General features: G+C 54.5%; 122 protein-coding genes (1 of these 122 running past the window's edge). 50 read left to right on the top strand and 72 right to left on the bottom strand.

What is annotated here, in order from left to right:
• Positions 1-463 carry the 5' portion of an anthranilate synthase component II gene (locus RO22_RS19785; protein WP_052475725.1) on the bottom strand. It extends 170 nt beyond the left edge of the window, so only the first 463 of its 633 coding nucleotides appear in the window; its start codon is at positions 461-463; its stop codon lies off the left edge, out of view.
• A gap of 257 nt (positions 464-720) precedes the next feature.
• On the opposite strand from RO22_RS19785, the gene RO22_RS19780 reads away from it, so the two are divergent.
• Positions 721-1,137, top strand: coding sequence for a hypothetical protein (locus tag RO22_RS19780; RefSeq protein WP_041159195.1), 417 nt, complete (start codon positions 721-723; stop codon positions 1,135-1,137).
• Positions 1,138-1,290: 153 nt separating this feature from the next.
• Here the strand turns inward: RO22_RS19780 and RO22_RS19775 are convergent, their stop codons facing one another.
• The gene (locus RO22_RS19775; protein ID WP_041159227.1) at positions 1,291-1,947 is read right to left on the bottom strand and encodes an SOS response-associated peptidase; all 657 of its coding nucleotides are present in this window, start codon (positions 1,945-1,947) and stop codon (positions 1,291-1,293) included.
• 128 nt (positions 1,948-2,075) lie between these two features.
• On the opposite strand from RO22_RS19775, the gene RO22_RS19770 reads away from it, so the two are divergent.
• The 4 genes from RO22_RS19770 (at position 2,076) to RO22_RS19755 (ending at position 4,664) form a co-directional block, all read left to right on the top strand.
• Positions 2,076-2,306, top strand: a complete 231-nt coding sequence (locus tag RO22_RS19770; protein WP_041159194.1) for a DUF1654 domain-containing protein — start codon at positions 2,076-2,078, stop codon at positions 2,304-2,306.
• Positions 2,303-2,752 (top strand): LexA family protein, encoded by a 450-nt coding sequence (locus RO22_RS19765; RefSeq protein ID WP_041159193.1) that lies wholly within the window; start codon positions 2,303-2,305, stop codon positions 2,750-2,752. Before RO22_RS19770 ends, RO22_RS19765 begins: the two co-directional genes overlap by 4 nt.
• On the top strand, positions 2,749-4,023 hold the full coding sequence (locus RO22_RS19760; protein ID WP_041159192.1) for a Y-family DNA polymerase: 1,275 nt from the start codon (positions 2,749-2,751) through the stop codon (positions 4,021-4,023). The genes RO22_RS19765 and RO22_RS19760 overlap by 4 nt, the downstream gene beginning before the upstream one ends.
• Positions 4,024-4,193: 170 nt before the next feature.
• The gene (locus RO22_RS19755; RefSeq protein WP_084625492.1) at positions 4,194-4,664 is read left to right on the top strand and encodes a DUF1090 domain-containing protein; all 471 of its coding nucleotides are present in this window, start codon (positions 4,194-4,196) and stop codon (positions 4,662-4,664) included.
• A gap of 81 nt (positions 4,665-4,745) precedes the next feature.
• Here the strand turns inward: RO22_RS19755 and RO22_RS25225 are convergent, their stop codons facing one another.
• From RO22_RS25225 to RO22_RS19565, 40 genes are all read right to left on the bottom strand, one after another.
• Complete coding sequence (locus tag RO22_RS25225) at positions 4,746-4,880, bottom strand: hypothetical protein (RefSeq protein ID WP_268747823.1); 135 nt, start codon at positions 4,878-4,880, stop codon at positions 4,746-4,748.
• A 584-nt stretch (positions 4,881-5,464) separates the two neighbouring features.
• Positions 5,465-6,022 (bottom strand): hypothetical protein, encoded by a 558-nt coding sequence (locus tag RO22_RS23940; protein WP_052475724.1) that lies wholly within the window; start codon positions 6,020-6,022, stop codon positions 5,465-5,467.
• Entirely contained in the window at positions 6,022-7,734 is a 1,713-nt protein-coding gene (locus RO22_RS19745; RefSeq protein WP_041159191.1) for a hypothetical protein, read from the bottom strand. Before RO22_RS19745 ends, RO22_RS23940 begins: the two co-directional genes overlap by 1 nt.
• A gap of 3 nt (positions 7,735-7,737) precedes the next feature.
• Positions 7,738-8,559, bottom strand: coding sequence for a hypothetical protein (locus tag RO22_RS19740; RefSeq protein ID WP_041159190.1), 822 nt, complete (start codon positions 8,557-8,559; stop codon positions 7,738-7,740).
• Positions 8,556-9,914, bottom strand: a complete 1,359-nt coding sequence (locus RO22_RS19735) for a hypothetical protein (RefSeq protein WP_041159189.1) — start codon at positions 9,912-9,914, stop codon at positions 8,556-8,558. Before RO22_RS19735 ends, RO22_RS19740 begins: the two co-directional genes overlap by 4 nt.
• Positions 9,911-15,952: a hypothetical protein gene (locus RO22_RS19730; RefSeq protein ID WP_041159188.1), complete on the bottom strand. Its 6,042-nt coding sequence runs from the start codon at positions 15,950-15,952 to the stop codon at positions 9,911-9,913. The genes RO22_RS19735 and RO22_RS19730 overlap by 4 nt, the downstream gene beginning before the upstream one ends.
• A gap of 107 nt (positions 15,953-16,059) precedes the next feature.
• Positions 16,060-16,659: a hypothetical protein gene (locus RO22_RS19725; RefSeq protein WP_041159187.1), complete on the bottom strand. Its 600-nt coding sequence runs from the start codon at positions 16,657-16,659 to the stop codon at positions 16,060-16,062.
• A gap of 620 nt (positions 16,660-17,279) precedes the next feature.
• Positions 17,280-17,714 carry a DUF1799 domain-containing protein gene (locus RO22_RS19715; RefSeq protein WP_268747827.1) on the bottom strand — a complete coding sequence of 145 codons (435 nt, stop codon included), beginning with the start codon at positions 17,712-17,714 and terminating at the stop codon, positions 17,280-17,282.
• A gap of 74 nt (positions 17,715-17,788) precedes the next feature.
• Complete coding sequence (locus tag RO22_RS19710) at positions 17,789-18,130, bottom strand: hypothetical protein (RefSeq protein WP_041159184.1); 342 nt, start codon at positions 18,128-18,130, stop codon at positions 17,789-17,791.
• Positions 18,131-18,209: 79 nt separating this feature from the next.
• On the bottom strand, positions 18,210-19,175 hold the full coding sequence (locus tag RO22_RS19705) for a hypothetical protein (protein ID WP_041159183.1): 966 nt from the start codon (positions 19,173-19,175) through the stop codon (positions 18,210-18,212).
• The gene (locus RO22_RS19700; protein WP_041159182.1) at positions 19,168-19,359 is read right to left on the bottom strand and encodes a hypothetical protein; all 192 of its coding nucleotides are present in this window, start codon (positions 19,357-19,359) and stop codon (positions 19,168-19,170) included. Before RO22_RS19700 ends, RO22_RS19705 begins: the two co-directional genes overlap by 8 nt.
• A 66-nt stretch (positions 19,360-19,425) precedes the next feature.
• Positions 19,426-19,662, bottom strand: coding sequence for a hypothetical protein (locus RO22_RS19695; RefSeq protein WP_041159181.1), 237 nt, complete (start codon positions 19,660-19,662; stop codon positions 19,426-19,428).
• A gap of 22 nt (positions 19,663-19,684) precedes the next feature.
• Positions 19,685-20,413 (bottom strand): hypothetical protein, encoded by a 729-nt coding sequence (locus RO22_RS19690; protein ID WP_041159180.1) that lies wholly within the window; start codon positions 20,411-20,413, stop codon positions 19,685-19,687.
• The gene (locus tag RO22_RS19685; RefSeq protein WP_041159179.1) at positions 20,410-20,862 is read right to left on the bottom strand and encodes an HK97-gp10 family putative phage morphogenesis protein; all 453 of its coding nucleotides are present in this window, start codon (positions 20,860-20,862) and stop codon (positions 20,410-20,412) included. Before RO22_RS19685 ends, RO22_RS19690 begins: the two co-directional genes overlap by 4 nt.
• A complete protein-coding gene (locus RO22_RS19680; protein WP_041159178.1) occupies positions 20,849-21,184 on the bottom strand; it encodes a phage head closure protein in 336 nt (111 codons plus the stop codon). Before RO22_RS19680 ends, RO22_RS19685 begins: the two co-directional genes overlap by 14 nt.
• A 3-nt stretch (positions 21,185-21,187) precedes the next feature.
• Positions 21,188-21,748 (bottom strand): head-tail connector protein, encoded by a 561-nt coding sequence (locus RO22_RS23935; protein ID WP_052475723.1) that lies wholly within the window; start codon positions 21,746-21,748, stop codon positions 21,188-21,190.
• Positions 21,749-21,823: 75 nt separating this feature from the next.
• The gene (locus tag RO22_RS19670) at positions 21,824-22,057 is read right to left on the bottom strand and encodes a hypothetical protein (RefSeq protein WP_041159177.1); all 234 of its coding nucleotides are present in this window, start codon (positions 22,055-22,057) and stop codon (positions 21,824-21,826) included.
• Positions 22,058-22,148: 91 nt separating this feature from the next.
• A complete protein-coding gene (locus RO22_RS19665; RefSeq protein ID WP_041159176.1) occupies positions 22,149-23,447 on the bottom strand; it encodes a phage major capsid protein in 1,299 nt (432 codons plus the stop codon).
• A gap of 69 nt (positions 23,448-23,516) precedes the next feature.
• Positions 23,517-24,455: a S49 family peptidase gene (locus RO22_RS19660; protein WP_041159175.1), complete on the bottom strand. Its 939-nt coding sequence runs from the start codon at positions 24,453-24,455 to the stop codon at positions 23,517-23,519.
• On the bottom strand, positions 24,443-25,720 hold the full coding sequence (locus tag RO22_RS19655) for a phage portal protein (RefSeq protein WP_041159174.1): 1,278 nt from the start codon (positions 25,718-25,720) through the stop codon (positions 24,443-24,445). The genes RO22_RS19660 and RO22_RS19655 overlap by 13 nt, the downstream gene beginning before the upstream one ends.
• On the bottom strand, positions 25,720-25,917 hold the full coding sequence (locus RO22_RS19650; protein WP_041159173.1) for a hypothetical protein: 198 nt from the start codon (positions 25,915-25,917) through the stop codon (positions 25,720-25,722). Before RO22_RS19650 ends, RO22_RS19655 begins: the two co-directional genes overlap by 1 nt.
• Positions 25,911-27,626 carry a terminase large subunit gene (locus RO22_RS19645; RefSeq protein WP_041159172.1) on the bottom strand — a complete coding sequence of 572 codons (1,716 nt, stop codon included), beginning with the start codon at positions 27,624-27,626 and terminating at the stop codon, positions 25,911-25,913. Before RO22_RS19645 ends, RO22_RS19650 begins: the two co-directional genes overlap by 7 nt.
• Before the next feature lie 6 nt (positions 27,627-27,632).
• Complete coding sequence (locus RO22_RS19640; protein WP_041159171.1) at positions 27,633-28,103, bottom strand: phage terminase small subunit P27 family; 471 nt, start codon at positions 28,101-28,103, stop codon at positions 27,633-27,635.
• A 112-nt stretch (positions 28,104-28,215) separates the two neighbouring features.
• Positions 28,216-28,545, bottom strand: coding sequence for an HNH endonuclease (locus tag RO22_RS19635; RefSeq protein WP_235270534.1), 330 nt, complete (start codon positions 28,543-28,545; stop codon positions 28,216-28,218).
• 274 nt (positions 28,546-28,819) lie between these two features.
• The gene (locus tag RO22_RS19630; RefSeq protein ID WP_041159169.1) at positions 28,820-29,236 is read right to left on the bottom strand and encodes a hypothetical protein; all 417 of its coding nucleotides are present in this window, start codon (positions 29,234-29,236) and stop codon (positions 28,820-28,822) included.
• Positions 29,233-29,595, bottom strand: coding sequence for a phage holin family protein (locus RO22_RS19625; protein ID WP_084625484.1), 363 nt, complete (start codon positions 29,593-29,595; stop codon positions 29,233-29,235). The genes RO22_RS19630 and RO22_RS19625 overlap by 4 nt, the downstream gene beginning before the upstream one ends.
• A 28-nt stretch (positions 29,596-29,623) precedes the next feature.
• Entirely contained in the window at positions 29,624-30,154 is a 531-nt protein-coding gene (locus tag RO22_RS19620) for a glycoside hydrolase family 104 protein (RefSeq protein ID WP_041159167.1), read from the bottom strand.
• Between the two features lie 361 nt (positions 30,155-30,515).
• On the bottom strand, positions 30,516-31,163 hold the full coding sequence (locus RO22_RS19615) for a hypothetical protein (RefSeq protein ID WP_041159166.1): 648 nt from the start codon (positions 31,161-31,163) through the stop codon (positions 30,516-30,518).
• Complete coding sequence (locus RO22_RS19610) at positions 31,163-31,669, bottom strand: VRR-NUC domain-containing protein (protein ID WP_041159165.1); 507 nt, start codon at positions 31,667-31,669, stop codon at positions 31,163-31,165. Before RO22_RS19610 ends, RO22_RS19615 begins: the two co-directional genes overlap by 1 nt.
• Positions 31,666-32,001 carry a hypothetical protein gene (locus RO22_RS19605; RefSeq protein WP_041159164.1) on the bottom strand — a complete coding sequence of 112 codons (336 nt, stop codon included), beginning with the start codon at positions 31,999-32,001 and terminating at the stop codon, positions 31,666-31,668. The genes RO22_RS19610 and RO22_RS19605 overlap by 4 nt, the downstream gene beginning before the upstream one ends.
• An 8-nt stretch (positions 32,002-32,009) precedes the next feature.
• Positions 32,010-32,324, bottom strand: coding sequence for a hypothetical protein (locus RO22_RS19600; RefSeq protein ID WP_041159163.1), 315 nt, complete (start codon positions 32,322-32,324; stop codon positions 32,010-32,012).
• Positions 32,311-32,445 (bottom strand): hypothetical protein, encoded by a 135-nt coding sequence (locus tag RO22_RS25220; RefSeq protein ID WP_268747822.1) that lies wholly within the window; start codon positions 32,443-32,445, stop codon positions 32,311-32,313. The genes RO22_RS19600 and RO22_RS25220 overlap by 14 nt, the downstream gene beginning before the upstream one ends.
• A complete protein-coding gene (locus RO22_RS24705) occupies positions 32,433-32,591 on the bottom strand; it encodes a hypothetical protein (RefSeq protein ID WP_161793660.1) in 159 nt (52 codons plus the stop codon). Before RO22_RS24705 ends, RO22_RS25220 begins: the two co-directional genes overlap by 13 nt.
• Complete coding sequence (locus RO22_RS19595) at positions 32,588-33,253, bottom strand: hypothetical protein (RefSeq protein WP_041159162.1); 666 nt, start codon at positions 33,251-33,253, stop codon at positions 32,588-32,590. Before RO22_RS19595 ends, RO22_RS24705 begins: the two co-directional genes overlap by 4 nt.
• Positions 33,240-33,521 carry a hypothetical protein gene (locus RO22_RS19590; protein WP_041159161.1) on the bottom strand — a complete coding sequence of 94 codons (282 nt, stop codon included), beginning with the start codon at positions 33,519-33,521 and terminating at the stop codon, positions 33,240-33,242. The genes RO22_RS19595 and RO22_RS19590 overlap by 14 nt, the downstream gene beginning before the upstream one ends.
• The gene (locus tag RO22_RS19585; protein WP_041159160.1) at positions 33,521-33,931 is read right to left on the bottom strand and encodes an HNH endonuclease; all 411 of its coding nucleotides are present in this window, start codon (positions 33,929-33,931) and stop codon (positions 33,521-33,523) included. Before RO22_RS19585 ends, RO22_RS19590 begins: the two co-directional genes overlap by 1 nt.
• Positions 33,928-34,248, bottom strand: coding sequence for a MarR family winged helix-turn-helix transcriptional regulator (locus RO22_RS19580; RefSeq protein ID WP_041159159.1), 321 nt, complete (start codon positions 34,246-34,248; stop codon positions 33,928-33,930). Before RO22_RS19580 ends, RO22_RS19585 begins: the two co-directional genes overlap by 4 nt.
• A 2-nt stretch (positions 34,249-34,250) precedes the next feature.
• Positions 34,251-34,862 (bottom strand): replication protein P, encoded by a 612-nt coding sequence (locus tag RO22_RS23930; protein WP_152618928.1) that lies wholly within the window; start codon positions 34,860-34,862, stop codon positions 34,251-34,253.
• 22 nt (positions 34,863-34,884) lie between these two features.
• Positions 34,885-35,814: a helix-turn-helix domain-containing protein gene (locus RO22_RS23925; protein WP_052475721.1), complete on the bottom strand. Its 930-nt coding sequence runs from the start codon at positions 35,812-35,814 to the stop codon at positions 34,885-34,887.
• On the bottom strand, positions 35,804-36,109 hold the full coding sequence (locus RO22_RS19565) for a hypothetical protein (RefSeq protein ID WP_041159158.1): 306 nt from the start codon (positions 36,107-36,109) through the stop codon (positions 35,804-35,806). Before RO22_RS19565 ends, RO22_RS23925 begins: the two co-directional genes overlap by 11 nt.
• Positions 36,110-36,196: 87 nt before the next feature.
• Between RO22_RS19565 and RO22_RS19560 the strand changes: the two genes are divergently transcribed.
• Positions 36,197-36,466 (top strand): hypothetical protein, encoded by a 270-nt coding sequence (locus RO22_RS19560; RefSeq protein ID WP_041159157.1) that lies wholly within the window; start codon positions 36,197-36,199, stop codon positions 36,464-36,466.
• Here the strand turns inward: RO22_RS19560 and RO22_RS19555 are convergent.
• The gene (locus RO22_RS19555; protein WP_041159156.1) at positions 36,463-36,756 is read right to left on the bottom strand and encodes a hypothetical protein; all 294 of its coding nucleotides are present in this window, start codon (positions 36,754-36,756) and stop codon (positions 36,463-36,465) included. The genes RO22_RS19560 and RO22_RS19555 overlap by 4 nt on opposite strands.
• Before the next feature lie 558 nt (positions 36,757-37,314).
• Here RO22_RS19555 and RO22_RS19545 point away from each other — a divergent pair.
• From RO22_RS19545 to RO22_RS24310, 19 genes are all read left to right on the top strand, one after another.
• A complete protein-coding gene (locus RO22_RS19545) occupies positions 37,315-37,749 on the top strand; it encodes a helix-turn-helix domain-containing protein (RefSeq protein WP_152618927.1) in 435 nt (144 codons plus the stop codon).
• Between the two features lie 93 nt (positions 37,750-37,842).
• On the top strand, positions 37,843-38,097 hold the full coding sequence (locus RO22_RS19540) for a hypothetical protein (RefSeq protein WP_152618926.1): 255 nt from the start codon (positions 37,843-37,845) through the stop codon (positions 38,095-38,097).
• Positions 38,098-38,983: 886 nt separating this feature from the next.
• The gene (locus RO22_RS19535; protein ID WP_041159152.1) at positions 38,984-39,295 is read left to right on the top strand and encodes a LuxR C-terminal-related transcriptional regulator; all 312 of its coding nucleotides are present in this window, start codon (positions 38,984-38,986) and stop codon (positions 39,293-39,295) included.
• 3 nt (positions 39,296-39,298) lie between these two features.
• Positions 39,299-39,511: a hypothetical protein gene (locus RO22_RS19530; RefSeq protein ID WP_041159151.1), complete on the top strand. Its 213-nt coding sequence runs from the start codon at positions 39,299-39,301 to the stop codon at positions 39,509-39,511.
• Between the two features lie 23 nt (positions 39,512-39,534).
• Positions 39,535-39,906 (top strand): hypothetical protein, encoded by a 372-nt coding sequence (locus RO22_RS19525; RefSeq protein WP_041159150.1) that lies wholly within the window; start codon positions 39,535-39,537, stop codon positions 39,904-39,906.
• Positions 39,903-40,208, top strand: coding sequence for a hypothetical protein (locus RO22_RS19520; protein ID WP_041159149.1), 306 nt, complete (start codon positions 39,903-39,905; stop codon positions 40,206-40,208). The genes RO22_RS19525 and RO22_RS19520 overlap by 4 nt, the downstream gene beginning before the upstream one ends.
• Positions 40,205-40,525: a hypothetical protein gene (locus RO22_RS19515; RefSeq protein ID WP_041159148.1), complete on the top strand. Its 321-nt coding sequence runs from the start codon at positions 40,205-40,207 to the stop codon at positions 40,523-40,525. Before RO22_RS19520 ends, RO22_RS19515 begins: the two co-directional genes overlap by 4 nt.
• Positions 40,526-40,535: 10 nt before the next feature.
• On the top strand, positions 40,536-41,591 hold the full coding sequence (locus tag RO22_RS19510) for a hypothetical protein (protein WP_041159147.1): 1,056 nt from the start codon (positions 40,536-40,538) through the stop codon (positions 41,589-41,591).
• 51 nt (positions 41,592-41,642) lie between these two features.
• Entirely contained in the window at positions 41,643-41,909 is a 267-nt protein-coding gene (locus RO22_RS19505) for a hypothetical protein (RefSeq protein WP_152618925.1), read from the top strand.
• The gene (locus RO22_RS19500; protein WP_041159145.1) at positions 41,906-42,118 is read left to right on the top strand and encodes a hypothetical protein; all 213 of its coding nucleotides are present in this window, start codon (positions 41,906-41,908) and stop codon (positions 42,116-42,118) included. The genes RO22_RS19505 and RO22_RS19500 overlap by 4 nt, the downstream gene beginning before the upstream one ends.
• A gap of 81 nt (positions 42,119-42,199) precedes the next feature.
• Positions 42,200-43,132 carry a recombination-associated protein RdgC gene (locus tag RO22_RS19495; RefSeq protein ID WP_041159144.1) on the top strand — a complete coding sequence of 311 codons (933 nt, stop codon included), beginning with the start codon at positions 42,200-42,202 and terminating at the stop codon, positions 43,130-43,132.
• Complete coding sequence (locus RO22_RS19490; protein ID WP_041159143.1) at positions 43,125-43,424, top strand: hypothetical protein; 300 nt, start codon at positions 43,125-43,127, stop codon at positions 43,422-43,424. The genes RO22_RS19495 and RO22_RS19490 overlap by 8 nt, the downstream gene beginning before the upstream one ends.
• Positions 43,417-43,653: a hypothetical protein gene (locus RO22_RS19485; protein WP_041159142.1), complete on the top strand. Its 237-nt coding sequence runs from the start codon at positions 43,417-43,419 to the stop codon at positions 43,651-43,653. Before RO22_RS19490 ends, RO22_RS19485 begins: the two co-directional genes overlap by 8 nt.
• A complete protein-coding gene (locus tag RO22_RS19480; protein WP_052475720.1) occupies positions 43,650-43,946 on the top strand; it encodes a hypothetical protein in 297 nt (98 codons plus the stop codon). The genes RO22_RS19485 and RO22_RS19480 overlap by 4 nt, the downstream gene beginning before the upstream one ends.
• A complete protein-coding gene (locus RO22_RS19475) occupies positions 43,943-45,517 on the top strand; it encodes a DNA cytosine methyltransferase (RefSeq protein ID WP_041159141.1) in 1,575 nt (524 codons plus the stop codon). Before RO22_RS19480 ends, RO22_RS19475 begins: the two co-directional genes overlap by 4 nt.
• A complete protein-coding gene (locus RO22_RS19470; protein WP_041159140.1) occupies positions 45,514-45,882 on the top strand; it encodes a hypothetical protein in 369 nt (122 codons plus the stop codon). Before RO22_RS19475 ends, RO22_RS19470 begins: the two co-directional genes overlap by 4 nt.
• Positions 45,879-46,385 carry a hypothetical protein gene (locus RO22_RS19465; protein WP_041159139.1) on the top strand — a complete coding sequence of 169 codons (507 nt, stop codon included), beginning with the start codon at positions 45,879-45,881 and terminating at the stop codon, positions 46,383-46,385. The genes RO22_RS19470 and RO22_RS19465 overlap by 4 nt, the downstream gene beginning before the upstream one ends.
• Positions 46,382-46,897 carry a hypothetical protein gene (locus RO22_RS19460; RefSeq protein ID WP_041159138.1) on the top strand — a complete coding sequence of 172 codons (516 nt, stop codon included), beginning with the start codon at positions 46,382-46,384 and terminating at the stop codon, positions 46,895-46,897. Before RO22_RS19465 ends, RO22_RS19460 begins: the two co-directional genes overlap by 4 nt.
• 10 nt (positions 46,898-46,907) lie before the next feature.
• Positions 46,908-47,111, top strand: coding sequence for a helix-turn-helix transcriptional regulator (locus tag RO22_RS24310; protein WP_022522810.1), 204 nt, complete (start codon positions 46,908-46,910; stop codon positions 47,109-47,111).
• Here RO22_RS24310 and RO22_RS19455 read toward each other — a convergent pair.
• Positions 47,062-48,276: a tyrosine-type recombinase/integrase gene (locus RO22_RS19455; protein ID WP_041159137.1), complete on the bottom strand. Its 1,215-nt coding sequence runs from the start codon at positions 48,274-48,276 to the stop codon at positions 47,062-47,064. The genes RO22_RS24310 and RO22_RS19455 overlap by 50 nt on opposite strands.
• 633 nt (positions 48,277-48,909) lie before the next feature.
• Here RO22_RS19455 and RO22_RS19450 point away from each other — a divergent pair.
• Positions 48,910-49,824: a metal ABC transporter substrate-binding protein gene (locus RO22_RS19450; RefSeq protein ID WP_009287987.1), complete on the top strand. Its 915-nt coding sequence runs from the start codon at positions 48,910-48,912 to the stop codon at positions 49,822-49,824.
• Positions 49,825-49,842: 18 nt separating this feature from the next.
• Here RO22_RS19450 and RO22_RS19445 read toward each other — a convergent pair whose 3' ends face one another.
• Positions 49,843-50,586: a phosphoglycolate phosphatase gene (locus RO22_RS19445; RefSeq protein WP_052475719.1), complete on the bottom strand. Its 744-nt coding sequence runs from the start codon at positions 50,584-50,586 to the stop codon at positions 49,843-49,845.
• Positions 50,587-50,689: 103 nt separating this feature from the next.
• On the opposite strand from RO22_RS19445, the gene RO22_RS19440 reads away from it, so the two are divergent.
• Complete coding sequence (locus RO22_RS19440) at positions 50,690-51,988, top strand: NAD(P)/FAD-dependent oxidoreductase (RefSeq protein WP_041159136.1); 1,299 nt, start codon at positions 50,690-50,692, stop codon at positions 51,986-51,988.
• A gap of 14 nt (positions 51,989-52,002) precedes the next feature.
• Here RO22_RS19440 and rpe read toward each other — a convergent pair whose 3' ends face one another.
• Positions 52,003-52,695 (bottom strand): ribulose-phosphate 3-epimerase, encoded by a 693-nt coding sequence (gene rpe / locus RO22_RS19435; protein WP_039860090.1) that lies wholly within the window; start codon positions 52,693-52,695, stop codon positions 52,003-52,005.
• 252 nt (positions 52,696-52,947) lie between these two features.
• Between rpe and cysP the strand changes: the two genes are divergently transcribed.
• The 4 genes from cysP to RO22_RS19415 are packed head-to-tail and all read left to right on the top strand — an operon-like array spanning position 52,948 to position 56,757.
• Positions 52,948-53,958, top strand: coding sequence for a thiosulfate ABC transporter substrate-binding protein CysP (cysP, locus tag RO22_RS19430; protein WP_009287983.1), 1,011 nt, complete (start codon positions 52,948-52,950; stop codon positions 53,956-53,958).
• Between the two features lie 26 nt (positions 53,959-53,984).
• Complete coding sequence (gene cysT, locus RO22_RS19425) at positions 53,985-54,839, top strand: sulfate ABC transporter permease subunit CysT (protein WP_009287982.1); 855 nt, start codon at positions 53,985-53,987, stop codon at positions 54,837-54,839.
• Positions 54,839-55,666 (top strand): sulfate ABC transporter permease subunit CysW, encoded by an 828-nt coding sequence (gene cysW / locus RO22_RS19420; RefSeq protein WP_009287981.1) that lies wholly within the window; start codon positions 54,839-54,841, stop codon positions 55,664-55,666. The genes cysT and cysW overlap by 1 nt, the downstream gene beginning before the upstream one ends.
• The gene (locus RO22_RS19415; protein ID WP_027958423.1) at positions 55,663-56,757 is read left to right on the top strand and encodes a sulfate/molybdate ABC transporter ATP-binding protein; all 1,095 of its coding nucleotides are present in this window, start codon (positions 55,663-55,665) and stop codon (positions 56,755-56,757) included. Before cysW ends, RO22_RS19415 begins: the two co-directional genes overlap by 4 nt.
• Positions 56,758-56,806: 49 nt before the next feature.
• Here the strand turns inward: RO22_RS19415 and RO22_RS19410 are convergent, their stop codons facing one another.
• Positions 56,807-57,427, bottom strand: coding sequence for an alpha-ketoglutarate-dependent dioxygenase AlkB family protein (locus tag RO22_RS19410; protein WP_035537972.1), 621 nt, complete (start codon positions 57,425-57,427; stop codon positions 56,807-56,809).
• A gap of 280 nt (positions 57,428-57,707) precedes the next feature.
• Here RO22_RS19410 and RO22_RS19400 point away from each other — a divergent pair, with 280 nt between their 5' ends.
• A complete protein-coding gene (locus RO22_RS19400) occupies positions 57,708-58,610 on the top strand; it encodes a DMT family transporter (RefSeq protein WP_027958421.1) in 903 nt (300 codons plus the stop codon).
• A 150-nt stretch (positions 58,611-58,760) separates the two neighbouring features.
• Positions 58,761-59,354, top strand: coding sequence for a YajG family lipoprotein (locus RO22_RS19395; protein ID WP_027958420.1), 594 nt, complete (start codon positions 58,761-58,763; stop codon positions 59,352-59,354).
• Positions 59,355-59,403: 49 nt separating this feature from the next.
• Here RO22_RS19395 and RO22_RS19390 read toward each other — a convergent pair whose 3' ends face one another.
• From RO22_RS19390 to RO22_RS19380, 3 genes are all read right to left on the bottom strand, one after another.
• The gene (locus RO22_RS19390; RefSeq protein ID WP_009287977.1) at positions 59,404-60,036 is read right to left on the bottom strand and encodes a Thiopurine S-methyltransferase subgroup; all 633 of its coding nucleotides are present in this window, start codon (positions 60,034-60,036) and stop codon (positions 59,404-59,406) included.
• A gap of 54 nt (positions 60,037-60,090) precedes the next feature.
• A complete protein-coding gene (locus RO22_RS19385; protein ID WP_009287976.1) occupies positions 60,091-60,726 on the bottom strand; it encodes a TIGR04211 family SH3 domain-containing protein in 636 nt (211 codons plus the stop codon).
• Between the two features lie 88 nt (positions 60,727-60,814).
• Positions 60,815-61,144 (bottom strand): DUF1820 family protein, encoded by a 330-nt coding sequence (locus tag RO22_RS19380; protein ID WP_022522794.1) that lies wholly within the window; start codon positions 61,142-61,144, stop codon positions 60,815-60,817.
• Positions 61,145-61,352: 208 nt separating this feature from the next.
• Between RO22_RS19380 and RO22_RS19375 the strand changes: the two genes are divergently transcribed.
• The 3 genes from RO22_RS19375 to RO22_RS19365 are packed head-to-tail and all read left to right on the top strand — an operon-like array spanning position 61,353 to position 65,468.
• The gene (locus RO22_RS19375) at positions 61,353-62,576 is read left to right on the top strand and encodes an acetyl-CoA carboxylase biotin carboxylase subunit family protein (RefSeq protein WP_009287975.1); all 1,224 of its coding nucleotides are present in this window, start codon (positions 61,353-61,355) and stop codon (positions 62,574-62,576) included.
• Positions 62,577-62,606: 30 nt separating this feature from the next.
• Positions 62,607-64,679 (top strand): hypothetical protein, encoded by a 2,073-nt coding sequence (locus RO22_RS19370; RefSeq protein ID WP_009287974.1) that lies wholly within the window; start codon positions 62,607-62,609, stop codon positions 64,677-64,679.
• Between the two features lie 30 nt (positions 64,680-64,709).
• The gene (locus RO22_RS19365; protein ID WP_022522792.1) at positions 64,710-65,468 is read left to right on the top strand and encodes a TlyA family RNA methyltransferase; all 759 of its coding nucleotides are present in this window, start codon (positions 64,710-64,712) and stop codon (positions 65,466-65,468) included.
• A 20-nt stretch (positions 65,469-65,488) separates the two neighbouring features.
• Here RO22_RS19365 and mscK read toward each other — a convergent pair whose 3' ends face one another.
• Positions 65,489-68,803, bottom strand: a complete 3,315-nt coding sequence (gene mscK / locus RO22_RS19360; RefSeq protein ID WP_411906791.1) for a mechanosensitive channel MscK — start codon at positions 68,801-68,803, stop codon at positions 65,489-65,491.
• Between the two features lie 215 nt (positions 68,804-69,018).
• Here mscK and RO22_RS19355 point away from each other — a divergent pair, with 215 nt between their 5' ends.
• The 4 genes from RO22_RS19355 to RO22_RS19340 all read left to right on the top strand — a co-directional run bounded on the left by RO22_RS19355 (position 69,019) and on the right by RO22_RS19340 (position 71,182).
• Complete coding sequence (locus RO22_RS19355; RefSeq protein ID WP_022522790.1) at positions 69,019-70,050, top strand: phospholipase A; 1,032 nt, start codon at positions 69,019-69,021, stop codon at positions 70,048-70,050.
• Positions 70,051-70,159: 109 nt separating this feature from the next.
• On the top strand, positions 70,160-70,492 hold the full coding sequence (locus tag RO22_RS19350) for a YqjD family protein (protein ID WP_022522789.1): 333 nt from the start codon (positions 70,160-70,162) through the stop codon (positions 70,490-70,492).
• Positions 70,492-70,896, top strand: a complete 405-nt coding sequence (locus tag RO22_RS19345; RefSeq protein ID WP_022522788.1) for a phage holin family protein — start codon at positions 70,492-70,494, stop codon at positions 70,894-70,896. The genes RO22_RS19350 and RO22_RS19345 overlap by 1 nt, the downstream gene beginning before the upstream one ends.
• Positions 70,871-71,182, top strand: a complete 312-nt coding sequence (locus RO22_RS19340) for a YqjK family protein (protein WP_022522787.1) — start codon at positions 70,871-70,873, stop codon at positions 71,180-71,182. The genes RO22_RS19345 and RO22_RS19340 overlap by 26 nt, the downstream gene beginning before the upstream one ends.
• 211 nt (positions 71,183-71,393) lie before the next feature.
• Here RO22_RS19340 and RO22_RS19335 read toward each other — a convergent pair whose 3' ends face one another.
• Genes RO22_RS19335 through RO22_RS19320 form a run of 4 tightly spaced genes read right to left on the bottom strand, consistent with a single transcriptional unit; the run spans position 71,394 to position 75,034 of the window.
• Entirely contained in the window at positions 71,394-72,683 is a 1,290-nt protein-coding gene (locus tag RO22_RS19335; protein ID WP_022522786.1) for an MFS transporter, read from the bottom strand.
• Entirely contained in the window at positions 72,676-73,680 is a 1,005-nt protein-coding gene (locus RO22_RS19330; RefSeq protein ID WP_022522785.1) for an alcohol dehydrogenase catalytic domain-containing protein, read from the bottom strand. The genes RO22_RS19335 and RO22_RS19330 overlap by 8 nt, the downstream gene beginning before the upstream one ends.
• Positions 73,680-74,498, bottom strand: coding sequence for an SDR family NAD(P)-dependent oxidoreductase (locus RO22_RS19325; RefSeq protein ID WP_027958417.1), 819 nt, complete (start codon positions 74,496-74,498; stop codon positions 73,680-73,682). The genes RO22_RS19330 and RO22_RS19325 overlap by 1 nt, the downstream gene beginning before the upstream one ends.
• Before the next feature lie 8 nt (positions 74,499-74,506).
• Positions 74,507-75,034, bottom strand: a complete 528-nt coding sequence (locus tag RO22_RS19320; protein ID WP_022522783.1) for a 2,4'-dihydroxyacetophenone dioxygenase family protein — start codon at positions 75,032-75,034, stop codon at positions 74,507-74,509.
• Between the two features lie 225 nt (positions 75,035-75,259).
• Between RO22_RS19320 and RO22_RS19315 the strand changes: the two genes are divergently transcribed.
• Positions 75,260-77,062: a sigma-54-dependent Fis family transcriptional regulator gene (locus tag RO22_RS19315; RefSeq protein ID WP_035537965.1), complete on the top strand. Its 1,803-nt coding sequence runs from the start codon at positions 75,260-75,262 to the stop codon at positions 77,060-77,062.
• 184 nt (positions 77,063-77,246) lie between these two features.
• Here RO22_RS19315 and RO22_RS19310 read toward each other — a convergent pair whose 3' ends face one another.
• Positions 77,247-78,431: an NAD(P)/FAD-dependent oxidoreductase gene (locus tag RO22_RS19310; RefSeq protein ID WP_027958416.1), complete on the bottom strand. Its 1,185-nt coding sequence runs from the start codon at positions 78,429-78,431 to the stop codon at positions 77,247-77,249.
• A 136-nt stretch (positions 78,432-78,567) separates the two neighbouring features.
• Between RO22_RS19310 and RO22_RS19305 the strand changes: the two genes are divergently transcribed.
• Together RO22_RS19305 and RO22_RS19300 are read left to right on the top strand one after the other, a co-directional pair.
• Positions 78,568-79,650, top strand: a complete 1,083-nt coding sequence (locus RO22_RS19305) for an efflux RND transporter periplasmic adaptor subunit (protein ID WP_027958415.1) — start codon at positions 78,568-78,570, stop codon at positions 79,648-79,650.
• Positions 79,650-82,772 carry an efflux RND transporter permease subunit gene (locus RO22_RS19300; protein WP_027958414.1) on the top strand — a complete coding sequence of 1,041 codons (3,123 nt, stop codon included), beginning with the start codon at positions 79,650-79,652 and terminating at the stop codon, positions 82,770-82,772. The genes RO22_RS19305 and RO22_RS19300 overlap by 1 nt, the downstream gene beginning before the upstream one ends.
• 140 nt (positions 82,773-82,912) lie before the next feature.
• On the opposite strand, the gene RO22_RS19295 is transcribed toward RO22_RS19300, so the two are convergent.
• Positions 82,913-83,341 carry a DUF3617 domain-containing protein gene (locus RO22_RS19295; RefSeq protein WP_022522778.1) on the bottom strand — a complete coding sequence of 143 codons (429 nt, stop codon included), beginning with the start codon at positions 83,339-83,341 and terminating at the stop codon, positions 82,913-82,915.
• 147 nt (positions 83,342-83,488) lie between these two features.
• On the opposite strand from RO22_RS19295, the gene RO22_RS19290 reads away from it, so the two are divergent.
• Positions 83,489-83,698: a CPXCG motif-containing cysteine-rich protein gene (locus tag RO22_RS19290; RefSeq protein WP_027958413.1), complete on the top strand. Its 210-nt coding sequence runs from the start codon at positions 83,489-83,491 to the stop codon at positions 83,696-83,698.
• Positions 83,699-83,704: 6 nt separating this feature from the next.
• On the opposite strand, the gene RO22_RS19285 is transcribed toward RO22_RS19290, so the two are convergent.
• From RO22_RS19285 to RO22_RS19270, 4 genes are all read right to left on the bottom strand, one after another.
• The gene (locus tag RO22_RS19285; protein ID WP_027958412.1) at positions 83,705-84,532 is read right to left on the bottom strand and encodes an ABC transporter permease subunit; all 828 of its coding nucleotides are present in this window, start codon (positions 84,530-84,532) and stop codon (positions 83,705-83,707) included.
• The gene (locus RO22_RS19280; RefSeq protein WP_027958411.1) at positions 84,532-85,440 is read right to left on the bottom strand and encodes an ABC transporter permease subunit; all 909 of its coding nucleotides are present in this window, start codon (positions 85,438-85,440) and stop codon (positions 84,532-84,534) included. The genes RO22_RS19285 and RO22_RS19280 overlap by 1 nt, the downstream gene beginning before the upstream one ends.
• Before the next feature lie 68 nt (positions 85,441-85,508).
• Complete coding sequence (locus tag RO22_RS19275) at positions 85,509-86,690, bottom strand: ABC transporter ATP-binding protein (protein WP_027958410.1); 1,182 nt, start codon at positions 86,688-86,690, stop codon at positions 85,509-85,511.
• 101 nt (positions 86,691-86,791) lie between these two features.
• Complete coding sequence (locus RO22_RS19270) at positions 86,792-87,895, bottom strand: polyamine ABC transporter substrate-binding protein (protein WP_022522773.1); 1,104 nt, start codon at positions 87,893-87,895, stop codon at positions 86,792-86,794.
• Between the two features lie 387 nt (positions 87,896-88,282).
• Here RO22_RS19270 and ahpC point away from each other — a divergent pair, with 387 nt between their 5' ends.
• Both ahpC and ahpF read left to right on the top strand, forming a co-directional pair.
• Positions 88,283-88,846 (top strand): alkyl hydroperoxide reductase subunit C, encoded by a 564-nt coding sequence (ahpC, locus tag RO22_RS19265; protein WP_027958409.1) that lies wholly within the window; start codon positions 88,283-88,285, stop codon positions 88,844-88,846.
• A gap of 173 nt (positions 88,847-89,019) precedes the next feature.
• Entirely contained in the window at positions 89,020-90,576 is a 1,557-nt protein-coding gene (gene ahpF / locus RO22_RS19260) for an alkyl hydroperoxide reductase subunit F (protein ID WP_027958408.1), read from the top strand.
• A 97-nt stretch (positions 90,577-90,673) separates the two neighbouring features.
• Here the strand turns inward: ahpF and phaC are convergent, their stop codons facing one another.
• The 5 genes from phaC to prmB all read right to left on the bottom strand — a co-directional run bounded on the left by phaC (position 90,674) and on the right by prmB (position 96,000).
• The gene (phaC, locus tag RO22_RS19255) at positions 90,674-92,581 is read right to left on the bottom strand and encodes a class I poly(R)-hydroxyalkanoic acid synthase (protein ID WP_081742571.1); all 1,908 of its coding nucleotides are present in this window, start codon (positions 92,579-92,581) and stop codon (positions 90,674-90,676) included.
• Positions 92,582-92,699: 118 nt separating this feature from the next.
• On the bottom strand, positions 92,700-93,110 hold the full coding sequence (locus RO22_RS19250) for a phasin family protein (protein ID WP_007113285.1): 411 nt from the start codon (positions 93,108-93,110) through the stop codon (positions 92,700-92,702).
• Positions 93,111-93,363: 253 nt separating this feature from the next.
• Entirely contained in the window at positions 93,364-93,873 is a 510-nt protein-coding gene (locus tag RO22_RS19245) for a hypothetical protein (protein WP_051430497.1), read from the bottom strand.
• Between the two features lie 62 nt (positions 93,874-93,935).
• The gene (aroC, locus tag RO22_RS19240) at positions 93,936-95,027 is read right to left on the bottom strand and encodes a chorismate synthase (RefSeq protein WP_027958405.1); all 1,092 of its coding nucleotides are present in this window, start codon (positions 95,025-95,027) and stop codon (positions 93,936-93,938) included.
• Between the two features lie 13 nt (positions 95,028-95,040).
• Positions 95,041-96,000 carry a 50S ribosomal protein L3 N(5)-glutamine methyltransferase gene (gene prmB, locus RO22_RS19235; RefSeq protein ID WP_027958404.1) on the bottom strand — a complete coding sequence of 320 codons (960 nt, stop codon included), beginning with the start codon at positions 95,998-96,000 and terminating at the stop codon, positions 95,041-95,043.
• A 176-nt stretch (positions 96,001-96,176) separates the two neighbouring features.
• Here prmB and RO22_RS19230 point away from each other — a divergent pair, with 176 nt between their 5' ends.
• A complete protein-coding gene (locus RO22_RS19230; protein WP_022522766.1) occupies positions 96,177-96,746 on the top strand; it encodes a Smr/MutS family protein in 570 nt (189 codons plus the stop codon).
• Between the two features lie 3 nt (positions 96,747-96,749).
• Here the strand turns inward: RO22_RS19230 and RO22_RS19225 are convergent, their stop codons facing one another.
• The 4 genes from RO22_RS19225 to RO22_RS19210 form a co-directional block, all read right to left on the bottom strand.
• Complete coding sequence (locus tag RO22_RS19225) at positions 96,750-97,781, bottom strand: patatin-like phospholipase family protein (RefSeq protein WP_027958403.1); 1,032 nt, start codon at positions 97,779-97,781, stop codon at positions 96,750-96,752.
• Between the two features lie 15 nt (positions 97,782-97,796).
• The gene (locus tag RO22_RS19220; protein WP_027958402.1) at positions 97,797-98,714 is read right to left on the bottom strand and encodes an alpha/beta fold hydrolase; all 918 of its coding nucleotides are present in this window, start codon (positions 98,712-98,714) and stop codon (positions 97,797-97,799) included.
• Positions 98,715-99,115: 401 nt separating this feature from the next.
• On the bottom strand, positions 99,116-101,707 hold the full coding sequence (locus RO22_RS19215; protein WP_009287954.1) for an ABC transporter permease: 2,592 nt from the start codon (positions 101,705-101,707) through the stop codon (positions 99,116-99,118).
• Entirely contained in the window at positions 101,704-102,504 is an 801-nt protein-coding gene (locus RO22_RS19210; protein ID WP_231500643.1) for an ABC transporter ATP-binding protein, read from the bottom strand. The genes RO22_RS19215 and RO22_RS19210 overlap by 4 nt, the downstream gene beginning before the upstream one ends.
• Positions 102,505-102,580: 76 nt before the next feature.
• On the opposite strand from RO22_RS19210, the gene RO22_RS19205 reads away from it, so the two are divergent.
• From RO22_RS19205 to RO22_RS19195, 3 genes are all read left to right on the top strand, one after another.
• Positions 102,581-103,285: an arylesterase gene (locus RO22_RS19205; protein ID WP_027958400.1), complete on the top strand. Its 705-nt coding sequence runs from the start codon at positions 102,581-102,583 to the stop codon at positions 103,283-103,285.
• A gap of 86 nt (positions 103,286-103,371) precedes the next feature.
• Entirely contained in the window at positions 103,372-104,073 is a 702-nt protein-coding gene (locus RO22_RS19200) for a transglutaminase-like cysteine peptidase (protein WP_009287953.1), read from the top strand.
• Positions 104,074-104,087: 14 nt separating this feature from the next.
• Positions 104,088-105,989 (top strand): EAL domain-containing protein, encoded by a 1,902-nt coding sequence (locus tag RO22_RS19195; protein WP_027958399.1) that lies wholly within the window; start codon positions 104,088-104,090, stop codon positions 105,987-105,989.
• A 23-nt stretch (positions 105,990-106,012) separates the two neighbouring features.
• On the opposite strand, the gene RO22_RS19190 is transcribed toward RO22_RS19195, so the two are convergent.
• Both RO22_RS19190 and RO22_RS24905 read right to left on the bottom strand, forming a co-directional pair.
• Positions 106,013-106,333 (bottom strand): hypothetical protein, encoded by a 321-nt coding sequence (locus RO22_RS19190; RefSeq protein ID WP_022522757.1) that lies wholly within the window; start codon positions 106,331-106,333, stop codon positions 106,013-106,015.
• Positions 106,334-106,437: 104 nt separating this feature from the next.
• The gene (locus tag RO22_RS24905) at positions 106,438-111,330 is read right to left on the bottom strand and encodes an immunoglobulin-like domain-containing protein (RefSeq protein WP_200890272.1); all 4,893 of its coding nucleotides are present in this window, start codon (positions 111,328-111,330) and stop codon (positions 106,438-106,440) included.
• Positions 111,331-111,347: the final 17 nt, after the last annotated feature.

The raw sequence follows: 111,347 nt of genomic DNA, 5'->3' as shown, positions 1-111,347 counted from the left end.
GCAGGCTCGCTTTATCGACCACCAGGGAGTGATAGCGGGTAACCTCAACCGGGTTATCCAGCCCTTCAAACACGCCTTGGTTAGCATGCAGCACAGCGGAGGTTTTACCATGCATCACCTGCGGCGCGTGCACGACCTTGCCACCATACACTTGGCCAATCGCCTGATGGCCCAGGCAAACGCCTAAAATAGGCAGCTTGCCTGCAAAGTGTTTGATGGCGGTCATGGATATGCCCGCCTCGTTGGGAGTGCAGGGCCCAGGCGATACCACCAGGTGTGTCGGCGCCAGCATTTCGATCTGCTCAATGGTGATTTCGTCATTGAGGTGAGTGATGACTTCGGCACCAAGCTCACCCAGGTACTGGACAATGTTGAACGTGAAACTGTCATAATTGTCCAGCATCATTACTCTAGCATCTTTAAACACTTGATTAGATTCAACATCGACTAAAGATTGCTTCATTGTTACCCAGCCTGTTACCCAGGTTAGCCATCGGTTGAGCTTTTTGCTATGTTCTGGATTGTATCGTCTGAGCGTTGATGTCGCCATTCTAATCCGGCGCAAGGGATTATGAGTGCAAAGTAGTCTCCATCTGGGTCGCGCCTGCCGTGCGGCTTCCCGCCAGATGCCAGCTTTTCTAGCCTACTATGCTTACATTCCTTATATTGGTTGCAGTGAGTCAGCAACCAAACCGCAACCAATATATACAAGGGTATCGAATGACAGGAGGTTTAAGTGCGTGGGTTATCCCTACATTGACCGCATGCATTGGTGGTCTAGTGGTGCATTGGGTATCTAAAGGTAGAGATCGCCGGAAAGAAAGAAATGAGGCAAGGTATCCTATATGGAGGTGGTTTAAAGGCACTCCTCCCGGCAACGGCACTCAGCTCGAGGAATTCGAGCGTCATCATGAACAAGATTTGCATAAATACGAATATCAGGCGCCGAAATCTGAATGGCGCAAATTCAAGAAGCATTATGATGCTATAGATGAGCTGAGGAAAAAAGTCAGGACTGGACATCTCGATATTGCTGATTTTAGCGAGATACCTGCGGTTGAGCTAACCCAGCCTGAGCTTGATAAAGTCTTCAAGCATTGGCAGAAGATAATTAAATTAACTAGGCATAGAAAATAATCACTCCGCGGATTTTGAATCCGCGCAGCTACATTCTAAAGGCCGCGCTTGCACAAGGCTTTGTAGCTAAATCAGCACCTTACGATTTTACTATATTTCTATACAGCACATTGGTCGCGCTGGTTCTGCGACCAAACTGCGACCAGCCAACAACTACGCCGGATTAATCAGCTCTTCACCCTGTCCCTCTGCGGGCTTGTTGACCTTCGTACTCACAGGCCAGTGCTCTATCAATCCGGCATCGATATGCTTCACCATATTCCGTAACGTCTCACGATCGGTGATGTCGGGCGCTAGCCATGGCGCCAGGCTGTTGTCATCCAGTATCAGGGGCATCCGGTCGTGTACATCCGCAGCGCTCCCCCTAGCTGGCTCGGTGAGTATCGCGCAGCCTAGGCTGCCGTCTTCACGCTCGGCGAATATCCCAGCGAAGAATATCGGCTCTCGATCGGCGCGACAAATGAAATGCGGTTGCTTGGGCTGTGAGTCTTTAATCCACTCATACCAACCATCAGCCGGGATCAAACACCGATGCCGGGCAAACGCGCCTTTGAAATAGCCGTTTGTTGCCACGGTCTCTACCCGTGCGTTGATCGGCTGATTGCCTGACCCTTTGGCCCACTTCGGGCGATAACCCCACCACAGGTCATCAAATAGAGGCGCCGATTCCTCCGACTCCTGCCGGACGGCCGTGATCCACGTACCAGGTGCTACGTTGTAGCGCGGCTTACCGGAGCTTTCAGGCACAGATGCACCGACCTGTTTGGCCAGTCGATCTAACGGGGTGAATAACGCGAATCGTCCACACATGAGCGAAGCATAGCCCATATAACGCGCTTCGCAGCCGCCCTTTCATTTCGCTCTTGCAGTCAACGTTACTCTTCGCTTATCGTCTGCCCTAAATACTGTATATATTACCAGCATTTCAGGAGGCGCTTATGTCTAAATCCTATGAACAGTTAGTCAAACGTGTGCAGAAAGAGATCGGCAGCCCTGGTGCGCAATCAAAACACTGTGTCGAGATCCGCCGGCGGGAAGATGATAGCGCTGATGACTGGGCGCGCATGCTCTCTGACCTGGGCACTGTCGAGAACGTAACTATGATCCCGCTGGATGACGCTGCAGAGCACATCCGCCTGCGCTGGAACCCAGAGGAGAGCATGGCATGAGCATGCACCTTTCGATCCTCGGGCGCGTCGATACCACTGCCCCACCGGTAAAGTTACCGTTGGCAGCTGGCGAAGTGCGTACCGGTTTTCCTTCGCCCGCTGATGACTATCTCGAAGCTGAGCTTGACTTGGTGGCTCACCTAATCCAGCACCCCAGCGCAACGTATTACCTCAGGGCCAAAGGCACATCGATGACCGGCGCGGGGATCTATGACGGCGACCTTTTGATAGTCGATCGCTCGTTAGAACCCAAGGGCGGGCATATCGTGATCATGAGTGTGGATGGTGAGCTCACGTGTAAAAAGCTGGGCTCGATCGGCAACCGCCCTTACCTCTTTGCCGCTAACCCTGAGTTTCGACCAATGCCGCTAGAGGGCCGCGAGTGCCAAGTGTGGGGCGTGGTCACGCACAACATTCACTCATTGGCCCCAGGGTTCTCAGTATGATCGCCCTGGTCGACTGTAATAATTTCTACGTTAGCTGCGAGCGCGTGTTTAATCCGAAGCTTGAGGGAAAGCCAGTAGGCGTGATGTCGAATAATGATGGATGCGTGGTGGCCAGGTCTGCAGAGATCAAGCAGCTAGGCGTGGCCATGGGTATGCCCGCGCATCAAATCGAACCACCCATCCGGAAGCAGTGCATTCTCCTATCCAGTAATTACGCGCTGTACGGCGACATGAGCCGCCGAGTTACCGACGTTCTCAGCCAGCACACGCCCCATGTTGAGGTTTATTCGATCGATGAATCGTTCCTGTCGTTTGAGGGGTTCGAGCCTGAGACGCTAAACGAGCGGTGCCAGGTGATGAGGCACCAGGTGCGCCGTGATACCGGCATTCCGGTGAGCGTCGGCTTGAGCACATCTAAAACACTGGCGAAGATAGCGAACCATAGGGCGAAAAAAGAGGCGCATTTTAATGGCGTGGCCATCATGGAGCCGGATAGCGACGACACTCGGGCTTTCCTCGAGCAGCTGCCAGTTACAGAGATATGGGGCGTGGCTGGTCGCAGCGCCGTACGCCTGCACACGCTGGGCATTGAAAACGCATGGCAGCTGCGCGAAGCCTGCCCAAAGCAATTGCGTAAGCATTTTTCGGTGGTAATGGAGCGCATCGTCTGGGAATTGCGGGGCGTCGACTGTATCCACCTGGACGACATGACCCAGCCTAAAAAGCAGATAATGGTCTCCCGTTCATTTGGGCGACTCACTAACAACAAGGCAGATCTTCACGAAGCCATCCGCGTGCACACTTCCCGCGCTGGCGAGAAGCTACGCAAGCAAAGCGGCCTGGCCCAGGCAATCATGGTGTTTGTTCGCACGAATAGATTTAGGCAGGATCTGCCCAGCTACAGTAAAAGCCTAGTGATACCGCTGCCCCACCCGACGGATGACAGCCGTGAGTTGGTGAGGGCCGCGATTGCTGGATTAGATAGGATCTTCAAACCGGGCATCATGTATCAAAAATGCGGCGTGATGCTGATGGATCTCTGCGATCATGACCATGAGCAGCTTGGGCTGCTGGCTGAGCCAATGAGTGATGAGAAGCGTGAACGCAACGAACGGTTGATGGCCACGTTGGATAAGCTGAACCGCGAGCACGGAAAAAATACGGTACGACTGGGAATGCCGAGGAAGATCAACTCGTGGGAATTGCGTTGCGAGCATCGCACGCCTAGATATACTACGAGATGGGATGAGTTGGCCAAAGCTAAAACATAATTGAATAGATAGACTAAGTGAATATTCTTACACCAATATTTACAGCCAAGCTCTTTTAAATCACTCATCAAGAAGAATTGGCACTTTTTTGTACGCAAATTTACAATCTGCCAAGAAATGTGGCCTTTTATCTGGATTAATACCATCGGTTAATAAATTAAGACAGCACCATGCCAGCTGAAGTAGGCCTCGCACTTGGTCATTTAAATCGCCGAATATCAGGAGCAAATTATGAAAAACAGCGGCTAGGGTGTTTTATTTTAGTGGCAACCTCCAGTGTATTATTGATGACCTTAGCACACGCTGAAGAAGTGTTATGCGAAGACAAAAGGACTCATCTACGACAGCAAATTGAGCATGCCCAGGCACACGATAATCAACATCGTATCCGGGGTTTACAGCGCGCGCTGCAAGCCATTGAGGAAAATTGCACCAATGAGCGAGTACTTGCAGAGGCTGCCGATGAAGTACGTAAGAGCCAGGAGGACGTTCGGGAGCGTGAGGCAGAGCTTGAAGATGCTTTACGCAACCAAGATGAAGATGATATTCAGAAAAGACGTGCAAAATTAGAAGAAGCGACGCGTGAGCTTGAGGAGCACACTCAGGAGCTGGATGCGCTGCAGCATCGTCTAGACAGTTAACCTGTTGAAGCGTAACTATCAGACTTAATTTTATGAGTGCCACCCTGTTCAGAGCCTTTCGTCTTCTGAAGCGGAAGAGCTTTAAGCCTGGAAGGCTTCGCCTGCAGTCAAGCGGGCGAGATAAGCAATTTCCAGGGTACTTTTTTCAATCAGCATTAGTGTGCGATGCTGGCCCATCGGATAGCGGGCTGGAATAATGGATGCCGTCCCTGGCAATATTGAGTCCCTTCTACATACACACAAACATCCGTTTAGTGACGCATTCGTCATGCTTAAAGCGGCGTCCTTGGCGTCACAATCTCAGCGTAGCAGAGAATTGAAGGTGCATTTGTAAGAGATCTCTGACTTTTTTTGTAAGAGATCTCTTACATCAGAAACAAAAATGCCCCATTTCTGGGGCGTGTAATTATTATTTACTGGCACGTGGCCGCTCATCCTGAGCGAATGTCTGTGTTTTCATGCAGATTTCTGCAGCCAGATCGCTAGTTTAATTTAGGGATTATAGGTAATCAATCCGAAAATCAGAGAAATAGCGATAAGTTTCAATTCAGTAAAGTGAATATAAAAAAACGCCCCACGGTGGGGGCGTTCTAAACTCGTGCCTTCCTGGCTTGTGGCCGCTCTTCCTGAGCGAGACTTCCGTTTCTTACACGGCTTCCTGCCGCCGACATAATTACCCTAGTAGATGACATTTTGACGATCAAGCATCAAGTAGATGAATCCATAATAAGCATATAACGCATGCCCAGCAGACACAAAAAAACCGCCTGCAGGCGGTGGGGTGTTGCAGCGTACGGGGCTTACCAACTAATCAGCTCGATCTCTTCTATTGCCTCCGCCGCCTTCGCCAGCTTCTCCAGCCGCTGCCGCTTACCCGTGAGCTGCTGAGCAGCGGCGAACAGATCCGCGTTTTCCAGCACTGCCAGGCATAGCTGCTGCATCGTTTCTGTGCCGTCCTCGCCGTTGCGGCCTATCAGAATATTATCGAGCACCGGCATAGGCGGGGCGGGCTCGCCTTCGGCGCCGAACTCTTCCCACTCAAGATAAGCGCGTGCTTCACGCTCCTGGGCTAACCAGGTCGCTTGCTCAATGTCCGGGTACTCGCGTATCAGCGGCTTGATTGACGCGACGTACATTTCGTTGATCTCGGCGATTTTGCGAGCACGGGCGTTGGCCAGATCCTGCTCGGGGTCGGGCACGTAAGGGGCCGCGTCTGCCTGCGCGGATTCAAACACCAGCCGCTCTAACAGATCCGCCCCGTCAGGCGTGGCGGTGTAGGGAATCCAACCATGCTGGGGGTGATTGATTTCGCAATCTATGCCGCCATTTCTTAGGTACTGAGCGTTGCGTATAAGCATTAAGCAATCCTCATAAATAATCCATGTGTGTCATTGAGATTCATCGAGTGGGAGCGCAGTTGCCATGTTCCGCTAGGAGACGCTGTGGCGTAACCGCTGCCGTCAGGCCTGCTCCAGTACAAATTACTACCCGGGTAGCTCTCCCCTCTAACAGCTGTCGGTGCCCATCCCGTACGTGTAAAAATCCCGTACGAGCCTACAGCGGCAAAGTCTGTCGAAACCCCACTAGAGATAGCACTGTCTACCTGGCCTTTTGTGTAATACCGCCCGTCGTGATCGCCGCTTGTTTTGTGAGACTGAAATGCACTATCAGTGACAAGATCGACTTTTGTGCCGTCTGACCGCCGCCGCATATAAGGGTTGTTTATGTTATTAGAGGCAAGGCCAACGTCGCTTATCCAATCGCCCTTGGGCGCTTGCACGTTATCTACATTGCTGAGACCCAGCGCGGCTTTGACCTGATCAGGAGACGATGGCCTCATATAATCAGTGCCGTTATTGTTCTGCGAGGTATATATAACGGCGATGTTACTATTCAAACCGGTGTAAGTAGTGCGGAATAAACGAGCGCGAATATCGCCCGAGGAGTCTCTCCCTGCGACCGTATTAGCGTCGGCCCCGACACTGCGAGACTGGCCATTCAGCTTATCTGCGTCTACGCCAACAAACCGCCCCCCATTAGCGGCTAATATCCGACCATCGGCAGTGAACAGTAGCTCCCCCGCTTTTGCACCGTCACCGTTCCAGAAACGTATGCCGCCAATATTGGCTGTTCCAGTTCGACCGCTATACAAGTCAATGTTGGTAAAACCGGCTCCAGGCGTCCTAACCGTCATACCATTGGCAAACTCTACCGCCATTGCACTGAGCAACTTGCGAAACCCGCTTAACTCAAGATCCATTTCACCCGTAGAACGTAGCCAGGTATCAATAAAGCCCTGGGCGTTATCTACGTTATTGCTAAGCGCAATGCGGGTTATTGCCCCACCGTCACCAGACCTCCCCCCCCTTAACTCAAACTCAGCGGTTTCGATACCTGTTTTTTCGATGCTTGTTTTGCCCGTGAGAACCCCGCCCGCTTTTTGCAGGTACTGCGTATGAGGATCCGTTTTGCTAACGTGGTCGTCTATACCCGCCCCTGCCGTTTGCGCGGCGGTTTGCGCCTCTTGCCGCGCCGTATCCGCCAAACCGGCTTGCTCGGTAGCGGTTTGCGCGGCGGTCTGTGATGCGTTCTTAGCAGCGTTCACGGCGTCTAAATCGCCGTACAGCGCTTCTGCTTGTTGCTTTGCCGTTTGCGCGGCACCGGCTGAGCCGCTGGCCGCGCTGGCTGATTCGGCGGCGGCTTGTTTGTCTTGCGCCACGACCTGCTTATCACTGGCCACCCGCTGGGCGTTTTGGCTCACTTCGTCAGCCGTGGCGTCGATCACAGCTTCGCGCTGGTCGATGTGCGCCTTGCTGGCATCAACCGAAGCCTTGGCCTGGGTAACTGCTTGCCTGTCTGCCGCTACTTGTCCTGATTTATTAGTAATGTCGATGCGGGTCTCTGCGACAAACTGAAATTCAATATTCAGTTCGTCAACCATCGCCGCTAATTCAATCGAAAAGGTATGATGATATTGATTAAAAGCGTTTTGCTTTTCGATCATTTGCTGCTTATCGCCATAAGCAAAATTCCAATCGCTAGGATCTACTACTGTCGGCGCGGTAACCATGTTTTAAACCTCTACATAAGTAAGCGGGACTTTTCTATTTCTGGCCCTATCGTGCGTATGCCCGTAGCCGCCTTGGCGCATTGCTGCAAACGAATGAATAGCCTCTATAACGCCGCCCGCCTCTGGATAAATACTGATATAAACCACGGTGGTGTCGTCGGTTTTATTCATTTCTTTAACGAAGTTTTCAAACTCGTCATCTTCTAAATGATCAAACGAAAATGACACTTCCCGCCAGCCGCCCTTACCAATGGCAATCTGCGTGCCGCCTTCGGTGCGCTCTTTCCGTGTGGCCGTTTTGTTCTGCAGGCTAACGCCATAGCTAATGTTCATGTCTGGCGGGGGCGACCAGGGCGCGCCTGAAAACACGCGGTCTATTTCTAAATAGCTCTTTTCATTGGTGGGATCGTCAAACGTTAGGCGGTAGGCATTGGCAATGGTTAGTTCAAAGTTAGCCTCAAAACTAACGGTCGATAAACCACTTAAATCATGCCCACCCCACGGGTCTATACCCACTCTAAAACGCCCTAACGGTATTAACTCCGCTACGCCCTTAAAGCCAGTTTCTGCAACAACATCACCGTCCAATAAAAGCTCAACGTTAACAGTTCCCGCTGGGCTTAAATTATGGCCATAAACAACCACTTTAGATAAATAATCTGCACTCTCTAACGTCGCTGTTAATGTTTCATTCTCTATACCCAAAGTTCTAAACAAGAAACTACCACCGTTTACCTGGGTATATTCCGGCGGGGTTTGTTGGCTACTGGCGGTTAGTGTTGCGGCGTCGTGTTTATTATCAAAAAGCACCTGGATTGGCTTCACACCCACACCCCCAAATTAGTTACCCCTTTAGTAGGCGAACGGCTCACGATAATTAGCCGCCCTAACTTACCCTGCAAGCGCCCATGCTCCACCGCTCCCCCCTGCCCCGCAAAAACGGGCGGGAACCGCGCCTCAATGTCCCATGTATTGCGCTGCGTACTGCGGTCACCCAAGAGCCGGTCGCGCTCGGTAATCGCGTCCGCTTCATCTTGAATGATGCTATCCCGCGTGACCCGCTCGGCCATGGGGTAATCGCTAACGTCTTGACTGGCATGGCTTTCCCGCCACTCAGTGCGAAGCCGCGTGGCCTCTTCGGGCTGCTCTTCATCCAGCACCCCGGCCACGGTAGAAAGCGGCGAGTAATTTTTACCCCAACGCAGCGTTAAGCTGCGCCACGGCTGTTGGGTTTCAGTAAGGGTTAGCTTGTCGTAGAAAATATCGTCACGAACGATTGTTACATCAGCAGTCACCGGCACTTTATGTTGCCGTATAACCAGCTCGTTAAGTTCGTTTAGATACCAATAAGCGCCAAGCCCCTCTTTTACGGCATTGAGGATCTCGCGCCCGGTCACTTCGCCTTTATAGAAAATCCCTACCCGGTACGGGGGCAGGTCAATATCGCTAATAGCCAAGTTGTAATGCGCGGCTACCCACTCCACGATTTTTTGCGGCGTGTTGTGGGGCTCCTCGATGTCCGCCGTCAATTTACCGACTAGCGGATCCTGCAGCTCCACGGTGCCGCCCGCGGCGTTAGTGGTATGAACAACAGGGTTGCCATTGTCCTTGGCCACAATCGACGTAACAGGCAAGTAGGAACCGCGATACGTCAACGTTTGGTTATCGACGCGATGCATTGGGGCGTTATAAACGCTGCCCAGCGCCAGGGGCACCGGGCCTGCGTCGTTGGGTAGTTGCCCGGTATCAATTACCTCATCGAGAACGCTGCTTTCGTCATCCATGCGCAGCGTTAGCGCGCCCCGTTTCGCTTGCTGCAGGCCACCGTTGCGGCCCTGGGCGAGCAATCGAAAATCATCACGCGCCCAGCTTGGAGCCCCCAAAAACAGCTTGATGGGATGCCCTTGCCATTTTAGCGAGTGCCAGTCAGCGGCGAGCTGATCGCCGATTAACGTCAACTCGCCAAACGTCGTGTTGCCATCCGTGCGAGTGGTTATATCGACCGCCTTTTTAATGCAGGCGATATAAGGGCGGTTAGGGTCGGCGTCGCTGGGGAGCGACATAAACGGCCCGGTCGCTACGTACTCAATGCCGTCCGCGTGATGCAGCTCCGCTAGCAGCATACGCTCGACATTGGTTTTAGCGAGCCAAGCCAGGTACTGGCCTTCGCTTATGCTCATGTCGTGCGTATCTCCGTTTTGCTGTGCCTACTGATCGTTTCCAGCTCGTCTAACTGCTCGTCGAGCTGCTGCTCGCTACGCGCTGCCGCTTCTTCAATAGCTTCAACCGTGTCGCCGGTGTTTTCGCCGATCAGCTCTAGCAAGCGCTTGTTTTCCTTACGGGTTTCTACCAATTCCTTTTTAACGTCTTGCAGCACTTGCAGTACGTCCGCACCGCCCAGCTGCGGGAACTGCGGCAGCGGGGGCATTTCGGGCATAGGCAGTTGCAGCGGGCCATCAGGCAGGCGCATCAAACCGCTGGCATCTATCCCAAGACGGCCACCGGCCCCGCGTGAAAGCGGCATAATCGCTTCTGGATCTTCTTCGCCCATTTCGCCGATATTGAAGAACGTCGAACGGCTAACAATAGAGTTAGCCGCCGGGCGGCCTAGCTCATCTCCGCCCGCGAACATACCCCCCATGGCAAACTGCCGCCCCGCTGCAATACCCAGGTTTTTGGCGTGCCACAGGCCAAACTCCTGAATATTTTTTGCGCCGCTGCGTTGCTGCCAAGCGGCGCGCTCTTCATTCCAGGCGTCTTGAATGTCGGTGTAACGGCGTATGTACGCATCAGCACGGGCTAAATCGTCCATGCCGCCCCCGCCCGCCGAGCCGCCGCCCGCTTGGGGGTTGCTAATGCTCGCGGCCTTTTCGCGCTGACGATCGGCAAACGTGCGGTTTCGGTATATCGAGGCGTACGCCTGCCCGAAAACATCTTCGGCGGAACCTCTACCAAATTCAGCCGCTAGCCGGGATAACGTGTCGTTCCAGTCGTTCGCGCCGAACTCACCGTCATCATCAAAATATTTGTCAATTTCGGTGCGTATCGCCGTGATACGGCCATCGCTGACGTTCTGGCTAGTCGCCCGCGCCTTGTTCCTGAAACCCTCTGCCGCGTCGTCGTACTGCGACGCTTTCTGCATCGCTTCTTCGTAGGCGTTACGCTGCTGTTTCACCTCGGCGGCGTCATTTTGTGCGGAACTCAGCGCTGCAATAGCGCTGGTGAGGCTGCTCATCGTGCCGTTGAGTGATACAAACTGCCCGGTGGTGCGGCTCATTTCATCGACTAACCAGCCCAGCTCTTGCAGCTGATCCCGCGAGCGTTCTTCGAGGGTTTTTGTGTTGTCTTTCGTGCCGTCGCTCGCGCCGTAAATCGACTCTAACGCCGCTTCGATAGACAAATCACCGGCCATCACACGCGCCATTAACGCGTTGATTTCACTGTCGGTGGCCTTGCCTTCCAGCGCGTCAAAAAGCGCGGTGCGGATTTCCTCGGCTAGATACTCCTCGGCACTAATCTGCCCCGGCAGCGCTTCCAGCGCGGCTAGCACTTCGTCTTTAACAAGCTGCCCCGCCGCGCTTGACGCGTTGTATTCCTCATTAGCGGCTAGCACTCGGTCGGCGTACTGAGTGATAGATGCCAGCGCGTCGCGATCCCCCGATTGAGCAAGCACTAATTGCCGTGCAAGCTGATCCTGGGTTTCCGCAAAGTTCATGCCCGGCGTGCCGCCGGTGGCGTTCTCTTTATCTAGCCATTCATTGATGCCCAGCACTGTGCGGCTGTATTGCTCCTGGGCGCGGGACATTTCATTGATGTAGCCCCGCGCCGCTTGAGTAGCATCTTCCTGGGCGCGGGCTTGATCCTGCATTGCCCAAATATGCCGCTGCGACTCGTGTAACAGCGGGTCAATACTCTGCAGCTCACGCTCGCGCTGCAGCGCTAACGCGCCCTCCTCGTCGTTAAGCATTTCAAGCAGCGTTAGCTGCTGCTGATACGCCTGATTGTCGAATGATTGCCAAGCGGAAGCGGCGGTATTGCGCGCACTGGAAAGGCGCTGTTCGGCGGCCTGGATTTGATCGTTGAACGCTTCAATGCCCCACACGAATTCCTGTAGGCCACGGTTTGAAGGGTCGATGGCTTCCAGCTCAAGCCGCCGCATTTCCGCTGAATCACCCAGCGCGCTCAGCAGTTTGCCGTTAATTCCTGCACGCTCGCGCTCTATCGCTTCAATCTGACGCAAAGAATCAGCGGTGTTATCAACGCTCTCGCTTGCCGCATCGGCGGCGGTGCTGGTATTTCCCAGAATGCCCTGCAGCTGGCTAAACCCGCCGCTCAGCTGCAGCAGCTGCACATAGTTACGCCCACCGGCCTCAGTGTTTTGGTTCTGCGCTTCCACCAGGGCACGGAAACCCGCTTCGTTTTCCGGCAGCTCTAGGCCCATGGCGGCCAGCGATTCGGTTAGATCCTCTTGCAGGAACGCGGCGCGCTCGGCCTGGGTGAAATACCCATCGAAATACTGGTTTTGAAGGGCAGCGAGATTATCGACCCCGCCCGCGTGCTCGGCGATGTTGCTAGCAGACTCATAAGCGCCCGCCGCCGTAGCATCAAACTGCAGGTTGAGGCGCTCCATGCCGCTAGACAGCAGGGTATGCGCTTGCTGAGCCACCTGGGCTTGCTGCACCACCTCCTCAATGCCGCCCTCTAACCCGCGCACGAACTCCCCGAAGTGCCCGCCAAGCGCTTCCAGCGCGGCGCGGGGCCGCTCGTTAAGGGCAAACTCGATCAACTCACCGGCTGTATTACTCGATGCCTCAAGCCCTTGCACGGCGGCTTGCATGGCCTCGATTTCAGCGGTAGTGGTTGCCAGCGACGCGACTAAGTTATCCCGTGCAACGGCGCCATCGGTCAGCTCTTCGGCCCAACCTTTATCCTCGCCTATTCCCGCACGCTGCAGCCGCTTGGTGCCGCGATCTAGGAACCCGGTGTAACCCAAGGCGGATTGACCATAGAAGTTTTCGCCATCGTCTTGATGCTCGAAAACGCCGTCCTTACCGCTGCTTGCGTACTGCGATGGGTCGTTGGTACCGGTGGTGCCAAAGCGGCCACTAAACTTGGTTTCTTTATCAAGGCTAGCCAGCGCTGAGCCAATGAACGACCCGGCAGCGGCACCCAGCGGCCCGCCGAAATAGGCGCCGACGAGAGTCCCGGCGGTTTCTAGAATGTCGTTATCACGGCCCTCACCGAACGCGGCGCGTCCGGCATAGCTGCCCGCAAATCCAGCACCTGCCGATGCTAGGCCAGTCATGCCGCTAAAGTTGGCGGTAGAGCCGCCCATAATGCCGGTGGCCCCGGTGCCCTGAGTGGCAGCATTTGCCCAGCCGGTGCCGCCGTATGAGCTGCCCGCACCCGTCCAAGCAATGTTACTAACGCCGCCTTTCAGGGCGCTCCAGCCGTTTTTGAGCGAACTCATGGAGCTGAGATCTAAACCGCCGCCCTGCTGGCCACCAGTGCCGGGGATACCAAGCGCACCACGCGCCTGAGTAGTCACCCCGATAACGATAGGTTCAAGTGTCGCTTGGTAGGTAATCTCACCGATCAGGCGCTTAACGCCGTCCATCAGTTTGTCGCCAAAATCCTCAAACGAGTCGTAGGCACCGGTAAACGCATCTCCAAAAGTTTCATTAATCCGGTTAGCGGCTTCCTCCCACGAACGCGCAAGCTCTTTAGAAATAGGAGCGGCTTCGAGCGCCAACTGCTGCATTTCATTGCGGATACCGCCGACCATACGGGCGTACTGGTCGCCGTTGATCTCACCATCGCGGTACCGCTGGTTTATCTGTTCAAGCGCATCACGTAGCTGTTGGGCTTTCTGATTATGCCGGTCGTAGGTACTAACCAGCGTTTCAGTCTGCTTTTCGTACTCTTCGGCACCGGTGGCGGCGCGGGTGTATTGCTCCGCTGCCCAGCGCATGGACTCGCCGTATTGCTCTTGAGTCAGCGTGTTATCAGACAGGGCTTGGTCAAGTACATCGATTCGCTCGATGTATTTATCATGCTCTGCCACAAGGGGATCCATCTCCTGCTGAATGCCCCGTAGAGCGTCCGCCTGTTGTTTCGCTGACTGTTTAGCGGCGCGGGCAGCTTGCTCATAAGCGCGGGCGGATTCACTAGCCGCTTGTTTTGCGGCTGAAGCGGATTCTTCCTGGGCTTTTTTCTGGTCTTTCAGCACCTCATCTTGAACGGTTAAAAACGCAGTGTAACCACGCATCACGCTATTGACGCCCTCGCCCATGCCATCCATGGCACGATTGGCGGCGCCCAGCGCTGAACCGCCATCACGTGAAGCGGCAATGCTTTCCCGCAGGCGGTCGTTGTAAGTGCCCCAGGCTTCTAGTGTTTTTTCGCTGGGTGCGCCGCTGTTGACTGAGACGCCCGCGTTGTCGGCACCTTCACTTACGTCATTAAACGTATTTGTCAGCGCTTCTAAACGGACTCCCAGCTCATCAGCTGAAACACTCCCCGCGCTGTATTCAGACGCTAAGAGGCGCAAATTACGCATCACGCCATCAGGAATTTCTAACTGCTCTTGCAAGCCCGTTAGCATGGCATCCAGGCTTTGAGCACCACTTTCTACGGCATCAAATCCAGCGTTAATTTCGTCAAAAAATACTCTCGCTTCGGCGCCGGTGCTGTCTTCAAAACCTAGGCTTAGCACCTCTTCGCGGATTTTCGACAACGCCTTACGTGCTTTATCGGCTTCCTCTTCCTGACGGTCGCCCCACTTAATAAGCGCGGCGCGCTGGCTTTCAGTGGTCAGCGTTTTGAAGTCTTCAATAACGCTTTCAAGCGGCTCATCCATGTTGGCCAGCGAGCTGGCAACTTCATCACTGCTATCACGGAACATAAAGAACGCGGTAGCGGCCAGTGTTGCCACCCCCAAGGGGCCACCGATCAGGGCGTAAGCGCCGGATGCTGCCCGAGCCACGACTGTAGCCCTTTGAGTCGCCGCCGCGTTGGCATTCACGGCAACGGTATGTTGTGCCGTGGCTGCTATGGCCTGCTGGCGAGCAACACCCAAGCGAGCCAGCGCAGCAGTGTGAGCATCCGTTCCTTTGGTCGCCTGGGCTTCAGCTACGGCCCGCCCTAATGTGCGCTTAGCTGCGGTGACTTCTGCGGCTGAACGGCGTACCGCCATTTGCATGGAGCGCTCATCAGCGGCGGCGGCCGCTGCACTGGCGGCATTTCGCTCTATCATCTGGTGGGTAGAGGCCACCATCGAGGCGGCATAGCGGCCCGCCATAACAGCGGCTGTCAGCGTGGCAACATCTTTCACCTCATTCAGGATGCTGGCCGCACCACCTGACTCTTGGATAAAGTCAGCCAGCTCACCTACTGCCATTGCTAGCCCTGGCCCAAGGTCTGCAACAATTTGGTTGGTGAAGCCATCCATAGTGCCGGTAAGCTGCGACATGGCGCGGTTGGCTTCAACGGCATTGTTAATGTCCACCTGGGACATTGCGACGCCCAGCATTTCCGCTTCGTTGGTAAACTCGCGCAGTTTGGCGGCGTTATCGTCCAGCAGCGGCAGCAGCAACGTGGCATCACTACCTAAGCGCTCTAAGTAACTGATCTTTTCGCCGCGGGTTTCCAGCGTGCTAATGGCATCCGCAATGCGCAGCAGTTGCTGATCAGGCGCCAGCCGCTTCATTTCCTCAATATTGAGGTTTAGGTTTTCAAATAGCGCGGCGGCTTCGCCGGTGCCTTCAGCCGTGAATTCACCGATGCGCTCGGTAATATCTTTGAGGATGTCGCCCATCTGGCCGCCAGCCAGACCGGCCTGCTGGGCAGCGTAATCCCAGGCCTGCAAGCTGCCCGTGGCCATGCCGATGCTTTTGGCGAGCGAATCGGTATCAGCAATTAATTTGGCTTGATTAATAATGCTGCCAGCACCAAAAGCAGTGGCCATTGCCGCGGCCACGCCTGCCACGTTAGTACGTAGCACAGCTAGTCCACGGCTAGCATCAGAAGCGCCCTGATCAATTGCTGAGAGTTGACGCCCTGCGCGTGCAGCGTCTGCGCCAAACTGCTTGGACTGACGCCCACCACGGTCAAAGCCCTGATTCAGTTTTCCCAGCTCGCTTTCGGTCGCCTTAATGGCACGAATACCACCACTGGCGTCGCCCGTGATGATTAATCCGGTTTTGTATTGCTGGGCCATGGGTGGTAAACCTCAAATTGCGGGCAATAAAAAGCCCGCACGAGGCGGGCCTGTTAAAATTCGGGCATTAAAAAACCCGCCGTAGCGGGTTTAGAAAATCTAGAGACTTATCTACTTAAAGTCATATGTAGGCGTAAATCAGAGTTGACAGTAGTATTGATTGTTACCTGTTCACCTGTTGGCTTTATAAAAATGAAGCTGTTCTCACCAAGCTTCAACATCGGCTTTATGTCTTTGCTAGATGAAATGTTGTTACCGTTTGCTTTTGTTAGATACCAATCCACATAAGCTTTATCGAATAAAGGTGATTTATCGGATATTTTTACAACCCTTGGCCCATTAGCATCCGGTGTCATATTTGACGATTGAGGCCAAGAGCGGTTGGGGGCATCTTCCTTCAAGCTTGGATCTACATCAGACTGTAATCCTACCAACAAACAAGAATTCTTATAAATTGAGTTAATCATGCTGAACAGCGCAGCAAGCATTAAGGCGCTTACCGCCTGCCCAATACCCAGCGACCATATGAATACATTGGCTTCTCTTACGGTCTCGACTCTACCGAAACCATTTTCACGCGGCACCTCAATAGATCCAGCAATAGCAATAATTGCAACACCTCCAATGCAAGCAAGTATTGCCAATAGCCATGCAAATGTTACCCATCCTGACCAACGCTCTCTATCCGGCATAGTTTGTGCTGACATAAGGCCCTCTTCAGTTTGTTGTTCCCAAGCCAGCTTAGCGGATTAAGAGAACAGAGGCACCTCCCTAAATATTCCGCATGAGCATGTGCTTAAGTGATATTTAAGCATGGCTTTATAAACAGCATGGATAAAAATCAGGATTGTTCAGCGCCTAGTTACTGATAAGGTCAATTGGATAACCAAAAGCTAAGGGAAAATTGATGATATTTAGTACATTTCAATTCGATGACAGCGTTAGTGATGACATCAAAGCGGCGCTGAAGCCGACTGTATCTGTCAGTTTTAACCCAACTAACCTCTTAGTTGGCGATCACGTACGACTATACCCAAAGGGATCTGAAGAGGGCCATATGTTCGAGTGCACAGCTAGGCGGCACGAAATGACACCAGACGAGCACGGCGACTCTCAGTTAGTGTTTGTGCTAAGCGCTATCTAACGTCGGCTCGAAGACTCTTGCTGGATGCCTTCTGAAGCATCACAAGCTCCTCAAGCAGTTCGCGAATTCGCTTCACGTCTTTCTGTACTTCGTTCATAAAACCTCCAGTTAGCCGCCCCGGCAATTGCCAGGGCCCTTTTGATATTGATGATCAGTGTAACGAGTTAAAGTCGGAAAAGATCTCTACGCCACAAACGCCCCATCACTCCTGTAATCGGCCGGCAGATCCATCACGTTCATAAGCTCACGTACGTTGATGCGCTGCTGCTCTTCCTGCAGGAAACTCAACTCGGCGCGTTTCTCAATGATCTCCGTTACTTGGGCTTGCTGCTCTGCCTCCTGCTCGGCTAGGTGGCTTTGATCATTAAACGCCGCGAGCGCGCCCGCTTCTATGTGCTGGATCTGGCCTAGCAGCTTGTCTTGCTCGTCATAATCCAGGCGGGCGAACTTGGGGTGGCCATATAGCGAGGTGTAGTCGATCCCCAGGCGTTGCCCGCCTGCCATGCCGATGGCCGTACGCCACTGGGTGCGCATGGCGAGAAACAGTTCCAGCGCTGGCCAGTGTTCTTCCCACACCTCAAAGTGTTGGGGCGCTTCGGGTGTATCGGCGTCTTTCAGCCCCCAGCGGTCAGTGTCTTTCTTACGCTGATCTTTGGGGGCTGGGCCGCTGGCCCACCACTGGCCAGCGCCGCTTAGTTTTTTGCGGCGGCCTGGTTGCGGCCTTCCTGGGCGGCGTACCAGCTGAGGATCAACGGCCGGCGAATATAGGTTTCTTGCATTAGCTGCTCGACCAGCTCTTTATCAAACGGCAAATCCTTTTTGTCTTCGCCTTTAATGCCGGTGATGTTCACCAGATCTTCTAGAAACTCTTCATCTTTTTTCTTGCCTGACTGAGCCGCCTCAACATTGGCGCGGTAGTCATCCCACTTACGCAGCTTCCACTCTGCCTGGATCGTTGATGCCTTCTTATCGCCCGGCACTTGAATGGGTACATCAACAGTAATGGTGGGGATTTTCTTCAGAATGAGAGACATGGTGTGTTCCTGTAGTTGGCACAAACAAGTACGCCGCCCTTAGGCGGCGCGATGTGGTTAGCGGTTGTGGGTTAAGTGATTAGCGGAAAACGTAGCGGTAGTCGCCGTCGCCTTCGGGCGCGGAAAGCAGGCGGGTATCCATCGTGGAATGGGTAATCCCCTGAACCTCGGTTTCGGCGTAATTCGAGAGCTGCACACGGGTGGCCTCAAAATCCACAATATTGCCGGGCGTTTTGTTATGGGAGAACGTTACCGTGTCTACTACCGTGCCGTTATGAGACTCAATCTTTTCATAGATATTGAAGTCAGCGAGGCGCGGTTTTTGGATATTGACCTGGCCCGCCGCATTCCGGTTAGTAAGATGCACACCCTCATAACCGGGCAGGTTGCGGTGCTCTACCTGTCCAGACATATCGAACGACCAGGACTGCATCGGCGCCTCGTAGCCGAAGAACGTGAACGTGCTGTTTTGCTTGTTAACCGGCACTTCGCCAGCCTGGGGCGCACGGGTCGCGCCTGATGGCGGCGCCTCTGTAGTGGGCCGCACATATAGCCCGGTGAGGTTGAACTCAAAGTACGGCATGGCTTTAGCATCGGTGGTACGCGTCAGGGTACCGCGCACACCCGGCAACACCTGCAGCTCGTCATCATCAGACCACCAAAGCAGTGAGACAGAACTGAAGTTGCTGGAAACCGGATCGTAAATTACCTTTTCTTCGTCCACGGTCATATCGATTGTTTCGCTATGACCAGAGCACAACATTAACGGCCAGAATGAAGGCGGCACGCCGGGGGTTCCTGAGCCCGCATAGGGCACGCGAATCGTACGCGTGGAATACGGTGCAACGTTAACCTGCTCGTTAGCACCAAAGCCTGGCTTCACGCGCTCACGCTCGGCGGTATCGCCTTGATAAACGCCGGGTGAATCCTTGGTCATTACATCAAAAAACACGGCGGTGCTTAGATCGGTGGGCGTGACGCCGTACTCATCTTCAATGACTGCCGCAACGGTCAGAATTCGCCAGAGTAGTGGTTCATTACTCATCGCCTGTTACCTCTTTTTTGGCCACCGCCTTGGTGGGCTTGGGTGCTACGGCGTCGGCTTTCACCGACGCGGCGGCGGGTTTTGAGTCGGGCGCTTTCGCGGTCTTCACGGGCGCCGGTTTGGTTTGGTGCGTTAGCACACGCTTGCCGTCACGGATCTCGTAGCGGCCGCCTTTGCTGGGCATGGGGGTTTCCTCCAGGCATAAAAAAACCCGCACGCGGCGGGGTTTGTTGGGGTGGGTCAATTGGGCCTAAGGCTTGTGAGCGCCCAAGACGTCTAATGCTTCTTCGTTCAGTGGGCCGTGGGCGCCAGTGGGCTCACTCAATCGAACCTCAGCAATTGCGAATTTACGGCCATCTGTACTCAACATGGGCAGGCGGCGCCGGAGTGTTAACGCCTCTTCAGCTCCCTCTCTTGCACCGTGCGCCCCATCAATGAGTGTTGGATTGCCATATCTATCAAGCTCCGCTAACCAAAACTGGATCATGATTTTGCTCTCTCTGATTTGATTAGCTACGTATCAGGCGATCGTAGCTATAAAGCTCACGCCAGTAGACGTGGCTGCCGGAGACAGCAATGCGCTGCCCGCCTGCGTACTCCAGTGGAGCGACGGCATCCGCCGGGTTCTCTAAGCCCAGCAGGGCTGCTGTAATGGCGCGGCGCTGTGTATCCACTTCGGCTTGTTCGGCCACTAGCACAACAGCGATATGCTCGGTCACGGTCTGGCGAACGTTCATGGTGCCGAGTGCGTTGGGCTCTGCCGTGGCTTGCACGGGGTGAACGAACGCTGCGGGAAGTGCCGGGGCTGACATCGCTAAGCTGGTGGCTTGCAACTCAAAGTGGGCGCGGTATTGCTTTTGGTCGTATTCGTAATCGGTGGCGGCGTCGGTGATCTCCCAGCCTTCACTGCCACTCTGCACGGCGACTCGCTCGATAAGCTGAGTGCTCATGGTGCGTAGCGGGTCGAACTCGGGTGACCGGAGGCTGAGTACGTAGGTGTCCACGCGCCCCAAGCGGTAACCGTCTACCTCGATGCCGCTTTGGCCTGCCAGGTTGTAAACGCCGTTGGTGCCGGGGGCATCCGCCGGTAGGTTGAGCGGCCAAAGGGCGCTGCTGACAACGGGGTCTACTAGGGCAACTAAGCCAGGCACAGTATCGGCGCGGCTGGGGTCGGCTTCGCTGCTGGGGGCTGCGGTAATCCCTGAGGCACTGAGTGCGGTAATGATGCTATCAATCATGCAATGGCCCCTTTCGTGCGCTGCCGATCTAGGTATTTCGAGAGCCCTTCGTAAAACCGCCCGGGCACCCCGCTTTGGTGTTTCTGCATGGCGGGCCATAGGAACGGGTTGGCTTCCATGTTCTCGGTGCCTTGCTCCTGCCACATGCCTTTGCGGCCCTGCCAGCGACCGTTGATCTTGCGGTTAGTGCCTACCAGTAGGCCCACCTCGCCGGGCTTGAAACCTAAGCGACTACGCTGGCGTTTATTAATGTTGCGGTGGCCGACGGCGCGGGCCATATCGCCGCTATCCGAGGGCGCTTCGCTTTTGGCGGTGCGCTTGACCGGGGCTACCACTGACACCAAGCCGGCCCGTATGGCACGCTCTTTGATGTTGTCTTCCAACGCCTTTAGCTCACGCTGCATTTCCTGCAGGTGGACTCCCTGAACCTGCCAATCAAACCCACTCATGACACATCAACTCCAGCTCTGTGCGGCGGCCGCCTAGGTCGATCGGGCGGCCCTCCAGTTGGTAGGTCATCCCGCCATGGCGTAGCCGTAGGATTTTGCCAGTGGCAGCGGCAATGTCTGCCCGGTACCGCATTCGGATACGGGCGGTGGTTTCGGCGTTGGCTTCTTGGGCGGCGAATAGCGTGCGGCCGCGTAGCTGTTCAACCTCAGCCCACACTTTGCCACCTGGCTGCCACCCTTCCGGTGTTGCACCTGAGTCGGTGCGGTCGCCCTTTTGCCACCATTCGAGGACAACCTGATCTCGCTTTTTACCAATACGCATGTCCTACCCCACGGCATGGATTCGATGAGGCGCCAGCAGCATATCCACGCCCATCGGCACTTCACTAGTAATTGTCCCTATAGCAACGCTCTCCCTGTTTTCGTACCAGTGGCCGATCAGCAGCAGGATGGCGACATCAACATCTGGCGGGGTTTCTGCCGCGCCTGCTGTGGCGGTAATGGTGACGCTCTCGGGTTCGTCGGTAGTGCTGGGCCAGTGGCTACCCCATTGCGGCGCCAGCAGCGGGTAAATGGGGCGTGTGTCTAGCCGTAGCGTTTCAGCATCGAGTGATTGCTCGATGCCTTCGGGGTCGATGTACTCCAGGGATTCAATGGCGGTTACCGGCGACCACGGCAGTTCAATGGCATCACTCCCCGCTGGGAAGCCATCGAGCACCAGCGTTTTGGTGCGCGTGGCCAGCGTTGCCTGGGTGTAGTGTTCGGCGTATTGGTAGGCGCCGTTGATGAGCCCTTGAATAATCGCGTCTTCATCGGTGTAGGCCGTTGCCTCTTCTTCGGTGATAGCTAACCGAAGGTGCAGTTTGGCGCGGGTTAACGTGATCATTCAGGGGCTCTCAATAGTCAGAAACATCAACGCCGCCCAATGGCGGCGTTGGCATAGCGATAAAGGCAGCGAGGGCTAAACCTTGTCGGCGCCTTCGGTGCCTTTGGCCGGTTTATTCGCGCCAGCGGCCTTGGCCTGCTCGGCTTCGGCGGCTTTGAATTTATCTGCTGGAATAGCGATCTTGCGCTTTTCCAGCTGCTCGGCTTTCTCTTGAGGGAAGCCCGCACGATCGTTACGGGAGTAACGGCCATAGGGTTTTAGAAACACCATGGTGTGAAGCTTTTCAGCAGGTTTTTTGGTGGCGGCCATGGGTGGCTCCTGTCATAAAGGGGGTAACGGCGAAGGCCCGCACGCGGCGGGTCTTCGGCTATTGCTTAGCTGTTCTACAAACAGGAAAGCCTTACCAGGTGACTTCGGTACCCAGCACCAGGCCTTCTGGGTGGCGGAAGGCAATATCGTGCTCTTTCACTACACGCAGGAGCGATTGATTGCGGCTATATGCAGATACCAGATTACCGCCGCCATCTTTGTAGGTGGCTTCACGGCTGAAATCGATGGTCATGACATCGCTGTCGCCGATGATCACATCGTTAAAGTCACCGAAGTAGATCTCTGTTTCGTTGTTGTTCAGATCGCCTGAGGTGTCCAGGTTCACCGGAATGGTGGTGGTGTGGCGGATGGGGTAACCCTTTAGCTGACCTTGGGCCATTTCGGGATACACCTTGTTGCCGTTACCGTCGCGCAAACCAAACAACTTCATATAGGTACGCGGAGACAGCCCCCAACCTGGCTCAATCAATAGGCTGTCACTTTCCATCAACGCGAGCATCATGCTATCGAGGTAGGCATCAATGGTCGCCAGATCTGCCGTGCCAGACCAGGGCACTACACGCCCTTCCGCCTGACATACGGCACGCCAGCCAGTAGGCGTGTCATTGGTACCGTCATCACGCAGGAAGCCTTTATCTTCCCGTACCGCCATGCTGGCCAGCATGTCGTTTAGGAACAGCTGCTCTACCTGAAACCCTGCACGGCCAATCAACTGGTTGCTCATCGGCACCAGCGTGATCATGGTTTTGGCGTTCAGTTTTACATCGTCAGTGTTGGCCTCGGTCGCCAGCACATCGGAGCCTTCGCCTACGTAGCTAGAGGTTGCACCAGACGACATGCGCGGCATGCTCAGGTTGCCGTTAGGCAGTGGCATGGAACGGGCACCCAGTGCGCGAACGATGGTTTTGGGGCGAAGCAATTCAATCACTTCGTTATGCATGTTCTCAGGCACTAGCGAACCGCCGGAATTTGCACTGGTGTCGATGGCCATCGCTACGTCAGCATCGCCGATTTCACCGCTGGCGAACTTCGAGGCCAACTGCATATCGCCTTTACCGGCGGCCACGGCCATCGCCATGCGCGCCACCTTGGCGCCGGTGTACTGCTTAAGCTCGGGTTTGATATGCACCGCGGCCGATTGGCCACCACCAAAGGCGGGGACTGTTTCGGCGGAAGCGGCGTTCATGCGCTCAATGTTTTCAGCGCGGGAAAGCTTGGCGCTGATTTCATCAAACTCGGTGGCCAGCTTTTCAAATTCAGCCAGCTGCTCTTCGTTCAGCTCGCCCGCTTCCATCTCAACAGCGGCCAGCGCCTGCACTTGCGCGTTAATCTCGGCACGCTTGCGGCGGAGTTCTTCGATATTAGGCATGGTACTTCCTCTTCGTTTAGGCACAAAAAAGGCGGCTCATGGCCGCCGTGATGTCGCTCCGCCGCGTGGCTAGAGCTGACAACTGGTGTCGAACGCTCGCGCCTGGGCGCGAATGCTTCGGTTGTTTCGTGGGGCGGTACCGGTGTTGCTGGTGTAGCGCTGCGCGATAGTGTCGATGGCGTCTTGTGCGGGGGCGATCTCATCGATCAGCTTTAGGGAAAGCGCTTCTTTTGGCCGGAACAGCCGCGCTTGGGTATCAACGATGGCGGACACATCCAGCCCGCGGAAGCTGGCCACGGCTTCTGTGAATTCGCTATAGGCGACATCCAACATTCCGTTAATCTCCTGTACGGCTTGGTCGGTGATCGGCTCATGAGGGGAGGCGTTGTTCTTGTGGTCGCCGCGATAGTAGGTGTTGTACTTAATACCGATCTCTTCTTCCCAGCGGCTGACTTCGTAGGTTTCGATAATCACGCCGATGGAGCCGACGCCCGCAGTAGGACTAGCGACAATTCGCGAGCATGCCGACGCTAGGTAGTAGCCCGCCGAGTAAGCAGCGAAGTTGACGATCGCTGTAATGGGCTTAATGGCCGTGCTGGCACGGATAAAATCGGCGAGCTCTTTACAGCCCATGGCGTGGCCACCACCGGTGTGGAAGTCGAGCACGATCTCTTCGACCATTTCATGTTTTAACGCGGCGGTGATTTGGCTGCGCAAGCGCTCATACGACAGGATCTCTTCACACGCCGCGTTGATGTGACCACGGCGCGCCACCAGCACACCGTGCACAGGAATAACAGCGATGCGACCCGATACCTGTAGGCGCTGCATTTCACGGTCTTCCCCGCTGCCTGATTCCATGCCCAGGCTTTGCGGTAGGTCGTTAGCACGCCCTAGCAAGCGAGGTTCCAGCACGTTGCGCACGGCCTGCACGAGCGTGGGAGTTGCGTACAGTGGCGTGTTAAACACCATGGACGCGATGTGCGGGTAGTTGATCATTGCGTGCATGCGAGTATTCCCTCGATCTCTTGCATTTGTTGGGGCGTGGCATTCAGCGAGTTCTGCATCTGCTGTGAATCCACCATGTTCATGGGACTCAGGTAGCGATCGCCTCCCTTGATCGGAGGCATGTTTTCTAAGCGGCGAATGTCGTTAACACTCAACCAGCCCCACTGGCGGGCAATTGCGTAGGCTTCAAAGCGTGACTTCTGGTCACCGCGCAGCAGGCCGGATACGTTGAATTCGATGTAAAGGTTCTTGCGCTCGCTGGGGATGAGCAGGTCGCGCATCATCGCGGCCTCTTTGCGCTTGATCCACGGCATCAGCGTGTAGATGACGAACTGCAGGCCAAGGTGCTCGATGTTGTTGAAGGTGGCCTTGTCCAGGTGCTGGATCATGTTGGGCGCGATACGATATAGCCGGCACACTTCCACCACGCCAAAGTTGCGCGACTCCAGCAACTGAGCCTTTTCGTTATCCATCGAGAGCTGCTTGTATTCCATGCCCTCTTGCAGCAGTGCCACCGAGAAGGCATTTCGCAGACCGCCGCCGTGACGCTCTGTGAATTTACTCAACAGACGGTCAACCGATGCCTGGTCTTTAATCGCCGTGGCTTCTTTGGGCCTTTGAATAACGCCCGACATTGTGGCGCCACGCTGAAACACCGCGGAGGCGTGTTGCTCGGTGGCCATAGCTAGGCCGATGGTGTCGGCGTTGGTAGCGATGGGTGAAAGTCCTACATATCCATCTAGCGAGAACGCCTTAACGTGATGCACTGAGCGCATCGGCAGTATCTGGTTTTTGTAATCCAGCAGTTGGTAATACGGCAGTCCATCCGGCCCTTTAAGCACCCCAACCTTCTTGGGGTGGACGGGGATTAGCTCTGTTGGGTAGCCAGCACCATCGCGTTCAATCAGTGAGAACTCGTTTCCTTCCAGCGCCAGGTGGCCCATGCCTTGTTCGTAATACTCGAACGTGGTGTCTTTTCGGTTGGGCTGGCTGTGGATCACGTCATAAAGGGGGTGATCGGTCGCACGCTCGCGCCCGCCTTTGTCGTCGCGGCGGTAGAGCTCACAGGGCAGCTGCGCCAGCGACTCCGCTAGCAGGGTAACGCAACCGCGTAATGCGCTTACACCCAGGGCGGTTTCAGTGTTCACCATTGTGCCAGCGGCGCTTTGGCGGCTGGTGTTGGAGCTCACCCAATTACCTGTCCAATCCTGGCTTTTCTGCGGGCTGCCGGTGGCGGGTGAGTTGAAGAGGCTGGGCCAGAACATTAGCTATCCTCTTCGTTTTTGGCGACCGGTGGCGGTTGGTTTGCCTGGGCCGCTGCCTTGGAAGCCAGCCACGACCAGAACAGGCAGAAGCTGCCCGCGACGATATAGCCCGCGGCGGGCAGTACCAGCCACGCGCCAAACGCGACGAGCCCGACACCCAGCAGGCCGACTGTGAAGGTGATGAGATTGATCAGCATGTAACGTCCGAGGTGTCGTAAATGGATTCTTCCGGCTCGTCGTTTTCGGTGAGCACGGCGCGACCGAGCGCCATCAAGATGGCGATGATGCCGTCGATCTTGTTGTCGGGCTTTTCTTTGCGTGGGTAGATGTTGTCTTTGGCGTCTGCCTTTGCGACCACGTTGCTGGCCATCCAGGTGAGCACCGGATCCTTGGCATGCCGGAAGCGACCGCCAGTGATGGCGGCTTCCATTTCCCGCATGGCGGGACTCATGTTTTGAACGGTGTTGCGGTACTCAACGATGCTGGCACCGTCTGCCATTAACTGGTGGGCAAGCTGCGTGGCGCGCCAGGGGTCGTAGGCAATTTCTGTTATCTCGAATAAGCCCGCCAGGTCTTTGATGTCATCGCGGATCACATCGAAGTCGAGCTCTTCGCCATCGGTGATGATCAGGTCACCGCTATTCACCCACGTTTCATAAGCGGCCTTGTTGTTGCTGGCCCGCTCAACCGCACCTTCCGGCAGGTAGTTACGAACGAATACCGTCCAGCGCGTTTTCATGCGCCCTTTCTTGTCGGGCACTTCGTCACGGAACAACAAAGCGATGCTCGCGATGTCGGTCTTACTGGCGAGATCCACGCCTAACCAGCAGGCCTTGCCGATGAAGTCTTCTATCTTTAACGACTCATCACCCAGCGCGTGCCAGCTGGCCATATTGAGCCACGCTGTACGTGCACTCACCCAGACATTCAGGTGCTTGGTGAGAAAGCTGTTTTGCCGGCTTGGGTAGCGAACGGCGTCCCGTTGGGCCTTGAGAAGAAAGTCTTCACCAACTGAAATGCCGAAGTTAGGGTTTGCCTTACGTAAAACACTGGGGTCTTTCCAATCGTCGCCGGCATCAATCGTGTAGATGATGGCGAACAGCTCATCATTTGGTAGCGACAAATCAAGCATTTGCTGTGCCTGGCGGCGCTTGTCGTAACAGGGGCCTGCCAGGTTGAAGCCTGCCGTGGTGATGATGAACATCAACGGCTGATCGCGTGAGCCCATACCAGTCGACATGGTGTCGTATAGGTTGGGTGTTTGGTGCTCATGGAACTCATCAACTATCGAGCCACTGGGCGATGAGCCGTCACCTGGGTCACCGATCAATGGTTCCAGGCGGGAGCCGTCTTCTGCTATCGAGATGTTCTTGGCCATTATCTCGATGCCTGCCGCACTGACCAGCGCGGGCGACTTCATTAGCATCAAGCGTGCAGGTCGAAACACTTCCCAAGCTTGCTTCTCTGTGGTCGCGCCACAGTAGACTTCTGCGCCGTACTCGCCATCGGCGCAAAACAGCAGGTTGGCAATCGCAGCTGCCAACACTGATTTGCCGTTCTTACGCTCTACTTCAATGTATGCCTCTGAAAAGCGGCGTAGTCCGGTTTTCTTTTTGAGCCAACCAAAAATGCAAGCAACGATAAACAGTTGCCAGGGCTCAAGCGTGATGAGCCGCTTCTCACGCGCCCATCGGCCCTTGGTGTGTGGCAGTAGTTGAATGAAGTCACAACACCGTTCAGCTTCTTCCTTATCGAACCGGTACGGATATGATCGGGATTTCTGCGCCTTGAGATCGTCCAGGTGGCGTTGGCAGGCCTGCCGTACCTCCTTGCACGCGGGAATCTTTTTGGCCACTACGTCCCGAGCGTACTTGTTCGCGGCGTTGACGTTCGGGTAGCTGGCCATTGCGCTTCATCGCTTTTTGCCTATGAGGTCTTTGAATGGGTTACCGGCATCTTTCGCGCCAGGTATGGCGAGACGCGACCGGCTAGAAGGATCCAAGCCTAAGGCGCTGCCAAACGTCACGAGCTGCTTAAGGGATTCATTCGCCACGGTGCAGGCGGGGTTCTTCACTTCGGAGTTCATGCCCTGCACCGTGATGCCTTTTATAGCGATGTCCTCTTCTGCTTTACGCCAGCGGGCATAAGCTGCGCAGTAGGCTTCCAGGTTGGCAAGGTCAGATCCGGTAAGGATCTTGGAGCTCACTAGCCAAGGGCCAATTTTCTCCCACATCTGGATGCCGATCGGATCAAGCCAATCCGGCGGAAGTGGTACTTCGGTCAGCTCTTCGCCTTCAGGTTCATCGTGGTTAATGCCGCGCTTTCCAGGGTTGCCTTGCACCGCTTTCAGGTGGCTCGGCTTAGGTTTGCGACCTTGTGTCATTTGATAATTCCTCGCGCCGACCTGATTTTTTAATTTCGCGGGTATAAAAATCTAATGGTGGCGTCGGTGTCCGCTGACGCAGGGCTGTAGGGATTTGCCCCCCCCCTCCCCCTCAGGCGTCTTCGCCACGCCCCCGGCGCGCCTCTGCCTGCGTCTTGGCCTTGTGGCACGGGTCGCATATCGCCTGCAAATTGTCGTCGCTGTCGGTGCCGCCTGAGGCGATATTGACGATGTGGTCAACCTCAACGGCTGGGGTGTAAATACCTAGGTGCAGACACGGCTGGCACAGGCCTTTATCACGCTGCAGTATGCGCTGGCGCTTGCGACGCCATGGCCTGCCGCCGCGATCCTGCTTAGCTGTGGGTGACTTCTTCCAGGTGACTGCTTGGTCGGCGTGCTTATCGCAGTAGCCGTGCTTGTGCGTGGTTTTGCCTGCACACATTGGTGCACGGCATGGGCGTGGTGGCGAGCTAGGCATTTGCTGACAGGAGTTTCTTAAGCCAACGGAAGAACCGGGCGACCTGCGCAACAGCGGCAGCTAACAGCCAGAAGGCGCGGTTGTTGGGTAGTGGCATCACTCATCCCCTGCATCGTTAGTTAGTATCTCGACCACCACTGCTCGGTCTGCATTGAACCGGCGGCGCATCGCTTCATACTCAGCGAGCAACAACAGCAAGCCTTTATGGCTTTGAAGAATTAGCGCTGGGGCGGGTAGCTCACTGGTGAGGTATTCGGGTACTGTCGGGCCGTTGCACTGCATCTCCATCGGCTGGACGTTGGAGCTCGCGCACCCAGTCACCAATGCCAACAGGCAGATCCCTATCAAGCCACGCGCGGATCTCAGCATTCTGTTCTCCCAGTTGATCAAGCGCGGCTGTGCTGGCGCTTATGTCTTCAGCGATAGCGCTTAACTTACGATCACGCTCAACCATGGCATTGCTCAACGTCTCGATCTGCTGGCGCTGCCACTGCTGGTGCTCTTGCAATATCTCGGCACGGCTTCGCTGGCGCTCGGCTTCAGCGTGGTAGGCGTCTCGCTGAGAGGTGATGTGCTGCCAATAGAGGAATGCGCTCAGCAGTGCCAAGCCACCTACCACCAGGCCAATGGCTTTCGCCTGAAGCGAGGCAATCATTTGAGCCACTTCTTAACGAAGTTAATGAAAACCTCATAAAGGTCGTCTGCTTTGGCACGTATCCAATCGGTGCCCAGGAACGCAAGGAATACGCACGGGGGGAAGGCGCTAATGGGCGGCCACCCCTGCGACTCAGCAATCCACAGGAACACTGGGAACAGCGGCGTAGCCAATAACGTGCACATGACTGCACCTAGCAGCGATTTCTTGAGGCTGCCTCCCTCGTGAACACCACGAATGAAGGCCATCGCAAACGTCAGGATGGAGGCAATAGCGATAGACAGATAATCGAGCAGCCACTGCCAATTGTTTGGATCACGATGTGGCATGGTGCGTTTCTCTTTAGATCGTTTGTTCATGGCGCACCTCTCGGGCGGGCCTCGTCAGTTAATCGATGGAAATGCCGCCGACTGTTTCGTAAACGCCCAGCAGCTCATCAGTGGCTAATTCGCGCTGGCCATAACCAGCACCTGGCAAGCTCGCCCATATGCGCCGACATGCATGAATGGCTTCACGGATGCGGCCGTCATGGATCAGGGGAAGTGCTCTGCACTGGCGGATCAGGTGAATGGCGCCTAGATCCTGACTGGCGGGAGTGAAGTCAGGCAGATGAAATCGTTTAGCGAGATCATCCCAGGTGCGTGCCAGGAATTGATAACGACCGGCAGCGCTTGAGTGGATCTCATACGTAGGCAGCCATACCAGTTGACGCGGGTGATCGTGGTAGCTCTCAAAGGTGCCGCCGCCGACAATCACGTTATAGCCGTCTTGGTTACCGTATCGAGGTGTGCCCTCTGCATATGCCAGCATGTCGAGGAACGCGGCCACGTTGCCCGCTCGCGTATCCTTAGGCGGCGCTGGCTCAAGGCGCAGCAGTTCCGCCTCGTCGTACCAATGGGCAGGCGAGTGAGCAGACATGACGACCTCAGGAATAGAAAGGCCCCAACACGGAGGGGCAAGGCGCGCCAGGTGGCAACGCAATGGGAAAGAGTGCCGGTTACGCTTCCGGCGCTGCACTGTCAGCCGCTCTGGTCTATGACGATAGGCTGCGCTCAGTGAGTGCGCATACGTGTAACCCAAGCATCATTGGTTTATTAACGGTCACTGGCTTGCTAACACCAGCTCGGCACTACCCGACTCCCGACACCTGCGCAGAACGCAAAAGCCCCGCCAGGTGACCGGCAGGGCTTTATGGTGTGTGGCGGCTAGCTACATTCAGCGCCAGCCTAGACAGATAGTAGGTCAACCGTCTGACAAACACAACATGCGGTAGTGATTTTTATAATTGCGCTAGCAGTAGTAGCTGCACCCTCGCCTCATTAGCGGCATTCTTAATCGCCTTACCATTCCTAAACAGTGGAACCACGTGCTTAGACTCTACGTGTTGCACCCAGCCCTTTTCGTGCTGGATCGTGTCATAACACACCAGTGTCTTACCGTGCATGATACCCGGGGAGAAGCCTAGCCGCTGCGCATAAGGCCCTGCATCATCCGCTATCTGGTCGAAGCTTTTACACCAAGGGCCAGTTGCGCGGCGGTCAGTCTTAGCCGCCTGAATCAGTGCCGCTAACAAGTTGCGAGGCGTCAGACGTGCATAGTCAAGGAACTGGCGCGCTTCCTCATGGGCGGCATGCACACGAATACCTCGATCATACGCAATCACCAATGGATCAGCGGCAGCGGTACCGCCTCCAGGATGCTCGCCTAGCTTGGCAGTAGAGCTGAATGGCTGGTAGCCCTGGTTCTCATGGGCGTACCAAGTGCGGCGCTCAACCTCCATATCAAGTACACGGTTTACAAAAACGCGCGGCGCCTCAGGATGATGATTAGCATTCGACTCTTTCGCCACCTCACGTAACCGGCTCATCGGCATACGCTCTAATACGTCGCGCATTGCGATCCCCTCTTTCTTCAATGCCATGCCCATTAGCCCTTTCTCCACTCGGTACCGCGAACGTTAGCTTTTGTGTAATGGCTATAAGACGGCCCTAAGCACGCATACTCATCAAGTACCCGCTTAGCCTCTTCCAGACCTACAGCCAACACCGCGCAATAGCCGCGCGCTTCTGCCTGCGCCAGCCAATCATGCTGACTCTGCGCCAGCGCTGCGGTATGCGGCGGGGATGCCTTGAACTCCATGTACAGCCCATGCCAGCCGCCGCGGGCATCCATAATCACAAGGTCACTCACGCCACTTTTAACACCTTGCCGCTTCATGGCCGCCCCGGTGCTCTTACTGCGCTGGCCACCGTTAGGAACGTGGTAGATCGCATCGTACAACTGCCCTACTGGCTCCCCGCGCTTCTTCTCCCCCAAGAGCCAGCGGATAAGGACAGCTTGCTCATTGCCTTCCCAGTCTACGGGGCGCTTGCGTGGAGTGCCGTCGGCCTTGGGCTTGCGCGGGCGGCGGGCTGGTTGAATACGTAGGCTCATGAATTACCCCGCTCGCGTGTCTTGCGTATGTGATCTAGCCTAACCATCAACGGAGTCAGAGTGTGGAGGGCTGCCAAGCCATACATGCCGTGGTAAGCCGCCCAAGCTACAGCGCTCCACCAGCTAATAATGAAGATCCAGCGAAGGGTGCTAGGTACCTGAATAGGCGTATCTAGTGGCGAGTCCATGACGAAAGCGATCATTGTCAAAATCAGAATCATCAAGCCAATAGCCCATGCGGCAAATAGCGCCAAGCTTGCAAGCCCGCCGTGGGCGACTGGGGCTAACCAGGTGGAGATAACAGCGCCTGATACCAATAGAACAGCATGCATATACGATTTCACACCACACCCCCACATATCCGGTCATTCAAACGCTGCTGGCGCTCCCACTTGCTGTAATCCGCCATGATGCGATCAAGCATTGCCCGGGCAGCGTCGTTATGGTCTAGCTCGGCACGGCTTTGAATGCCGCACGCTTTGCGCAGCCAGTCCGCACAATCCTCGGGGCCATGGGTACCGTCTGGAAGATCGCGGCGCTCTAGGGCGTTCGCCTGTCGGCGGCGCTGATCGAGGTAAAGCCCAAAGCGCTTGTTCTGACACAGCATCGCGGCGCGGCGGGCCTGCTGCCCGCCCTTTAGATCATTGCCACTCATCAGATTGCTCTCCATGGTCGTTGAGATCTTTCACTGCTTTACCGAATGCCAACGCGGAGCAAGCCACGGTGATAAACACGCCTGACAGTACCCCGATTAAAAACCACGTTACGCCGTCCATCGTTGACCTCCCGCCCGCTGGGCTTTGCGCATGCAGTGCTTACATGCGGGCAATGGTTCATGGGTAGCCGGGTCGCGAAACTCGCTAGGTGACTTGCGGTACTGGCATTCTGGGCACTTGGGCTGCTGGTAGGGATTGCGGGTCATGAGTCACCTCGCAACGCCACCAGCTGCTTGCCGGTTTCCATCAGCCAGTGAAGATCTCGCCATGCCTCCGGCTCACCAGCGGCATAGGCTTGCTCGGCCTGCGCCAGCAGGGTGGCGTTCATGGCGGCGCAACGGTTTAGGAGGTCATCGCTGATGCGATCAGTCCCCATAATTAACCGAGTCATGTCTTCTGCCCATTTAGTTGCAGCGGCTTCTTGAGCTGCCTTAATCTCTTCCGGTTTAAATTCGCGGCGCTCAACAAACTGGAGATCTTCGCTACTAAGCTTGATGGGCGGTATAGGCTGCTCAACTTTCTTGCTATCGAATTCGAAGTGACCAGTGACATCAGCGCCAGGCTTAGCCGGATCGAAGCCAGTCCAGCTAGGCGTGTCGGATGCACTCACATCAAGAGCCGCTTTACCTTCTAAAGTGGGAAGCCATGCATCACCTTCTAAAGTGGGAAGCCATGCATCGCCGCCCTGGCGGGCCACTAGCCCGAGCCTACACAGCGCTTGAAGAGCCTGAAGAATGTGCAGCTTCTGGTCGTTCGTTTTGGCATTCATGCCCACATACACGATCATCGACTTAGCCCCGCGATGCGTTTGGCGGTGCTCTTCGTAAATCACCTCAAGCACGTCGCGCTCGATTTTACTCAGCGGCATGGATAGCACCTCCAGCGGTGTAATAACTCTCCAGCAACGGCACAGCAGGCAACTCAACCGTGCCAAAGGCCGTTAAGCGATACGCATACCCACCCGCCCGCTCGACAAACTCCTGCTCTACCAAGGCGTCACAAGCAACGCGGATCTCATTCAGCGATACCGGGATCTGGTAGGAATGCGCAAGCGAGGTGAGGTGTGCGGGGTTACTGGATGACATGCCCAGCAAGCGCAGCACGATGTTTTGATGATCAATAGGGTTAAGCGACATCACGCAGCCTCCCGAGCAAGTTTTTCAAAGTGGAATTCCACGCGAATATCGGTCTCCACGATCAACCCATACTTCTTAGCCATGCGGTACGTGGGCGCATTACGATCCAGCGCACCAACGTAGCCAGCCAGCACATCGCGCCATTGCTCTAGGGTGTATGTCGCTTTGGAGAGATTGCAGGGCGCGCAAGCGGGCATAAAATTATCAATAGCGTGGTTTTCGGGCTTATCTGCACCCACCAGGCGCGTCTTATATCCAGATGATCCATCCCGGTATAACTCATGACGCCTACGCACAGCCTTGACGTGATCGGCATGCCAGCGCTGGCCTAGCTCTTCACCGCAGTAAGCACAGCAGCCGTCGAACATGCCAAATAGATCTGCACGCTCGGATTTTGTTAATCGCTTCACGACGCCACCCCCTTAGCCGCATCCATGGCCAGCGCCTTACCGCTTTCAGTCAGCCCCAGCACCTGGCGCGCTGGGGAATCGGCGCTCATGCCCGCGACCTCGATGTAATCCATATCGAGCAGCTCACGGCAGCGGCCGCAAATGCTGGCCAGCGGTAGGCCGGTAGCGTCTGCCAACTGGTTGCGGGTCATGGGGCCCTTGCTCACCAGCGAGGCAGTCACTAGCCCGCGGGAGGCGCTGAGCTTGCCTGAACGGCGGTGATCGCTGAATGCAGCCCGTTTTACTTCGTTGCCGCTCGGTTGGAATGCGGTATTCATGATTAACGTCCTCCCAGGGCGGCGCGTAGGCAGCGCATCCCTTGCTCTGAATTCATGCGTTGCGGCATACCCGCCGCTTCGGCGCGTTGCTGGGCGGCTTCACGGCTGGCGCGCTCTGCCCGTTCAGCGCGGTTCAACTGGCTGTCATGGCCAATCAGCGTGCGGGCCTGCAGCTGCTCGCCTTCCATCACGCGGTTAACCAGGGCGGCGTATTCCTTCCGGAAACGGCGCTCCATGCGATCGGTACGGCTTTCGCCCCCGCCGTGGGTCAGATCCCACCAGCCAACAGCTTGCCCTGCCATGCGTACGGCTTCATGGCTCCAGCGATGCCGCCCAGGCTGGTGAGCGTTTGCGGTGACTTCGCGCCATGCCTCGGCTTCACTGGGCAGCCCCAGGTCTTCCGACTTCGGCTGGCACATCGCCGCGAATGCGATCGGCGTCGGTGGCCACGCTTCGTCATTCGCTCGAGCTGCGTCCTGAACCTGCTGGCGAACACGGCGCAGGCCTAACGCCAGTTGTGCAGGCTGGAAGTGCTGCAGCTCTGCCCACCACGCACCGGTTTCATCGAATGCGCCCCACTGGCTGACAAACTTGCTCGCGTACATCTCACCCATGGCGTTGAACAGGTTGTCGATGTCAGAAGCGGTCAGTGCTGGCCCACTCGCCTTCGTACGTTCGCCCTGGCGGCTCTGGCGCTCTGCCTTCGTGGGCTGCTCGCGCTTCCTGAGCGGTGAGACGGCGTTTTGGAGTGCTGTTGCGGCGGTTTGCATGGTTGCCTCCGGCAGTGGCTACGGCGGTTTGTTGGCGTTGTTGATTTTCAAATACCCAGCGCACGAATCGGCGTGTCCAATCGGCGTGGGTGTTGGTTCGCTCTGGCTGGGCGGCGAAGTGTTCGCGGAAGTCGAGCAGCGCGGCGTGTACGTTGGCATCCGGCGCCAGCCCTCGCTGCCAGCAGGAAGCGGCATAGGTTTCCGGTTCTGGTTCCCAGTCCAGGTGCATGGCAGTTTTGCGGGGCTGGGTCAGATCGTCGGCAGCGGGTTCGCCGTCGTCGGCTTGCTGGGCGGCTTGCTCGAAGATGTTCGACTGAGCTTCGCCTGCGTCAGAGAGAGAGGGGTTTATGGTTAAGGACGGTTCGGGTGCATCTGTCGCACCCCGTTCTGCTGTCAAATGCACCCCGTTACCTTCACGGGGTGCATCTGTTGCACCTCGCTCAACTTCTCGGGGTGCGTCACAAGCACCCCGCTCATCTTCTTCAATCGCCGCCAAATCTAAGCCTGCATTCAAGTCCAGGTCATAAACTGTTGGGCGACGATCTGCACGCTCGATGATGGCAGCGACTACGCGCTGGTTGCCTTTTCTGATCAGCTTTAGCTCGACTAAAAGCTTGAGCTTTGACTTAACGGTGCGAGGTGCTAAGCCGGTGTAGCGGCAAAGCAGACTTACGCTTGGGAAGGCGTGCTTACCGTCATGATGAGCATGATTAGCGAGGCCAAATAAGACAGCGCGGGCGGCAGGGTCAGTCACCGCTTGTTGATTCAGCGCCCAGCTCATGGCTTCAACGGACATGGCCACCTCCGTCAAGCACTCTAACCAGCGTAGAAAACTCAGTGTGCGACAAAGCTACCAAGCCTTTGTGCTCAAGCACTTTTAGCAGCCGGTAAGCTGTATCTGGCTTATCCGTCAGCAACGGCAGGGCCTCAATGATTTGACGTTTAGTGATGGCCCGATAGGTAACGCCGCCTTGATTAACCTCTTCGGCCCAGCGAGATGCTTCACGCACATAAGCAAGCATGGCTGCCTGTTGGAGGTTGAGGCCATGCCTCAAGGCTTCGGGCTGATCAATGACGATGCGGTATTGCATAGGTCAGCGCCTCCCCAAATAGAAAGCCACGCCGCCACCCGCTAAAGTGGCAGTTGCGACACCACCCACCCATAGAAGGAAAACGACGTGGCTGAAAACGACACACAGAAAATGCTGAAAGCCGTGCTGGTGCTTCAGGCTGAAATACTTGGCAGGCTGGATAAGCTCGAAAAGCGAAGCGGCAACGCTATGGACAACAAAATGCAAGAGCGCTTGGGCATTATTTCGGGCGCCAAGGTTGATACCAGAGTTGAAGTCCTGGCCGAAGTTGAATCCTTGATGGGAAGCCAAACAGGGGTTCAGTTGAGCGACGCCATCGCTCAGTTGATCTTGAAGATGGACGAGGAAAATCATTAAACGCCACCCTTGAAGCTGGTGCGTCGCGTCTGGACTTCTCGAACTGCCTTGTACCAGGAGCGCGCACCACCAAACCAAATGATCAAGGAGCAAAAAAAGCCATACCGGTAAACGCGCGTTTCCTGCTTAGCGCTGGCGTTGGGGCAGTACACACACAGCCCGTGAAAACCATTACCAATCCACAAACTAAAATCAGTGGCGTCGTGCGTTATGTAATGCTCGTTTCCAGTCCACTCCTCGACATTGCGAAGCGTACGCGCCAGCCGAAGTGACTCTTCAATTAAGCTCATACAGCACCCCCTGGCGCCTTGGTTGGATTTGTAAATACGAGGCAATGCATTAGAGGCGAAGCCCTAGTCGCCGAATCTCAACCGCACTCAGCCGCATGCTTTGCTGCATAGCGGCAAGCTGATCGCTGTAATTAGTCTTCCCATGTAGCTCAGATAGAGGTAAGTGACCTTGGCTCATCCATCCGTATACGCTTGGAGCCGCAACACCCATTCCTGCAGCGACAGCAGAAGCGCCCCCGCAGTCTTTAATGACATCTCTAAGGGTTACAGGGCGAGTAGGAACACTTACAGCAGGTTCTGGTGCCTGCGAAAGAGTTTGTTGAGCAATGTCAGTCATACCTACCTCTTAGATCATGGTTATAATCGCTATATTATGGTTTAAACCATGCCAGATACAAGAAATTCCATAAATTTGATGAATTACTAACGTGACCAGGGCGGCTAAGATATGGCGTTAACTTGATTTTTCCTGGTATTTGCCAGAATCGGAGCATCTGACACATGACTGCTCAGCCGTCACAAAGTCCTTCTCATGAAGAGATGGAGACAAGGAAAAGGGTGTGGGAGAGAATAAAGACCCGCGCACAGGAAGTGCATCAGCATCCCTCGGATCATGGTATCAACACCAAAATCGCTGCCGATGCTGGCAGGTCGTCCCAGACAGTTGGCGACTGGAAGCATGGGCGAACGCCTGTACCCCCAAGCGTTATGGTCGCCCTTGCGAACAAATACGGGGTGAGCGCTCGCTACCTGGCATGTAAAACTGACGACCCACAGCAGTCCGAACAGGTTGCTGAATCCGACCTGACAGTTATGGCGCTTGAGATGGTGGAAGAGGCTCTGGTGCGAGCCACACTCGATGATGGTATTGACCCTATGGCAGGCGCCCGCCTAGCTATGACGGCATTCGAAATGCTGAAACAGGGGCAATCAAAATCCAACATTCTCGGCAAGCTGATATATGAGGCTGAAGGTCGTAGCGACGACAGTTAAAAGATTGGGCGTTCATAAATAGATATATACATTCAACATCGGAGTAGCGGACAAGTGGCCGAGCACCAGGAATATATAGACAAGCAGCTAAGCATGATGACCACAGCAATGCTGAAAATGAGTGATGCAAACCTTGCTTCTCAAGCAGTCCTAATCCAGGCTGTTGAAAAGTTAATAGCATCTGGCCAAGTGTTTACGAGGCCTGAATGCGAGAGTATCGTTTCATCATTCCAGGAGATAAGCGCCTTACAGCGCAGTATTAAGGATCTCATGGGAGATCTTATTATTGCAGAAAGAGGTGAATATGAACGCAGAGGCATCCTGCCCAACAACGGAGGCGAGCAATAGCATTCTGCTCGCCAAGTACAATGAGCGCCTGGAAAGGTTTGACGACGCGATAGCTAAACTTGAAACGCTAGTCGCAGCACAACGCCGATCCGGCACTAACCAAGAAAAGATCGCCGCCCCACCACTACAGGTGACGCTGTAAAGAATCTAACGGGCTCCCTGCACGCCCGCATTAGAGCTCAGCATCATCTCATCAGCCGCCAATCTAGGCGGCTTTTTTATTGCCTAAGCAAATACCACTGTATATCTAAACACGTCAATTTGGGCGCTTTTCGTTACCACAGAACTGTTTATCATTGCCCTAACACAGGTTGCCCGATATGCAAGGCGCAGATCATTAACGTTCATTAATCGCTGACGCCCTTGCATCTAACGCGATCCATGGAGAATGGAAGAAGAACCAATCTGAGATGAGGCGAACCGATGAACCGAACAGCGCGAGCGCTTGAGTCCTGTTTCAACCAGTACATCCATACCCCTCCAGTTACACTGCCAATGCCCCTGAGGGGTGGTCAAACCACTACTTTCAATATACTGTATATAGATACAGGTATTGGTCATGGGGCAAAGAAAAATGAACGATAGTCAGCGCCAGCAAAGCGCGCTCATACCACAAGCAAACATCCCAAGCAGCGAACTCCCTTGCCGATTTGTAGCTGTCGAGGATTTACCTTGCTCTCCCATCCCAGCCAGCAGCGATCTATACCTAGCTCTTATTGAATGGGCCGAAGGCTCCAAGACGAACCTTAAATAGAGCAGCACTCACCCTAAGGAAGATATGCCGACTTTGAGTCGGCATTTTTTTATGCCTAAATCATGGCTTAGTCTTGACGTTTTATGGTTTGTGCCATAAATTACATAAAACGAATCATAAGGAAGCGCAGCCATGAGCCTCACCAAGCGCCAAATACAGATCGTCACACTCCTTGCCCAAGGCAATACCGCTGAACAGTGCGCAGCGATGATGCACCGTTCAGCAGGCACCGTGCGGCGTCACATCATCCTGGCCTGCGAGCGCGTCAAGGCCCGCAACACTACTCACTTGGTTGCCCTGGCCATTACCCAGGAATGGATTCGTCTTGCGCTGGTGCTGGCGCTCTCGTTTTTCATGGCTACCGACAGTGGCGACGACCAGTACCGCAACAATGCCCGCCTGCGCATGCAGCGCCCTCATACACAGCTACGCCGGGAGGTGTGACCCATGGCTATTAACACTATCGAACAAGCCCTAGCGGCAATGGCAGACGAACTCAAAGGCGCGCGCATGACCAAGCTGGCGCATCAGGCTGTGGCCCGCGGTGGAGACTTGCAGGTAATGCTCGTCGTTCGCACGGCCAAGCAAGGCGCCGTCGTTTCCATGGAGGCTCGTGACTGTGTGGTTGAGAGCTTCGGTTCATTCATCCGGCTGACATAAGCCAGCAGCAGGAGCCTTTGCGCATGAGCCTACAAGCCCCCAAAACCGTTAGGGAGCCTCTACGCATGAGCCTACAAGCCCCCAAAACCGTTACCGACGTGCTGACTGCCAACAGCATACCGACCTCCTACACGATCACGCTCATGCAATGCCAAGAGCTGGCGCTAGCCGTGAACCTGCAGCGCAAATACGCAGTGCAACTGGAGACCTCACAGCACGGCATTTTCTGCGATAGCTGGCTAGCCACGCGCAACGCCCAGCATGAAAGCCAACGGCATCTAGCGAGCTTTTATACCCAGCCCAGCGGATTGACCCAGCTCTGCGCGATCAATGAGCACCTAACCGCGCTGCTGCACGAAAGCGCAGGCCCAGCGCCAGCGGAGGCAGCCCAATGAACCACGTCATCAGCCTCAAGTTCGTCATCAATCACTGGCGCCTGTTCGCCATGCAAGACGGCTACACCCTGCACAGCACCGTGATTTATGCCGAACCGGTGATCGGTGGCGGCTACCTGCCTGCATTCATCGGCAAGGAAGGCACAAAGATCATCGTGCGCACGAACGCCCCGCTACCCACTGAGCTAGCCGCACGTAACGCACTGCGCGATGTGCTTTGGGGTGCTCACGTAGAACAGCGCATCAACCTACAGCGCCACCCGCTCGAAACCGATGGCCCAACACAGGAGCTAGCCGCATGAGCACCAAAACCCAACGAGCCCTGCTCGCAGGCGCCGCCGTGGTAGCCGTCCTGGCGCTGGGCCAGCTCTCTAAAGGCGAAGCCATAGAGCAAGACGATTGGCTGACCGCCTACTGCACCGATGCCGCGGTATGGGCCGCCGAAGAAGCCCGCGGCGTGCCGCTAGAGCTTCGCACCGGCCAGCCCGACTACAAGGGCATAGCCGAGGAAAGCTGCCCAGGTATGCGCCCAGCAGGCCCAGCGCTACCCATTGACGTTTCCCCCGCACGGCTGGCCATGCCCGACACCGTGCCTTTCAACCAGTTTGTTCAGTTTTGAGGTGATGACGATGGCACAGATAAACCGTTCAGGAACCGTGACCTTTGGCGATGCCAGCATCAACATCTGGGAAGAGCCGGAACGCACCAGCATTGCCCAGTGGAACGAATGGGAAAAGCTGTTTCGTAAGCAGGTATTCAAGCGCTTTATTCAGCAGCTTAACCGGCTGGGTTGGCATGTTGGCGAGTGGGATGAAGCCGATGAATACCGCTGCATCGCTCATGACCACCGCACATGTACAAAAGGTGATCTACAGGGCCAGCTAGAAATAGCCGGACGCACTGTTAAATTTCAGATGTGGCAGGACGTAGCCAACATTACCCGCGAAGACGGTAAAGGCCGTCACGAGTTCGATAAAGAACAGCGTATGCCCTACCTGATCCATTTGGAAATGCAGCGCACCCGTAACCGGCTACGTGACTACTTTTGCAATGTGTTTGCTGGGTACGGATTTAAAGACTACAGCCCCAATACCCGGCGCCCTGGCCCTGGTGGGCTCACTGCTCTTGAGTGGGTAGACCGTGAAATGCGTTCCAGTTGCCACTACGTCGAAGAGCTAGGTCACGCTCGCATCGGCACGGAATGCAATGCCCGTTCAGCAGAGGGTGAAACCATCACTCATGGCTGCCGCGTTTACACGCTCGATAGCAAAGGCCGCATCGTTACCGGCACCGCCTATTACAATCTTAACCAGAGCTGGTATGTGGTCACTGGCAAGTATGGTGTTTTTTGCAGCCAAGCCTCTGAGATCTACTTACACAACCCTGGCTGCCTTCGGGTTAAGCGCAATGAACGCCAGCGCCGCCAGCGCCTAGAACGTGAAATGGCAAAGGCCATCAAGGTCATGGACTTCAAGCGCGCCCAGGTGCTGAAAGAAGTCCTTTTCCCCGAAAACGAGCCGCTTTACCTGATTTGGCACAAAGGCCACTCCGCGTGGTATGCGCCCAATTTCTGCGGCTATCGCAATAGCGCCAACGACGCAGGCAAATACACCCGCGCCGAGCTGGGTAGCTACATCACTGAAGACGACCTGACCAAGGCGGTACCGCTTGAGGAGGCAGCATGAGCACCTTCCGCGTATACGGCATGACCGAATGCAAAGCCCTGCAGCTAGCCCGTGCCTCTACCCCCCCCCAAGCCGGGGGAGTCGGTGAGCGAGTACGAGGAGCGGGTATTGGAGCGCTTCAACGTAATCATGGAGAGCAAGCGAAAGGTGCCATTAAGTGCGCCGTTCGATGCGCCCCAGTACGCCAAGCAGTTTATCGAGATCGCGAAGCGGTCAGGGCGGGCGCGAGACCTGCGCATCATGTTCCCGAAAAAAGTGCAGGTCATGAAGCGCAATAAGCCCGTTACCCAAACCGTTTGGCAGGAGTACACACAATGACGCCTAGCGAATTCCATCCCTTCACCGGCCAGCAAAACACGCGCTACTTAACCGTGATCGTTGCCGTGAAAAGCGAAAGCCCCGACTCAGCCATCAAGCAAGCAGTCGAAGCCTTCCCGTTATTTGAGAGCCCCAGCCACGCGCCCGATTGCGAAGTCACGGCCATTAGCTGCGGCGATGCTCTGGCTGAACTGGATAGCCGCACATGATCGACCAAGCCGCCTTCGACCGAATCTTTAAGCCAGCGCCAGCTAAGGGCGCTGACCAGAACAAGCAAAAGGACGCCTAACATGTGGTTCAAACACCTACACCTCTACCGGATCCACGAGCAGCAGCTGCTAAGCCCCGAGCAAATGGCCGTTATTCTTGACGAGCATCGCGCCAAGCCCCTGGGCAATGCCGACGCTCGCCGCATTGGCTGGACAGCGCCAGCAGGTCGCCTGGCTGGTGGACAGCTACTCCACGAGATCCAAGGCCACCGCTTGATTAGCGCCCTACGCCAAGAGCGCATGCTCCCCGCCTCGGTGGTGAAAGAGGAAGTTGACGAGCAAGTCGCCGAGATCGAAGCCAGCGAAGGCCGCAAGGTCACGCGCAAAGAGAAAACGGCACTCAAAGAACAGGCCACCGAGGCGCTACTCCCCCGCGCCTTCGTGCGCAGCCAAAAGATAGACCTCTGGTGGGACACCGAGCGCCAGCTAATCGGCGTCAACACCAGCAGCCGGTCAAGCGCAGAGGACGTACTCGACCTACTACGCCAAACCCTGGGCAGCCTCAAGGTCACACCACTATCAACGCAGACGCTACCCATCCGCGCCATGACCACCTGGCTAGGTGACACAGCCAGCCGCCCTGCCGACCTGCAGCTAGGCGACAACGTAGAGCTAAAAGCCAAGGGCGATAACGGCGTGGTGCGTGGGCGTGAGGTGGATCTCGACAGCGACGAAATGCAGCAGCTACTCGAAAGCGGACGCCACGCCAGCAAGTTAGCGCTGAGCATCGAGGGCCAGCTTTCGTTCATCCTCCATGACGATCTAGCGCTTAAGTCGATTCGCTTTGGTGACGCTCTCATCGAGGAGGCCGACCACGCCGACGATGGCGACGACGCCCTAGCCCGCTTTGAAACCGACTTCATCCTAATGGCGGGCAGACTGCGCACCAATGTTGAGCGGCTTGTTGAATGGCTGGGCGGCGAGACACGGCGGGAGCCAACCAGCAATGCATGACCCCATCATGACAACCGACCCACACACGGGCGAGCAGATCGAGCTTAACCGGCTTGCTCAACGCTACCAGTTGCCTAAAGGCACCGTTTACAGCCGACACCTCGCGGGCAAGCGAGGCATGGATCTCATTGCCCACCAAAAGCGCGGCAGCGTCAGCGATGCCGTTCGCGAACACCAAGAGCAAGAGGCTCGCGCCAGCTACATCGAGCAGGCCAAGCGCTCACCGCTAGCGCGCCCGCTGAACCATATAGCCGACGCCGGGAAAATGATCGGAGGTGACCAGCATGCCTAACCCATCCATAGACCCCGAAAAGCTACTGGAGCTATGCCGCAAACGCCAGAACGATGGCGGCGTCACCCTCAGCTGGCCGAGCATGCTGCAGATCGTTGAGCAGCTACGCCTAAGCAATGCGCTGGTTACCAAGCTGGAGGCAATCGACAGCAAGCGCCAGTTGCACGCGCATCAAAAATGGGCAGAGGCTAACGTCGCGCTGGATAAATTCAAGGAGGGCTGCCAGTGAGCAACCAACGCCCAAGCACAGAGCCCTTCATGTATTCGCCCAAAGCCTGCGTGAGCTGCCAGCAATACCAGCACCTTGGCTTTGATGACGACAAGCACTGCCCGTTTCAGCAGCGCACGTCGTTACAGCAAAAGCCAAGCCGCACGCCTTACGGCCGTTGCGATCACCATGGCGTGCAAGTGTTTGCTACGCAGATTTGCAACGCTCACGCGCCAGATCCGCACATCGAGTGCTTTGACGTTATCAATCGGCCAGAGCCGCGGGTAGCGATTCAGGAGGGCATGGCGTTATGAGCAACCTAAACCTATTCGGCCATGAGCTCGTCGTTGATAACTTCGCCGGCGGGGGCGGTGCAAGCGAAGGTATCGAGCAGGCACTAGGCCGCTCGGTTGACCTGGCTATTAACCACGATGCCACCGCCATCGCCGTGCACACCGCCAACCACCCAGGCAGCGAGCATTCAGTCGCGGACGTATGGGACATAGACCCCGAGCAAGCCACTAAGGGCATGCCCGTTGGGCTGGCATGGTTTAGCCCTGACTGCCGCCACCACAGCAAGGCCAAAGGCGGACGGCCCGTATCCAAAAGCGTACGCGGGCTGGCGTGGGTAGCTGCTCGCTGGGCGGCGAAAGTAAAACCGCGGGTGATCGTGCTGGAGAACGTCGAAGAGTTTCAGGACTGGTGCCCATTAATCAAAGGTGCCGATGGCAAGGTACGTCCTGACCCTGCGCGCAAAGGAGAGACCTTTCGGGGCTTTGTGCGAACACTCATTCGCCATGGGTACAAGGTCGATTGGCAGCTACTGCGCGCCTGCGACTATGGCGCGCCAACAATCCGTAAGCGGCTATTCCTGATCGCCCGCCGTGATGGCCTGCATATTGTATGGCCGAAGCCAACACACGCAGACCCAAAGCTGCCCGCTATCCAGCGCCGTAATCTCAAGCCGTGGCGTACGGCTGCAGAGTGTATCGACTGGTCGCTACCCTGCCCCTCGATTTTCGACCGCAAAAAGCCACTGGCCACCGCCACGCTTAACCGGATCGCCAAGGGTGTGATTCGCTATGTCGTGAATCACCAGCAGCCGTTTATCGTGAAGCTGAACCACACGGCCGACTATTACACGCCCTTCCGTGGTCAGTCGCTGCTACAGCCGCTGCAAACCATTACCACCTCACCTGGCTATGCGCTAGTGACGCCCACTCTAATCCAGACTGGGTATGGTGAGCGCAAAGGGCAAGCGCCACGATGCCTAGACCTGCATAAGCCGTTAGGCACTGTTGTTGCGGGAGGTGCAAAGCACGCGGTTGTCGCAGCGTTCCTCGCCAAGCATTACACCGGCGTCGTCGGTGCGGATCTGCGCGACCCGCTACCCACGGTCACCACCACCGACCATAACGCCCTGGTCAGCGCCTTCATGATCAACATGAAAGGCAGCCAGCGCAGCGCGAACGATGCACGCCACCCGCTGACCACGATCTGCGCCAGCACCACACACGCTTATCTGACAGCGGCATTCCTGGCGCCCTACTACGGCAGTGGATCTGGTGAGACAGGCCGCGACCTGCGCCAGCCAGCGCCCACGGTCACCACGAAAGACCGGTTCCAATTGGTCACCGTCATGATCGAAGGCGAGCAATACGCCATCGTTGATATTGGCATGCGCATGCTGCAGCCACACGAACTCGCCATGGCGCAAGGCTTCCCCGCCAGCTACCAGTTCGCCCACATCGACGGCAAGCCGCTGGCGAAGCACAAGCAAGTGCGCCTGATCGGCAACAGCGTATGCCCACCCCTTGCCCGGGCAATCGTAGAAGCCAACTTCACACACGAACAGCGGTACATGCCGCTAAGCGAGGTCGCGTGAGCGCTGCACTTGATGAGCTATTAGAGACAAACGCCCGCTATATCGCTACGGAACCGGCGCTGGATCCATGTAAGCGCCAGCAGCGAATCGACGCTATGAACGCTGAAGACCTGATGACCGATGGCGAGATAGTGCTAAAGCGCTTTTTCTATTCGCCGGTGGGCATCCAGTCGCTGGATCACCTGTTGTCATGCTGGCGACCCGGCAAAGGGCGTGGATGGACTGATAAGCGCGTGCTAACGACGCTCGAAAAGCTACTGGCGGCGGCGCTGATTAAAGAAGTGGAAGGCGCGCTAGAAAAGGAATACGAGCTGACGGAACTAGCCTTCCGCCATTACTCAGAGCACGGGAGGAAGACAGCGTGAGCATCGATCACAACTACGCACGCGGAAAGCTAAAGCTATTATTACGGGATCTCAGCAACTACAACGCCGGGGAGTTCTGGCGGGAAATGAGCCGTATCGCATCAGGCGCGACCGCTTCAATCCACGCAGAGGGCTTAAAAGCTGAACGCGATGCGCTGGCTGACAGCAATACCCAATTAATGCAGCAGAACGAAGCGCAGATAAGGATGAACGCTCAGCTGATGCGCGAGCGAGATGCCCTGGCGGCGCTTTTTGTGAAGCTTCAAGACGCTGCTACAGACTTGATTCACGCCTCAAATGAGGTAGAGGCAGGCGACGCAATGGAGCTTATCGCAGAGTGCAGCGAAGAAATGGCGCGCAAAATACTGGCTAGCCGCGATGCATCACAGAAGGCCGAAGCTTTAGAGAGATTTATCAGCATTTACTTAACGCCAGGCCTAGCGCACAACCGAGCTACTGGAGAACTGCAAGCGCTGCGCAAGCAAGCCGAGGGCCACCAATGACCCAGCAACCCACCCACACCCACCGCGAAAGCGGTGGGCGCTTTGGCCAAGTGACTACTTATTGGGGTGTCGGGCCGCTAGAGGGGCAACAGTTCGTTGTCTACCAAGACATTGATCGCGTGACTGAAAGCCTGACAACGATGGATGACTGGAGCGACAACTGGCGCCCGGTTGCGCCCGACGATTGCCCAGTATGCCTGGGTGCCGGTCACGACCAGTTCAAAGGCAATAAGGACAAACCCTGCGGTGGCTGCTACGGCCTGGGCAAAGTGTTGGAAACGGGCGAAGCACCAAAAGAAATGTGGGAGCTCGCCGCGGTGGCCACCACGATAATCACGCGCCAAGAGCATGAACTGCGCAACCTTCGGCGCATCGCGCAGAACCCAGCGGTGCAAGCGCTCATCGAGCAGCAGCGCCAGCACGCGATAGACGAAAGCACCGCCCGCCAGGAACAGGAATGGCGGAGGGGCAAAGGCCACGGCCCTGGTGGTCAGCGGCATACGGCAGACTGAGGAGACTGACATGGCAAAACTACTATCGATGAAAGCCGTTAGCGAGCGCGTGGGCTACAGCGAAAGCAAACTGTACGCGATGATACGTGAAGGGGAATTCCCGCCAGGGCGTAAGCTGGCAACTGGCGGTGTGCGGTGGCTGGAGTCTGACGTTGATGAGTGGATTATGCACGCATACGAGCAGGCACCAGAGGCGCGGCTGCGCCTTGCATGATGGCCTCGATATAATCGCTATACCACTGCAGCATCTCCCGCCGTTCTTTTAGATAGTCAGCATGGTTGTAAGCAGCGCGCACTTTGTCACCTGGCATGTGCGCCAGCTGCTTTTCAATCAAGTCACCGCGCCAGCCATGTTCATTCAACAACGTAGAGGCTGTCGATCGGAAGCCGTGACCGCTGAACTTGCCCTGCCAGCCCATACGCTCTAATGCTTTATTGATCGTCGTGTTGCTCATCGGCTTAGCCGGGTGCCGGTATGATGGAAACATCAAGGGCATGTGGCCGGTATAGCTGTGAAGCTCCTGAAGCAGTTCTACCACCTGTGTTGATAGCGGAACAACGTGTGGGCGCCGCATCTTCATGCGCTCGCCAGGAATGCGCCACTCAGCGCGCATGAAATCAACTTCATCCCAGCGGCCCTGCCGAAGCTCTCCTGTGCGTAGCATGGTGCGCATTAGTACGTGCATCGCTAATACATTAATCCGCCAGCCCCCTTTTGTATCAATCTGATTAGCGAGCGTGGCGAGATCTTCGGCAGCTAGTGACTTGCTGTGCTGTACCGGTGGCCGCTGCACCGCTCCCTCTATAGGGGCCGCTGGATCATGATCGGCGCGAAGCGTGCTGGCGGCGTAGCGGTAAATCTGAGCGATCCACTGGCGTACCAACATAGCGATCGATGGCGCTCCGCGGGCCTCGACCTTTTGAACCAGCCGCAAAACATCGGCGGGCGTAACCTGCCGGATGTTTTTAGAGCCAAACGCCGGGCGCATTTCCCGCTCTATGCCTTTTTTAACTTGCTGGGCGTAGTGAGGAGTCCATCGGGGCTGGTGCTTCTCCCACCACTCCAGAGCGATAGACTCGAATGAATCTTCCTGGCTACGCCGTGAGCGGTCGCGCTCTTCCTGCTGCAGTGCTTTGGGATCGATACCCTGGCTAGCGTTATGCTTCACAGCGTCCCGCTGCTGACGCGCCTCTTTTAGCGTGACTTGCGGGTACTGCCCGGGCGTATAGAGGTTTTCTTTTCCGTGCAGAAAATAGCGAATGCGCCAATACTTTTTGCCACTGGGTCGAACATCGAGGTAAAGGCCGTCTGCATCTGGAATGCGATACGGCTTTGCAGCGGGTAAAGCCTTGCGAGCCTTGGTATCTGAGATCGGCACCTGGGTAACGCTCTCGTGAAAATGAGTGTGCTGATAGTGTTACCCAGGATATTACCCAGGTCTAGGCCTAATTTATGTGGAGTCTTATGGAGTGATATGTAGAACTGGCGAGGCGTCTAGCGGGGTCGGTTTCGCTTCGTGGAGTTATATACAGTACTATGGAGGGTAGTCGTGATTATCCAGCATCACCACTTTTTGCGCTGACTGTTCCTGTGATGGCTGTTTATGCACCGACTGAGCTTGCGCCATTGCCCCACTTACTCCGTTGTGTCATTTCGACCACAGATTAAACCGTGAATGGAGTGATGATACCGCAACCGAGCACTTCCTTGCAGGGGTTAAGTGTCAACCAGCCCCCTCCCCTTTAGACCACCAGCGCTATGGGCGATAAATCACAGCTTTGGGGATGCCACACCGATGCCGCGAATAAGAAACCGTTCAGCCAGTCATAAGGCACGCTATGCTTAGGAGTGTAATACTATTCAGCATAGTGGCACTTTTCACTTGAGGGAATCCTCCCTTGGGTAATACTTCTTGCGGCCTCGCATTGCAGTGGAACTGGCAACGGGCCACCGCAGTCTTTATTATCTGCCGTCTTTTTCGATAGTTTTTTTAGCCAGTTAGGAGCGTGGGATGTCAAAGTGGTTTACCTGGGTGTGGGCGCTCTTATTCGTCGCGCTGATAAGCGCTGCGCCAGCTTATGCCAACACAACGCTGCGCGTAATTGCCTCCTTTTCAGTCATGGAGGAGCTGGTCAAACGAGTGGCGGGTGACACTGTCAGCGTCAATGTCATTGTGCCACGGGGAGAAGATGTTCACCGTTGGGAGCTAACCCCACCCAACGTACTGGCGTTAGAAGAGACGCATATTGTGTTTTATAACGGGCTTGGACTAGAGCCTTGGATACGCCATGTTGAGGCGATGTCTGACGACCAGCTAACGCTAGTGGAAGTGGCTAAAAAGGCCGACTATACGCCGCTGACGATTTCCACCGGACAGTATAAAGGCGAGCCAGACCCGCATATGTGGATGGATCCAGAGGGCGCTGCAGCCTACATCGATGTCATTGCTGAGACCCTGGCCGAGCATCTACCCGAGCAAGCCGATGCGTTTTATGCCCGCGCTGACGAGGCACGCAGGGCGCTGAACAATCTTAACCAAGCGGTAAAAGAGCGGCTTGAAGGTATCCCACAAACTAACCGCACATTACTAACCAGTGAGGCAGGTTTTGGTTATTTTGCCCGCGCCTACGCCTTTGATGCCCAAGGGGTGTGGGGGGTTAACCATGAGACTCAAGGCAGCGCCCAGGCAATGGCCAAGATCAGCGAACAGCTTGCCGAGAAACGCCCCCCTGCGCTGTTTTTTGAAAGCACTACACCTAGTATCCATATGGACGCCCTGTCCCGGGAGGCTTCACTGCCCCTAGCAGGTCCGCTGTATGTCGACTCGCTGAGCGGTGAAGATGGCCCCGCTGCCAACTACGCGGACATGCTGCGCCATAACGCTGAAGTGATGCATACCGCGCTAGGGGGCGCCACGGCCGAGTAAGTAAGCGACCGACCAAGCCTAGTCAATGACCTTTGTGGGTCGAGGTGCGTTCAACAGCAATTCAGTTAACGAACTGAGCACTAGGTCGGGATGGCTATTCTCTATCGGCTCCCCATGGTTATAACCATAGGGCAGCGCCAGAGTAGTAAAGCCTGCCGCCTTTCCAGCCGCCATATCGTGACGTGAATCGCCGACCATCACACATTCAGTTGGCGGTATTTGGCAATAGTGCGCGGCGTGAAGCAGCGGCAATGGGTGGGGCTTCTTTTCGGCCAAAGAATCACCGCCGAGACATAGGGTAAAATAGTTCAGCAGCTCGAAGTGATTTAACAGCGGCTCAATGAAGCGTTCGGGCTTATTGGTAATCAGCACCAGGGTCAGACCTTGCTGGTACAGCGCCTCTAGGGCTTGCTTTACGCCAGGGTAGAGCGTTGTCAGGGTATTGGGCGCAGCGCCGTAGTGCACCATAAACGCATCATAGGCACGCTGTTGCAGGCTAGAATCTGGCACGGCTTGCAACGCCCAGTTCAGAGCTCTTTCCATTAATACCGGCGCGCCGTTGCCCACCCAATCCCGCACCTTTGTCTCATTCGGCTCGGGTAAATCCAGCTCGCTTAACGTGCGTGCCACGGCAGCGGCCAGGTCGGGCACTGAATCGATCAGCGTTCCGTCCAAGTCGAAGGCAATTAGCCGTTTTCCCTGTAGCACTGGGTGTCGTTCTGAGTAGTGGCTTGGATGTATTTTCAATGCGCTCTGCCCCATTTTGATTTAAAAACCATTTTACCTGCTCAAAGCAAACGTTCGCATTAGTCAGACGCATCAGAACCTTCTATGCTGGGGCTAATTTAGTTAAGGAGGTAGTGATATGCCCACTCCCAGAATCGTGATTGTCGGCGCCGGTGCTGGCGGCTTAGCCCTTGCCACACGATTAGGCCGCACCTTGGGTAAGCGCAAACGCGCAGAAATTGTGCTGCTGGATCGCAATACCACCCACGTATGGAAACCGCTGCTCCACGAACTGGCCACCGGCGTACTGAACTCCAGCATGGACGAGGTGGATCTTCGCGGACATTCATCGGCTCACTTCTACCGTTATCAGCGCGGTTCGCTAACCGGCATTAATCGCGAGCAACAGACGCTGCAATTAGCGCCGATTCATGATGAAGATGGGCAAGAGGTACTACCCGCCCGCGAGCTTGCCTATGACTATCTGGTCATGGCCATAGGCAGCGTTTCCAACGATTTCGGCACGCCCGGCGTGACAGAGCACTGCCACTTTATTGATTCACCCGAGCAGGCCAAGGCGTTCCAGCGCGATATGATCAACACCTTTCTGCGCTATACCGACCCCAACCTACGCCAACATACTCAGTTAACCATTGGTATCGTCGGCGGCGGTGCAACAGGGGTAGAGCTTGCGGCCGAATTATTTGACGCTTCGCGCATGCTCAATGCCTATGGGGTGACGTCCGTGGATCACCAGCAAATCAGCGTACACCTACTGGAAGCGGCGCCGCGCTTGCTTCCAGGGCTTTCTGAGCGGGTCAGCCAAACTGTCAAAACAGAGCTTGAGAGCATGGGCGTAACCGTCCATACCGATACCGCCGTTAAAGAAGCTCAGGCGCATCAGTTGATCACCGGTGACGATGAAGTGATCAAGACCGATATCAACGTGTGGGCAGCAGGTATCAAAGCGCCGCCGTTTTTGGCGGAGCTAGGCCTGACAACGAATAAGAAAAACCAAATTGAAGTAAAAAGCACCCTACAAAGCGTCGATGATGAGAAAATTTTTGCTCTAGGCGACTGCGCCAGTTGCCCGATGGGTGAAAGCGGCACGGTGCCTCCTCGCGCCCAGGCTGCTCACCAGCAGGCTAAGCTGCTCGCCAAAAACCTGGTCAATAAACTGGAAGGCAAACCGCTAGCCGATTTCCGCTATCGCGATCACGGCTCGCTGGTATCGCTGGCCCGCTACGATGCTGTGGGCAATTTAATGCGCAGCTCCGCCTCCCGCGGCCTGTTTTTAGAGGGCTGGCTGGCTCGCCAAGCCTATGCATCGCTCTACCGGATGCACCAACTCTCTATTCATGGGGCGCCGAAGACGGGGCTGGCCTGGCTGGTCGATAAGCTTAATCGTTACTTAAAACCGCGCATGAAATTGCACTAAACGACACTTATTTATTACTTGGCCAGCGCCGCTCGCATCTGCTTGATCACCGTGTCATAGCCGTGCGGGTCGCTGGCTTGGTGGGCGCTGAAAATGGCGGAACCTGCCACAAAGGTATCGGCGCCCGCTGCGGCGATCTCGGCGATGTTATCCACTTTCACCCCACCGTCGATTTCCAAGCGAATAGGCCGTCCTGACGCATCAATACGCGCCCGCGCTTCACGCAGCTTGTCCAGCGTGCCGGGAATAAAGGATTGCCCACCAAAGCCTGGGTTGACGCTCATCAGCAGCACCATATCGACTTTATCCATCACATAGTCGAGATAGGAGAGCGGCGTGGCCGGATTAAATACCAGGCCGGCTTTGCAGCCACCATCACGGATCAACTGCAGCGAGCGATCAACGTGCTCAGACGCTTCCGGATGAAAGGTGATATAGCTGGCACCCGCCTCAATAAAGTCGTTGATCATGCGGTCTACCGGCTTAACCATTAGATGCACGTCGATGGGCGCCGTGACGCCATGGTTACGCAGCGCCTTACACACCATGGGCCCAATGGTCAGGTTGGGCACATAGTGATTATCCATGACGTCGAAATGCACCACATCCGCGCCTGCAGCCAGCACGTTATCCACCTCCTCACCCAGCCTGGCAAAGTCAGCCGATAAAATAGAGGGTGCAATCAAGAAATCCTGCGCAGCGGTCATATTCCATTCCTGCTTATCAATCAGTAGACGAAGGGTAGTCACTCGATATACCTGCGAATGTGCAGGCAAGAGAGCAAAGCCAGGCCGCTATCTTAGCAGAGCTGCTTAGCAGAACCACGTATCAGCTCTTTGCATGGCATCACACATATATTCTTAAATAGAATATAAAACATGATTGTAATTCCACATTGATAGATTTAATCTTGCCAATATTGCGACACTAAGCGCCTACTGTTTTTAAGGAGTTTCTCTATGGCACTGCCAACAATTTTCCGCCGCAGCCTGATTGCTATTGCGTTAGGCGTTACGGTAAGTGGAACCGCCGCCGCCCAAGAGCGGGAGCTACTTAACTCATCTTACGATATCGCTCGCGAGCTGTTTGCTGCGATCAACCCCGAGTTTCAAGCCTGGTGGCAGGAAGAACACGGTGAAGAGATTGCCATTAGCCAGTCTCACGGCGGCTCTTCCGCACAAGCCCGTGCCATCCTTCAGGGTTTACGTGCCGATGTGGTGACCTTTAACCAGGTGACCGACGTACAGGTACTCGCCGATGCTGGGCTGGTGGCCGAAGATTGGCAGGATGCCTTTGAGAACAATGCCTCCCCCTACTACTCCACCACTGCTTTCCTAGTGCGTAAAGGCAACCCTAAAGGAATTGAGAGCTGGGACGACTTAGTCAAAGAAGATGTACAGATGGTCTTCCCCAACCCGAAAACCTCGGGTAACGGTCGTTATACTTACTTAGCCGCCTGGGGCTTTGCCGAGAACGAGTTCGATGGCGATGAAGAGCAAATCGAAGAGTTCATGCGCACTTTCCTAGCCAATGTGGCGGTATTCGATACCGGCGGTCGTGGCGCAACCACCAGCTTTATCGAGCGTGAAATTGGCGATGTACTGATTAGTTTCGAGTCTGAAGTCAACAACATTCGCAAAGAGTATGGCAGTGACGACTACGAAGTAATCGTGCCACCCGTTAGCATTCTGGCCGAGTTCCCCGTGGCCGTTGTCGGTGAAAATGCTGAGCGCAACGGTAACAGCGATTTGGCCCAGAGCTATCTTGAGTACCTTTACACAGAAGAGACTCAGCGCCTGCTGGCAGGTTTCAACTACCGAGTGCATAACGAAGCCGTGGTCGAAGAGTTCGCCGACCAGTTCCCGGAAACCGAACTGCTTGAAGTGGATGAAGTGTTTGGTAGCTGGGATGAAGCCATGGAGACCCACTTTGAGGGTGGTGGCCTTCTCGACCAGTTACAGCGCCGCTAATATTCACTCATGAGCCAGCCTGAACTATGAGTCAACTTGCCTCCTGGCGAACCGGCAGCACCCGCGTGCTGCCGGGTTTTGGCCTTTCTATGGGTATCAGCGTGCTGTTTATCTCGCTGGTGCTGCTGCTCCCTATTACGGGCCTGTTCGGTCAGTTAGCAGAGCTTAGTTTTGCCGAATACTGGGCGATCATCACCGAAGGGCGCGTGGTTGCCAGCTATATGGTCACCATTGGCGCGGCAGCCGTTGCAGCGATTATCAACGCCATATTTGGCTTATTGCTGGCGTGGGTGTTAGTTCGCTACGACTTTCCTGGCAAGCGCTTACTCGATGCCTTAATGGATCTCCCCTTCGCGCTACCCACCGCAGTGGCAGGCATTACGCTTGCAACCCTTTATGCCAGTAGCGGCTGGATGGGTGGATTGCTGGAGCCGCTAGGGTTTCAAGTCGCTTACACCTGGGTGGGCATCGCCCTGGCCATGGCCTTTACCAGCATCCCGTTTGTGGTGCGCACGGTGCAGCCGGTGCTGGAAGATATGCCAGTGGAAGTCGATGAAGCCGCTATGTCATTGGGTGCTACCGACGGCGTGGCCTTTCGCCGCGTGATCTTGCCGCATATCTGGCCTGCCTTGGTGACCGGCACGGGGCTGGCGTTTGTTCGTTCGCTAGGCGAGTTCGGAGCGATCATCTTTATCGCCGGTAATATGCCTTATGAAACAGAAATCACCGCACTGATGATTTTCGTCAAGCTGCAAGAGTATGACTATGCAGGGGCCTCGGCGATTGCTTCAGTGGTGCTGTTTGTCTCGTTGGCGCTGCTACTGGCAATTAATATTTGGCAGGGCCGCTTTGTGCGCCGTCTGCATGGAGGTAAGGGGTAATGCGTCGAATTGGAGATGCGCCACTTATCCGGCGCCTGCTGATAGGCGCCGCTCTGGTGCTGTCAGCACTGTTTTTACTGCTGCCGCTGGTGGCCATTTTTGCTCAGGCATTCTCCCAGGGCGTTATGGTTTTCTGGTCGAATGTCAGTAACACCTTCACCCTGCACGCGATTGGTCTGACGCTGATGATTGCGCTACTAACCATTCCCGTGTGCCTGGTATTTGGCGTTGCCCTGGCGTGGCTGGTCACGCGGTTCAGCTTTCCTGGGCGGCGCATTCTGCAAACGTTGATCGATATCCCCTTTGCGGTCTCTCCCGTTGTCGCGGGTCTGATTTACTTGCTGCTGTATGGCCGCAACGGCTGGATCGGCACTTGGCTGGACGGCCATGATATTCAGCTGATGTTTTCTTGGCCGGGCATCCTCATGGTGACTATTTTTGTTACCTGCCCCTTTGTGGCCCGGGAACTGATCCCGTTGATGCAGGCCCAAGGCTCCCGTGAAGAAGAAGCAGCCGTGACGCTTGGCGCTACCGGCTGGACGACCTTCCGTCGTGTCACACTGCCCAACATCCGCTGGGCACTGCTGTACGGCGTTATCCTTACCAACGCCCGTGCGGTGGGGGAATTTGGGGCTGTTTCAGTGGTTTCCGGCGCTATACGCGGCAAGACCAATACGCTACCACTGCACCTTGAGCAGCTTTATCAGGATTATAATGCCGTAGGGGCGTTTGCCTGCGCGGCGCTACTCGCCTTTATTGCCCTACTAACGCTCGCCGCCAAGGCCGGGCTGGAATGGCGCGCAGCGCGCCGGGAGGCATTTGCATGAGCATTCACTTACACAACATCGCTAAGCACTTCGGCACTACCCAGGCGTTAGAGCCGATCAACCTGGATATTCACGAAGGCGAGCTGGTCGGCCTGCTTGGCCCTTCGGGCTCGGGCAAAACGACGCTGCTGCGGATTATTGCCGGCTTGGAAAATGCCGACCGCACCGCACAACCCAGCAAGATTTTGTTTGGCGACCGCGACGTGACCAATGTACATGTGCGCGACCGGCGAATTGGCTTTGTTTTCCAGCACTACGCGCTGTTTCGCCATATGAGCGTCTACGACAACGTGGCCTTTGGCCTGACCGTGTTGTCGCGTAAACGCCGCCCCAGCAGCGGTGAGATTCGCGCCCGGGTGTTTAGGCTACTTGAAATGGTCAAGCTGGAGCACCTCGCCAACCGCTACCCTGCTCAGCTTTCCGGCGGCCAGCAGCAGCGAGTATCGCTAGCCCGCGCCTTGGCAGTGGAACCGGAAGTACTGCTGTTGGACGAGCCTTTTGGCGCACTTGATGCCAAAGTGCGCCAAGAGTTACGCCGCTGGCTGCGCCACCTGCATGACGAGTTCAATTTCACCAGCGTCTTTGTCACCCACGACCAGGAAGAGGCGCTGGAGCTTTCCGACCGCGTCGTAGTCATGAGCAACGGCCGTATTGAGCAAATTGATACTCCCGATGAGCTCTACCGGGAGCCCAAAAACCGCTTTGTGTTTGAGTTTTTAGGCGATGTGAACCATCTGGAAGGCAAAGTGACCAACGGCGTACTTACCTGTGGCGATGCCTATTGGCACGTGGATCTACCCGATGGCCATGAAGAGCTGCTGCTACGCCCCCATGAAGTGCGGTTAACCGAGCAACCCACCTCTGAGAGCCACCTACCGGTCACTATCACGGCGATCTCGCCGGTGGGCGCAGAAGTGCGCGTGGAGTTGGAGGCGGATTGGCTCGCCCAGCCTTGGCTGGCTACCGTGCGCCATACTGACTTTGAGCACTTGGCGCTTCGCCGCGGGCAACGCTTATTCGCCCACCCCCGCCACTGGCGACGCTTTCCCAACGCTGAGTCGAAAGCAACGGAGCAAAGCCGCGTGGCATAACGCTACGGAAGCGCTAGCTGCCCTAAATGGAGCAGCTAGCGTTGACGTTTCATCGCATTAGCTCAAAACGCATTTGCCTAAAGGTCAGGCTCACCCGCGGCTCAACATCTTTCTTGGTTTTAGGCAGGCTATGTAGCCAGTTTTGTTGTGTAGTACCTTTCATAATTAACAGACTGCCGTGCTCTAAATTAAGCGACACGCTCTCCCCTGTTGGCTTATGCTTAAACGAAAATTTCCTTGCGCCGCCTAGGCTCAACGCCCCGATTGATCCACTCTCAACAAGGTCTTTTTCGGCGTCACTGTGCCAGCTCATGCCTTCATCGCCTGAGCTATAAAAATTACCCAGACACGAATTAAACATCTCCCCGCAGTGGCTCTCCACCACCTGCTTAATCTCTCGTAAAAAATCAGGCCATACTAACGCCATCTTTGTATATCCTGAGTATGTATAGGAAACCGGCTTATCCGCATACCAGGCTATTTTCCTCTTTGTAACGATCTCTTTGCCGTAAATAAACGCACGATCATGCTCCCAGGTTAATTCGCTTAGGCATTTATCCAGATACATATCGGCGGTAACTGTATCCAAGACTTTGCCGTGGTAGTAAACCTCACCATCCCTTGGAAGCAGATTAATCAACTTCATATCGTCGTTTTCAAACAGATCCATTTTCACCCCTCTAATGCCCGAAGCCGCGGAAAGCGGCGCCAGCCGCCCCGTGGCACGAAGCCAACCCCGACGCCTCAAACCATAAGCCTTCACATTCCGGTTTAAAAACACGTAACAAGAGCAAGAAACGGGTTTTTTCGATGCTATCAAAAGCCAATACTGCATTGCCATGGAGCAAAAAACCAAGACACACCCTGACCACTCCAGGTAAAAAACTTAAAAAAGCCAACCATCACTTAGCGGCTTGAGGCTAAGAGAAAATCTTGAAAAGGGACATAAAATGAGAGCAATAGACTATATACGACTGCTGTCGCTAGCCGCTATCTGGGGAGCAAGCTTCCTTTTTATGAGAATCGCCTCACCGGCGATAGGCCCAATCAACACAGCATTTTTTAGAGTCTTTTTTGGCCTCATTGGTTTGGCTTTTATCATCGTTATCATACGTAAAAGTCTGGCGTTCAGAGGCAAACTAGGCAAAATTTTGATTTTGGGTGCTATAAATTCAGGCATCCCATTTCTTATGTACAGCATAGCAGCAACACTACTACCTACTGGCTATTCAGCGATTCTAAATGCGACAACGCCTTTAACAGGTGCCATGATTGGCTTTTTTATCTTTAGCGAGAGTTTAACTATAAAAAAATGGCTGGGCGTAACGCTAGGAATTGTTGGCATCACTGTTATCACCACTGTGGGTGACTCAAGTATCGTTGGCAACATCTATATTGGCGTGGCTGCCTGCATGATAGCCACTATTGGTTACGGCTTTGCTGGCTTTCTTACCCGCAAGTGGATAACCCAACAGGGTGGCCTGGATTCAACGCTGGTTGCGTTTGGCAGTCAAATAGGCGCTACCGCTTTTCTCAGCCCTTTTTTGCTTTGGAATATTTCATCTGGCCCCACTATCGACTGGCTTCAAGGTGATGTGTGGATCAGCCTGTTCGCAGTCGGCTTTTTATGCACCTCCCTCGCTTATATCCTTTATTTTAGATTGATTGCCGACATTGGGCCGTTACGGTCACTCACCGTTACATTCTTGGTGCCACCCTTCGCGGTGTTATGGGGCTTTTTAATCCTTGATGAAACAATTTCCAGCGGATTCTTACTTGGCTCTTTGATCGTTTTACTTTCCGTTTGGCTAATCGTGAGTCCCGATTCTCAAAAAAACAGCCTAACGGGCTAGCTTGTTTCACTGCTTTCGCATTCACAACGGTGTGCAAAGGCAATATACAGTGAGACATCGGAAGTGATTGAGCAAAGCCACATCGCCAGAACATACCGCCAACGCGCTACCCGCGTTATACTGGCGTTTTAGCCATAGCGGAGGAAGACCATGCTTCGGCGTCACTTTTTACGGATTTCGGGTGTACTGCTTGCCAGTGCATGGCTTGCTGGTTGCGCAAGCCCCCAATACTTACAGCTCAGCCCTGAACGCAGTACCCAGGTGCCGCAAGTTGGCTCAGGCCAGCAGGTGACTGTGATTGCCCAGGATGGACGCGAGAGCGACATTATTGGCAATCGAGCAGGTGGTGGTATGTCGACGGCGCACATTACCGTGAGCAGCCACGAGTTAATTCCCCGTCTCCAAGAAGAAGCTGAGCGCGCGGTACGCGATATGGGCTTTAGCCCCACCACCGAGCAGGCCGAAGGCCGCCCGAGCTTAACCCTGGAACTTGCCAGCCTGCACTACGCCCGTGGCGACAGCGGCCAGCCACTGGTAGATGAAGCACGTCTTGAAGGCGTTTTCCGCGCTATTGCTAAAAACAAGGGCACTACCTATACGGGCACCTACACCTCGCGCCGTACCCAGGGCTACGCCCTTAAGCCCGATGCCGACAGCAACGCACGGATGCTTAGCGACCTACTTAGCGATGGCATGAACCGCGCCTTTAGCGATCCAGAACTGGCCAATTTACTCGCACGCTAAGATTACCCTTTATAGAAACACCTCTGACTCGGGCTGCGCCTCTTTACTCCTAGAGCCGCGGCCCGCGTCGTTCAAGTGCCCATACGCTTTCCGTTCGGCCACGCTCATCGGGGCTGCCCTGTTCCAGAAACGTCAGTATGAAGTTGGGGGTGAACAGGCTTTCGATTTCGCTGTTGGGCACGCTATAAGGCGGCCCAGCACTGCCCTCAGGATGCGACAAACTAATCAGCAACCCCTTGGCACCAGGCGGCACCAACTGAGCAAGGTGAAACGCATAGCGCTGCCTTGTTGCAGGTGGCAACGCTATCAGCGAGGCGCGATCATAAAACGCCCCGATCTCGGCGGCTTGCTGGATATGCAGGTGAAAAAAGTCCCCGCACCATAGCTCCACGCTGCCTTGGCGGGAAATCGTAAAATCTGCCTGACGGTAGCGGGATACCGATGTGCTGCGCTGAGCCAAAAACTGCTCAATGGCTTCCGGGGCAAACTCAATTCCCAGAACGGGATAACCCTCGTCTGCCAACCAGCGCATATCAAGGCTTTTACCGCACAGCGGCACCAATACCTTGGTGCCTTTAGCAACGCCGAGCGACGCCCAATGACGCAGCAACGCCGGGTGTGCCTGCTGCAGGTGAAAGCCTATACGCCCTTCTTGCCAGCGCTTGCGCCATTGATCGCTCATTATTTGGCCACCGTGAAGTCGATTGCACTAGCGAAGAGGAGGCTTATCGCGCCGTTAAAACCAGCGGTCACGCTTTTTACGCCGCCGCGGTAGGTGCGGCACAATCAGTCCCACCAACAAGCCTGCGCCAGCCACACCGCCGCCATACATGAAGTAACGCATCAGCAGGTCTTCCTCCTGGGTTTCCAGCCGCGCTTGAAGCGCCCTAACTTGCCGGCGGGACTGCTCCGCTTGCGCATCCAGTTCTTGGTTGCTGGCCTCAAGCTCGGCAATGCGACTCTCACGCAACTCTAGAGTCTCAGTCATTGAGGCCGTACGCTGTTCCCAGGTTTCATTGATGCCCTCAAGCTCGGCGGTGAGTTCCTCTACCTGGGCTTCTAACGCAGGTAGCTGTTCAACCGCACTGGGTGTTTCTTGAAGCTCATTGCTCAACACCCAGACCGCATTGCCATCACTGTTGCGCACTCGGGTGTAGTCACCGCTGGTTTCCAGCACCTCTACCTGCTCGCCTGCGTTGAGCGTGCCAATAATGCGGTAACCATCAGTTGGGCCGCTGCGCACATAGGTGCTCAGTTCATCGGTCACCCAGGCTTGGTTAGCAGATTGGGCAGTGGCATTGAGGCTGGTAACACTGAGTAAAATGCCAGCCGCAGCGGCGTAATTTCGATAACGAGTTCTATTTACTAGCATGACATCATGTCCTGATTAAAAACGCTGCAAGGCGGACGAAGCCAACAGCGCTTATCGCCTAACTTAGCGGTGCGCTTGTCTCATACGCTTACCCTTCTCCGCGCGGGGGCAACGGAAAGGGACGGGGGAACTCCGCTACCCGAGTATCGGTTTTGACCGCTTTCAATGGTCCTTCGCGCTCTACTTCATCAATGCGCACAATCGCATTTAACGGTAGGTAGCTACGCTTGACGCCATCGAAGGTTCGTTGCAATTTTTCAGTTGCAGGGTCAACCACTACCCGTGAAGCATCGTCAAAGACAAACTCCTCGACTTCAATAAAGCCCCAGAGTTCGCTTTGAAAGATTTCTCGGACGTATAAATCCCAAATTTCACCCTGCTGGTGGACCACCACACGGTAGATCGGCTTGGCCGCCATCTTGGCCTAATCCTCTTGCCATTCGTACATTAAAAGTTGAACCGCCTAGCTTACCATATTCCCATCGCCGCGCCTTTAGGCTTAACCCTTAGCAAGCTTAGCGTTAATACGACGGACAAAGCGCTCATTAGCCGGGCATGCGCCTCTCATGTATGGTAGCTAGCGTGGTTTAGCAATAATATTTTTTCACCAAGTAGGAGTCATCAACATGCAGAAGGATCCAAATAAGGGCTATATCGCTCTGTTAGGCTGGAGCCTCAATGCGATTGAAGCGGCCGAAAATTTTGACCGTCGCTACATTGTCGTTGCACCTGATTGGGCGGAAGAGTATTGCCAAAAACACGACATTCCCTACGTGCCTTGGAATTTCGAGCGACTCAATGACCGCTCGATGGAAATTGCCGAGACGCTTAAAGAGAAAGGCGTCGATGTCGCCATTCCGCTCTACGAAGAGACCGTTGAATGGGCCGGGGCCATCAACTCTGTGCTACTGGATAACCCGCGCCTTTACGGTCAGTCGTTGCTGCTACGCGATAAAGCGTTGATGAAGCGTCGCGCCCAACTCGGCGGCATCCGTGTGGGTATTTTTGAAGAAGCCCACGATAAAGAAGATGTCGTGCGCTTCCTAAAGCGCGTTAACCAGACACTGCTTAAGCTGGACGGCGACCCCAACGACCCGATTCACCTTAAAGCGTTTGATAAAGCAGGCTGTCTTGGTCATCGCGTTATTCGTACCCCAGATGAAGTCGATACCATCCCGGAAGAAGAGTTCCCGGTACTGATGGAATCGCACCTGGATGGCTGGGAATTTGCCGTTGAAGCATGGGTTCACGATGGCAAAATCGCTTTCTTGAACATCTCAGAGTACGTGACGCTGGGTTACTCAGTGTTTGTGCCCGCATCGCCTGAACTTGAGATTTACCGCGAGCAGATCACCCAACAGATCGAGAAGTTAATTAAAGCGTTCGACATTGAGTTTGGCTTGATCCATCCGGAATACTTTGTCACCAGCGATGGTGAGATGTACTTTGGCGAAGTAGCTTACCGTCCGCCCGGCTTCAAGGTATTCGAGCTGCTAGAGCGTGTTTACGGCTTCAATGCTTACCAGGCTTCCATGCTGGTGTTCGACCCGAAAACCACGAAAGAAGAAGTGGCCACGTTCTTTCCGAAAGAAGTGGTCGATGCCGATGGCTTTGCCGGTTGCTTTGGCGTTTACCCCCGCCGTCGTGTGGTCAGCCGCTTGGAAATTCCCGAAGAGACCGAAGATCACCCCTACTTCGAGTCTCATGAGCTAACCTCACCAGTAGAAGAAACCGTTACTAAACGCACCGCGTTTGGTACCCATTGGGGTCTGGTCTACTTCAAAGGCGAGGATGCGCATACGATTCGCGATCTGCTAAAACGCCAAGAAGACCTCGACTTCTATGTATAATCCCCGCTAACGCTGGGATAAGGAGTCACCGTGGAGACAGATCAAGTGACGTCTTCTCAAGAAGATAGCAAGCTCAATGGATTGTTGAGCAAATTTGATGACGCCGTTCGCCTGCTTACCCAGGCGCCCGCCTTCTCAAAACCCGCCAAGCTGCCGCGTGTGATGGACACTGCGCGTCGAGTACTGCTTCAGGACGGCGGTTGTGCAGCACTGGAGACCCGCGCGCAAGCGTTTGAGGACTCCGGTGTATTTTTGGGCTCCGATTGGGAAACACCCCAATATTTGGTGCCGACTCTGACAACCTTCTCGCTGAAAAGCGCGGATGCCAATGTTGTCGTCATTGAGGCGCTAAGCGAGCTTCGGCTCCTAGCTGTGGCTAAAGGCAATTTTGAGCATCCACTGGTGTCCGCAGAGCATGCTCACCATTACCTGACTCAGGTAATGGCGATCAATTTGTGGCTACTGTTTTTACCGCCCAGCGAAGCGGAGCGGGAAACCCAGGGGCGCCTGGCCACTATTCCCCGCCAGCTTTTCCAGCATTTAGCCGAGCGCATCGGCTACGAGCACATTGTTGATCGCCTGATCGATGAGATTTGGCGCATTTTAAAACAGCGCCCTATTCAGGTTGATTCGATCAAACAGATGATCACCCAAATTGCGCTGTGTCAGGCCAACCCGGAAATTGATCTTGGCGCCAGCGGCCAGGGCGCCGACCGCCTGGTGAGTTCGCTTTATGGCCCAACTCAAGCCTGTCGTGAAGACCCTGGGGTCGACGTTTACCGTGATCGGTTAGAACGTATGGATCAGGCTGCTTTGCAGGCTGAATCCACCGGTTTCGCCCGGGCGATGCACGACACCGGCCTGGTATCGCCATATCACGCCGTATTACTGCGTCATCTACTCGAAGAGGGGGATCACTTACTCTCCGAAGCACTGGGCCTTTCATCTACCGGCCGCGACTGCCTGCTCTGCTACCGCGAGCTTGTTCAAGCGCTAATTCGTGGCGGCGTTTACCCTGCTACCGCTCAAGCGGTTTACGGCCTGGCGCTGATGCTTGAACGCGGCATTCTCTATCAGCCGCCGGTAGCACCGGCAATGTGGCGTCAGCTTAATCTACCGCTATCAGAGTGGGCACAGTCGCGACTCTCCATGGCCTATGGCGACACTGTTTCTCCCCGGGCACGCTTGATAGAGGGCGTACTCTGCATGCTGGGATTACCGCTAGGCGTTGGTCAGGGCAACAACCCTACCTGCCAGTCGGCACGGGCACTCTCCATGTGGGCCTATAACGACCCAGATTACCTGCTGCAGATGGTGGCCTGGGCTGCCCGGGATGACGAAATCATTATGCATTTTGAAGGACAAGCCATTTCATCAATGGCGAGTCTCTCAGGTGTGGCGACCCAGTTACCCATCGATCTCGACCCGGTTTCGCTGATTGTCGTGCCGCACTTGGATCGAATTTATGCCGAAATGGGCCGGCGCTGCATTGGCCGTGAAGGTGACCCTCACCGCTGGGTGAATCCTGAATTTCACGGCTGGTGGTCTGGCCGCGGCTTTCGCATCAATGTCGACGTTGCCACCGGTCAACTAAGCGATGTGGACGACTTTATACGCCACTTCTTCGCTTACTATCACCCTTATTACAATGGCAACCAGCCGCTGATTCACCCTCAGCCAGCGGGCATTGCGGTCACCGATAGCGCGGCGCGTTTTATCGGCTGGCACGCGATTACTATTTTGCGGGCCTCTCTCGACCCCTCTGATGTTATGCGGGTTTACTTCTATAATCCCAACAATGATAGCGGGCAGGATTGGGGCGATGGCGTCATTGTGAGTACATCGGGCAATGGTGAACGTTTTGGCGAAGCCTCGCTGCCTTTTGAGCGCTTTGCATCGCGGCTGTATATTTACCACTATGATCCCCTGGAGCGCGTTGACATCGCCGACGTCACCAGCGAAGAGGTGGAAAATGTCAGACACTTCCTGCATCGGAGCTGGGGAGCCTCGCGCCTTCCACCTACCGAGCTACAGGCGGATCAAGGCTCCAACTCAACCCTCCCCCATTCACCGCTACCCGAAACGCCTCGCGACGAAGGGTAACAAGTACGCTTAGCGACACTTTCAATCACTATGATGCGACTCGATCAATTGTTGGTCATCCAGGGGCTGGCCAACTCGCGTACCCGCGCCCAAAGGCTTATTCGGCACGGGCGGATACGGCTTGCCGAGAACGGTAAGCCGTTAACCAAAGCATCCGAAAAATGGCCCGACGATACCCGGTTTGAAGTAGAGGACGATCCCGAAGAGCGCTATGTGTCCCGAGCAGGGTTGAAATTAGAGGCGGTGCTCACAGCGCTTGAGCTGCGTTTTGATGACGCTGTTGTGCTCGACATTGGTCAATCAACCGGCGGCTTCAGCGACTGTGCGCTGCACTTTGGCGCCCACCATGTGATTGGTGTAGAGGTTGGCCACGGACAGCTTGCACCTGAGTTGCGCAGCGACCCACGCGTCACCTGTCTAGAGGGGATAAATGCGCGCTCGATGAGTAGTAGCGAAGCCCTCAATAGCGCGCTTGCTGCTTTCCCCATTGATAGCGCCATCATGGATGTGTCGTTTATATCGCAAACGCTGATTCTGCCCGAGATTGCTGCCCTGCTGCCAGCGGGCGGTCAGTTGATTTCGCTGGTGAAACCGCAGTTTGAGCTAAGCCCTGGCGCCCTGGATAAACGTGGCGTGGTACGCGACGCTAAACGCTTTGCAGAAGTGGAGGCCAACATTCGTCGCAGTTGCGACGCCTGCGGACTTACCATTCAACATTGGCAGGAGAGCCCGATCACCGGTGGCGACGGCAACCGAGAATTTCTCCTGCATGCAGTAAAAGAGCCTTAAAAAAGAGAGCTTAAAGTGCATTACGTAGACGCAGGGGGCAACTGATTCGCCGACTGCACTTTAACCTCCTCGCCTTGCTCAGGGTGTAGCCACACATCCATCTGCTCAAACGCCACGCGTATACCCGCTTCGCGAAACAGCGCATCTATACGGCAGTTGATTTCATCGGCAGCAAACAGCCGGTCGAGCAGATCATTGACGAAAATACGCAGTTCAAAATTGAGGCTGTGCTGTCCATAGCTTAAACAGAAAACCTGAGGCTCTGGGTCGGTTAGCACTCGGGGGTTTTCGTCCGCCACCTTACGTAATAGCTGGTGCACCTTGGCCATATCGGAGCCGTGGGCCACACCGTAGGTGAGCACAACACGGGTGATATTATCCGACAATGACCAGTTGATCAGTTGGTCAGTCACAAAGGTTTTATTGGGGATAATAATCTCTTTACGGTCGAAATCGGTGACAGTGGTCGCACGGATACGGATACGGCTGACGGTGCCGTGCAAATTTCCCAGGGTAATCGTATCGCCAATCCTAATCGGGCGCTCAAACAGGATGATCAAGCCCGATATAAAGTTGGCAAAAATTTCCTGCAAGCCAAACCCCAACCCCACACTCAAGGCGGCCACCAGCCACTGCAGCTTGTCCCAGGAAACGCCCAGGGTCGACAGCCCCATGACAATCCCCGTACCCACAATGGTGTAGGAGAGCAGCGAGCTAATGGCATAGGCGCTGCCCTGTTTCAATGACAGCCGGGATAGCACCATCACTTCTAACAGGCCGGGTAGATTGCCTGCCATGATAAAGGTAATAGCGACAATCAGCAGTGCAGCAAAGACGTCGGATATCGATAGAGCGTTATCGACCAGATCCCCTTCTTGCGCCTCCCACAATGACACGTTGTCCAAATAGCCGAGCACCGAGAGCAAGTCTGACCAGACCAAATAAAGCAGCGCACTGAAGCCGATCAAGACAATCAACTTGGAAAGCCGCAGCGACTGGCTATTGATCTGCTCCATATCCAGCGGCGGCTCTTCCACGACTTCGAGACCACCTTCCGCCCCTTCCTGCACCTGAGCACGACGGCGCGCCAGAGCACGGCGATAGGCAAGCCGCCTTGCAGCCACCGCAAGGCTTCTTACCAAGGTCGCCTCCACCACAACCCATAACCCCAGCAAGTAAAGCGTGATCGCGAATCGCCCCACTAGGTGCAACGCGGTGTATTCGTAGCCCCAGACTACCAATCCCAACAGCATCAGCGGCACCGAGGCCATCGCAAGCCCCAACAGCAAGCGAAACAGGCGCACGCCAAAAATAGGGATATGCGCCAGTATCAACTGCGCCAGCCACCAGCTCATCGCCAACAACCCAAGCGACAGCAACCCCAACGCAACGGGACGCAGTGCCAGCGGGGTTTCCATCTCTCCAGACATCGCCGCAATGGCTATGACAGGCACCAAGGAAATGCCTAACCCACCTAACAGCTGGCGTAACCGAGCGTTGTAGTGCGCAGACCAGGTAAAGTGGCGCTCGGCCACGCCATCGGCGACCAATAACCTGCGGCCCCAGGCGACCACCGCCCAACTTAACGCCAACTGAAGCAGCGCAGGGGCAACGCTATTAGCCAATGGCCCAGTTGCTCCCAAGAGCCCAACCCCAACCCCGGCCAAGGCCAGCGGGCCGGAGAGCGCTAGCAGCGCATTCAGCAGCACCGCTTTGGGGGTATGCAGCTGGGTATCGCTTTTTAACCGACCAATCTGCGAGTGCAGTTTGTCCAATCGGGCTTTAATCTGGCGTCGTGACCCGATTAATACCAGGCTTAATACCATCAGGGGCGCCCCTCTGAGCACCTCCCAAGAGAGCCCTTTCCAGCGAGTGGGTAAAATGGCTCGCCACTCCCCTTCCTGCCACTCCAGCTGGAGGTTGCGGGGCAATTGACGCAGCCAATTGATATCCAAAGGGCGACTATTAGCAACCCAAAACAGCTGCTCATCAATGGTTTTACGCAGCTCACTGGTCGTTGTGACCAGCTGCTGCTGGTTGAGCTGAAGCTCAATCGCCGCACTTAATAAGCTGCCGTAAGACTGTTCCAACTGCTCGACCAGCTCACGGCGGGATTGATAAAGCTGCGAAAGGGAATCGATCAGTCCCGGCGTCGCCTCTATGCCCTCCTCGGACAGCCGCGTAGCAGCATACTGTTCGCTTTGGCGTAGCTGATCGCGCTGGCGGACTAAATCAAACTGCTTTAAGCGCAGGTCGGCAATTTCGTCCTGCAAATCCCGGGGCGCAGACAACGGAGGCAGCGACTTGCGCTGTTCGCGCAGAATTCGCGACAGCAGTTGACTGCCGCGAATAGCCTCGATTTGCTCATTAAGGCTACGCTGTAGCTGACGCACGTTCTCCAACTGCCGCTGGGCTTCAATATTGTCACGCACAACAGTGTTAGCACGGTCGGTTGCCCGTAGCAGCTCCAGGCTTAGGGTCTGGTTGGTTTGCTGCGCTTGCACCACCACCGGATGTCCCGCGGCGATCAGCGGGTTATCCCTGGCAGCGTCGGCAATGGCTTGTTCAGAGGCCAACCGACGCTGCCGATCAATCACCCCTTGTAACATCGTTAGCTGCTGCTCTTGATAATCGACCTGCAGCATCAGCACATCGCGCCGCTCCTGAGCTAATTCGCGCAGGCGGCTGTTAGCGCTTAGCTCGCGCTGATAAAAGCTTACTTCGCGTTCGGCCAGCGCCCGTTCAAGGCGTAATTGGATCAGTTGCGCATCGCTAAGGGCAGAAAGTTGACGATCCGCCAGCAAAGCCTCGCGCTCATCGTGCTGTCGGCGTAAACTTTCCGCGCGCTGAAGGGTTTCCGCAATGGATTGCTGGGCCCGCTCAGGGAGTGTTTGAGCGGCTAACAGTTGCGAGTTCACTTCCGCCAATTGGCTTTGCAACTGCTGCAACTCGACCACGGCGTTAGTTTGCAACGTTTCCAGCTCGTCGAGGGGGCGGTCGCTCAAGTCGGCAACCGTTAGCTGCTGCGAAGCTTCTTCCGCTTCGCTCAACTCGCGCTGCAGGCGTGCTAACATTTCAGGGGCTTGTTCTACCCGGGTATCTAGCGCGGCAAGACGCTCGTCAACAGAAGCCAGCCGCTCATAAGCTTCGAGGGCCGCTTCCAGGGCCTCTTTATCGTTGGCCTGCTGGGCGGTCAAGGGTTCTTCAAGGGCTTCTAACTGAGCAAGCCTTGATGCCAATTCAGCCTGCTCGGGCACCCGCTCCAGCATATTGGTCTGAAGCGCAGCGTAGGCTGGATTAATAGCGACACTGCTCATGACAAGCAGCAGCAACAAACAGGTTATACTCCACTTACAGGCGCATCTCACCACGTTACGTATCAACACGTTACTTAGGGCCTCGCTGGCATCAAATGCTCCGCAGAGACGGAGAATGAGGTTATTGTCAGGCGTTCTGATGGTCAGCGCAATCAGAGGTGTTGACTTCCACAGGCGGCGTGATAGAAACAAGCTTGGCGTTTACTTATTCCTTCATTTTGCGAGTCACCTTGATGGTCACCCGAAAATTGCCGTTGACGAAACTTATTGTTCTGCTGAGCCTTGCTACGTTTAGTGTGAATGCCGTTGCCGAGTCTCAGCAAGAGATTGAGGCGCGTATCCGTGCCCTCAATGCTGAACTGTATGATCTGCATCAACAGTTGCAGCAGATAGAAAATCCCGAAGACGCCGCGCTAGACATACCGTTTGAACAGTTGCCTGAAGAGGCTGCAAGGGAAGATTTAAGCGATCGCCGTGAACTTGAGCAGGAATCAACCCGGAATCCGTTTTCAATCACCACCCACCGCACCAACTATCTGTTCCCTGTTAGTTACAATGCTAACCAAAATCGTGAAAGTTTCCGCACGGTGGCTAACGGCACCCCCGCAGATCGCGTGGAGTTAAAATTCCAGTTCAGTGCCAAGGTTAATCTGGCTGAACAGGTATTCGGTAACTACGGCGACGTCTACTTTGGCTACACCCAGCGCAGTTGGTGGCAGGCTTATAATACCGACGCCTCATCACCCTTTAGGGAAACCAACTACGAGCCGGAAGTGTTTATCGACTTTGACAATGCCTGGGAAGCGCTTGGCTGGGTGAATACCCGCAACCGAGTATCTCTCAATCACCAGTCTAATGGTCGCTCAGATCCTCTCTCGCGCAGTTGGAACCGGGTATACCTTGAAAGCACCTTCCAGCGCGGCGACTGGGCGTTCACCCTGGCACCCCACTGGCGGGTACCGGAATCCTCAGAGGATGACGACAACCCGGATATCGAACGCTACATGGGATACGGCGATATTCGCCTCGCCAAGCGTCTCAATAATAACCATGAAGTGAGCGGTCAGTTACGCGGCAATCCCAGCGCTGGCAATATCGGCACCCAGATTGATTACAGCTGGCCCGCTTTCAACAGCTTGCGAGCGCATGTACAGTACTACTACGGATATGGTGAAAGCATGATCGATTATGATCATCGCGTGCACCGCTTGAGCCTTGGGTTTAGTTTAAATCCCTTATTTAGTGCGACAGGGCTGAACCGATAGACGCATTTGCTTGTCTGTTACTAGCTGGCTGCTATGCTTGTAGTCAGCAGCAAAAATACAGTAACTAATAGTTAGTAGCCCAATCATTCACTCGTCAAAGGAAGACTCCATGGCTAAACGTCAACCCACCTACTCTACTCAAGCCGATCAACTCAAAGATGATCTGCGCCACTTGAGTGAAACCGTTGAAGAGCTGGTCAATGCGACCGCTAAAGATGCCAGCGGAGAGATGAACGATCTACGTACTCGCGCCGAACGTCGTTTGAAAGACACTCGTGCACGTCTTGAAGCTCGTGGCGAGCGTATTTATGACGAAACCCGCGACTCGCTGACTCATCAGGCCGATGCGTGTGATCGCTACGTCCATGAAAACCCCTGGACGAGTATTGGCATTGGTGCCGCAGTAGGTATGGTTGTGGGTATGCTGCTCGGTCGTCGCTAATGGCTTTGGGCCCCACCCAACGCGTCTTCTCTGCCGCCAAACGCTTGCTGAAATCGCTGATTGCGAATAGCGAAACCCGCCTGCGTTTGGCGGTGTTTGAGTTAGAAGAGGAGCGTGCTCGCTTACTGGTTCTACTTCTTCTGGCAGGAGCTAGCTTACTGCTGCTCTTGTTGGGTATTGCCACTTTGACGGCACTGGTAGTGGTTATATTCTGGGATACCTATCGCTTAACCGCCATTGCCATCAGTGCAGGTGTGCTGATCGGCGCCAGTTTGCTACTCGCGGTTATTGCGATTCGCCAGTCCAAGCAACACTCTCTGTTAAAAGAAACACTCAAACAGCTTGCTGCTGATCGAGCACTGCTTGAGGAGCCAAGTGATGAAACCATCCGCAGACACCGCTAAGCCACCAACCAAACCGCTCAGCCGCGCTGAACGCAAAGCGCTTTTGTTAGCCGAGCTAGAGCAGCAGCGCGTGGATATTTTGGTCGATAGCGAATTTTTACAGCAAGCCGCCTCACCACTGGATAGAAACTGGCAAAGCTTCAAGCTGCCGCTTTACGCCATTGGTGGCTTTGCTGCATTCAAGCTGATGCGCCACCCAGGTGGAGCAATGGCGGCAGGTAGAAAAGTCCTTGCGGGCTATATGCTACTCAAAAAACTTAAATTATTAGCCAAAGTGGCTAGTTAATTTGGACGGCTGTGCGGCTCGCTGACTGTACCTTAGAAGCCAGCGAGCGGAGATTAGCCAAACATCGTTTAAGGCGGCCACTCAGTGAAAAATTCTGGCCTGTCGGCCAACTTAATTTGATCACTTTCGTTAAATAGCTCGCTATTCGCTTTATACCCGACACATTTGGCCCGAAAGCTGAGCTTCTTGTGTGATTATCGGTATTTAGCGACTAACTGCTGAAAGATGCCGAAACATCAGGCGCCTGAGCACGCTTAACCAGAACTGCTGGTGCGGTCTCTTTGAGCCCCAAAGCCAGGACTCCAGCAATCACACAAATAGCGCTCATTAACCACAACGGTGCGGATTGGCCAACACTATCTGCCGCAGCGCCTGCTAGCGCCGGTAGAACCCCACCTCCCAATATCTCACCAATACCCATTACAAAACCCAGGGCTGTTGCAATATGGCGCGAATCGACGGTTTCAGAGGGAACGGTGGCCATAAAAAGCGGAAAGATGCCGTTCAATGCCCAACCAAAGAAAAACAACACTGCCAGAATAATAGCCGAGCCATCAAAATACATGGCGCTTAAGGTGAGGATGAGCCCCATAAATGGGGTAATTACCATTACTGGCTTACGACCAATTTTGTCAGAGATACCGCTGACGACGAAGCTTCCGACCGCTGCCGAGATGCCTAAAGTTCCCATCAGCCACCCCATGGTTTCAGCAGAATAACCACGTACACTGGTTAGGTAAATTGGCATGAAAGACCAGCAAGTTACTAAGTATCCAATCAATAACACCGCAATAAGCGAACATAGCAGCATATTTCGATGAGCGAAGACCTCTTTGAGACTTGGGCGCTGACAGGACTGATTCACACCCGTTGCGATAGGTACTGAAGATGCTGTCGGTTCACGCATTAACCACCAGAGGAGTCCAGCGGCTAGAAGACCTGGAAGCCCTGCAAGGAAAAACGCCTCTCGCCAGCCAAAAGCAGAAGCAACAGCCACAAGGACAACCGGCGCAGCAAAAGAACCCAATAAATTTGACCCGAAGTTCTGCATGACCCCCATAGCAATGCCCCGCCTTTCAGGAGTAACTTCTATTGCCGTTACTGATTGCGATATAGGCAGGATAGGGCCTTCTGCAACACCCATAAGCAATCTAGCACCGAGAAGCAATAAGAATGAGGTGGCAAGACCTGATAAAAAAGAGCAGAGAGAGAACACAATCGTCGCCATGATCAAAAATATCTTTCTTCGGCCACTTCGATCAGACATTGCACCAAATATTAAACCAGATATTGCCCAGGTGACTGATAACGCAGAGGCTGTTAGGCCTATCTGTAGGTTTGTCAAGGCCAACTCTGGCTGAACAAATGGCATCAGGAAGTTAAGTGCATTCCTGTCAAAAAATACAATGCCAAAGTTAAGGCTCAATAGAGTAACTAAAAGGATTTGATAACGAGTGTTATTGGGCGTGTTAGGCAGGGTAGCTGTATTATTGTTAGTCATGGCTTATTAACACCTTGCATTGATGGGTGCGCTTTTTTAACGCTTCAAATGCGGTTGGCACATTGTTAAGTGGCACGGTCTCGGTGATTAAATGGCGAGGCTCTACAACGCCAGAATCGAGAATATCCAACGCACTTTCGTATTCACGTCGTGAGAAGAAAACGGCAGTTTGAAGGCGTATTTCCTTTGATAAAGCACTAAAGGGTATAAAGCTGTCAGGCTTAGTGCATAAACCAAGAAGCAGAATCGTACCGTGCGTGCGAACCTGCTCAATGGCTTGCGCAATGAGACCAGGAACGCCCGCACACTCGAATACTATGTCTGCTGAACCTCCAAGTGACCGCTCTGCAGCTTTAATGGGTTGATATGGATCACAAACAAAACCGGTCGCCCCCATGTCATAGGCACGTTGTTCTTGGTATCGGGTAATATCCTGTATGACAACCGTCTGAGCGCCAAAGCGGCGCGCCCAAAAAGCGACAGCTAACCCGATAGGCCCAGCACCAAGGATGAGGACACGGTCACCAGGTTTCATGCCGGATAGCTGGAGACCATGGAGAGCAACGGCTAAAGGCTCTACAATTGCACCGTCGTCCATGCTTGCATTGAGAGGAAGAGGTACGCACTGGCGCGCAGCGGTGACGGCATATTCACCATATCCCCCTCCCTCCAACGCCATATCTAGACACCAAGCAGGATTCCCAGAACGGCATGCAGCGCAATAACCGCAACTTCGGAAAGGTATAACGGATACAAGATCTCCTATAGATACATCACTGACTTTTCGACCTAAAGCGACTATCTCGCCTGCATATTCGTGACCCAGCACATCGCCAGGACAAATGCCGAAAATGGGATCCTCAGTCATATGGAGATCGGAGCCACAAATTCCACATCGTTTCACCTGGATGACAACCTCATCGTCTCCTGGTGTAGGGTCTGGAAGTTCGCAAACATCTAAAGGCTGGTGTAACCCCTGAAAGACGGCAGCACGCATCAGCCCACCCTCCCAAGAGAAGTGCCTCCGTCAATAACCAATTGAGCACCGGTCATATAGGAAGAGGCGTCAGAGGCTAGGTATAGCGCCAGTGCCTTGATCTGTTCAGGATCAGCGATTTCCCCTAGAGGTACCTTGGCGTTCCAGGCCTGGCGAACTGCTTCGTCTTTCAACCAGCCACCACCAATGTTGGTTACGAAACCGCCGGGCGCGATAGTGTTGACCCGGATCCGGAACTCTGCCAACTCTAAGGCAACTTGACGTACTAAATGGGACACTCCCGCTTTTGCAGGCATGTAAGCAAGCCCGACCACAGGCTCTGTAATAAAGGCAGCATTGGAGGACGTGACAACAATTGATCCTCGACGCCGTGGCTTCATGTATTTAGCTGCCACTCGCAGAGTATTAAAGACCCCCGTCAGATTAATAGAAATTGTTCTATCCCAGCGGGCTGGATCTAAAACGTCAATCTGACCATCTCTATTTCGCCCTCCTGAAGGGTTCCAAAACCCTGCCCCAGGATCGATCCCCGCATTAGCAAAAACAATATCCAAGTTGCCAAACTGGCGGACATGTTCTTCGAAGGCTCGACTGGTCTGCATTCGATCAGCGACATCTAGCTGGACAGCATGAACCTTGCAGCCTTCGTCACGGAGTCTTTGTGCCTCACATTCGGCTGCGTCGATGTTTATATCCGCTAGTGTCACGTTAGCTCCGTTTTCTGCCAACGCTTCGGCATAGGCAAGTCCTAAACCTGAGGCTCCCCCCGTGATCAGGGCTGAACGCCCTTCTACGCTGAATTGCTCTAATACACGCATATCCCACCTCATAGAAATAACTGTTCATTGATGGGGATATTGTGTTCTTCACAATAAGTGACGTAGTGATTGATGAACCAGAAAACATCCAGCGTTTCTGCCCACTCCCCCTTCTCATCGAAGAACTCGTTAGCTCCCTGCATCCAAAATAGAGCTTTCATTCCATTAGCATCGTCGGTCACTAACGTGTGAGCCTGTCCGGGCATTTCCGTTATAAACTCACCAGGCCCGCAAACCCAGTCGTATTCCAAATATCGGAAAGATCCCTCCATTCCTACAGCCCATACCATTCCTCGGTGCTTATGGGTACCAATCACACCAGGGCTTTTAATCCATAAAATATTGCAATAAACATTATTCCTTACATCAAAGGCCAGATGCCGTATAGCTGCATTATCACCAAAAGGAACCCATGGGCTTTCTACCTCAGAGAGCCCTACATAGCTTCCCTCACGCCCAAATCGGTCTTGCATTGCCTTCATTGGCTCAGGAACTTCTACGATACGATAAGCATTACTAGCGGGTGCATTAGCCATTATTGTTCTCACTTTATTTATGGAAACGATGTATTACAGAGAACTATTCAGCAATTGCTATGCCAACTACTCAAAACCTAGACCTTAGTATAAAAAATAAAGTAAAATTCTTATTATGCAAAGGAAGTTAAGAGACTAGACACGACTAAAGTACAACTGAAGGATTGAACAAGACTCGCCAGTATTTAATTAATTTAATATTTTTAATAAAAAAATGAGAAAGACATGACAAAAAAAATGACGCTTTCGAAAATGACAACGCAACCCAATCAAGCGAGCTCTTGTGAGATAGGCCTTGATGATGGAGACCCACCCACTTTACGTGATTTGACAGAGAGGCTGCGCCTTACCCCTAACGATGGAAAAATTTGGTTCGATGATCGCCGCATGGTGCTACTTGGGGCTAATGCATTTGGTGTGTTGCGCAGAGAAATCATTGAATCACTAGGCTTTTCTAGAGCATGCAGCTTGCTGATGCGCGTAGGTTTTTCAGCTGGATCTGCCGACGCAGCTTTTGTACGAAAACATTGGCCACTAAACGATGAAGCTGGTGCGTTGACCGCGGGAGAGCGGTTACATGCGGTCATGGGGATGGTTAAAGTCGAAACGGTACGACGCGACCACGACATCCCGAACGGTATTTTCAATGCCGAGTTCCTTTGGCATGGTTCAATCGAAGCCGCCGAACATATAAATGCGTACGGCCTATCACGTGAACCGGTTTGCTGGATGCAGCTAGGTTATGCCAGCGGCTACGCCAGTGCTTTCTACGGTAAGCGAGTGATATATCGTGAGTTGGAGTGTGCTGGCTGCGGCGGCTCTTTCTGCCGAATCGTAGGTGAGATGACAAATCAAGAAATAGGCAGTACCCATGACCTTAGCTGGCTCACTCCAGGAGAATACCTTGCGCCTGAAGCGCGTAAGTCGTCTCGACAAACCACTGGCGTTACGACAGCGTCATCTCCTGCCTCTATCCATGAGAAAATAGATACCCAAAAGATCGTGGGTATTTCAGCAGCAGTCAGTATTGCTTTGCAGAAGATCGAAAGAGTCGCGCCAACGCCAGCCACGGTACTGTTCAATGGAGAATCAGGTGTTGGGAAAGACTTGTTTGCTAACGAGCTTCACCGCAAAAGCAACTTGGCAAACGGCCCCTTTGTCGCCCTTAACTGTGCTGCAATCCCTGACACATTGGTTGAGGCAGAGCTGTTTGGCGTAGAAAAAGGTGCGTTTACAGGTGCAGAAAAAAGTCGACCGGGTCGGTTCGAACGAGCCAATGGGGGCACACTATTTCTTGATGAAATTCCATCATTAAGTTATGAGGCACAAGGTAAGCTTCTTCGCACCCTGCAGAATGGTGAGATAGAAAGAGTCGGTGGTGCACACCCTATTCAAGTTAACGTCAGGGTTGTTGCCGCCTCAAATAAAGATCTTTTCAAGGAAGTGCAGAATGGACTATTCAGAGAGGATCTTTATTACCGCTTAAATGTTTTTCCTATTCGCCTTCCCCCTCTTAGAGAACGCCAGGATGATATCCCCTTATTGATCGAACATTTTTTATACCGCTACTCAAACGTTTATAAAAAAAATATTCCAGGACTCACCCGAAAGGCCAGTGAAGCACTTTTAGACTATAGTTATCCTGGAAATATTCGCGAGCTTCAGAATTTAATAGAACGTGGCGTGATTAACGCGCTAGATTCTGAGCCGCTCAATGTGTTTCATATGTTTGACGACGTTGGCTTTGCCACAAAACTCAATCCCCCTTCAGGCCTCAATATTGATCCCACAGGAGAGCTGGAGGCTGGCACAAGTGGGCCTGATCTATTTGGCCGGGGTAAGATTGACGATACGCAGAAGAGCGCTAAATATCACAGGAGAAGTGAAGCAGAAATTTTGTCAAATGCACTTTATAAAACAGATGGCAACGTGTCTAAGGCCGCCAGAGAACTAGGCGTAACGAGAGCTAAGCTAGCCTATCGAATTCAAAAAGCTGGATTAGATCCTAGTCTGTTTCGGCACTTGTAAGGAAGCGCCTGATCGACCTACCAGCCGACCTCTTGGCAGCATTGCCCTAGGCTCTGTTGACTTTTCAGCGCTGCCATAAGCGAAACGTCAACAGCCCCTAAACTTGAACCCATCGCCAAAATACAAGAGGCTTAATACAGCCAGTGTATCGGTTTACGGCACTTGCAAATCTTTGATCAGCTTATTAAACAGCCTGCCCGCAGGCTACGCCACTCGCCCACGCCCACTGAAAGTTATACCCGCCTAGCTCTCCCGTTACATCTAATACTTCTCCGATAAAGCGCAACTGTGGTAAGCCTTTAACCTCAAAGGTTTTGGACGAAATCGCGTCGGTATTGACCCCGCCCATGGTTACCTCTGCGGTACGCCAACCTTCTGTTCCTGCTGGTTTCAGTTGCCAAGCGTTGAGTCTTTGCGCCCACTCATCCAATGCGGCATTAGCATACTGGGCCAGGGGCCGCGCCAAGTCATGGTCGGGGTACCACTCCAGCAGTGCTTGCGCAAAGCGTTTCGGAAAGCGTTCGCCAAGCCAAGTCGAGAGCTGACGCTTAGGCGTTTCTTGGCGTGCCTCACGTAGGGATTCCGCCACGTTTTCATTGGGCAGTAGATCGATACTAATGCTCTCCCCTGGCTGCCAAACGCTGGATATCTGCAGCATCGCCGGCCCAGACAAGCCGCGGTGGGTAAACAGCATGGGTTCCACAAAGCGGCGACTGCCAGCACTAACAGCCACTGGCACGCTCAAACCAGAGAGCTCAGCTGCGCGCGCTTTCCAGCTATCGCTTAAGGTAAAGGGCACCAGCCCGGGTCGCGTAGCGAATACCTCTAGACCAAATTGACGGGCAATGTCGTAGCCAAAACCCGTCGCGCCCATGCTCGGAATGGAAAGCCCACCGCTCGCGATGACGACCACCCCGGCATCGATTTTACCTATCGAAGTCGTTAGACGCATGGCACTGCCCTGTTGCTCCACGCGGGTAACCTGGGTGCTGAGCCTGATTTCAGCCCCAGCCCACTCACACTCGGTCAGTAACGTATGGACAATATCTTTAGCCGAGGTTGCACAGAATAGCTGACCCGGCGTTTTCTCAACATGTTCAACGCCATGGCGCTCGACCAGCTCAACAAAGTGCTCAGGGCGGTAACGTTTGAGCGCCGAAATACAAAAGTAAGGGTTTGAAGAGTAAAAGTGCTGTGGCGTTGTGCCAAGATTGGTAAAGTTGCAGCGGCCACCCCCGGACATGAGAATCTTCTTGCCCGCTTTGTTAGCATGATCAAGCACTAAGACCCGCTTTCCGGCATAGCCTGCTTGCGCTGCGCACATTAAGCCTGCGGCGCCAGCACCGATGATGACAACGTCATAGATCATAATGGACAGCTCATATTGAGAGCGACTCCCGTCGTAAAAGGCAGGCATTCTAACAGGGTCGCACTTAAAAATTATTATGCGGATACAATTACCATATACAATAACTGTATAAATATTATCTAACGCTGAGAACACTATGCTTTTGCCCTTTCATCGACGACGGCTGTTGCGACTCGCACTCCTGCCTCTCACTCTTCTGCTTTCCAGCGTAGCGTTCGCCCAATCGGCGCCGTCAGTCATAGGCACCCGGGCGATCATGACTACCTGGTCGGATCCAATAGAAGCCTTGGGCACCCTTCGTGCCGATGAGAGCGTCACACTATCGGCTACCGTCACGGATATCGTTGCCGAGATCAATTTCCGTGACGGCGAGCAGGTCGAAGAAGGCCAGTTGCTTATTCGTCTGGAGGATGCCGAGGAACAGGCGCAGCTGAGGGCGTCCCAGGCACTTCGCGAAGAGCGGCGTAATGCGTCAAATCGCGCTTCGCAGTTGCAAGAGCGCAACCTGGCGGCTCGGGCCGATGTAGAAGATAGCCAATCACGGCTGCGCCAGGCAGATGCCGATATTCAAGCGATTGAAGCGGAGTTGGCCAATTACCAGATAAAAGCCCCCTTTAGTGGCCGCGTCGGCTTTCGCAATATCAGTGTTGGCGCCCTGGTCACTCCAGGCATGGATCTGGTGACGCTCGATAAATTGGATGTTATGCAGCTAGATTTCAGCGTCCCCGAAGTATTTCTCGACCGCCTCTCACCAGGCTTGATGCTCAATGCCACAACTGCCGCCTACCCTGACGCCCTCTTTAGCGGTGAAATTGCCACCATCGGCACACGGGTGGATCCAGTCACGCGCAGCGTAAGCGTCCGCGCTGATCTCGAGAATACCGATGGCCGCTTGCGGCCTGGCATGCTGATGGAAGTGATCGTTCAACAGCACGTACGCGATACGGTTGTTATCCCTGAGGCGGCCATTGAGCCTAGCGGTGACCGTCACTTCGTGATGTTAATTGAACAGAGTGAAGGCAGCACACGCTTGGCACAGCGTGAAGTGGTGATCGGCGAGCGCCGCAATGGCGAGGTGGAAATTCTCGAGGGACTCGCCGCCAACGATTTAATTGTCTTTCATGGCCTACAGCTGGCCCGTGACGGGCAAGAAGCCAGGTTAATCGGGATCGCCGATGACGAGACCGGTATACGAGCGCTGTTGGAGGCCGACCGCTAATGCGTTTATCGGATATCTCTGTTCAGCGGCCGGTATTGGCGATGGTAATCGCGGCGCTGATTATTGCCTTTGGCCTGCTGGCACTCAATCGTCTGCCGCTGCAAGAGTACCCCACCATCGACCCGCCAGTGGTCACCATCGATACCCGCTACCCCGGAGCCTCGGCCAGCGTCGTCGAAACACGGATTACCCAAGTATTAGAAGACCGCATTGCTGGCGTTGAAGGCATTGAGCTGATTACCTCGCAAAGCGAGGATGGACGCTCTCAGATCGAGATCGAATTTGGCATTGATATGGATATCAATGCCGCCGCCAATGATATTCGCGACCGCATCTCCGGCGCGCTGCGCAACCTACCCGACGACGCTGACAACCCAGAGGTCACCAAAGCCGATAGCAGCGAAGAAGTGGTGGTTTGGTTAAGCCTTTCCGGAAACGACTATTCCATTACTGAGCTAACCGACTACGCTAACCGCTTTTTGGTCGACAGCCTCTCCGTTCAGCCAGGGGTAGCACGGGTGCGTGTCGGCGGCGGCAGTGACTACGCCATGCGCGTGTGGCTGGATCGCAATGCCTTGGCCGCACGGGGACTCACCGTTAGCGATATCGAAGACGCACTGCGGGCAGAGAACGTAGAGCTACCGGCAGGCTCGCTTGAATCCAAGGATCGGCAGTTTATTGTCCGCCTCCCCCGTAGTTTTGCCAGTGCCGAAGATTTTCAGCGCCTCGCCCTCAGCTCTCCTCAAAACCAGGAGGAAAACGGCTATCTGGTGCGCCTTGCTGACGTAGCAAGAGTAGAGGTCGGCGCGGTGGAGGATCGTTCTGTCTTCCGCTCTAACGGCATCCCCATGGTCGGCCTGGGTATGATCATGCAGTCGACGGCCAATGTGATAGAGCTCTCTGAAGCCGTTCAGGTCGAACTTGAACGCCTACAAGGTACCTTGCCTGAAGGGATGTCACTGAGCCTGAACTACGACGCCTCGCTGTTCGTCTCCGGGGCGATTGAGCAGGTCGTTATGACGCTGTTTATCGCCATGGGCTTGGTGGTGGTGGTGATCTTTATGTTTTTGGGCAATTTGCGCACCACCCTGGTACCCGCGGTGACCGTTCCGATTGCCGTTATTGGCGCCTTTACTGCTCTGGCAGCGATGAATTTCTCAATTAACCTGCTAACTCTGCTGGCGCTGGTGCTGGCGATCGGTCTGATTGTCGATGATGCCATCGTCGTGCTTGAAAATATTAACCGGCGTATGCACGACTACGGCGAGACGCCGCTAGTCGCCGCCTTTCGAGGTACCCGGCAAATCGCCTTTGCAGTCATCGCCACCACCCTAGTGTTGGTGGCGGTTTTCTTGCCACTCAGTATGTTGCAAGGCGATATTGGCCGACTATTTTCCGAGTTCGCGCTAACCATGGCCGCTGCGGTAGTGGTCTCTACTCTGCTAGCACTGACGCTTACGCCGATGATGGCGTCTAAAATTCTTAAGCCGGGCATGCACGAAAGCCGGATTGGCAAGGCTGTGCAGTGGCTGCTCAGCGGCACACAGCGCCGCTATCAGGCCACGTTAGAGTGGATGCTCAAAATGCGCTGGCTGGTGGTCGCGGCGTTTGTATTATTGATTGGCGCCACCGCCTGGCTGGCCACGGTACTGCCCAACGAATACACGCCTCAAGAGGATCGCGGTAACTTTATCGTATTAGTGAATGGCCCTGAAGGCGCCACCTTCGACTACATGATGGACTACATGGATGAGATCGAAGCGCGGATGACGCCACTGGTGGAGAGCGGTGAGTTGGAGCGCGTAGTCGTTCGCGCCCCTCGTGGCTACGGCAACATAGAGAATTTCAATAGCGGCTTTATTATCGTCAATATGGCCGACTGGGGCAGCCGACGCAGTGCCTGGGAGATCATGGGCGAAGTACGCGAAAAGCTGCGTACGTTGCCGGGGGTACAAGCCTTCCCGGTGATGCGCCAGGGGTTTGGGCAGCGTACCCAAAAGCCGGTGCAGTTTGTACTGGGCGGTGGGACTTACGAAGAGCTTGCCCGCTGGCGCGATACGCTGATCGATCATGTGCGCGAAAACAACCCGCGCTTGATGGCACTAGAGAGCAACTACAACGAAACCCAGCCACAGCTAAGAGTCGATATTGACTACGAGCGTGCCGCTTCGTTGGGCGTTACGGTTACCGAGATCGGCAGAACGCTTGAAGTGCTGTTAGGTGGCCGTAACGTCACTCGCTATGTTGATGATGGTGAAGAGTACGACGTCATTTTGGAAGGTGACCGCGGCAGTCAAAACAGCCCGAGGGCGTTGGATAACATTCAGGTTCGATCCGCTCGCACAGGTGAACTAATCCCCCTGGCCAGTTTGGTCACCCTCTCCGACTTTGCTGGCGCCAGCACTTTGAACCGCTTTGACCGTATACGGGCGATTACCATTGAAGCCAACCTGGCGGATAGCTACCCCCTTGGCGAAGCTTTGACCTATTTAGAGCAGAGCGCCGCGGAGCTACTGCCGGAAGAGGCGCAAACCAATGTGGCAGGCGCATCACGGGACTTCCAGCAGGCCAGTGGCGCCACCGCGTTCTTGTTAATACTGGGCGCGCTTGTGGTCTTTTTGGTGTTAGCAGCGCAGTTCGAAAGCCTGATTCACCCCTTTGTGATAATGCTTACGGTGCCGCTCGCGATGAGCGGTGCGCTACTCGCCCTGCTACTAAGCGGTCAATCGCTTAATATCTATAGCCAAGTAGGCTTGGTGCTGTTGATTGGACTAGCGGCGAAAAACGGCATCTTAATTGTCGAGTTTGCCAACCAGTTGCGCGATGAGGGTAAAGCCTTCCGTGCGGCGTTGATTGAAGCCTCTGTGACGCGTTTAAGACCCATCTTAATGACCGCTGTGACCACCATGGCCGGCGCCATTCCGCTGATTGTCTCGACAGGGCCGGGGTCTGAGTCTCGCCTGGTTATCGGCACCGTGATTATGGCGGGGCTCGGCTCGGCAACGCTGTTTACGCTGTTTGTAGTGCCTGTGGCTTACGACTTGCTGGCGCGCCACACCGGTTCGCCTGGGGCAGTGAAAAGGCGGTTAGAGGAGGAAATTGCTAATGCACCATCTGACTGATGTCATTGCCAACGCAGCGAAGCAATCTGGTTTTTAGAGGCCACCGCACGCTTGAGATTGCCGCGTCGCTGCGCTCCTCGCAATGACGACCTCAATGAAAAAGGGTGCCTGTTGGCACCCTTTGAAAAGAGAGCTAGCGATTACTCACACTCGCCAAGATACTCGCCTTCAATCACGGTATTCATGCTCAGCTCACCCATGGGGGACTGGGTAAGGATATCGACGCTGCCTTCGATACGCTCGCCCATAAAACGCATTTCGCCATCGATGGTGGCTTCGCCACCCTCAGCGCGACACACCATGCTGTAGCTGAGACCGTCCGCATTCAGCTCCTGGTCGAGCAGCTCGCAGCCTTCTTCTTCCTCGATGAAGCCAAATTCAGCTCCCTCAAGCTCTTCCTGACTAATACACTGGCGCTCGGTTTCCGTTTGATCCGGAATTTCCATTTCGCCGGTGACGCTGGTTTTGCTCACAAACTCCCACTCACCAGCGGTGACATTGGGGGTTTCAGCCAACGCGACCATCGGAAAGGCCACTAGGGCCGCTACTGCCATGTTACGTAACATCATCGCTACTCTCGCTGCGTTGCTTTGGGAACTTAAATCCTGGGATATCCTACCTGATTCAATCCTACGATGCCCTACCCGACGACCACACTGCTACACTCATTGGGTAAGAAACTGATTTAGCGCATCCGCTATACAAGGTAGCCAACAATGCAAGACGACGCCCTGGTCAATTATGACTTCCACTGCCCCTACTGCGATTCGCCGCTGACCTTTCTGATTGATACGTCACAGGGCAGCCATGATACCTGGGAGGATTGCCATCAATGCTGCGCGCCCATCCAGCTACAGATCATCGTCTCACCGGTGACCGGAGAACTCGATAGCGTCGTCGCCGGGCGCGACGACGACGTTCTATAGTTTGATTTAAACTTCTCGTAGAGCAGCCTTCCGCCGGGTCTCATTACGTCGCATAAGAAACCACGCCAACAGTGTCGCCAGCGATACCGTTAGGATGATCAATGTAGCAAGCGCATTGATCTTCGGCGACACCCCCATACGCACCGAAGAAAACACCACCATCGGCAGCGTATTGGCCCCTGGCCCGGAAACAAAGCTGGCGATCACCAGGTCATCCAGGGAGAGGGTAAACGCCAGCAGCCAGCCTGCAGCCAGCGCGGGGGTAATGATCGGCAGCGTGATAGAAAAGAAGGTTTTCACTGGAGGTGAGCCCAAATCCATGGCGGCCTCTTCAATGGAGTGATCCACTTCCCGCAGCCGCGCAGCCACCACGACAGCCACATAGGCACTGCAAAAGGTGGTGTGAGCAATCCAAATGGTTGCCATGCCCCGATCGGCTGGCCAGCCGGTAATCTGCGCCATCTGCACAAATAGTAGCAGCAGCGAAAGACCGGTGATGACTTCGGGCATTACCAGCGGCGCCGTGACCATGCTCGACAGCGCCGTTTTACCACGGAAGTGGCCATAGCGTGTCATTACAAAGGCTGCCACGGTGCCCAGGCAAACCGCCATGCTGGCCGCGAAAAACGCGATGCGCAGGCTCGTCCATACCGCCGACAAAATCTGCTGATCACGAAACAGCTCGCCGTACCACTGGGTGGAGAACCCCGCCCACACCGTGACCAGTTTCGAGGCGTTAAACGAATACACCACCAGCACAAACATTGGCAGGTAAAGAAACAGCAGGCCAAGCACCAGCATGACCGTTGAGAAGCTCGGCCGTCGCATGCTCATTATTCAAGCTCCTTGGACTGGTAACGATGAAACCAGACTATCGGCACCAGTAACAGCAGTAGCATCACCATGGCCAGCGCCGACGCCACGGGCCAGTCGCGGTTGAGAAAGAACTCCTCCCACAGCACTTTGCCGATCATTAGCGTATCAGGGCCGCCCAGCAGTTCAGGAATCACAAACTCCCCTACCGCAGGTATGAACACCAGCATCGAACCGGCCACAATGCCGCCCGTAGAGAGCGGCAAGGTGACTTTGATAAAGGTATTGAACTTGCGCGAGCCAAGATCTGCAGCGGCCTCTAACAACGAGTTATCCATGCGCGTTAAGTGGGCATATAGCGGCAGCACCATGAACGGCAAGTAGGCATAAACAATGCCAATAGTCACTGAAAACTGGGTATTCATCATGCGCAGCGGCGAATCAATCAGGCCAATCCCGATCAACAGGTTATTGATTAACCCACTGTTGCTTAGAATTCCCATCCAGGCATAGACACGAATCAAAAACGACGTCCATGACGGCAACATGACCAGCAGCAGTAACAGCAGTTGCCAGCGTGCTGGGGCTCGGGCCATGGCATACGCCATCGGGTAACCGAGCAACAAACAGGCCAGCGTGGCAATAAACGCCGTTTTCACTGAGCCCCAATAGGCGGCGATATACAACGAATCTGAGAGCAGAAAGAGATAATTGCCCAGATTAAGAAAGACATGCAGCGTCTGATCGGCGTACTCAAGCAGCGGGCCATAGGGCGGAATCGCAATCGCCGCTTCGGAGAGGCTGATTTTGAGCACCAGCGCAAAGGGCAGTAAAAAAAACAGCATCAGCCACACGAGCGGAAACGCGATCACTGCTCGGCGCCCCAGCTGCAAGCGTTTGAGCAGTGCTGAAGAACGAGATAACTTCATTAAAGGCAGTCTCCTCGCGGTAAGGAATGCGCCACTATCGCAATTCAAAACGTTAGCAGCTCAAGACGCTAGCGGTTCAAAACAATCGTACTGTGATCTTCCCAGTAGACATACACACTGTCTTCCCAGGTGGGTCGATCACCGCGACGCTCGGTATTGGCCATACTGACTTTAATGATCTGGCCCGACTGGGTGCGCACGTAGTAGAGCGAGAAACCGCCTAAATAGGCAATATCATCCACCTTGCCTTCTGCCCAGTTATATTCTGTTGTGGGTTTCTCGCGGGTTAGCCAGATTTTTTCAGGGCGCAGCGCGACCCAAACCCGCCGATTCGACGCCTGGGTGGTAATACCGTGGTCAATATAAATGGGCCGCTCGAGCGCGGGAGCGACGATGCGGCAGTGGTCAGCAGCATCTTCGCTAATCTCTCCTTCAAACAGATTCACCGTACCGACAAATTCCGCCACCATGCGGCTCACCGGGCTTTCATAAATATCGATCGGCGAGCCTATTTGTTCGATCCAGCCATCGGCCATGATCGCCACGCGGTCGGCCATGGTCATGGCCTCTTCCTGGTCGTGAGTGACCATAATGCAGGTAACACCCACCTGCTCGATGATCTCCACTACCTCTAGCTGCATTTCAGTGCGCAGTTTTTTATCCAGTGCGCCCATGGGCTCGTCTAACAGTAACAGTTTGGGCCGCTTGGCCAGCGAACGCGCCAGTGCTACACGCTGGCGCTGACCGCCAGAAAGTTGATGCGGTTTGCGCTTGGCAAAGCGCTCCATATGCACCAGCTTCAACATTTGCGCGACGCGAGCGTCGATATCCGCTTTGGGGAGCTTATCCTGCTTTAAACCAAAGGCAATATTCTGCGCCACCGTCATATGCGGAAATAGCGCATAGGACTGGAACATCATATTGATAGGCCGCTTGTGCGGAGGCATAGCGGTGATATTTTCACCGTCTAATAAAATACGGCCCTCAGAAGGAGTTTCAAACCCCGCCAACATCCTCAGCAGGGTTGATTTACCTGACCCGGAACCACCCAATAGCGCGAAAATTTCTCCGCGCTTAACCTGCAAATTGACATCATCCACCGCCAGCGCATCATCAAACCGCTTGCTTAAGCGTTTTACTTCCAGCACCACATCTTCAGCAAACCGCGGGGTTTTACCCTGGGGGCGCGACGAAGAAGGAGTGATTGGCGAAGCAGATGAAGGCTCGTTCGACAGGGGCGTAGTGACCATTCGCCACTCCCATCAAAAGGCCCGGCAATCCGGGCATTAAAAAAGACGAGCAGCGAGCCATAGAGAATTAACTCCAGGCTCGCCGTCGGATAAATGTCGGTTTAACGACCAGACTTTACGCGGTTCCAAATGCGCGTACGGGCACGCAGCACATCTTGAGGCTTTTCAGCCTGCACGTATAGGTTTTGCATGACCTCGGTTTCTGGGTAAATAGCCGGGTCATTGATGATTTCATCAGAGAGGTACTCATCGGCCGCCGCGTTAGGATTGGCATAACGCACGTACTCGGTAATTTCAGCAGCGATTTCCGGGTCCAGAATAAAGTTGATAAAGGCGTGAGCGTTTTCAGTATTAGGCGCATCGGCGGGTACTGCCATCATGTCGAACCAGAGCGCGGCGCCTTCTTTAGGAATGCTATAGGCGATGGTGAAATCTCGCCCTGCTTCTTCAGCACGATCGGCGGCCTGGAAAACATCACCCGAGTAACCAGCGGCCACGCAGATATCGCCATTCGCCAGATCGGACACATAGCGGGAAGAGTGAAAATAAGTCATGTCATCGCGAACGTCGGCGATCAGTTCGCCAGCCGCTTCAATATCGTCCAGATTTTCACTCAGGGGATCAAACCCCAGGTACGCCATGGCGGGCGAGAGCATTTCATCGGCAGAGTCCAGCATCGACAAGCCGCAGCCCGCTTCGCTCAATGCAGCGGTTATTTCAGGATCAAACAGCAGTGCCCAACTATCTACCGGCGCGTCATCACCCAGAATTTCTTTTACCCGGTCAACGTTATAGCCGATCCCATTGGTGCCCCACATATAGGGAACCGAGTATTCGCTACCGGCGTCGATGGTTTCCAGGTTGGCCATCAGCTCGGGGTTGAGATTGTCTAAATTGGTTAGTAACTCATGGTTGAGCGGCTGAAAAACACCGGCTTTCACTTGGCGGGTAAAATAGTAGGTAGAAGGTACCACCACATCGTAGCCGGAACGCCCGGCGAGCAGTGCGGCATCCAAAATTTCATTGCTGTCATAAACGTCATAAGTCACTTCAATGCCGGTACGCTCGGTGAATTTTTCCAGCGTTTCCGGGGCAATGTAGTCTGACCAGTTAAATACCCGCACCTCTTCAGCGTGGGCAGCGCTAGCCGCTGCGGCGAATGAGATAGCCGCAACGGCCGCGGAAAGTTTGTGGATGTTCCCCATTATCACTGCTCCTGTTGTCTCAACTAGTCATTAAACAATTCAGCATTCACTAAACAATTCAGCCAAATGTTTTGCCAAGTGTCTTCATACCAAGTGCGCCCTGCTGCTGCCGGCAACAGCCCTCAGCGGCTAACAATAGCGTAGGCCATATTACTGACCGTGCGAATTTTGCGGTGCAGTGACGCCTACCGCAAGCCAATGTGAAAAATTCTTGTATTTTGCCCTACCGACCCCATTAAGTAGCTAGTAAAACAGGATCTTGTGGTACGCCAATAGGGCAATGCTATTGGCTAGATGGCTTTTTTTAATTTTAGACATTAGTCGCTAGCCGTTAGCATTAGCACTACTTTATAAACCCTTCGCTCATGACAACTGGAGATTATCTGAATGTCCTTGATCAACACTGAAGTAAAACCGTTTAAAGCCACTGCTTACCTGAATGGCGAATTCGTCGACGTAAGTGAAGCTGATCTGCAAGGCCAGTGGTCTATTTTCTTCTTCTACCCCGCCGATTTTACCTTTGTTTGCCCCACTGAGCTGGGCGATTTGGCCGATCACTATGCCGAGTTCAAGAAGCTGGGCGTTGAGATCTACAGCGTTTCGACCGATACCCACTTCACTCACAAAGCATGGCACGACAGCTCAGAGACCATCGGCAAGCTGCAGTACCCAATGATCGCCGATCCGACGCTACGGATTTCACGTAACTTCGAAGTCTTGATTGAAGACGCGGGTCTTGCTGAGCGCGGCACATTCGTTGTCGACCCAGACGGTAAAATCCAAATTGTCGAAATCAACGCTGGCAATATCGGCCGTAACGCCGAAGAGCTGCTGCGTAAAGTGAAAGCCGCTCAATACGTTCGTGCCAACCCGAACGAAGTGTGCCCGGCTAAATGGAAAGAAGGCGAAGAAACGCTGGCACCTTCACTGGATCTTGTAGGCAAAATCTAAACCGCCTACGGCTTTCACGCGCTTGCTCTTATTTGCGTGGCGCAAGAGCGTGCAGGTTCAACGCCCGGGTTTCGCCCGGGCGTTCTGTTTTAAAACAGTTTTAAATTATTAATGATTAGCGCCGTCACACGCGTGTATTTAATACGTCTGTTACTTGCGAGGAAGCTACTGTCATGCTGGACGCCAATTTAAAATCCCAGTTAAAAGCGTATCTGGAAAAAGTGACTCAGCCGTTCGAGATCGTTGCCTCCCTCGATGACGGTGCCAAGTCACAAGAACTTCTCGGCTTGCTTGAGGACATCAGCAGCCTGAGCGATAAGATTACCCTACACAGCGATGGCCAGGACGACCGCACGCCATCGTTTGCGATTAACCGCCCGGGTGAAGAGACTGGCGTGGTGTTTGCCGGTATCCCCATGGGCCACGAGTTCACGTCGCTGGTATTGGCGCTGCTGCAAGTCGGCGGCCATCCGCCTAAAACGTCTGCTGAGCTACTCGACCAAATCAAAGCCCTCGACGGCGAGATGCTTTTCGAGACTTACTACTCGCTCTCGTGCCAGAACTGCCCTGACGTGGTTCAAGCGCTTAACCTCATGGCTATCTTCAACCCGAACGTTCGTCACGTCGCTATCGACGGGGCACTGTTTCAGGACGAAGTTGAGTCGCGGGAAATCATGTCAGTGCCAAGCATCTATCTGAACGGTAAGCCGTTCGATCAAGGCCGCATGACCCTTGAGCAGATTTTGGCCAAAGTTGATACTGGTGCCGCCGAACGCGATGCCAAAAAGCTAAACGAGAAAGCCGCTTTCGATACGCTCGTCATTGGTGGTGGCCCGGCAGGCGCGGCAGCCGCTATTTACTCAGCACGCAAAGGCATTAACACCGGCATTGCCGCTGAGCGTTTCGGTGGCCAGGTGGCTGACACCATGGGAATTGAAAACTTTATCTCCGTTTCCCATACCGAAGGCCCCAAGCTAGTTAGCGCGCTTGAAGAGCACGTAAAAGATTACGAAGTCGATGTCATGAACCTGCAGCTTGCCACGGCTTTCAAAGCAGCCGAGGCGGAAGGTGGGCTGCACGAAGTCTCCTTTGAGTCGGGTGCAACGCTTAAGAGCAAAACCCTGGTACTGGCGACGGGTGCCCGCTGGCGCGAAATGAATGTGCCCGGCGAACAGCAGTACCGCAACAAAGGGGTGGCTTACTGCCCTCACTGTGACGGCCCGCTGTTCAAAGGTAAGCGGGTAGCGGTGATTGGTGGCGGTAACTCTGGCGTTGAAGCGGCGATCGATCTGGCGGGTATTGTCGGCCATGTCACACTCGTAGAGTTTATGGGAGAAATGCGCGCCGACGCGGTGCTGCAGAAAAAGCTCAAGAGTCTGCCTAACGTCGATATTATCCTCAACGCACAGACCACCGAAGTGACAGGCGATGGCAGCCGTGTAAATGGTTTGAACTATAAAGACCGCACGTCTGACGAGAGCAAATCCATCGCGCTGGAAGGTATTTTTGTTCAGATTGGTCTGGTGCCTAACACCGAGTGGTTGAAAGGCTCTCCGATTGAGATGACACCCCGCGGTGAGATCATCGTCGATGCCCATGGTATGACATCCGTGCCCGGCGTCTTCGCCGCAGGCGATGTAACTACCGTGCCCTACAAGCAGATCATCATCGCCATGGGCGAAGGCGCCAAGGCATCGCTGGGTGCTTTCGACTATCTCATTCGAAACTGACAGTGGCGAAGAAAAGCCCGCTGACAAAAATGCCAGCGGGCTTTTTAGTGGGAGGGAGCTTCAGCTCGCGAAACCTTAGGCTATTCGCCTATGCCAATTACGAAGAAGACGGGATTTCCCCCAACACTTCAGGGATTGTCATCTTCACGTAGCGGCCCGGCGCAGGCTCAATAATGTTGAGTTCACCGTCCCCTGGTTGGCGCACGGGCACCATTTTTTCGCTATTGGCATAGCCATTGTCGGTCATCCATGCCTGCCAGTGAGGCCACCAGGAGCCTTCCTGAGCCGTAGCACTTGCAAGCCACTCCTCATGGCTTTCGGGCAGTGTGTCGTTAGTCCAGTAGCTATACTTGTTCTTATGGGGTGGGTTGACGATACCTGCGATATGCCCCGAGCCGCCTAGCACAAAGGTCACTGGCCCCTTGGGTAGCAACGCCCCATAGTAGGTGCTGTTCCATTTGGCGATGTGGTCTTCTTTGGTGGAGATAAAATAGCTGGGCGCCGACACCTTGCGCAGATCAATTTTCACGCCATCCAGCTCAATGCCACCTGGCTCAACCAAGCGGTTCTCTAAATACATATGGCGTAAATACCAGGCATGGGTACCTGCAGTTAAATTGGTACCATCAGTATTCCAGTAGAGTAGATCAAAGGCGGCAGGCGTCTCGCCCTTCAAATAGTTATTAATGTAGAACGACCAAAACAGATCATTCTCACGCAGCAAGTTGAAGGTGTAAGCCATTGAGCGGCCATCAAGGTAGCCCTTCGCCTCAAGAGTTTGCTCAATGCCTTCAACCACCCGCTCATTGAGAAATACGCCGATATCGCCAGGATCACGAAAATCCTGCAGCGTGGCCATATAGGTCACCGACTTTACTTTGCGCCCACGGCGGGTGCTGGTGAGGTACGCTACCGTAGATGCCGTTAACGTGCCGCCGACACAGTAGCTGAGAAGATTAACCGACTTCTCGCCGCAGGCCTGCTCGATAGCTTCTATCGCGCTGATCGGCCCCATCTGCATATAGTCGGCCCAGGTAACATCGCGCTGCTCCGGGCCAGGATTACGCCAGGAGATCAGGAACACCGTATGGCCCTGATCCACCAGCCACTTCACCATTGAGTTATCTTCGCGCAGATCGAGAATGTAGTACTTATTGATCCACGGCGGCACCATTAGCAACGGCGTTTTAAAGGTCTTTTCCGTCGTTGGCGTGTATTGGATCAACTGAATCAGTTCGTTTTCATACACCACTGAACCGGGCGTTACCGCTATGTTTTCGCCTACGCCAAAGGCGGCGCGGTCTGTCATGCGGACATTAATGCCCTCACCAGAGTTACCTAAATCTTCACGTAGACGGGCCAGACCATCCACTAGGTTTTGACCACGGGTTTCAATGGTGCGGCGCATGACCTCTGGATTGGTAGTTATAAAGTTAGTGGGCGCCATCGCGTTGACCAACTGGCGCGCGTAAAACATCAAGTTACGCTTCTGGGTTTCATCCAACCCACTTAAGTTTTCAACCAGCTCTTCCACCATCTGCGAGAACAGTAAGTACTGCTGCATAATGGCCATATAGTGGGGGTTTTGAGTCCAGGCTTCATCTTTGAAGCGACGGTCACTTTTAGCCGGGGTAATCAGCGGCGTTATTTGCTCGCCAGCCATGCCACGCAGGGCCTGCTGCCACAATAGCCACTGGTCTTGAAGCAAACGGTTCTGGGTTTCCCACAGCAGCGTAGGGTTTTGCATTAATGACTGCGCACCCGCTTCAAAGCTTTCACGCATATCACTGTAAATTGAGTCGGCGGCTTCACTGGGCGCAATACGGGAAAGCAGATCCTGCATCAATCCTTGGTACTGTTCGCTAATCTCTTTAAGCTGGTTATTCCAGGCTTCAATTTCCTCTGGGGATAACCCTTCAGGCAGTCCTTGAGAAAGCCCTTCAGACAGGCTGTCAGATAGCCCTTGTGATATTGCCTGGAACGGATTGTGCCACGCTGACTGCATACTCATTCTCCCTACGCCTATCATCGGGCGCACCGACCACTTTGGCTATGTAAGCATATATAAATTAAAGCTTATAAATGCATCGCGGCGCCCTTGGGCGCCGCGATGAGGTCACTAATCAGCTTTTGCGCGATGACTGACTAGAGGCTTTGGCAGGTTGCTCGCTTTTTGTAGCCGCCTTGGCTTGCTCGGACATTTGCTGACCGGCTTCGCTGAACATTTTTTCCATTTCAGACTTAAACTGCAGGCTCATTTCGCTCATGACGCGCGCGTCTTCCTGCATCTGCTGGGAAAGCTCGTTCATCATTTCAGCTTGCTTGGTGCCGAAATCACGCAGGCTTTCTGCGTCTTGAATTTCAGTGGCGCTACGAATGCGCTCTGTACCCATCTGGCTGTAGCGCTTCATGGCTTCCAGCTGATACTGGGTCATTTTTTCCATGTTGTTGAGCATCAGCGAATTAATTTTACGCATGGGCTCAAACATTTGCTTAGTTTGGGCGTTGAAGGCGTCCATCATATTGTCTTGCATAGTGTCTGCTCCTGTTTAGTTCCTTGGCATGAGCCTTGGAGTGACTCATCGTGATGTAGCTTGTCTTGCCTTGATTTGCTGCACTGCAAAAAGAGTAGTCCCTGACATGCTGCATTGCAACAGCGACACTGTTTTAAGTAGCTGCATTCAGTAACGCTACAAAACGTCTCCGCAATGCCTCTCTCACATCGCCATTAGCAATCTTTCAATCCACTTCCCCACAATCTATTTTTGCCAGTCTATCGTTACTGATTTATGAATCACTGCGCTTGGATGTTGAACGTGTGCTTGAGCCGGAACGGGAGCGCGACGACGCTGTTGACTTGGCCTTACCACCACTACTGGTACTTTTATTGGCACTACTATTATTAGTACTGCTCGCCCTGGAACTCGCCGCACTGCTTTTAGAGCTGGTGTTACCACCCTGTTCAGCCGCACTGCCGTTAGACGAGGACGCACTAGTGGCATTAGTGCTGGCGCTGCCCGCTTGGCGCAACATATCCAGCATCATTTGCTGATAAGTGCCGAAGTTGGCTAGCCCTTGAGACAGTCCTTCAGATAGTCCCTGCGAGAGCCCTTGCTGCATCATCGGCTGCTGGAGAAAGGGCCTCATAAGACTCATGGGGTCGTAGCCCTCTACCCCAGACTCCATTTGCCGCTGGATATTTTCCAGCAGGTTTTTCTGGAAAGCTTCGACATCCGGCAGACCCAGAGATTGGCGAAATTCGTCCGGGGTAAGATCAAATTCAACGTTAATCTTCATAGGCGGCTCCTGCACTGTTTTGTTTGAGTGTAGCAGTGAACTGCAAACCTCACCGTATTGCGCTAGCGCTGGGTTAAACGCGGCGTATCAACGCTCACCTCACCATTTTGGCCGCGATGACGCAGCCAGTGATCCAGCAACGTAATCGCCATCATCGCCTCAGCGATGGGCGTTGCGCGAATACCCACACAGGGGTCGTGACGCCCTTTGGTAATCACTTCGACGGCCTGTCCATGGATATCGATAGAGCGGCCAGGCGTGGTAATGCTGGACGTCGGTTTTAGCGCCAAACGAGCCACAATGGGTTGGCCGCTGGAAATACCGCCCAGCACGCCACCAGCATGATTGGAGAGAAAGCCTTCAGGCGTCATCTCGTCACGGTGTTCACTGCCCCGCTGAGCGACACAACCAAACCCTGCGCCTATCTCCACACCTTTTACCGCATTAATACTCATCAAACCATGCGCTAGGTCAGCATCCAGGCGGTCAAACACCGGTTCGCCTAGCCCTACCGGCACCCCTTCGGCAATCACGGTGATCTCAGCACCTACCGAATCCTGATCGCGGCGCAGCTGATCCATGTAGGCTTCCAGTTCTGCTACGCGCTCCGGGTCAGGGCAGAAAAAGGCATTTTGACCCACCGCTTCCCACTGTTTGAAATCAATCTTGATGGGGCCTAGCTGGCTCATATAACCGCGAATCTGAACACCTTGGGCGGCCAAATATTTCTTGGCAATCGCCCCTGCCGCCACTCGCATAGCGGTTTCACGGGCGCTGGAGCGCCCGCCGCCGCGGTAGTCACGGTGGCCATATTTATGGTGGTAGGTGTAATCCGCATGCGCTGGCCGAAACTGCTCTTTGATTTTTGAGTAGTCGTTAGAGCGCTGGTCGGTATTTTCGATTAACAGGCCAATAGAGGTGCCGGTGGTCTTGCCTTCAAACACCCCTGACAGGATGCGCACCTGATCAGGTTCTTTGCGCTGGGTAGTATGCCGCGAACTGCCCGGCCGACGGCGATCCAGATCATGCTGTAAATCTGCTTCGCTTAACGGTAACCCAGGCGGGCAGCCATCAACGATCGCGCCGAGCGCTGGGCCGTGACTCTCACCAAAGGTAGTGACGGTAAATAGTTTGCCAAACGTATTGCCAGACATGGCGATTAGTTCCTCACTGGAAAGACGCCACATGGGCGTCGAGTTCAGCGGCGCTCAAGGCAAATACGCCCTGGCCGCCACGCTCGAATTCAAGCCATAGGAAAGGCACGTCGGGAAACGCCGCTTCCACATGGCGATCAGAGTTGCCGACTTCTAAGATCAGCCAACCCTCATCGGTTAGGTGTTCCCGCGCTTCACGGAGTATGCGCCGCACGATATCCAAGCCATCGCTGCCTGCCCCCAGTGCCAAGGAGGGTTCATGGCGGAACTCAGCAGGCATGGTGGCCAGGTCGCGGGCATCAACATAGGGCGGGTTGGAGACGATGAGATCAAAACGTCGACCTTCCAAGCCGCTGAATACATCCGATTCCACCGCTCGCACCCGGTCTCCCACATCATGGCGGGTAATATTTTGCCGTGCCACGGCCAGGGCATCCTGGCTGATATCTGCAAGCGCCACTTCACAAGTGGGCAAATAGAGTGCCGTAGCAATGCCGATACAACCGGAGCCAGTGCATAGATCCAGCACGCTAGCAGGCGGCTCTTCGGGAAACCAGGCGGCAAAGCCGTCTTCAATCAACTCGGCAATCGGCGAGCGCGGAATCAGCACGCGCTCGTCAACGCTAAACGGGTGACCGGCAAAGAAGCTCTCGCCGAGCAGATAAGGCAGCGGGCGGCGGGTGGTAACACGCTCCCGCGCCAAGGCAATAATCCGCTGACGCTCCACGGGCAGAAGCCGCGCTTCTAACACACTGGGGTCAATATTCCACGGCAGATGCAGCGCGCCCAAGCAGAGTGCCACCGCCTCATCCCAGGCAGAATCGGTACCATGGCCATAGTGCAGGCCCGCCAGATAAAACTCGCTGGAGACCCAGCGCAGGTAGTCGCGCAGCGTAAAGAGCTGGCTCACCAGCAACGACTCCGACAGGGAAAGGGTTGAGTGAGAATGCTCAACATTTAGATGCGTGGTCACAGCGGCTCCTGGTTAACGATAATCATGACTGCAGGCAATAGAACCTGAGCCATATGACGAATAAAAGATTGTACCTTTCACGCCGCCCGGTTCACAGCAACGCTCAGCCCGCTATACTGTGCTTCTTTAACTGATTCACCCGTGCTACCCCCATTTTTCTACCACCCGAGCCTGACATGACGCGACACCGCCACCTGCCGAATGATGACGATATCAGTGCCTTCCGCGACGCCTTGAAGGCGGCGGGGGTACGCCCTATCGCCACCAATCAGGCCGACCCAGGCAAACCCAAGCGCGACGTTAAGGCCCATGAAGCACGGCGCAACGCGGCGGTTGAGAGCAGCGCCCCTCAATCCAGCGGGCGCACTTCGGATGGCCGGGTGGAAGCCGTGCGCCCCTCAGAGTACCTCGAGTTCAGCGTGCCCGACTTACCATGGCGCACGTTTAGCCAGCTAAAGCGCGGCCAAACCGCATGGCAGGCGGGGCTTGATCTACATGGCTATACGCTGGAGGAGGCCCGCACGGAGTTGGAGAGTTTTCTGCGTGATTCAGCGGGGCAAGGTCTGCGCTGTGTGCTGGTGGTGCATGGCAAAGCGTGGGGCACCACCTCTGATTTTCCTGTACTCAAAAGCCATACCAATACCTGGCTACGGGAGTGGCCGGGGGTGTTGGCGTTCTGCTCGGCCATCGATCTCGATGGTGGCACAGGGGCAGTGTACATCCTACTGCGCAAGCGGGGTCAGTAGCCGTTACTCGGTAGCATCGGAAGCGATACTGGGCATCCGGCGTTCCAGCGCTTCATCTGCCAAGTGGCGACCAAGGCGAATCAAATCTCGGCCCCGGTAAAATTCGTAAGTACTACACACCGTTTTGGGGATTTCGATCAGCACATCAGGCGGGTACCCCGCCACCTTGTACTTGGCCAACGCCGCCTGGGTAATATCAAACGACTCCAAAATCATATCGAGCTTGCTCCACTCGCGCTTGCCGCGCGCTTCAGTGGTTTCTTCTAGCTCTTTGTCGTCGCTCTCCCCGTTTGCGCCATCACCATTGGCACCCAGCCCTGCCCACAGTTTTTGGGTAGCTGCGCGTACATCGCCTATCCAACTGCTCATGCGTTGATCGCGGTCGATCTCGCTTTGGGTGCGGCTATCGGCTTTTTCCTCCTCTTTAGGCAGTAACTCATCCAAGGTCACCGGCAACGGGCTATGGGCAGTCACATTAACCGCTACCACAAAGTCTGCTTGGTGCGCGGCTACCATAGGCATAATCGGCAGCGGGTTGAGCAGCCCGCCATCCACCAGCACCTGCTCGCCCAGATGAACAGGGGTTATAACACCCGGCACGGCCATTGAGGCACGAATCGCCTGCAGCAAAGGGCCACTTTGAAACCACACTTCCCGTTGCCGCACCAGGTCTGTCGCTACCGTGGTGACGGGGATCGCTAGGTCTTCAATCAGAATATCGCCGACCAGCGCTTCCAGTTTGCTCATGACCTTGCTTGCACGCATCGCCCCCATTGAGCTCCAGGTTACGTCAACCAGTTTGAGCACATCCAGGTAGTCGAGTTGACACACCCAGTCACGGTATTCAGGCAGCTTACCCGCGGCATAAATACCGCCAATCACTGCGCCCATTGAACACCCCGATACGGCAATAATTTCGAACCCCCGCGCCTCCAGCGCTTCGATCACGCCGATATGCGCGTAGCCACGGGCACCACCGCTGCCCAATACCAGAGCGACTTTATTGCCACTGCTCACGTGAGCCAATTCATTCATGCTGCGTTCCCTCCCTTAAACGGCACCAGTGTTACCCCAGTGAGCGCCGATAACCTTGGCAACTTGCGCCACTGCTCTAGGCTCCAAGTGTAAATGGTGGCCCCCCTTGAGCACTTTTCGGGTTAATCCTTTGACCGCTTGCCGTGCCTCTTGAGCCCATTTGCGCTCGCCTAAAATTCCCTGCTCGCCTTCTATCAATAGCAGCGGAACGTTAATTTCCGCCAGTAGCGATAGCACTTGCTGAGGGGTAAAGCGCACCAGGGACGGCTTCAGTAACCGGCTGTCGGTGCGCATTTGCACATGACCATCAGCAGTAGGCTGGGTGTTACGCTCTACTAGCGGCGTTGCCGCGATGCTATCCAGCGGCGTGACCCCGCCTGCAACACGCGCAGCAACGGCACTCTCGATATCGGGGTAACGCGGCGCTCGTGACAGCGGCCGACGGTAGGCTGTAAGCCCCTTACGCAGCTGGTTGGCGGTCTCTTCAATGGGCGTATTGAGCGCTCCAAGTCCATCAATCAGCGTTAGCCGCTCGACGCGTTCGGGTAACGAAGCGGCGAGCAAGCAGGCCACTGCCGCCCCCATGGAATGGGCCAGTAAGCTGGTTTGCTCCAGCCCCAAGGACTCCATGGCATCCAACACGTCATGGCAATAGTCCCAAAGGGCATAGTCGCATAAGGCATAGTCACCGCCCTGTGGCGCGTGTGCCGAATGACCATGGCCGCGAAAATCCAGCGCCACAATACGAATATCCAACGCCTCTACCAACAGCGGGGCTAATCGGGTAAAGCTGGCCGCATTATCCAACCAGCCGTGTAAGGCTAACCAGGTTGGGGCGTCAGCACGCCCCCAGCTCAGCGCCGCTAAGCGACCTTGGGCAAGCGACAGCGGCTTTGGCGCAACAGAGAGCGCTGCCGGGGTGATTTGGGGCATAAAGTAACAGTCCTGAGTAAACAGCTAAGGAGCCTCTGATTAACGTAAAAAAATCAACGAAAAAGCGGAGTTTACGGGTTGTAAATGAGCATTTTGAGGCGATTTTTAACGCCGTATGGTCGAGCGCAATAGTTAATCAGAGGTTTCCTAATAATCCTAAACAAACGGCCGCGTCACAGGGTCAGCAAGATGACGGCGTAGGCGACAAACGTTACCATGCTAGGAATATTTTACTTCAACATTGTACTTAACATAGTACTTAACACTGCATTGGTGCCGTTATGAAACCACGTCGTGATACCCGCGCCCGTAATCTGGTCTTTTTTGTTGCTGTCATCAGCGCCACCGTCGTCGGTTTTTGGCTGGCCCGCTGATTCATGAGTCGTCAAATCCTCACCGGATTAAGCTTCACCCAGTAGGCCGAGGCTGGCTGCCGGCGCTTGGCGACGCAACCCCCGCGAAAGCGCATGCCCAATGACACCGATCAATAGCGCCCCGCCAACGGGAAGGAAAACCCATAGTCCCAGATGCAAACGCGGGGTGAGATCCAGCAGGTAAATATACAGTACGGCCGAGGTTAGCTCCGCAAGTATTGCGCCCATCAAACCACTGGCAAAACCCAACAGCGCGTACTCGGCCCCCTGTACCCGTGAAATCATTCTGCTGCCTGCGCCAAATACGCGCAGTAGGCCGCTTTCATGGGCACGCACCGGGCGGCTTGCGGTCAGCGCGGCATACAGCACGCTAATCCCTGCCAGTAGCACCAAGGCGAGCACCAACTCCACTGCCCGGGTGACCTGGGCAAGCACATCCCGCACCTGACCTAAAATCGCGTCCACATTAAGCAACGAGACGCCAGGGAAGTCGGTGATCAGCTCACGAATCAGTCCCTGTTCCGCGTCTGGCAGGTGAAAAGCGGTGATGTAACTATGGCCAAACTGCTCCAGCACGCCCGGCGGGAAAATAACGAAGAAATTAGGCTGGAAGCTATCCCAATTCAGACTGCGCAGGCTGGTAATTTGGGTAGTGATCTCGTCGCTACCCACCGAGAAGGTCATCTCATCACCAATGCTTAGCCCAAGCCTTTCGGCGAGCCCATCCTCCATTGAAATGGGCACAGGCCCCGACTGTGGTGTTGCCTCCACGGCACTCATCCAGCCTTGGCTTTCATCGCTGCTCTCACTGCCTGAGTTGCTACCCAGCTGCGCTGGCGTGAACCACTCGCCAGCCACCACTTGGTTGCCTTCTGGCACTTCAGATTGCCAAGTAAGGTTGAGCTCACGGCGCAGTGAGTTGTCGCCACGGGCATCCGGCGGCACGGCCTCTCTGGGTGGCTGATCATTGATCGCTATCACTCGCCCACGCACCATCGGGTAGAGGGTGCTTTGGGTTTCCACCCGTGGTGAAACCGCCGCTTCAAAAGGGTCACGCTCGGAAGGCTGAATATTGATGGCAAAGTAGTTAGGCGTATTTTCAGGCAGTTGATCCTGCCAGGTGCTTAGCAAATCGCCACGCACCAAGACAATCATCGCCATGGCAAAGAAGGTCACCGAGAAGGCCAGCAACTGACCTAGGCCCGCTTGGCGACGCCGTGCCAATTGACGGCCGCCTAAGCGAAGTGCCTGTGACCACTCACTGCGCCCTGAGAACCGCTGCACAACACGCAGTAAGCCGCTAAGTAATAAGGCACTAATTATCCAAAGCACACCAAGCAGCAGCGCACCACCGATCAATAATCCAATCGCCAGTGGCAGGCTACCCGAGTAGAGCCAAAGCAACCCACCAAACACGATGCTCGCTACGCCAACGACCAGCCAGGCCGATGGCGGCAGTGGATCTAGCTCACGACGCAGTACTTTTAGTGCGCTGACTTGCTTGATACGCAACAGCGTTGGCCCGGCAAACCCAACCAGCACGGCAAGCGCGGTGAAGACCCCCAACCCTAGTGGCATCAGCCCCGGTGGCGGAAGTGTCATGGGTAGAAAACTCACCAATAGCCAAATCAGCACCGCTTGGCCAAGAAGGCCAAGCAGCGCTCCAATGACTGCCGCGACCAGTGCCAAACCGAGTAACTGAAGGGTGAAAATCGTCACTAACTGACGCTGGCTGGCACCAAAACAGCGCAGTAGCGCAGCGGTATCCAAATGGCGCTCGACATAACGCCGGGTAGACATTGCCACGGCCACACCCGCCAGCAATACCGCCGCTAACCCGGCTAGCCCCAGGTAGCTTTCTGCCCGCTGTAACGCATTGCCAAGCTGGGGACGGTCAACGCGAACATCCCGCACCTCTACCCCATTGCGGCGTAGCTCAGCAAGTAAGCCTTGTACTTGATCGAGCGCCTCCGGCGGGCCTGCGGCTAGAATTTCAAACTCAATCCGTGAGCCCTCTTGAACCAGGCCCGTTGCCTCGACATCTGCCGTATTGAGCATCAAGCGCGGGTTAAAACTACCAAAACCACCGGACTGATCCGCTTCGCGCTCGATGATCCCCGTTACGGCCAGTTCAGTTTGCCCCACCTGTACTCGATCACCCAGCTCGATTTCGACCAGTTCCATCAAGCGTGGATCCGCCCACGCCTCCCCTGGCGGCGGACCAGAAGCAGTTTGCTCGGTGCCATTGCCAAAGTCCACGTAGGAGACACCGTAGTGAGGGTAGACTTCATCCACGGCTTTTAAGCTGGCAGGCTGAAAGCGCCCCTCGCGGCTAATCATCGACACCAAGTCCACTTGGTCGCTAAGCACAAAACCAGCGTTTTCCAAGCGCTCTCTCAGCTCCTCGGAAAAAGGATCACGCTGCTCTAGCACCAGATCTCCGCCCAACATCTGCCCTGCCTGGCGCTCCAGACCGCGCTCTAACCGATCAAGAAAAAACGCAATCATGGTGGAGGCCGCGACAGCCAATACCAGGGCAATAAATAGCGCACGCACATCAGCTGCGCGCAGATCCCGCTTGAGGCTGCGCATCGCCAAACGCCAATTCACATCACTCATTGCGCGCCCTCATCAATCGAAGCGGCAGTTGGTACGATGTTTTCAAGTACGGCTTCTAACTTGCCATGATCTAACCGCAAGCAGCGATCGCAGCGCCGCGCCAAGGCGTGGTCGTGAGTAACCAGAATAAGCGTAGTGCCCGCCTCATGGTTGAGCTGGAAGAGCAAATCTATGACTTGCCCACCGGTATCCAGATCCAGGTTGCCGGTGGGCTCATCAGCAAATACCAGCTCGGGGTCGGTCACGAAAGCACGCGCCACGGCAACGCGCTGCTGCTCGCCGCCGGAAAGCTGTTTGGGTAAGTGGTTCACTCGCTCACCAAGCCCAACACGCTCCAACCACTGAGCAGCGGTTTGCGTCTCTCCGGCGCGGGGCGATAATTCAAGGGGCAACATGACGTTTTCAAGCGCACTCAAAGTGGGCAGCAATTGAAAGTTCTGGAACACAAAGCCTACTCGTCCGGCACGCAGCGCTGCTCGACCATCTTCATCCAAACGGCTTAATGCGTGTCCAAACAGCGTTAGTTCACCGTCGCTTGGCGTATCAAGACCCGCTAATAGCCCCAAAAGCGTTGATTTACCCGCACCGCTCTTACCCAGAATCGCTACGCTCTCTCCCGCCGCTACGCTCAGCGACAGGTCGTGTAAGATGGTGAGCGAGCGTTCACCGCTGGTGACTTTTTTAGAAAGTTTGTCAGCGTGCAGCACGGCTTGCCTAACAGTGCCGCGGGGAACATCGGCTACCGCTTGGTTGTCGGTAGTAGCTTGGCGCTCACCTTGGGATGCCTCGCTCGACATGGATATATCCATAGCAGCATTGGCAGCTTTATCTGAGGAGCTTGAACTTGAAGAGTTTGAACTTGAGGAATAAGACATGAAGCGTGGCATCCCTATGGCATGGCATGGACTGAACCGCATGGTAACCGGATGGCTGGTGCTGCTGATAGTCACCTTTGCCTCATCGTCTATCAACGCAGAGCCTGTCAACGCAGACACAAACCCGGGCCCCACCCTGCTGGTGATGGGTGATAGCTTAAGCGCCGCTTACGGCATAGAGCGTGATGAGGGCTGGGTGAACCTACTGGAAGAACGCTTGGGAGATGATGCCCAAGTCATTAACGCCAGCATTAGTGGTGAAACGACGTCTGGAGGATTACAAAGGTTCACTGACCTTCTCGGACAGCGGGAGCCGGATATTGTTCTCATTGAGCTGGGCGGCAACGATGGTCTACGCGGCTTATCACCCAATCAAATGCAGGCAAACCTAGCCAGTATGATTGAGCAGAGCCAAGACGCTGGTGCTCAGGTGCTGCTACTGGGGATCGATATCCCGCCTAACTATGGCCAAGCGTACCGAGACGCCTTCACCGGGGTTTTCCACTCGCTGGCGGAAGAGTATGACGTTTCCCTAGTGCCTTTTTTATTGGAGGATATCGCCCTGAACGAGGCGTTAATGCAGAGCGATGGCATTCACCCTACCGCCGATGCTCAGCCGATTATCCTCGACAATGTATGGCCCGAACTTGAGCCGCTAATTGAACCCCTATTAGAAACCACGCATCAGGCAGCGGTTCAATAACCTCAGCCTTTTGACTGAGAGGTGTAGCACTTCCACTCGTCAGCTTGTAATCTTAAGCCCTATTTGGCGGTTACTAACGGCGACTCATGCCTGCATCCTCGCATCACACTCCTACATTCTCGCGTCGACAGTTCTTAGCAACAGTCGGCGCGCTTTGGTTAGGCGCAGGTCTTGGCATTCATCCAACGCCTGCCGCAGCGTTTGATCCACAACGCCTACGCCAAAGCATGCAGCAACAGTATGGGCAGGCTGGTTTGTCCGTATTAGAGGAGTGGTTTAACCTGCTTCAACAGCTACAAAACCAAGACGTTCAAGCCAAGCTGCGTGGGGTTAATGACTTCTTTAATCGCCGCATCCGGTGGATTGACGATATCCAGGTGTGGGGGCAAGAGGATTATTGGGCTACGCCTTTGGAAGCAATGGGTAAAGGCCAGGGAGATTGCGAGGATTACTCCATTGCCAAGTACATTACCCTTAAACAATTAGGCATTACTAGTCAGTACCTACGCATGATTTATGTCCGTGCGCGCATTGGGCGTAGTCAAATTACCCAAGCCCACATGGTGCTAGGCTATTACTCGACCCCAGATGCAGAACCGTTGGTGCTAGACAATATTGTACCGTCTATCACCCCTGCCTCTCAGCGTACTGATCTCGACCCACTGTTTAGTTTTAATAGCGATGGACTTTGGGCAGGTGGTTCTTCTGAATCCCGCGCAGACCCATTGGCTCGGCTATCACGCTGGCGCAGCGTCATTGAACGTATGCAAACCCAGGGTTTCATTTAAGAGGAATTGGCACGATGTCACTTATCAAACAACTTTGGATTGCCATTATCGCCCTGCTGCTGCTGTCGTTCATTGGTAGTCTTGCCATTAGTATTACCACTAGCCGCGATTATATCGAACAGGAAGTGCGCATTAAGAACGCTGACAATGCTACCGCTTTGGCGCTTTCAATGAGCCAGCTCGATAAAGACCTTGTCACCCTCGAACTGTTAATCGCAGCTCAATTTGACACCGGCTACTACCGCCGAATCACCCTGCGCGATACGGACGATAGCGTACTTATTGAACGCTCCGCCGAAGAGTATAGTGGCGATGTGCCCGCCTGGTTTCGTCAGCTTATTGAGTTTGATGTGCCCAACGGCACCGCGACGATTCAAGATGGCTGGCGACAGTACGGTACGTTGGAGCTTGAGAGCCAACACAGTTTTGCCTACACCTCTTTATGGCGCAGCATGCTGGAACTCGCTGCTTGGTTTTTACTTGCCGGAGTGATTAGTTTAGCGATTGCTACCGTGATCGTTCGTGGTATTAAGCACCCCCTTTCCCGCGTCGTCACTCAGGCGCAAGATATCAGTGCGCGGCGGTTTACCACTATTAAGGAGCCACGCACGCTGGAGTTACGCCAAGTCACTCAAGCAATGAACGTGCTTTCTGCCAATGTCCATCAGATGCTCAGTCATGAAAGCCATAAGCTGGACGAGTTACGCCGCCATTTACAGCATGACCGAGTCACCGGTGCGCTGAATCGCGACGTGTTTATGGGTAAGCTTTCGTCTCAATTGGGCAGTGAAGATGCCCGCGCAACGGGCATGTTGATCATGGTTCGCGTACAGGCATTAGAGTCACTCAATGAGCAGCTCGGCTACGCTGCCACAGACCAACTATTAAATACGCTGGTTACCCAGTTGGGGCAATTGGACAGCGCGTCGGCAGAACCAATGGTAGGCCGCCTTAACGGCAGCGATTTTATCTTTATGCTGCCGCTTATGGATGATGTAGAGGAGCTTCGAATTCAGGTGATGGCAGCGTTAGCCGAGGTAGCCGCCACGCAGCCCGACGTGGAGATTTATCTACCAACGGCGATTGTTCCTTATGCTCCACATGATGATCGCGGCACACTGTTAGCCACCCTGGATGACGCTTTGGCACAAGCCGAAAGCCTAACGTCCTTTGAACAGGTAGTCGTGCGTCAGCGCAAGCGTATTTCACTCTACAGCAGCCATGCCGAATGGCGAAATGCACTGGAAGCAGCAATCCTGGTTGGCCCTGAGTTAGCGTACTTCCCGGTAGTAGACGCTCACGGAGACATCATCCATTACGAATGCCCGGCTCGCTTACTGCTAGGTGGGGAGTGGCAAACCGCCGGAGTCTTTATTCCCTGGATCACCCGCTTTGAGATGGAGCCTGCACTTGATTTAGCCGTGGTCAAAAAAGCGCTCGCTAATCTAGAAGATGATCTAAAGCCGGTAGGCATTAACCTCTCTGCGGCATCGATCACTAATACACAGTTCGTTAACGAGCTACGGACTCTGTTGGCAGCGCACCCACTATTGGCCAAGCAGCTCTGCTTTGAAGTGCCCGCCACGCTTAGCACGCACGCGATTGGTAGCTTACGGGGGCTTTGTACCGCCTTACGGCCCCTTGGTTGCACGTTTGGTATAGAGCATGTGGGGGCAGAATTCACCAAACTTGCAGATTTACACGATGTGGGTCTTGCTTACTTAAAAATGGATAGCAGTCTTATTCACCAACTGCATGCTTCAAATGAGCAGCAAACCATTGTCCGCGGCATGGCTACGCTCTGCCATTCATTGGGCATTCAGGTGATAGGGGAAGGCGTTGCAGACGATGAGGAAATAGCCTGCCTGTTCCGCGTGGGTGTCGATGGAGCCACCGGACCAGGCGTACGCCTTTAACGCATAAACGCAATCGACGACGACTAGATAGTGTCGTCGTCGCTTAGCAAACCTACATCATTTTTAACCCGCAAGGACTTACGCTCCATCACTTTCGCCTGTGCAGCTTCCGGAAGGTCAGTGAAAGTGATGACTCCCTTGTTTAGTAACACCTCAAGAATATCTTCTACCACCCTCACAAACGCTAAGTCAGACGCTATAAAGTGTGCTGAGGATCCTGGCTGATCAGCAAGGAAAGCCAGTACCTCAGGTGAATCAGGATCAATCGTTTCGTTACACTCTGACGTTGGTTCTTTGCTGAGCATCAGGATCTCGCCGGATGTATTACGTTTGGTGTAGAGCATGACCTGTCCTCTGTAAGTAAACGCGCTCAAGTATTGCGAAAGGTAATTAAAGCATTAATACAACAAGGCCGCCCTGTGGGCGGCCTTGTTGATTGTACGACTGATTAAATATCAGAGTTACTGGTAGCATGGTCATTATGTAGTTTCACATAATCAGTATGCCCACCCGCCGGTTCCACTTCAGTCGACACAGTGCTTTCTTGCGGCGCATCAGGAGCAGGCTTGGCTTTCTCTTCACCACTTTCAGAAGGCGGCAGCAGGCTATCAACGCTTTCGTCTTCATCACTGGAGAACAACTCACTCTCACTTAGTGAAGCCTCGATATCACCTTCAGATTCGCTAGTCTGCAACTCACTCGCGGGGACTGGTGTTGTTGCATTCTCTGAATCATCGTTCAAGGTAAACAGCGTCTCGTCATCTTCTAGCAACGAATAGCCATTACCGCTACTTTCCGGTTCCTCTTTTTCATCCCCTGGTGTTGCTGGAGCAACGTTAGTGACTTCATCATTGTCAGCCAGCACTTCTTCTTGCGCTAGTTCATCACCCTGCGTTAGAGCATCATCCTGACTCTGCTCGTCATCAGGTGTCGCTACACCTTCTTCAACGACTTCTTCTTCACTCTCATCTTCTGACGCCTTATCGCTTGAAGAGGTATCGTCATCTGTAATGTTATCGTCACGACTTTCTTCCTCATCGATGTCTTCAGCATCGTCAACAGTGGTGTCGTCTGTCGGCTCTGGCTCGTCTACCGCTTCCTCCCCTTCAACAGAAGGTTGAGTTTCTTCTTCACTGTTAATCAGTGCGTCAAGCTCTTCGGCACTCATCAAGAAGCCTGCTTCAGCGAAGGTGATGAGACCATCATCACCTATATCGGCAGTGGCAAACGAAGCGACCAACTGGCCATTAGCAAATAGCTCAACGGTGTCACCTTCGTCAAAAGCAAACATTCCATCGGTGAGTTCGCCGATCAAGCCACTGCTGGTTTGGTAGGTCAGACCGTCGATCACGTCATGAGCGAGCACCGCCGTTTTGATTGAATCATCCGTATGTTCATCAAAGGTGGTAATCCCCGCATGCTTCTCAAGCATATCGCGCACGTGCTGCATGGCGTCTTCTTCGGTGACGTAGCTATCACCAACTCCCTCCAGTGCCGATTTAAGCTCAGCCTCGGAAACGTTACGCAAATCAAGCGTACTGCCTTCAAAGGCGGCGTTCATGGCGGAGGTAATGGTGATGCCGTTATCGGCTATGCCGTCCGCGTCCAGCGACTGCAGGAACACTGCCATATTCTCAACGTACTCATTGTTGAGGTCAGTCAGCTCGGTATTCGCCATTTCCTGCAGGAACACTTTGCCATCGGCAAGGGCTTCCGCGGAGGCGGTACCTATCACGACATCGCCTACCATAAAGGTCACCGAATCGCCGTCACGGTACTCAAAAGCACCGTTCTCATCGGTAGTACCGCTAAGCCCGGAGGAGGTGGTGTACATCGCGCCTTCTACAATGCCGTCGACCAGCTGTGCCTGCGTCGCGTTATAAGCTGCCAGGCTTTTAATCTCGAACTCTCCACCGGTACGCACGACCTTAACAGAATCAAATTCAAAGCCGGGAGTGAACGTTTGTTCAAACGAACCATTATTACTCCCCTTGGAAAGGTATGAATAGCCTAGAGAGTTGCCGTCCTCATAAAATTCTACATACCCTGAGTCGAAAACCCCACCGAACCCTTGGAGCTCAATATCTACACTAGTAGCGTTCCCACCTAAATTATAAGGCTCGGATGGATCCCACCAATTCAATGTATGATCATCGTTACTTTCGAAACCTTCCCATGAGCCTTCAGGTTCACCGCTGTTATCGTCAGGCTCAGAAGCAGTATTATCTGGCGGTATCGGTACAGTTTTGCTTTCAGCCGAATCAGTTGCTGAACGAGTTAATGTTTCGACCGTTGTATCCGTGGTGCCTGGATTAGACTCGGTCGCAATAGCTTCAGCGGAAAGCTGGAAATCTTCGCCCGCCTGACCAACAGGTACTGTCAATGTCAAACCATTGCCGCTGTAGCTGGTCTCACCCGGATCTACTTCGATCAGCCAACTGCCATCACCCTGTTCTGCCCCCTGACTAAGCACACCACCTTCGGGTACGCCTGTGACTTTAATACTCAAGGTCTCACTGCCATCTGTATCGCTAAGTGCAGCAGTTAAATCAACAGCATATTGATAAGCAGATACCTCAGTAACTTCAACAGAGCCAACCGAAACGGTTGCACCTTGAATAGTCGCTGTTTCAGATGTCTCTGTTGTTGCTGCACTAAATTCCAGCGTCAATCTTCCTTGACTGTCAAGAGTCGTGGTAATTGAAACATTATCAACGAAGTTAAGGTTGTAATTCGATGAAGAGCCATAATCATCAAAAACAAACTCTTCATCACCATTTGCTCTGACAACCCAACGGTCATCAAACACATTCCAGCCACTATTCCAGCTACCTTGGATTAGCACGGGCATATCAACAGTAACTTGTTGACCAGCAAACACTGTGCCAAAGTCAAATACTTGGGTTGAAGCTTCAGAATAATTGTAATTAGGCGTTCCCTGTATATTGCCATCTCCACGCTCTTCACCAAGTAGCTCAGTAAACTCCCTAGATTGACCCGAAATGGTGCCTGTCTCATCGACAGACATCGCATCGCCAAGAGAGATGGCAACAGTTGGTTTATCAGCAACGGCATCAATATTGACCGTCGTCATATAAGTATCCGCTGACCAATTTTGTCCATCGGAGACTTTAAATTCAAATGACGTATCTGCGTCTGTATCCGAATTAGCAGGAATAAACGCAAGCTCACCGTTAGTCAGCTGTTGAGCTGTCACCTCCTCGCCAACCGCCACGTCAATTCCATTTAACTGAAGCTTACCAATTTCGTTATCAGGCAAAGACTCTATGCGCACACTTTCTAATGGTTCGTTATCTACATCCGAGTAGTCACCAAAATCATTGATACCCAAAACTACATTGGAAGCGCCCTCATTCAAGCTGACAACGTCGTTGGTGGAGGTTGGGGTGCTATCAGCGTCGATAATAGTCGCTTCGGCGGACTCGCCTCCTACTGTAAGTGTGAAAGTTTCATCCGCTTCGTCGATAAAGTCTTCAATCGTTTCAACGGTGATGCTGAACGTTGTAATACCCGCAGGCACAGCGATCTGGCCGTTGGCATAAGTAACACCATCACTGAAGGTGGCGTTCGCCAGCACGTCATCATAGTCCGAACCGCTGGTGGCAGTATCACCGGTGGCACCTAGGCTGATGGCGTAGGTCTGGGTGCTGCCACTAGAATTGCTCAGCGCGACCTCGAAGACGGCATTGTCGCCTTCGTCTACCTCTCCGCCTTGGGCAGCGGTAGTGATACTCTCAATCGTAGGAGTGTTGTTCTCTAGTGTTAAGCTGACTGGTACAGCAACCTCTTCGAAGTTGCCATTCACCTCAATGACCTTCGCAACCAGATCTTCGGCACCATCGGTTTCAACCGCCACAGATCCCTTGCCATTGCGATCAAGCTTGACTTCATAAATCTCGCCACCAATATTTACCGTAGCGGTCGGGAAAGTATCTACGAAATCATACTTGCTTTCGTCAGGATGGTTGGATGTCTCAATTTCGAAGATGACTTCGGATGCACCATCAATACTAATCGCCTCACCGTTCATCACTTCCTTGTATTGAATGGAATGGATTAGGTAATCATCATCGAAACCAACTGCTGTGAACTCCGCACGGACAAACGTTTCGCCACTTCCCGGCTCAAAGGTATATGAGTTGTCAACACGGTCAGAACCACCAGCCGCATGCTCTGTTTTGGTGACTTTGCCCTCAGCGTCGTAGTAAGTCACTAGAGCATCCGTCGACGTACCGCCGCCAGACACGATTGCCCAACCAACAGAGTTTCCATCTTCATCAAAGAATTCAACTTTTGCCTTCTCACCGTTGTTACGCCAAGCGAACTGAATATCAAAGGTTTTCACTTCGTTATTAAAGTCAACAACGATTTTTTCGCTACCACCGTTAGTACCATAACCAAGTTCGCTGCTATCACCACTACCAGAAGTTGTACCCTCGACGCCAAATCCATCGTGGTCGGTGCCTGTGACTTTGGAGATAGCTCCTTGATCATCCTCGGATCGATAGGCTGTCACGGTGAAGCTATCGGTGTCATCGACATTGCCAACATTAATTTCAGAAGTTTTCGTCACAATGGCAGTGATGCCAACAGTGGTGATGTCGATAGTATCGTTGACCGTAACCATCGCGGAATCACTACTGTCTAGTTTCTCAAAGTTGTGATCACCTTCATCAGCAACTGAGACGCTGTAACTTTCACTATCAAGGTAGACGTCGTCACCCTGAACCACGAACGCGTTTGAGGTGCCTTCAGTGGCTCCTTCAGCAAACACAATGGTGGCTCCATTGCTTAAAGTCACGGTGAAGCCCTGGCCCGCCGGGTTGCTGAGCGTGGCAGTGATAGTCGCTGTACCAGTCCCTTCCTCCACGGAGACATCATTCAAGGTGAGCGTGGTGATATCGATGCTATCGACAACTTCATGCGCGGTGGCACTGTTTACAAGATTGAGGTCTTCGTAGCCGCTGTTATTGCTGCTTTCAAAGTTGGTCGGTGCACTAATGGTATCGCTATCAACAAACACATCGGGATCACTGAAAGTGAACTCAGTGGTGCCGCTGGTGGCACCCGCTTCTATTGTAATAGTTTGCTGCTCGCCATTGACGTCGAAGGTGAAGGTTTCAGTCGCTGTTGGTGCAGTGCCCAGTGTGATGGTGTAGGTCACTGTGACAGCGTCTTCGTTGCTGCCTGCTGCCTGCGTCGAGGTCAGTGTGGCATCGACGGTGTCGATAGTGTCGGTGACCGTGGTCTCGGCGGCGTCGCCCAGGGTGACGTTCTCGAACGCGCTGCCGTCGGTGGCCGCGGCGTCTTCAAGGGCCACGGTGACGTTCTCGCCGT

This window comes from Halomonas sp. KHS3 (genome assembly GCF_000830495.1).
Classification (GTDB): Bacteria; Pseudomonadota; Gammaproteobacteria; order Pseudomonadales; family Halomonadaceae; genus Vreelandella; species Vreelandella titanicae.
This window is presented reverse-complemented; position numbering and strand designations above follow the sequence as displayed.

What these genes read in the sequence shown, in the direction of transcription:
- RO22_RS19780 (WP_041159195.1), top strand. Translation starts at nt 721, where the DNA reads ATGACAGGAGGTTTAAGTGCGTGGGTTATCCCTACATTGACCGCATGC.
- RO22_RS19775 (WP_041159227.1), bottom strand. Translation starts at nt 1,947, where the DNA reads ATGTGTGGACGATTCGCGTTATTCACCCCGTTAGATCGACTGGCCAAA.
- RO22_RS19770 (WP_041159194.1), top strand. Translation starts at nt 2,076, where the DNA reads ATGTCTAAATCCTATGAACAGTTAGTCAAACGTGTGCAGAAAGAGATC.
- RO22_RS19765 (WP_041159193.1), top strand. Translation starts at nt 2,303, where the DNA reads ATGAGCATGCACCTTTCGATCCTCGGGCGCGTCGATACCACTGCCCCA.
- RO22_RS19760 (WP_041159192.1), top strand. Translation starts at nt 2,749, where the DNA reads ATGATCGCCCTGGTCGACTGTAATAATTTCTACGTTAGCTGCGAGCGC.
- RO22_RS19755 (WP_084625492.1), top strand. Translation starts at nt 4,194, where the DNA reads ATGCCAGCTGAAGTAGGCCTCGCACTTGGTCATTTAAATCGCCGAATA.
- RO22_RS23940 (WP_052475724.1), bottom strand. Translation starts at nt 6,022, where the DNA reads ATGCTTATACGCAACGCTCAGTACCTAAGAAATGGCGGCATAGATTGC.
- RO22_RS19745 (WP_041159191.1), bottom strand. Translation starts at nt 7,734, where the DNA reads ATGGTTACCGCGCCGACAGTAGTAGATCCTAGCGATTGGAATTTTGCT.
- RO22_RS19735 (WP_041159189.1), bottom strand. Translation starts at nt 9,914, where the DNA reads ATGAGCATAAGCGAAGGCCAGTACCTGGCTTGGCTCGCTAAAACCAAT.
- RO22_RS19730 (WP_041159188.1), bottom strand. Translation starts at nt 15,952, where the DNA reads ATGGCCCAGCAATACAAAACCGGATTAATCATCACGGGCGACGCCAGT.
- RO22_RS19725 (WP_041159187.1), bottom strand. Translation starts at nt 16,659, where the DNA reads ATGTCAGCACAAACTATGCCGGATAGAGAGCGTTGGTCAGGATGGGTA.
- RO22_RS19710 (WP_041159184.1), bottom strand. Translation starts at nt 18,130, where the DNA reads ATGTCTCTCATTCTGAAGAAAATCCCCACCATTACTGTTGATGTACCC.
- RO22_RS19705 (WP_041159183.1), bottom strand. Translation starts at nt 19,175, where the DNA reads ATGAGTAATGAACCACTACTCTGGCGAATTCTGACCGTTGCGGCAGTC.
- RO22_RS19700 (WP_041159182.1), bottom strand. Translation starts at nt 19,359, where the DNA reads ATGCCCAGCAAAGGCGGCCGCTACGAGATCCGTGACGGCAAGCGTGTG.
- RO22_RS19695 (WP_041159181.1), bottom strand. Translation starts at nt 19,662, where the DNA reads ATGATCCAGTTTTGGTTAGCGGAGCTTGATAGATATGGCAATCCAACA.
- RO22_RS19690 (WP_041159180.1), bottom strand. Translation starts at nt 20,413, where the DNA reads ATGATTGATAGCATCATTACCGCACTCAGTGCCTCAGGGATTACCGCA.
- RO22_RS19685 (WP_041159179.1), bottom strand. Translation starts at nt 20,862, where the DNA reads ATGAGTGGGTTTGATTGGCAGGTTCAGGGAGTCCACCTGCAGGAAATG.
- RO22_RS19680 (WP_041159178.1), bottom strand. Translation starts at nt 21,184, where the DNA reads ATGCGTATTGGTAAAAAGCGAGATCAGGTTGTCCTCGAATGGTGGCAA.
- RO22_RS23935 (WP_052475723.1), bottom strand. Translation starts at nt 21,748, where the DNA reads ATGATCACGTTAACCCGCGCCAAACTGCACCTTCGGTTAGCTATCACC.
- RO22_RS19670 (WP_041159177.1), bottom strand. Translation starts at nt 22,057, where the DNA reads ATGGCCGCCACCAAAAAACCTGCTGAAAAGCTTCACACCATGGTGTTT.
- RO22_RS19665 (WP_041159176.1), bottom strand. Translation starts at nt 23,447, where the DNA reads ATGCCTAATATCGAAGAACTCCGCCGCAAGCGTGCCGAGATTAACGCG.
- RO22_RS19660 (WP_041159175.1), bottom strand. Translation starts at nt 24,455, where the DNA reads ATGCACGCAATGATCAACTACCCGCACATCGCGTCCATGGTGTTTAAC.
- RO22_RS19655 (WP_041159174.1), bottom strand. Translation starts at nt 25,720, where the DNA reads ATGTTCTGGCCCAGCCTCTTCAACTCACCCGCCACCGGCAGCCCGCAG.
- RO22_RS19650 (WP_041159173.1), bottom strand. Translation starts at nt 25,917, where the DNA reads ATGCTGATCAATCTCATCACCTTCACAGTCGGCCTGCTGGGTGTCGGG.
- RO22_RS19645 (WP_041159172.1), bottom strand. Translation starts at nt 27,626, where the DNA reads ATGGCCAGCTACCCGAACGTCAACGCCGCGAACAAGTACGCTCGGGAC.
- RO22_RS19640 (WP_041159171.1), bottom strand. Translation starts at nt 28,103, where the DNA reads ATGACACAAGGTCGCAAACCTAAGCCGAGCCACCTGAAAGCGGTGCAA.
- RO22_RS19635 (WP_235270534.1), bottom strand. Translation starts at nt 28,545, where the DNA reads ATGTGTGCAGGCAAAACCACGCACAAGCACGGCTACTGCGATAAGCAC.
- RO22_RS19630 (WP_041159169.1), bottom strand. Translation starts at nt 29,236, where the DNA reads ATGATTGCCTCGCTTCAGGCGAAAGCCATTGGCCTGGTGGTAGGTGGC.
- RO22_RS19625 (WP_084625484.1), bottom strand. Translation starts at nt 29,595, where the DNA reads ATGAACAAACGATCTAAAGAGAAACGCACCATGCCACATCGTGATCCA.
- RO22_RS19620 (WP_041159167.1), bottom strand. Translation starts at nt 30,154, where the DNA reads ATGTCTGCTCACTCGCCTGCCCATTGGTACGACGAGGCGGAACTGCTG.
- RO22_RS19615 (WP_041159166.1), bottom strand. Translation starts at nt 31,163, where the DNA reads ATGGGCATGGCATTGAAGAAAGAGGGGATCGCAATGCGCGACGTATTA.
- RO22_RS19610 (WP_041159165.1), bottom strand. Translation starts at nt 31,669, where the DNA reads ATGAGCCTACGTATTCAACCAGCCCGCCGCCCGCGCAAGCCCAAGGCC.
- RO22_RS19605 (WP_041159164.1), bottom strand. Translation starts at nt 32,001, where the DNA reads ATGCATGCTGTTCTATTGGTATCAGGCGCTGTTATCTCCACCTGGTTA.
- RO22_RS19600 (WP_041159163.1), bottom strand. Translation starts at nt 32,324, where the DNA reads ATGAGTGGCAATGATCTAAAGGGCGGGCAGCAGGCCCGCCGCGCCGCG.
- RO22_RS25220 (WP_268747822.1), bottom strand. Translation starts at nt 32,445, where the DNA reads ATGGACGGCGTAACGTGGTTTTTAATCGGGGTACTGTCAGGCGTGTTT.
- RO22_RS24705 (WP_161793660.1), bottom strand. Translation starts at nt 32,591, where the DNA reads ATGACCCGCAATCCCTACCAGCAGCCCAAGTGCCCAGAATGCCAGTAC.
- RO22_RS19595 (WP_041159162.1), bottom strand. Translation starts at nt 33,253, where the DNA reads ATGCCGCTGAGTAAAATCGAGCGCGACGTGCTTGAGGTGATTTACGAA.
- RO22_RS19590 (WP_041159161.1), bottom strand. Translation starts at nt 33,521, where the DNA reads ATGTCGCTTAACCCTATTGATCATCAAAACATCGTGCTGCGCTTGCTG.
- RO22_RS19580 (WP_041159159.1), bottom strand. Translation starts at nt 34,248, where the DNA reads ATGAATACCGCATTCCAACCGAGCGGCAACGAAGTAAAACGGGCTGCA.
- RO22_RS23930 (WP_152618928.1), bottom strand. Translation starts at nt 34,862, where the DNA reads ATGGGTGAGATGTACGCGAGCAAGTTTGTCAGCCAGTGGGGCGCATTC.
- RO22_RS23925 (WP_052475721.1), bottom strand. Translation starts at nt 35,814, where the DNA reads ATGTCCGTTGAAGCCATGAGCTGGGCGCTGAATCAACAAGCGGTGACT.
- RO22_RS19565 (WP_041159158.1), bottom strand. Translation starts at nt 36,109, where the DNA reads ATGCAATACCGCATCGTCATTGATCAGCCCGAAGCCTTGAGGCATGGC.
- RO22_RS19555 (WP_041159156.1), bottom strand. Translation starts at nt 36,756, where the DNA reads ATGAGCTTAATTGAAGAGTCACTTCGGCTGGCGCGTACGCTTCGCAAT.
- RO22_RS19540 (WP_152618926.1), top strand. Translation starts at nt 37,843, where the DNA reads ATGATGACCACAGCAATGCTGAAAATGAGTGATGCAAACCTTGCTTCT.
- RO22_RS19535 (WP_041159152.1), top strand. Translation starts at nt 38,984, where the DNA reads ATGAGCCTCACCAAGCGCCAAATACAGATCGTCACACTCCTTGCCCAA.
- RO22_RS19530 (WP_041159151.1), top strand. Translation starts at nt 39,299, where the DNA reads ATGGCTATTAACACTATCGAACAAGCCCTAGCGGCAATGGCAGACGAA.
- RO22_RS19525 (WP_041159150.1), top strand. Translation starts at nt 39,535, where the DNA reads ATGAGCCTACAAGCCCCCAAAACCGTTAGGGAGCCTCTACGCATGAGC.
- RO22_RS19520 (WP_041159149.1), top strand. Translation starts at nt 39,903, where the DNA reads ATGAACCACGTCATCAGCCTCAAGTTCGTCATCAATCACTGGCGCCTG.
- RO22_RS19515 (WP_041159148.1), top strand. Translation starts at nt 40,205, where the DNA reads ATGAGCACCAAAACCCAACGAGCCCTGCTCGCAGGCGCCGCCGTGGTA.
- RO22_RS19510 (WP_041159147.1), top strand. Translation starts at nt 40,536, where the DNA reads ATGGCACAGATAAACCGTTCAGGAACCGTGACCTTTGGCGATGCCAGC.
- RO22_RS19500 (WP_041159145.1), top strand. Translation starts at nt 41,906, where the DNA reads ATGACGCCTAGCGAATTCCATCCCTTCACCGGCCAGCAAAACACGCGC.
- RO22_RS19495 (WP_041159144.1), top strand. Translation starts at nt 42,200, where the DNA reads ATGTGGTTCAAACACCTACACCTCTACCGGATCCACGAGCAGCAGCTG.
- RO22_RS19490 (WP_041159143.1), top strand. Translation starts at nt 43,125, where the DNA reads ATGCATGACCCCATCATGACAACCGACCCACACACGGGCGAGCAGATC.
- RO22_RS19485 (WP_041159142.1), top strand. Translation starts at nt 43,417, where the DNA reads ATGCCTAACCCATCCATAGACCCCGAAAAGCTACTGGAGCTATGCCGC.
- RO22_RS19475 (WP_041159141.1), top strand. Translation starts at nt 43,943, where the DNA reads ATGAGCAACCTAAACCTATTCGGCCATGAGCTCGTCGTTGATAACTTC.
- RO22_RS19460 (WP_041159138.1), top strand. Translation starts at nt 46,382, where the DNA reads ATGACCCAGCAACCCACCCACACCCACCGCGAAAGCGGTGGGCGCTTT.
- RO22_RS24310 (WP_022522810.1), top strand. Translation starts at nt 46,908, where the DNA reads ATGGCAAAACTACTATCGATGAAAGCCGTTAGCGAGCGCGTGGGCTAC.
- RO22_RS19450 (WP_009287987.1), top strand. Translation starts at nt 48,910, where the DNA reads ATGTCAAAGTGGTTTACCTGGGTGTGGGCGCTCTTATTCGTCGCGCTG.
- RO22_RS19445 (WP_052475719.1), bottom strand. Translation starts at nt 50,586, where the DNA reads ATGGGGCAGAGCGCATTGAAAATACATCCAAGCCACTACTCAGAACGA.
- RO22_RS19440 (WP_041159136.1), top strand. Translation starts at nt 50,690, where the DNA reads ATGCCCACTCCCAGAATCGTGATTGTCGGCGCCGGTGCTGGCGGCTTA.
- rpe (WP_039860090.1), bottom strand. Translation starts at nt 52,695, where the DNA reads ATGACCGCTGCGCAGGATTTCTTGATTGCACCCTCTATTTTATCGGCT.
- cysP (WP_009287983.1), top strand. Translation starts at nt 52,948, where the DNA reads ATGGCACTGCCAACAATTTTCCGCCGCAGCCTGATTGCTATTGCGTTA.
- cysT (WP_009287982.1), top strand. Translation starts at nt 53,985, where the DNA reads ATGAGTCAACTTGCCTCCTGGCGAACCGGCAGCACCCGCGTGCTGCCG.
- cysW (WP_009287981.1), top strand. Translation starts at nt 54,839, where the DNA reads ATGCGTCGAATTGGAGATGCGCCACTTATCCGGCGCCTGCTGATAGGC.
- RO22_RS19415 (WP_027958423.1), top strand. Translation starts at nt 55,663, where the DNA reads ATGAGCATTCACTTACACAACATCGCTAAGCACTTCGGCACTACCCAG.
- RO22_RS19410 (WP_035537972.1), bottom strand. Translation starts at nt 57,427, where the DNA reads ATGGATCTGTTTGAAAACGACGATATGAAGTTGATTAATCTGCTTCCA.
- RO22_RS19400 (WP_027958421.1), top strand. Translation starts at nt 57,708, where the DNA reads ATGAGAGCAATAGACTATATACGACTGCTGTCGCTAGCCGCTATCTGG.
- RO22_RS19395 (WP_027958420.1), top strand. Translation starts at nt 58,761, where the DNA reads ATGCTTCGGCGTCACTTTTTACGGATTTCGGGTGTACTGCTTGCCAGT.
- RO22_RS19390 (WP_009287977.1), bottom strand. Translation starts at nt 60,036, where the DNA reads ATGAGCGATCAATGGCGCAAGCGCTGGCAAGAAGGGCGTATAGGCTTT.
- RO22_RS19385 (WP_009287976.1), bottom strand. Translation starts at nt 60,726, where the DNA reads ATGCTAGTAAATAGAACTCGTTATCGAAATTACGCCGCTGCGGCTGGC.
- RO22_RS19380 (WP_022522794.1), bottom strand. Translation starts at nt 61,144, where the DNA reads ATGGCGGCCAAGCCGATCTACCGTGTGGTGGTCCACCAGCAGGGTGAA.
- RO22_RS19375 (WP_009287975.1), top strand. Translation starts at nt 61,353, where the DNA reads ATGCAGAAGGATCCAAATAAGGGCTATATCGCTCTGTTAGGCTGGAGC.
- RO22_RS19365 (WP_022522792.1), top strand. Translation starts at nt 64,710, where the DNA reads ATGATGCGACTCGATCAATTGTTGGTCATCCAGGGGCTGGCCAACTCG.
- RO22_RS19355 (WP_022522790.1), top strand. Translation starts at nt 69,019, where the DNA reads ATGGTCACCCGAAAATTGCCGTTGACGAAACTTATTGTTCTGCTGAGC.
- RO22_RS19350 (WP_022522789.1), top strand. Translation starts at nt 70,160, where the DNA reads ATGGCTAAACGTCAACCCACCTACTCTACTCAAGCCGATCAACTCAAA.
- RO22_RS19345 (WP_022522788.1), top strand. Translation starts at nt 70,492, where the DNA reads ATGGCTTTGGGCCCCACCCAACGCGTCTTCTCTGCCGCCAAACGCTTG.
- RO22_RS19340 (WP_022522787.1), top strand. Translation starts at nt 70,871, where the DNA reads ATGAAACCATCCGCAGACACCGCTAAGCCACCAACCAAACCGCTCAGC.
- RO22_RS19335 (WP_022522786.1), bottom strand. Translation starts at nt 72,683, where the DNA reads ATGACTAACAATAATACAGCTACCCTGCCTAACACGCCCAATAACACT.
- RO22_RS19330 (WP_022522785.1), bottom strand. Translation starts at nt 73,680, where the DNA reads ATGCGTGCTGCCGTCTTTCAGGGGTTACACCAGCCTTTAGATGTTTGC.
- RO22_RS19325 (WP_027958417.1), bottom strand. Translation starts at nt 74,498, where the DNA reads ATGCGTGTATTAGAGCAATTCAGCGTAGAAGGGCGTTCAGCCCTGATC.
- RO22_RS19320 (WP_022522783.1), bottom strand. Translation starts at nt 75,034, where the DNA reads ATGGCTAATGCACCCGCTAGTAATGCTTATCGTATCGTAGAAGTTCCT.
- RO22_RS19315 (WP_035537965.1), top strand. Translation starts at nt 75,260, where the DNA reads ATGACAAAAAAAATGACGCTTTCGAAAATGACAACGCAACCCAATCAA.
- RO22_RS19310 (WP_027958416.1), bottom strand. Translation starts at nt 78,431, where the DNA reads ATGATCTATGACGTTGTCATCATCGGTGCTGGCGCCGCAGGCTTAATG.
- RO22_RS19305 (WP_027958415.1), top strand. Translation starts at nt 78,568, where the DNA reads ATGCTTTTGCCCTTTCATCGACGACGGCTGTTGCGACTCGCACTCCTG.
- RO22_RS19300 (WP_027958414.1), top strand. Translation starts at nt 79,650, where the DNA reads ATGCGTTTATCGGATATCTCTGTTCAGCGGCCGGTATTGGCGATGGTA.
- RO22_RS19295 (WP_022522778.1), bottom strand. Translation starts at nt 83,341, where the DNA reads ATGATGTTACGTAACATGGCAGTAGCGGCCCTAGTGGCCTTTCCGATG.
- RO22_RS19290 (WP_027958413.1), top strand. Translation starts at nt 83,489, where the DNA reads ATGCAAGACGACGCCCTGGTCAATTATGACTTCCACTGCCCCTACTGC.
- RO22_RS19285 (WP_027958412.1), bottom strand. Translation starts at nt 84,532, where the DNA reads ATGAGCATGCGACGGCCGAGCTTCTCAACGGTCATGCTGGTGCTTGGC.
- RO22_RS19280 (WP_027958411.1), bottom strand. Translation starts at nt 85,440, where the DNA reads ATGAAGTTATCTCGTTCTTCAGCACTGCTCAAACGCTTGCAGCTGGGG.
- RO22_RS19275 (WP_027958410.1), bottom strand. Translation starts at nt 86,690, where the DNA reads ATGGTCACTACGCCCCTGTCGAACGAGCCTTCATCTGCTTCGCCAATC.
- RO22_RS19270 (WP_022522773.1), bottom strand. Translation starts at nt 87,895, where the DNA reads ATGGGGAACATCCACAAACTTTCCGCGGCCGTTGCGGCTATCTCATTC.
- ahpC (WP_027958409.1), top strand. Translation starts at nt 88,283, where the DNA reads ATGTCCTTGATCAACACTGAAGTAAAACCGTTTAAAGCCACTGCTTAC.
- ahpF (WP_027958408.1), top strand. Translation starts at nt 89,020, where the DNA reads ATGCTGGACGCCAATTTAAAATCCCAGTTAAAAGCGTATCTGGAAAAA.
- phaC (WP_081742571.1), bottom strand. Translation starts at nt 92,581, where the DNA reads ATGCAGTCAGCGTGGCACAATCCGTTCCAGGCAATATCACAAGGGCTA.
- RO22_RS19250 (WP_007113285.1), bottom strand. Translation starts at nt 93,110, where the DNA reads ATGCAAGACAATATGATGGACGCCTTCAACGCCCAAACTAAGCAAATG.
- RO22_RS19245 (WP_051430497.1), bottom strand. Translation starts at nt 93,873, where the DNA reads ATGAAGATTAACGTTGAATTTGATCTTACCCCGGACGAATTTCGCCAA.
- aroC (WP_027958405.1), bottom strand. Translation starts at nt 95,027, where the DNA reads ATGTCTGGCAATACGTTTGGCAAACTATTTACCGTCACTACCTTTGGT.
- RO22_RS19230 (WP_022522766.1), top strand. Translation starts at nt 96,177, where the DNA reads ATGACGCGACACCGCCACCTGCCGAATGATGACGATATCAGTGCCTTC.
- RO22_RS19225 (WP_027958403.1), bottom strand. Translation starts at nt 97,781, where the DNA reads ATGAATGAATTGGCTCACGTGAGCAGTGGCAATAAAGTCGCTCTGGTA.
- RO22_RS19220 (WP_027958402.1), bottom strand. Translation starts at nt 98,714, where the DNA reads ATGCCCCAAATCACCCCGGCAGCGCTCTCTGTTGCGCCAAAGCCGCTG.
- RO22_RS19215 (WP_009287954.1), bottom strand. Translation starts at nt 101,707, where the DNA reads ATGAGTGATGTGAATTGGCGTTTGGCGATGCGCAGCCTCAAGCGGGAT.
- RO22_RS19210 (WP_231500643.1), bottom strand. Translation starts at nt 102,504, where the DNA reads ATGTCGAGCGAGGCATCCCAAGGTGAGCGCCAAGCTACTACCGACAAC.
- RO22_RS19205 (WP_027958400.1), top strand. Translation starts at nt 102,581, where the DNA reads ATGAAGCGTGGCATCCCTATGGCATGGCATGGACTGAACCGCATGGTA.
- RO22_RS19200 (WP_009287953.1), top strand. Translation starts at nt 103,372, where the DNA reads ATGCCTGCATCCTCGCATCACACTCCTACATTCTCGCGTCGACAGTTC.
- RO22_RS19195 (WP_027958399.1), top strand. Translation starts at nt 104,088, where the DNA reads ATGTCACTTATCAAACAACTTTGGATTGCCATTATCGCCCTGCTGCTG.
- RO22_RS19190 (WP_022522757.1), bottom strand. Translation starts at nt 106,333, where the DNA reads ATGCTCTACACCAAACGTAATACATCCGGCGAGATCCTGATGCTCAGC.